The sequence below is a fragment of the Bifidobacterium miconis genome (assembly GCF_019331735.1).
GTDB lineage: Bacteria > Actinomycetota > Actinomycetes > Actinomycetales > Bifidobacteriaceae > Bifidobacterium > Bifidobacterium miconis.
Genome location: NZ_JAHBBH010000007.1, coordinates 1 through 113,306, shown reverse-complemented (window position 1 = coordinate 113,306; position 113,306 = coordinate 1). Strand labels below are relative to the sequence as shown.

The 113,306-nt window shown below is 64.5% G+C and carries 70 protein-coding genes and 1 riboswitch; of the genes, 52 read left to right on the top strand and 18 right to left on the bottom strand.

Annotated elements, in window-relative coordinates; all coding sequences use genetic code 11:
• Positions 1-183: 183 nt before the first annotated feature.
• A complete protein-coding gene (locus KIH79_RS04045; protein WP_236023593.1) occupies positions 184-2,007 on the bottom strand; it encodes an alpha-amylase family glycosyl hydrolase in 1,824 nt (607 codons plus the stop codon).
• A 178-nt stretch (positions 2,008-2,185) separates the two neighbouring features.
• Positions 2,186-3,586 (bottom strand): glycoside hydrolase family 32 protein, encoded by a 1,401-nt coding sequence (locus tag KIH79_RS04040; RefSeq protein ID WP_219058232.1) that lies wholly within the window; start codon positions 3,584-3,586, stop codon positions 2,186-2,188.
• Positions 3,587-4,349: 763 nt separating this feature from the next.
• On the opposite strand from KIH79_RS04040, the gene KIH79_RS04035 reads away from it, so the two are divergent.
• The 4 genes from KIH79_RS04035 (at position 4,350) to KIH79_RS04020 (ending at position 8,694) form a co-directional block, all read left to right on the top strand.
• Positions 4,350-5,630 carry an ABC transporter substrate-binding protein gene (locus KIH79_RS04035; RefSeq protein WP_219058231.1) on the top strand — a complete coding sequence of 427 codons (1,281 nt, stop codon included), beginning with the start codon at positions 4,350-4,352 and terminating at the stop codon, positions 5,628-5,630.
• A gap of 100 nt (positions 5,631-5,730) precedes the next feature.
• Complete coding sequence (locus KIH79_RS04030; protein ID WP_219058230.1) at positions 5,731-6,609, top strand: carbohydrate ABC transporter permease; 879 nt, start codon at positions 5,731-5,733, stop codon at positions 6,607-6,609.
• Complete coding sequence (locus KIH79_RS04025) at positions 6,609-7,466, top strand: carbohydrate ABC transporter permease (protein WP_219058229.1); 858 nt, start codon at positions 6,609-6,611, stop codon at positions 7,464-7,466. The genes KIH79_RS04030 and KIH79_RS04025 overlap by 1 nt, the downstream gene beginning before the upstream one ends.
• A 118-nt stretch (positions 7,467-7,584) precedes the next feature.
• The gene (locus KIH79_RS04020) at positions 7,585-8,694 is read left to right on the top strand and encodes a glycoside hydrolase family 172 protein (protein WP_219058228.1); all 1,110 of its coding nucleotides are present in this window, start codon (positions 7,585-7,587) and stop codon (positions 8,692-8,694) included.
• A gap of 120 nt (positions 8,695-8,814) precedes the next feature.
• Here the strand turns inward: KIH79_RS04020 and KIH79_RS04015 are convergent, their stop codons facing one another.
• Positions 8,815-9,762, bottom strand: coding sequence for a serine hydrolase domain-containing protein (locus tag KIH79_RS04015; protein WP_219058227.1), 948 nt, complete (start codon positions 9,760-9,762; stop codon positions 8,815-8,817).
• Positions 9,763-10,060: 298 nt separating this feature from the next.
• Between KIH79_RS04015 and KIH79_RS04010 the strand changes: the two genes are divergently transcribed.
• The 6 genes from KIH79_RS04010 to KIH79_RS03985 all read left to right on the top strand — a co-directional run bounded on the left by KIH79_RS04010 (position 10,061) and on the right by KIH79_RS03985 (position 21,955).
• On the top strand, positions 10,061-11,134 hold the full coding sequence (locus tag KIH79_RS04010) for a LacI family DNA-binding transcriptional regulator (RefSeq protein WP_219058226.1): 1,074 nt from the start codon (positions 10,061-10,063) through the stop codon (positions 11,132-11,134).
• A gap of 232 nt (positions 11,135-11,366) precedes the next feature.
• A complete protein-coding gene (locus KIH79_RS04005; RefSeq protein WP_219058225.1) occupies positions 11,367-13,037 on the top strand; it encodes an MFS transporter in 1,671 nt (556 codons plus the stop codon).
• Positions 13,038-13,551: 514 nt separating this feature from the next.
• The gene (locus KIH79_RS04000; protein WP_219058224.1) at positions 13,552-14,913 is read left to right on the top strand and encodes an MFS transporter; all 1,362 of its coding nucleotides are present in this window, start codon (positions 13,552-13,554) and stop codon (positions 14,911-14,913) included.
• Between the two features lie 333 nt (positions 14,914-15,246).
• Complete coding sequence (gene ilvC / locus KIH79_RS03995) at positions 15,247-16,299, top strand: ketol-acid reductoisomerase (RefSeq protein ID WP_219058223.1); 1,053 nt, start codon at positions 15,247-15,249, stop codon at positions 16,297-16,299.
• Positions 16,300-16,749: 450 nt separating this feature from the next.
• The gene (gene ilvC / locus KIH79_RS03990) at positions 16,750-17,802 is read left to right on the top strand and encodes a ketol-acid reductoisomerase (RefSeq protein WP_094667944.1); all 1,053 of its coding nucleotides are present in this window, start codon (positions 16,750-16,752) and stop codon (positions 17,800-17,802) included.
• Between the two features lie 151 nt (positions 17,803-17,953).
• Complete coding sequence (locus tag KIH79_RS03985; protein WP_219058222.1) at positions 17,954-21,955, top strand: glycoside hydrolase family 2 TIM barrel-domain containing protein; 4,002 nt, start codon at positions 17,954-17,956, stop codon at positions 21,953-21,955.
• Positions 21,956-22,047: 92 nt separating this feature from the next.
• Here KIH79_RS03985 and KIH79_RS03980 read toward each other — a convergent pair whose 3' ends face one another.
• Both KIH79_RS03980 and KIH79_RS03975 read right to left on the bottom strand, forming a co-directional pair.
• Complete coding sequence (locus KIH79_RS03980) at positions 22,048-23,916, bottom strand: sialate O-acetylesterase (protein WP_219058221.1); 1,869 nt, start codon at positions 23,914-23,916, stop codon at positions 22,048-22,050.
• Between the two features lie 45 nt (positions 23,917-23,961).
• A complete protein-coding gene (locus KIH79_RS03975) occupies positions 23,962-25,329 on the bottom strand; it encodes a GDSL-type esterase/lipase family protein (protein ID WP_236023592.1) in 1,368 nt (455 codons plus the stop codon).
• A 189-nt stretch (positions 25,330-25,518) separates the two neighbouring features.
• Between KIH79_RS03975 and KIH79_RS03965 the strand changes: the two genes are divergently transcribed.
• Positions 25,519-26,916 (top strand): GH1 family beta-glucosidase, encoded by a 1,398-nt coding sequence (locus KIH79_RS03965; RefSeq protein WP_219058220.1) that lies wholly within the window; start codon positions 25,519-25,521, stop codon positions 26,914-26,916.
• A gap of 153 nt (positions 26,917-27,069) precedes the next feature.
• On the opposite strand, the gene KIH79_RS03960 is transcribed toward KIH79_RS03965, so the two are convergent.
• Entirely contained in the window at positions 27,070-28,182 is a 1,113-nt protein-coding gene (locus tag KIH79_RS03960; protein ID WP_219058219.1) for an ATP-binding protein, read from the bottom strand.
• A 362-nt stretch (positions 28,183-28,544) separates the two neighbouring features.
• Between KIH79_RS03960 and KIH79_RS03955 the strand changes: the two genes are divergently transcribed.
• The 7 genes from KIH79_RS03955 to KIH79_RS03925 all read left to right on the top strand — a co-directional run bounded on the left by KIH79_RS03955 (position 28,545) and on the right by KIH79_RS03925 (position 38,206).
• Positions 28,545-30,251 carry an ABC transporter substrate-binding protein gene (locus KIH79_RS03955; protein WP_219058218.1) on the top strand — a complete coding sequence of 569 codons (1,707 nt, stop codon included), beginning with the start codon at positions 28,545-28,547 and terminating at the stop codon, positions 30,249-30,251.
• Between the two features lie 31 nt (positions 30,252-30,282).
• Positions 30,283-31,272 (top strand): ABC transporter permease, encoded by a 990-nt coding sequence (locus KIH79_RS03950; RefSeq protein ID WP_219058217.1) that lies wholly within the window; start codon positions 30,283-30,285, stop codon positions 31,270-31,272.
• 27 nt (positions 31,273-31,299) lie between these two features.
• A complete protein-coding gene (locus tag KIH79_RS03945; RefSeq protein ID WP_236023591.1) occupies positions 31,300-32,304 on the top strand; it encodes an ABC transporter permease in 1,005 nt (334 codons plus the stop codon).
• Complete coding sequence (locus KIH79_RS03940; protein WP_219058216.1) at positions 32,301-33,257, top strand: ABC transporter ATP-binding protein; 957 nt, start codon at positions 32,301-32,303, stop codon at positions 33,255-33,257. The genes KIH79_RS03945 and KIH79_RS03940 overlap by 4 nt, the downstream gene beginning before the upstream one ends.
• Before the next feature lie 3 nt (positions 33,258-33,260).
• Positions 33,261-34,085, top strand: a complete 825-nt coding sequence (locus KIH79_RS03935) for an ABC transporter ATP-binding protein (RefSeq protein ID WP_219058215.1) — start codon at positions 33,261-33,263, stop codon at positions 34,083-34,085.
• Positions 34,086-34,172: 87 nt separating this feature from the next.
• The gene (locus KIH79_RS03930; protein WP_219058214.1) at positions 34,173-37,028 is read left to right on the top strand and encodes a glycoside hydrolase family 2 protein; all 2,856 of its coding nucleotides are present in this window, start codon (positions 34,173-34,175) and stop codon (positions 37,026-37,028) included.
• A gap of 140 nt (positions 37,029-37,168) precedes the next feature.
• Positions 37,169-38,206, top strand: a complete 1,038-nt coding sequence (locus KIH79_RS03925; RefSeq protein ID WP_236023590.1) for a LacI family DNA-binding transcriptional regulator — start codon at positions 37,169-37,171, stop codon at positions 38,204-38,206.
• A gap of 78 nt (positions 38,207-38,284) precedes the next feature.
• Here the strand turns inward: KIH79_RS03925 and KIH79_RS03920 are convergent, their stop codons facing one another.
• Together KIH79_RS03920 and KIH79_RS03915 are read right to left on the bottom strand one after the other, a co-directional pair.
• Complete coding sequence (locus tag KIH79_RS03920; RefSeq protein WP_219058213.1) at positions 38,285-39,628, bottom strand: ATP-binding protein; 1,344 nt, start codon at positions 39,626-39,628, stop codon at positions 38,285-38,287.
• A gap of 303 nt (positions 39,629-39,931) precedes the next feature.
• Positions 39,932-41,407, bottom strand: a complete 1,476-nt coding sequence (locus KIH79_RS03915; protein ID WP_219058212.1) for an amino acid permease — start codon at positions 41,405-41,407, stop codon at positions 39,932-39,934.
• 331 nt (positions 41,408-41,738) lie between these two features.
• On the opposite strand from KIH79_RS03915, the gene KIH79_RS03910 reads away from it, so the two are divergent.
• The 3 genes from KIH79_RS03910 (at position 41,739) to KIH79_RS03900 (ending at position 48,496) form a co-directional block, all read left to right on the top strand.
• Positions 41,739-42,440, top strand: a complete 702-nt coding sequence (locus KIH79_RS03910; protein ID WP_219058211.1) for an ABC transporter ATP-binding protein — start codon at positions 41,739-41,741, stop codon at positions 42,438-42,440.
• A gap of 380 nt (positions 42,441-42,820) precedes the next feature.
• Positions 42,821-46,723, top strand: coding sequence for an FtsX-like permease family protein (locus tag KIH79_RS12795; RefSeq protein WP_236023595.1), 3,903 nt, complete (start codon positions 42,821-42,823; stop codon positions 46,721-46,723).
• Positions 46,724-46,990: 267 nt separating this feature from the next.
• Positions 46,991-48,496 carry an amino acid permease gene (locus tag KIH79_RS03900; protein ID WP_219058210.1) on the top strand — a complete coding sequence of 502 codons (1,506 nt, stop codon included), beginning with the start codon at positions 46,991-46,993 and terminating at the stop codon, positions 48,494-48,496.
• 330 nt (positions 48,497-48,826) lie between these two features.
• Here KIH79_RS03900 and KIH79_RS03895 read toward each other — a convergent pair whose 3' ends face one another.
• Positions 48,827-49,729: a thiazole synthase gene (locus KIH79_RS03895; RefSeq protein WP_219058209.1), complete on the bottom strand. Its 903-nt coding sequence runs from the start codon at positions 49,727-49,729 to the stop codon at positions 48,827-48,829.
• 95 nt (positions 49,730-49,824) lie between these two features.
• A complete protein-coding gene (thiS, locus tag KIH79_RS03890; RefSeq protein WP_033492650.1) occupies positions 49,825-50,019 on the bottom strand; it encodes a sulfur carrier protein ThiS in 195 nt (64 codons plus the stop codon).
• Positions 50,020-50,496: 477 nt separating this feature from the next.
• A riboswitch (TPP riboswitch) is annotated at positions 50,497-50,600 on the bottom strand.
• Between the two features lie 131 nt (positions 50,601-50,731).
• Here thiS and KIH79_RS03885 point away from each other — a divergent pair.
• The 4 genes from KIH79_RS03885 (at position 50,732) to KIH79_RS03870 (ending at position 57,617) form a co-directional block, all read left to right on the top strand.
• The gene (locus tag KIH79_RS03885; RefSeq protein ID WP_236023589.1) at positions 50,732-51,754 is read left to right on the top strand and encodes an aldo/keto reductase; all 1,023 of its coding nucleotides are present in this window, start codon (positions 50,732-50,734) and stop codon (positions 51,752-51,754) included.
• Between the two features lie 1,115 nt (positions 51,755-52,869).
• Positions 52,870-53,358 (top strand): MarR family winged helix-turn-helix transcriptional regulator, encoded by a 489-nt coding sequence (locus KIH79_RS03880; RefSeq protein ID WP_219058207.1) that lies wholly within the window; start codon positions 52,870-52,872, stop codon positions 53,356-53,358.
• A gap of 339 nt (positions 53,359-53,697) precedes the next feature.
• Positions 53,698-55,584, top strand: coding sequence for an ABC transporter ATP-binding protein (locus KIH79_RS03875; protein WP_219058206.1), 1,887 nt, complete (start codon positions 53,698-53,700; stop codon positions 55,582-55,584).
• 185 nt (positions 55,585-55,769) lie between these two features.
• On the top strand, positions 55,770-57,617 hold the full coding sequence (locus KIH79_RS03870) for an ABC transporter ATP-binding protein (RefSeq protein ID WP_219058238.1): 1,848 nt from the start codon (positions 55,770-55,772) through the stop codon (positions 57,615-57,617).
• Positions 57,618-57,868: 251 nt separating this feature from the next.
• On the opposite strand, the gene KIH79_RS03865 is transcribed toward KIH79_RS03870, so the two are convergent.
• Positions 57,869-58,984, bottom strand: coding sequence for an FAD:protein FMN transferase (locus KIH79_RS03865; protein WP_219058205.1), 1,116 nt, complete (start codon positions 58,982-58,984; stop codon positions 57,869-57,871).
• Between the two features lie 384 nt (positions 58,985-59,368).
• Here KIH79_RS03865 and KIH79_RS03860 point away from each other — a divergent pair, with 384 nt between their 5' ends.
• The 3 genes from KIH79_RS03860 (at position 59,369) to KIH79_RS03850 (ending at position 62,470) form a co-directional block, all read left to right on the top strand.
• A complete protein-coding gene (locus KIH79_RS03860; protein ID WP_219058204.1) occupies positions 59,369-60,655 on the top strand; it encodes an adenylosuccinate synthase in 1,287 nt (428 codons plus the stop codon).
• A gap of 154 nt (positions 60,656-60,809) precedes the next feature.
• Entirely contained in the window at positions 60,810-62,090 is a 1,281-nt protein-coding gene (locus tag KIH79_RS03855) for a fluoride efflux transporter FluC (protein ID WP_219058203.1), read from the top strand.
• Positions 62,087-62,470, top strand: a complete 384-nt coding sequence (locus tag KIH79_RS03850; protein ID WP_219058202.1) for a fluoride efflux transporter FluC — start codon at positions 62,087-62,089, stop codon at positions 62,468-62,470. Before KIH79_RS03855 ends, KIH79_RS03850 begins: the two co-directional genes overlap by 4 nt.
• A gap of 122 nt (positions 62,471-62,592) precedes the next feature.
• On the opposite strand, the gene KIH79_RS03845 is transcribed toward KIH79_RS03850, so the two are convergent.
• Both KIH79_RS03845 and KIH79_RS03840 read right to left on the bottom strand, forming a co-directional pair.
• Positions 62,593-63,867 carry a sensor histidine kinase gene (locus KIH79_RS03845; protein WP_219058201.1) on the bottom strand — a complete coding sequence of 425 codons (1,275 nt, stop codon included), beginning with the start codon at positions 63,865-63,867 and terminating at the stop codon, positions 62,593-62,595.
• Positions 63,810-64,517: a response regulator transcription factor gene (locus KIH79_RS03840; RefSeq protein WP_219058200.1), complete on the bottom strand. Its 708-nt coding sequence runs from the start codon at positions 64,515-64,517 to the stop codon at positions 63,810-63,812. The genes KIH79_RS03845 and KIH79_RS03840 overlap by 58 nt, the downstream gene beginning before the upstream one ends.
• 203 nt (positions 64,518-64,720) lie before the next feature.
• Here KIH79_RS03840 and KIH79_RS03835 point away from each other — a divergent pair, with 203 nt between their 5' ends.
• From KIH79_RS03835 to KIH79_RS03810, 6 genes are all read left to right on the top strand, one after another.
• Entirely contained in the window at positions 64,721-66,319 is a 1,599-nt protein-coding gene (locus KIH79_RS03835) for an ATP-binding cassette domain-containing protein (protein ID WP_219058199.1), read from the top strand.
• 573 nt (positions 66,320-66,892) lie between these two features.
• Complete coding sequence (locus KIH79_RS03830; RefSeq protein ID WP_219058198.1) at positions 66,893-68,383, top strand: ABC transporter permease subunit; 1,491 nt, start codon at positions 66,893-66,895, stop codon at positions 68,381-68,383.
• A 6-nt stretch (positions 68,384-68,389) separates the two neighbouring features.
• Positions 68,390-69,373: a branched-chain amino acid ABC transporter permease gene (locus KIH79_RS03825; protein WP_219058197.1), complete on the top strand. Its 984-nt coding sequence runs from the start codon at positions 68,390-68,392 to the stop codon at positions 69,371-69,373.
• A 4-nt stretch (positions 69,374-69,377) separates the two neighbouring features.
• Positions 69,378-70,487: an ABC transporter ATP-binding protein gene (locus KIH79_RS03820; protein ID WP_236023587.1), complete on the top strand. Its 1,110-nt coding sequence runs from the start codon at positions 69,378-69,380 to the stop codon at positions 70,485-70,487.
• Positions 70,484-71,317, top strand: a complete 834-nt coding sequence (locus KIH79_RS03815) for an ABC transporter ATP-binding protein (protein ID WP_236023586.1) — start codon at positions 70,484-70,486, stop codon at positions 71,315-71,317. The genes KIH79_RS03820 and KIH79_RS03815 overlap by 4 nt, the downstream gene beginning before the upstream one ends.
• Positions 71,318-71,944: 627 nt before the next feature.
• Entirely contained in the window at positions 71,945-73,240 is a 1,296-nt protein-coding gene (locus KIH79_RS03810; RefSeq protein ID WP_219058235.1) for an ABC transporter substrate-binding protein, read from the top strand.
• A gap of 298 nt (positions 73,241-73,538) precedes the next feature.
• On the opposite strand, the gene malQ is transcribed toward KIH79_RS03810, so the two are convergent.
• Together malQ and KIH79_RS03800 are read right to left on the bottom strand one after the other, a co-directional pair.
• On the bottom strand, positions 73,539-75,875 hold the full coding sequence (malQ, locus tag KIH79_RS03805; RefSeq protein ID WP_420829350.1) for a 4-alpha-glucanotransferase: 2,337 nt from the start codon (positions 75,873-75,875) through the stop codon (positions 73,539-73,541).
• Positions 75,876-76,795: 920 nt separating this feature from the next.
• Positions 76,796-78,454 carry an alpha-amylase family glycosyl hydrolase gene (locus KIH79_RS03800; protein ID WP_219058195.1) on the bottom strand — a complete coding sequence of 553 codons (1,659 nt, stop codon included), beginning with the start codon at positions 78,452-78,454 and terminating at the stop codon, positions 76,796-76,798.
• A gap of 278 nt (positions 78,455-78,732) precedes the next feature.
• On the opposite strand from KIH79_RS03800, the gene KIH79_RS03795 reads away from it, so the two are divergent.
• The 6 genes from KIH79_RS03795 to KIH79_RS03770 all read left to right on the top strand — a co-directional run bounded on the left by KIH79_RS03795 (position 78,733) and on the right by KIH79_RS03770 (position 87,226).
• Positions 78,733-80,076: an extracellular solute-binding protein gene (locus KIH79_RS03795; RefSeq protein ID WP_219058194.1), complete on the top strand. Its 1,344-nt coding sequence runs from the start codon at positions 78,733-78,735 to the stop codon at positions 80,074-80,076.
• 455 nt (positions 80,077-80,531) lie between these two features.
• Complete coding sequence (locus tag KIH79_RS03790; RefSeq protein ID WP_219058234.1) at positions 80,532-81,911, top strand: carbohydrate ABC transporter permease; 1,380 nt, start codon at positions 80,532-80,534, stop codon at positions 81,909-81,911.
• Positions 81,908-82,804, top strand: a complete 897-nt coding sequence (locus KIH79_RS03785; protein ID WP_152358076.1) for a sugar ABC transporter permease — start codon at positions 81,908-81,910, stop codon at positions 82,802-82,804. Before KIH79_RS03790 ends, KIH79_RS03785 begins: the two co-directional genes overlap by 4 nt.
• A 447-nt stretch (positions 82,805-83,251) precedes the next feature.
• A complete protein-coding gene (gene pulA, locus KIH79_RS03780; protein WP_219058193.1) occupies positions 83,252-85,288 on the top strand; it encodes a type I pullulanase in 2,037 nt (678 codons plus the stop codon).
• Positions 85,289-85,397: 109 nt separating this feature from the next.
• Positions 85,398-86,198 carry an HAD family hydrolase gene (locus KIH79_RS03775; protein ID WP_219058192.1) on the top strand — a complete coding sequence of 267 codons (801 nt, stop codon included), beginning with the start codon at positions 85,398-85,400 and terminating at the stop codon, positions 86,196-86,198.
• 242 nt (positions 86,199-86,440) lie between these two features.
• Positions 86,441-87,226: a TraX family protein gene (locus KIH79_RS03770; RefSeq protein WP_219058191.1), complete on the top strand. Its 786-nt coding sequence runs from the start codon at positions 86,441-86,443 to the stop codon at positions 87,224-87,226.
• 665 nt (positions 87,227-87,891) lie between these two features.
• Here the strand turns inward: KIH79_RS03770 and KIH79_RS03765 are convergent.
• Positions 87,892-88,923 carry a LacI family DNA-binding transcriptional regulator gene (locus KIH79_RS03765; RefSeq protein ID WP_219058190.1) on the bottom strand — a complete coding sequence of 344 codons (1,032 nt, stop codon included), beginning with the start codon at positions 88,921-88,923 and terminating at the stop codon, positions 87,892-87,894.
• A 394-nt stretch (positions 88,924-89,317) separates the two neighbouring features.
• Between KIH79_RS03765 and pulA (KIH79_RS03760) the strand changes: the two genes are divergently transcribed.
• From pulA (KIH79_RS03760) to KIH79_RS03725, 8 genes are all read left to right on the top strand, one after another.
• Positions 89,318-94,690, top strand: coding sequence for a type I pullulanase (gene pulA / locus KIH79_RS03760; RefSeq protein ID WP_219058189.1), 5,373 nt, complete (start codon positions 89,318-89,320; stop codon positions 94,688-94,690).
• Between the two features lie 446 nt (positions 94,691-95,136).
• The gene (dnaK, locus tag KIH79_RS03755) at positions 95,137-97,029 is read left to right on the top strand and encodes a molecular chaperone DnaK (RefSeq protein ID WP_219058188.1); all 1,893 of its coding nucleotides are present in this window, start codon (positions 95,137-95,139) and stop codon (positions 97,027-97,029) included.
• Positions 97,030-97,040: 11 nt separating this feature from the next.
• Entirely contained in the window at positions 97,041-97,751 is a 711-nt protein-coding gene (gene grpE / locus KIH79_RS03750) for a nucleotide exchange factor GrpE (protein WP_219058187.1), read from the top strand.
• A 64-nt stretch (positions 97,752-97,815) separates the two neighbouring features.
• Positions 97,816-98,829: a DnaJ C-terminal domain-containing protein gene (locus tag KIH79_RS03745; RefSeq protein ID WP_219058186.1), complete on the top strand. Its 1,014-nt coding sequence runs from the start codon at positions 97,816-97,818 to the stop codon at positions 98,827-98,829.
• A 166-nt stretch (positions 98,830-98,995) separates the two neighbouring features.
• Complete coding sequence (locus KIH79_RS03740) at positions 98,996-99,553, top strand: heat shock protein transcriptional repressor HspR (protein WP_219058185.1); 558 nt, start codon at positions 98,996-98,998, stop codon at positions 99,551-99,553.
• Positions 99,554-99,934: 381 nt separating this feature from the next.
• Positions 99,935-100,609, top strand: a complete 675-nt coding sequence (locus KIH79_RS03735) for an HAD family hydrolase (RefSeq protein WP_219058184.1) — start codon at positions 99,935-99,937, stop codon at positions 100,607-100,609.
• A gap of 199 nt (positions 100,610-100,808) precedes the next feature.
• Entirely contained in the window at positions 100,809-101,057 is a 249-nt protein-coding gene (locus KIH79_RS03730) for a phasin family protein (RefSeq protein WP_219058183.1), read from the top strand.
• Positions 101,058-101,067: 10 nt separating this feature from the next.
• On the top strand, positions 101,068-102,765 hold the full coding sequence (locus KIH79_RS03725; protein ID WP_219058182.1) for an ABC1 kinase family protein: 1,698 nt from the start codon (positions 101,068-101,070) through the stop codon (positions 102,763-102,765).
• Between the two features lie 99 nt (positions 102,766-102,864).
• Here KIH79_RS03725 and KIH79_RS03720 read toward each other — a convergent pair whose 3' ends face one another.
• Together KIH79_RS03720 and KIH79_RS03715 are read right to left on the bottom strand one after the other, a co-directional pair.
• Entirely contained in the window at positions 102,865-104,226 is a 1,362-nt protein-coding gene (locus tag KIH79_RS03720; RefSeq protein ID WP_219058181.1) for an ATP-binding protein, read from the bottom strand.
• Positions 104,227-104,381: 155 nt separating this feature from the next.
• Positions 104,382-105,500 (bottom strand): LacI family DNA-binding transcriptional regulator, encoded by a 1,119-nt coding sequence (locus KIH79_RS03715; RefSeq protein ID WP_338023116.1) that lies wholly within the window; start codon positions 105,498-105,500, stop codon positions 104,382-104,384.
• A gap of 196 nt (positions 105,501-105,696) precedes the next feature.
• On the opposite strand from KIH79_RS03715, the gene KIH79_RS03710 reads away from it, so the two are divergent.
• From KIH79_RS03710 to KIH79_RS03695, 4 genes are all read left to right on the top strand, one after another.
• Positions 105,697-107,694 (top strand): glycoside hydrolase family 127 protein, encoded by a 1,998-nt coding sequence (locus KIH79_RS03710; RefSeq protein ID WP_219058180.1) that lies wholly within the window; start codon positions 105,697-105,699, stop codon positions 107,692-107,694.
• 68 nt (positions 107,695-107,762) lie between these two features.
• Positions 107,763-109,178 (top strand): MFS transporter, encoded by a 1,416-nt coding sequence (locus KIH79_RS03705; RefSeq protein WP_219058179.1) that lies wholly within the window; start codon positions 107,763-107,765, stop codon positions 109,176-109,178.
• A 725-nt stretch (positions 109,179-109,903) separates the two neighbouring features.
• Complete coding sequence (locus tag KIH79_RS03700; protein ID WP_219058178.1) at positions 109,904-111,517, top strand: type 2 periplasmic-binding domain-containing protein; 1,614 nt, start codon at positions 109,904-109,906, stop codon at positions 111,515-111,517.
• Positions 111,518-111,796: 279 nt separating this feature from the next.
• Positions 111,797-113,306: DUF5695 domain-containing protein (locus KIH79_RS03695; protein ID WP_219058177.1), on the top strand; the 1,510-nt coding region annotated here is incomplete at its 3' end.

The window sequence follows — 113,306 nt, the reverse complement described above, 5'->3', positions numbered from 1 at the left end:
GCGCCGCGTCTCTCCCTCAGTCACGGCGTTCGCCGTGACAGCTCCCTCGTCAGAGGGAGCTCCTGTGGCTTCCATGCCGTTGTGCAGGAGGGTGGCGCGGCGGCTGTACAGCCGCCGCTGATAACACTGCATCGGCCGTAGGCCGATTCCGAAACGTGCGTCGACTATGTGCGGCCCGTTGTGTCAGGCCACGAACATCGTGGCGGAGCCGGCGGGGACGGTGAGGGCGCCGTCGGACCACGTGGCGGGGGAGGAGCCCACGACGTGCAGAACCGTGCCTGGCGCGGCGTTCAACGGGCAGGTCGCGTCCGTGCCGGACGGGTTGATCGCGACGATGATGCGTTCGCCGGTGGCTGCCGTGATGGTGTTGGCGTCCGCGGCGCTGTTCGGATTGCCGGCGGCCTTCGCGTCGCCCGAGGCCTGTGCCGTGCGCTCGTAGACGAGCGGATAGGCGTGGTCTTCGGCGTACAGGAAGCGCACGTCGCCGTCGGCCTGCAGCGCGGGGTGCGCGTGACGCAGCGCGATCAGCGATCGCACGGTTTCCAACAGCGACGACGGATCGCCGGTCTGCGCGGCCACGTTCGGGCGCGCGGCGGCGCCGACTCGTGTTGCGGCCGTCGTGGCAGCCGTGCCGGATGGTACGACGGTCGCGCCAACCGTGCTCACGTCCGCGGTTGAACCCGCGTTCTTGGACGCAACCGCGCCCGCACCGCTGTCGCGCAGTCGCGCGGCGATGCGGGTGCCGGTGTCGGCGAGATCGGCGTGACCGGTGCCGTCGTCGAGCGGCAGGTACAGGTCGCCGCGGCGGGCGGCGGAGAATCCGGCGTTGGTCGAATCGTCCCACTGCATCGGCGTGCGCGCGCCGGTGCGCTCGTATCCGCCCTCCTTCGAACGCAGGCCGTGCACGTACGCCATGCCGATCTCGTCGCCGTAGTACACGAACGGGCAGCCGGGCATCGTCATCAGGAACGCGAACGCGAGCTTCATCTCGTCCGGCGTGAGCGTGTCGCGCATGCGAACCATGTCATGGTTGCCGGACGGAATGCAGATGTACCCCTTGCCGGCCGTGTCGTCGGCCATTGCGCGGTACGTGTCGACGAACGCGCGCACATTCGCCGTGCCGGCCGCCGCGGCAGCCGCGGAAAACCAAGGATGTTCGCGGAACAGGTCGAGATAGTGCGACGGGCCGAAATGCAGCAGGAAGTCCATGTCGAATCCGGCGTGCAGCGCCTCCTGCGGATTGCCCCATTCGGAGACGAGCACCGCGTCCGGATGCGTCCGGTCGAGATGCTCACGTATGCGGCGCCACAGCAGCGACGTCCACTGGTGGTCGGGGGTGTCCTCCTTGACGAGGCTGGCGGCCATGTCCACGCGGAATCCGTCGCAGCCGAGGCCGAGCCAGAAGTCCATGATGTCCTCGAGCAGCAGCCTTCCGCCTTCCGCTTCGGGCGAGTCGGCGGCAAACTGCCAGTCTTCGGTCACGGTGCCGAAGCCGTAGTTGAGGCACACCTGCGTGGAGAAGCAGTTGACGGCGGCCGCGTCGGGCCGTTCCGCGATGCCGCCCATGAAGCCCTTGATGGACTCGTACGGCGAGTTGAGCTCGGTCGCCTGCGTCAGCGGGCGCCAGATGTACCGGTCGGTCCACGCGTTGCGTTCGTCCTTGCACGATTCGGCGAACCACGGGTTATCGATGGCCGTGTGGCCGGGCACGAGGTCGAGCAGCACGCGGATGCCGCGGCGGTGCGCCTCGTCGAACAGGTTGCGCAGATCGTCGTTGCTGCCGTAGCGTGCGGCCGTTTTGTAGTAGTCGCGCACGTCGTAGCCAGCGTCGTAGAACGACGAGTCGAAGCACGGGTTGATCCAGATCGCGTTGCAGCCGAGGTTCGCGATATGGTCGAGCCGGCTGACGATGCCGGCGAAGTCGCCGATGCCATCCGCGTTCGAGTCCTGGAACGACTGCGGGTAGACCTCGTAGAACACGGCGTCCTTGAGCCATTCGTGGCGCATGATGATCTCCTGTACTCTGAAGTTAGTATCCGATCGGTAACTAAGTGGCCATGGTAGCGGGCGGTGGGAACGTGCGGCGCGCGGCGGAACGCCCGTTCCCGCCGCGCGCCGGATCGTCGTCTGCCGTGGCCCGTCTGCCGTGGCCCGTCTGCCGTGGCCCGTCGGCCGTCGCTGTCGTCTACCGCAGGCCGACGGCGAGCGAGACGTTGGACAGCGTCGCCGAGCCGTCGGTGACGTAGAAGCCAATCGCGTCGCCGTGATGCTCGCAGACGCGCGTGTTGAGCGCGACGTCGTTGACGTACAGCGTGGCGACGGTGTCGTCGACGATGAGCCGCAGGTGATACGGTTCGCCGGCATTGAGCGCGATCGGGCGCTCCAGTCCAATGTTCATGAACGCGAACCAGATGTAGTTCGGATTCTTTTCGGAGATGAAGCGGTTTTCGGCCACCGGGAAGTGGAACTGGTACGACTCCTTGGTGGTTTCGTTCTCATAGAAGCGGATACCGAAATTGCGCGTACCCTCCGTGAACGTCACGTCCGCCTCGAGCGAGAACAGGCGCCCGTCGTCGACGGACGGGTCGACGGTGGCGATGATCCGCTCCTCGCGGCCGTCCGCGGCCAGCGTGCAGTCGTCGATCGGCTGTCGGTCGGCGAACGCGGCCCACAGCGTGTCCGGCGTCTTGACGCCGAGGGAGCCGTCCTCGTGCTGGACGATCTCGTGCGGCACGAACGTGCCGGCCCACTCGAAGTTCTTGCGGTCGTCGTTGTCCTCGCGCGTGCCGACCCAGCCGAACAGGATACGGTGGCCGTTCAGCTCGAACGTGCGCCCGGCGTAGTAGTCGCTGCCGTCGAACGCGTCGTCGGCTGGCGCGGTCCACGGGCCTTCGAGGCTGCGGGACATGCGGTAGACCATCTTCTTCTTGTCGCTGTACTCGGTGACGATGTGGTACCACCAGTCGCCCATGCGGAACAAGTCGGGCATTTCGTGCATGGTGTAGATGTTCGGTGCCCAGAAGTCGCCCTGGAACTCCCAGTGCTCGAGGTCCGTGGACGTGAACCAGACGGTGCAGCCGGTCTGCTCCTCCTTGGGGCCTGCCTTGCGCGTGCCGAGCACGAGCACGTAACGGTCGTGCTCGTCGTCGCGGATGATCCACGGGTCGCGCCATTCGTCCGGATCGTAGCCGGGCTGCGGCGGCAGCTCGACCTTGTCGCCGGTTTTCTCCCAGTGGTACAGGTCGTCGCTCACCGCGTGCAGGAGCACCTGCGCGGCCTTGCCCTGTGCGGAGTAGTCGCGGTTGTAGCCGGTGTAGAAGATGTGGTAGCGGCCTTCGCCCTCGAACACGGAGCCGGCGAAGATGAACTGGTCCTGCGCGTCGTAGTCGCCGCGGGGGATGGCCACGCCGTGGTCCTCGTAGGTTACGAAGTCCTTGGTGGTGGCTAGGTCCCAGCCGAACGGCTCGCCGAACGGGCCGGGGTTGCGGTTGTCGCGCTGGTGGAACAGGAAATAGGTGTCGCCTTTGCCGAACGGCATGCAGTCGCCGAACCAGGTGCCGGGGAACTGGTAGTACAGCTTGTTCATGGGGTCAATCTCTCCTTTGCGATCGCTGTGCCGGCTTGGCGTTGTGCCGGCACGGTGTTGTGTCGGCACAACGCTGCGCCGGTTGGCCGGATTGTTCCGGACCGTGCCGCGCCGATGCGTTCGACTGGCTGCCGCACGATTCGTCAATCGTTTGACGTTCGTATGGTCCTATTCTAATTGCCGGATGGTACGTAAGGGAGCGGCGGGCGCGTTGCGATGACGGGGGCGCGTTGCGATGATGCGAGAACGGGGCCGGCGCCGGGTTGGGCGCCGGGTCCGGTGACGGTGCCGGATTCGGTGCCGATGGGTTCGGCGCATTCGCCGTGCGTTCGTTGCGGCCGATGCGGTCGGCGGGCGAGGGGCGCGGGATGCCTTCGGCGTGTCGCGATGACGACGACCGGCTGCGGCGCGGCGCGACGGCGGGGGAGTCTGGCGTGACGATGGTAGATTTTCGTTGGAAAGTCTCGACTGTGAACGTTCACTGGATTTTTGTTGGAATGGTGCGGTTTTGCGTGTAGCACACCGGTATCGAACGGCGTGTCGAACACGGTGTCGAACCGGTTCGACACGCCGTGGCGTCAATGGTTTGACGAACCGGTTCGACGGCGTTATATTAGACGCAGTTCTTCTCGAACCGGTTCGATTCGGGAGGACGGGGAAACGGTTCAACGGAAACACATGGAGGGTCTCCGGGGGATCTTTTGCCCGAAAAAACACCTTCGCGAGCAGGGTTGCCGCGAACAGTGGAAGGAAAGGAAAGATAATGGCACATTCGTGGATGAAGCTCGGCGCCGCCGCTACCGCCGCCGTCCTGTCCCTCGGCATGCTGGGCGCCTGTGGCAGCAGCACCAACAGCAACGCCACCACCATCACCCTCTTCAACTCCAAGGTTGAGATCGAGGATCAGATGGAGGACATGGCCAAGCAGTACTCCAAGGAAAAGGGAGTCACCGTCAAGGTCTACTACTCCAACGACACCGTTGCCGCTCATCTCGCCACCAAGTACGCTTCCAAGCAGCCGTACACCATCTCCATGGTGGACGACAAGGACATCTACTCCCTCGCCAAGGAGCACGCCGTCGACCTGTCCGACGAGGACTGGGTCAAGGACACCGACTACGCGCTGTCCGTGGACGGCAAGGTCTACGGCTTCCCGACCACCGTCGAGGCCCGCGGCCTGATCTACAACGCCGACGCCATCAAGAAGTACACCGGCAAGGACTTCGATCCCTCCACCATCAAGACCACCGATGACCTCAAGAGCATCATCAAGGAGCTCAAGGCCGGCGGCATGAAGTCCCCGGTCGGCGTGCTCAAGGAAGACTGGTCCCTCGCCGGCCACTACCTGCCGCAGGTCTATGAGGAGCAGTCCGACGTCGACGCCTTCGTCGACACCCTGCTGAAGGGCACCGCCGATCTGCAGAACAACGAGAAGTGGAACTCCCTGATGGACACCTTCGATGTCCTCAAGGACAACAACTACGCCAAGTCCTCCGCCGTCTCCGCGGAGCGCGAGGTGACCGAGCAGAAGCTGGCTGAAGGCGAGATCGCCTTCATGTTCGGCGGCAACTGGGATTGGTCCGTGCTCAACCAGTACGACGTCTCCGAGAACATGGGCATGATGCCGGTTCCGCAGAACATGGACGACGGCGCCAACGAGAAGCTCGTCGGCGGCGGCTCCAAGTTCATGTTCATCGATTCCTCCGACCAGACCACCGACGCCCAGCGCCAGGCCGCCAAGGACTTCCTGAACTGGCTCGCCAACGACAAGGAAGGCCAGAAGTTCATCGTCGAGGACTGCTCGCTCGTCTCCCCGTTCAAGACCAACACCCTTGAGGTTCAGGACCCGCTGAGCAAGTCCGTCAAGAAGTACGCCGACGAAGGCAAGCTGATCCCGAACTACAGCCACCTGCCCGATGATCACTACTCCGTCCTCGGCGCCGAGATGCAGAAGTACCTCGCCGACCAGGAGGATCGCGACGCTCTCGCCACGAACATCCAGACCTACTGGAAGACCGCGAAGCTCTCGGGCGCCACTGCCTGATCCGTTTCCTTCCCGGAAACACCCATAATCATTGTCAACCCAGGTTGAAGGCACCGCACCGCAGCGGTGCCTTCAACCGCCGGACATGAATGGAATTGTTATGAAACAGAGCAAGTTTTCATACAAGTTAGGGCAGTTCCTGATGTTCGCAGGCCCGGCCGGAATCCTCTTCTGCGCCGTCGTCGTGCTGCCGTTCATCTATGGCATCTACCTGACCTTCACCAGCTGGGACGGCGTCGCCAACACCAAGCCGTTCGTCGGACTCAGCAACTATCAGCAGGCTTTCACCGACGCCGCGTACTGGGCCGCACTGGGGCGGACCGTCGTCTACTCGGTCATTTCCGTCATCCTTGTCAACATCGTCGCCTTCCTGCTCGCCTACGCGGTGACCAGCGGCATCAAGGGCCAGAACTTCTTCCGCGCCGGCTTCTTCATCCCGAACCTGATCGGCGGCATCGTCCTCGGCTACGTCTGGAAGTTCGTCTTCAACCGCGCGTTCGTCGCCATCGGTGACGCGATTACCGGCTCCAAGCCCGATTCGCTGCTCGGCAGCCCGTCCGGCGCGATGTTCGCCCTCATTCTCGTGTCGGTCTGGCAGTACGCCGGCTACATGATGCTGATCTACGTCGCGGGCTTCATGAGCGTCGACCAGAGCCTCAAGGAAGCCGCCATGATCGACGGCTGCAATTCCTCGCAGGCCATGTGGCACGTCATCGTCCCGCTCATGCGCTCCTCCTTCGTGCAGTGCATCTTCCTGAGCACCACCCGCTGCTTCATGGTGTACGACCTGAACCTCTCCCTCACCAAGGGCGAGCCGTTCAACCAGTCGGTGCTCGCCGCAATGCACGTCTACAACCAGGCATTTGTCTACAAGAACTACGGCACCGGCCAGGCCGAGGCGCTGATCCTGTTCATCATCTGCGCCGTCATCGGCGTGCTGCAGGTGTACGTCGGCAAGAAGGGTGAGGTGGCAGCATAATGGAAGGCCAGAAAAGCACTCAGACCAAGATCATCCACGCCATCGTGCTGGTGGTGCTGGTCATCGCCCTGATCGCGTTCATCTTCCCGTTCCTGCTGGTGGTCATCAACGTCTTCAAGGAGAAGGCGGACATCAACACCGCCCCGCTCGCCCTGATCGGCAAGCGCGGGTTCACGCTGGACAACTTCCCCGAAGCCATGGAGAAGATGAACTTCTGGACGGTGTTCGGCAACTCTGCGATCATCACCCTGTGCGCCACGGTGCTCACCGTGCTCGTCTCCGCGATGGCCGCGTACGTGATCGTCCGCAACCCCTCCTGGAAGGCCTGCTCCCTCTTCTTCGCCGCGATGGTCGCCTCCATGGTCATCCCGTTCCAGGTCCTCATGGTCCCGCTGGTCTCCGTCTACGGCGGCCTGCTGGGCGTCCTGAACCACCGCCTCACGCTGATCCTCATGCACGTCGGCTTCTCCGTCTCCCTGGCCGCGTTCATGTTCCACGGCGCGATCAAGACCAACGTCCCGGTCGAGCTCGAAGAGGCCGCCGGCATGGACGGCTGCAGCACGTGGCGCACCTTCTGGACCATCGTGTTCCCGCTGCTCAAGCCGACGATCGCGACCATCACGATCATCGACGCGATGGCCTTCTGGAACGACTACCTCCTGCCGTCCCTGGTCCTCGGCGAGCGTGAGCTGTACACGATCCCGATCGCCACGCAGATCTTCTACGGCACCTACTCCAACGACATCGGCCTGATCATGGCGGCCCTGCTGCTCGCCATGCTCCCGATCCTCATCCTGTACCTGTTCCTCCAGCGCTTCATCGTCGAAGGCGTCACCTCCGGCGCCGTCAAGGGCTGAGCCAGATACGGATCCCGCACTTGCAATGCCCGCTGTCATCCGTCCCCCGGTGCCGGCGGGCATTGCTATACCTGCTCCTCTTGCGGGGAGCCGAACACCATACGAAAGGAACCTGACGATGAGCTGGGACGCAACCGCACTCGAATCGCTCGGCCACGCGCAGCGCTACGAAAGCCGCGCGATTACCGCGGAGAATCGCACCGGAGCCAAAGGCAACGGCGGCAAGGCGGCCAGTCCGCTCGGCATCTCCCGCAAGGGATCCCCCTGCTTGAACGACATCCCCAGCGGCGAAACCGTCACGCTCGCCGACATCGAGGGCCACGGCGCGATCACGCACATCTGGTTCACCGTCGACGAGAAAACCAGCGAATCCGATTGCTTCGTGCTGCGCGATCTCGTGCTGCGCATGTACTGGGACGACGAGGAGGCCCCCAGCGTGGAAGTGCCGCTCGGCGACTTCTTCTGCTGCGGCTTCGCCCGCGCCTGCCTCGTCAACTCGGCTCCCGTGGCCGTGGTGCCGAACCGCGGGTTCAACTGCTACTGGAAGATGCCGTTCCGCTCGCACGCGCGCATCACGATCGAAAACCAGCACGCGAACCCGATCCCGGCGCTGTTCTACCAGATCGACTACCGGCTCGACGACGATCCGCCGGCGGACGATCTCGCCCACTTCCACGCGCAGTGGCGCCGTCAGCCCATCACCGAACTCGGACACGACTACGTGGTGCTCGACGGGGTGAAGGGTCGCGGCCACTACGTCGGCACCTATCTGGCGCTCTCCACGCTGGAACGGTACTGGTGGGGCGAAGGCGAGATGAAGTTCTACATCGACGGCGACGACGCGTACCCGACGATCTGCGGCACCGGCACCGAGGACTACTTCGGCGGCTCGTGGAGCTTCGCGCGCCAGGAGAACGGCCGCACGGTCGAGCAGACGTACTGCACGCCGTACCTCGGCTACCCGTACTATTCGCGGCACGACGAGCTCATCCACAACGACTACCACAACGACGACGTGCCGCCGCAGCGCGGATTCTACCGTTGGCACATTCCCGATCCGATCACGTTCCGGCACGACCTCAAGGTCACGCTGCAGCAGATCGGCGTGGGCTACCGCGGCCTGTTCGAGCGCCGCGACGACGTGACGACCGTCGCCTACTGGTATCAGGTCGAGCCGCACGCGCCGTTCCCGGAGCTGCCGGCAGCGGAAGCGCGCTGGCCGCGGTAAATCTCTCCGCAGCTCCACTCGCCCCTCCCGGTCAGTGAGTCGGCTCGCGAAGCGGGAGCGAAGCCAGAAGAAAAAAAGAAGCCCCCTCGTCAGAGGGGGCTGGAAGAAGGTAACGGAATCTCACCCGACGAGGGGGAGCATGACGCGCTCGTGCAGTTCGTGACGGACGACGGTTTCCCAGCCGTCGCCCTCCGGGCACTGGATCGCGACGACCAGACCCTGCTCCGGCAGCACGGTCGTGATCTGGCCGTACGCGCCGTCGGCGCGGTATGCGCGCGGATACGGCGACATCCACCACTGGTAGCCGTAGCCGCACGACCAACCGTCGTCGTCCGTGCGGACCGGGGTGTCGATGTGCTTCGCTGTCGCCTGCGCGATCCACTCGGGATCGACGATCCGCTGGCCGGTCGGCGCCCACACGCCGTCGTTGAGGAAGACCTGGCCGAGCTTCATCATCTCGGTCAGCCGCATCTCGATGCTGCTGCCGCCGAGCGGATGGCCCTGCGGGTCGTTCTCCCACACCGGCCAGCCCTGGCCGAGCGGCTCGAACACGTGCCGCCACAGGTATTCGCCCATGCGCATGCCCGCGGCCTGCTCGAGCATGCGGCCAGCCAAGTACGAGTCCGCGGACGAGTAGTGGAAGCCCGAACCGGGGTCGACCAGCACCGGCTTGTGCAGCATGTACTGCAGGTAGTCGGGGCAGCCCTCGCCCTGACGGCGGCCGTGGATCATCAGGAACGAGCCGTCGAATCCGCTCGACATCGTCAGCAGGTCGCGCAGCGTGATCTCGCCCAACCGCGGATCCGCGTCGGCAGGCAGTTCGCCGGCGAACGAATCCGTCAGACGATCATCCAGAGAAAGGAGGCCCTCGCCGATCGCAATGCCGACGGCAGTGGACATGTAGCTCTTCGTGTGCGAATAGATGCAGCGCGGGCGATCCGCGACGAAATGATGCTCCGCGATGACGCGCGACTCGTCGCCGACCGCGATCGCCTCGATCGGCAGTTCGTGATCCTGCGCATAGCGCACGAAATCATCGATAAGGACGGTAATGGATTGATCGGTCATGACCAGCTCTCCTTACGGACGATCCGCGGCAGGCGCGCCATTGCGTGACCGACGGCGGCATCGTCACATAAAACGATTGACGTCACCCGTACTCTATCACGGTGTACGGCATGTGACACGACAACGACCGGAAACGCGTCGCCTCCACGACCATCCGGTCATGCGGGACTACACTGAACACCGTTAATTACGGGAAGTAATTACGGGAAGCGGTACGCCCGACAACGAATCCGACGCGATCCCGGCGGTATTGCGAGCGGCGATTGGAGCATGATCGATCCGGACAAAGGAGTGAACGATGGTAGGAATGCGTGACGTGGCCAAACAGGCCGGCGTTTCGCTGAGCACGGTATCGCTGGTGGTCAACAAGAACGGATACGTCTCCGACGACATGCGCGAACGCGTCGAAGAGGCGATGAAAACGCTCAACTACATTCCCAACGAACTCGCCCGCAATCTGTACCGCGGCCGCACCAACCTCGTCGGCGTGATCGTGCCGACCGTACGGCATCCGTTCTTCTCCGCCATGACCGCGGCCATCCAGGGCGCGCTCGCCAAACGCGGACTGCGCACCATGCTGTGCTCCACCGTGGACGCCGACCAGAGCGAAACCGACTGCGTCGACATGCTGCGCCGGCACATGATGGACGGCCTCATCATGGCCGCGCACACCGCGCACGAACCGATCTACTGGACGTCTATCGGCCGGCCGATCGTCGCGTTCGACCGCTATCTCGGCGCCGGCATCCCGTCCGTCGGCTCCGACCATGACAGCGGCGGCCAGCTCGTCGCCGAACGGCTCATCGCCAGCGGCGCGAAGCACGTCGTCTCCATCGGCGGCCCGCGCTCGCAGTTCATCGACTACGGCGGCGGCATGGGCACCACGTTCCCGACCGTCCGCCTGCACGCCGCGCTCGAAGGCCTGCTCAACGAGGCCGGCGTCCGCTACGACTACGTCGAAGCCGGCGAAGTCGCGAACCTCGAGCACCAGCGCGACGTCGCGCTGCACGTGATCGACGAATATCCAGACGCGGACGCGTTCGTCGGCTCCGACTACATCGCCGCATACGTTGTCCAGTCGGCACTGCGGCAGGGCCGGCGCATCCCCGACGACCTGCAGATCATTGCATACGATGGCACCGGCATGGCCGACGCGGCCGGCATACGGCTCACCTGCGTGCGGCAGGACTTCGACGCGCTCGCCGAGCAGATCATCGTGCGGCTGATCCAGTCGTGCGAGACGGCCGACGGCAAGCTCGACGCCGAACACGTCGGCAGGATCGACGAAGACACCGCCTCGCCGCACGACGTCGCCGAGGCGATGGATCTGGTGCCGGTCTCCTTCCATCAGGGGGAGAGCACGCGGCGGTAGCGCGTGCCCTGCGCCGTGCGTGCCCCACGCGCGATGCCGGCTCGTCCGATGCCGCTGACGCCCGTGCGGTGATCGCCCGGCGTTCGCCCGGTGCCGGCGGGCGGGCTCTTCCCCAATTCCGGTCTTCGCAGTATTCTGTAAGGGTGAAACGAACCGCCCGGAACGCGCTGATGCCAGTGCGTCCCGGGCGGTTTCTGTTGCCCTCAGGAAGAAACAGAAGAAAGAAGAAGCCATGACTGACGACAACGAGCAGGAGAACCTGCCCAAGCCCCCGCCGCTGCCCGGACAGATCTTCATCCGCCCCGGCATCGACGACCGCCCCGACCTCGACAAGGCCCTGACCCCGGAAGACAAGTCCGCCATCGCGCGCCTTGCCGTGCACATCGAACGCGAGCAGCCCTCCGATTCGGCCGAACGCGCCGAAACGCAGGCCGTGCGCATGAGTGACGCCGGCTCCCCGGCCGTCGCCACCGCCGTGCCGCCCACGCCCATCGCCGACGCGTCCAGCGCGTTCCTCGACATGCGAGACCCGATGGTCGCCGCCGACGGCACCAAGCCCGACAAGACGCAGGTCAAGCGGCTCAACGCGGGCTTCACGCTCGCCGCGCTGCTGCGCACCTTGCCGTGGGCCATGCTCAACATGGTCGCCCTGCCCGCGCTCATCGACCGTCTGTTCGGCAATCCGCTCCACGCCGGCCATACCATGCCGCTGAGCGTCGAAGCGGCCCGCGTCTCCGGCGCCGCTCCGGCACCGTGGCTGGCGCTGGTCGTCATCGTCGGCGCGATCGTTGGACTGGTTGCGAACGTACTCGTCGGCGTCATGTCCGACCATACGCGCACGCCGCACGGCCGCCGCACGCCGTGGATCATCGCCGGCGGCCTGCTTAGCGCGCTGTTCACGCTGCCGCTCGGCGCGCTCGGCAACGTTGGCGCGATCCTGCTGTTCTGGATCCTGCTGCAGATCACGTACGCGATGCTGGCCACTCCGCTCGCGGCCGCGTTCGGCGAACGCTACCCGGACAAGTTCCGCGAGCACGCGATGCGCTGGCGCGGCATCGGCCTCATGCTCGGCCAGCTGCTCGGTGTGGCATTGGGCGCCGGCGGGCTCGTGCTCGACGGCGAGCTGCCGTTCGCCGCGACGGCCGCCGTGTTCGTGCTGGCCGCCGTCGTGCCGGTGCTCGTGTGGCCGAAGGAGCCGTCCAGCGAGTGGATCGCCAACGTCAAGTACAGCGCGGAGCCCGCGTTCGCGCAGATGAAGCTGCCGTCCGGCGACGACAACGCCGCGTTCCGCCGCGCGTACGTCGCGCGCATCTTCATGATGGCCGGCGTGGGCGTGATGACCGTGTTCCAGTGGCTGATCGTGCGGCATTACGTGCTCGCCGAATGGTATCTGGACACGCGTTCCGCCGAGGGCTCGTCGCCGCAGATCTGGGCGACGTGCGTCGCGATGCTGATGGTCGCGGCCGGCACGGCCGTCGGCTCGGCGATCGCGGCCGGCTACGCGGGCCGGTTCGGCGAATGGTGCGAGGCGAAGAACGTGTCCAGCCGTGTCGTCGTGATCGCGGCGTGCGTCGTGTACGCGGCGGCGATCGTGCTGCCGATCGCGCTCGCGCTGTTCCTGTCGACGCCGGTGATCAACGCCGGACTTGCGGTGTACGGCATCGTCTCCGGCTTCGCGTTCGGCCTGTACGACGTGTTCAACCAGGACGTTGTCGCCGCGACGATTCCGGATCCGCGCGACACCGCGCGCTATCTGAACGCGTTCAACGTGGCGAACGTGATCGGCACGGTCGTCGCCGCCTGCCTCGGCGTCGTCGCGGTGCTCTCGCTCGGTTACATCGCGCTGCTCGTCGCCGCGATCGTCGTCGTGCTGGTCGGCGCCGCGCTCACGCCGAAGGACTGACCGGAGTCCGCTGATCGGGGTTCACATAGTGAACACCCGCTGGTTGCGGCGGGATGCCGGCTCCTATGGTGTGGCATCAGTCGAGCACCAAGCTCGGCGGAAACGTTCGATACCGAAAGGAGGTTCGCCACGATGACTGGATACACTGCAACTGTTGAGTTCAACGCTCTGCTGTCCGCTCGAATTATTATTCCGTCTTCGTTGGCGGACTGATTCGGCATGCAGCTTGAACCCCGCCAACGAAGGCAGGGTGCAAGCGAGAGTCGCGATCTTCGCAACAAGCCCTGCCTGAACGGCGGGGCTTTTTTGTTACGCCCCACAAGGTCACCGGAACACACGCAAGCAACGAACGCCACCGCAGTACGCAAGATACGCACCAATCGCACATGCCGCGCATCATCACAGGGCCTCCTCAGGTCATGCGCAACCTGCACGGTACGTACGAGGAAGCAACAGCCGGCCCGGGCCGATCGCCCCCGATCGCACGAGCCGGCGAACACAGGAGAGACAGACAATGTCAGAAGCAGTCGAAAGCACTGCCGGAGTCGTCGCCGGCAAGGCGCAGGCGCTGGTCCGCGACTCGGTCAAAACCGTGATCGCGGCGTCCATGGTCGGCACGGCCATCGAATTCTACGACTTCTACGCCTACGGCACCGCCGCGGCGAACTATTTCCCGCACATCTTCTTCGACAAGACCGACCCGACCGTCGCGCTGCTCGCCAGCCTGCTGACGTTCGCCATCGCGTTCATCGCACGCCCGCTCGGCTCGCTCGTCTTCGGCCACTTCGGCGACCGCATGGGCCGCAAGACCACGCTGGTCGTCTCGCTGATGACCATGGGCGTCGGCACGTTCCTGATCGGCTGCCTGCCGACCTACGACCAGTGGGGCGTCGCGGCGGTCGCGCTGCTGTGCCTGCTGCGATTCGTGCAGGGCATCGGCCTCGGCGGCGAATGGTCCGGCGCCGCGCTGGTCGCCACCGAAAACGCGCCCGAGGACAAGCGCGCGCTGTACGGCTCCTTCCCGGAGCTGGGCGCGCCGATCGGCTTCTTCCTGTCCAACGGCACCTACTTCCTGCTCGAAACGTTCAACGACTCCGACGCGATGCTCGCATGGGGCTGGCGCGTGCCGTTCCTGCTGAGCGCGGTGCTCGTGATCATCGGCCTCGTCGTGCGAGTCCACATGGAGGAGACGCCGATCTTCCGCATGGCGCAGGAGAAGAAGCAGGTCGTCAAGGCCCCGGTCGTCGAAGTGTTCCGCAAGAGCTGGGTGCAGGTGCTGCAGGCCACGTTCCTCGTCGCCGTCACGTACACGCTGTTCTACACGCTCGCCACGTGGTCGCTCGCATGGGGCACCAAGGCGCAGGGCGAGGGCGGCGGCGGCCTCGGCTTCACCAATCAGGAATACCTGCTCATGCTCATGATTGCCATCTGCGTGTTCGCCGCGTTCATCATCATCTCCTGCCTGAACGCCGACAAGTTCGGCCGCAAGCGCGTGATCGTCACCTCGTCCGTGCTGCTCGTCGTGTTCTCCGCGCTCTTCCCGTTCCTGCTCAACGGCGAAGTCGTCGGCCAGCGCAACTTCCTCGCCAACATGGTGTTCCTGTGCGTCGGCTTCGCGCTCATGGGCACCGCGTTCGGCCCGATCGGCGCGTTCCTGCCCGAGCTGTTCGACGCGAACGTGCGTTACTCCGGCTCCGGCATCGGCTACAACCTCGCCGCGATCGTCGGCGCCGCGTTCGTGCCGACCATCGCCACGTGGCTCAGCTCCCACTGGGGCGTGCACTCCGTGGGCATCTACCTCGGCGTGATGGCCGTGTGCTGCCTCGTCGCGGTGCTGAGCTGCCATGAGACTAAGGACGTTGACTTTACGAAGTAAAGTCAACGGCTGGTCGTCGGCTTCGCGATTGCCTGTCTTGCAATCGCTCACTTCGCCTACGGAAGCCCACTGGGCTTCCGCTTGACGGCTCAGCCCGGACGTTGACTTCACGAAGTAACGCTCGTCAATTCACGCAAACATTACCGCACAAAACAATCATTCAGTATTTGGACGTGAGCAATCACGCCGACTCTCGCCGGACTAGAACAGTGCGGCAGGAGACGAACGGCTCGCCGCGCGGACACAATCCTCAACGCCTCAAGCCTCATCAATCTCACCGATTGTCGGGCGCCTTACCAACGCCCAACGAAACAACATAAAGGAGTGCCTATCATGGCAGCAACTATCTGGTACGAAAAGGACGCCGATCTCTCCGTGTTCGATGGCAAGAAGGTCGCCATCCTCGGCTATGGCTCCCAGGGCCATGCCCATGCGCTGAACCTGCGCGATTCCGGTGTCGACGTGGTCGTCGGCCTGCGTCCGACCTCCAAGTCCGTGGAGTTCGCCAAGGAGCAGGGCCTCGAAGTGAAGTCCGTTCCGGAAGCGGTCGCCGAGGCCGACGTCGTGATGATCCTGCTGCCTGATCAGTACCAGGCCAAGGTCTACAAGGAGGACGTCGAGCCGAACCTGAAGCCGGGCGCCGCTCTGGCCTTCGCTCACGGCTTCAACATCCACTACGGCTACATCAAGCCGTCGGCCGATCACCCGGTCTTCATGGTTGCCCCGAAGGGCCCGGGCCACATCGTGCGTCGTGAGTACGCCGCCGGCCGTGGCGTCCCGGTCGTCGTGGCCGTCGAGCAGGATCCGGACGGCAAGACCTGGCCGCTGTGCCTCGCCTACGCCAAGGCTCTGGGCGCCCTGCGCGCCGGCGCCATCAAGACGACCTTCACCGAGGAGACCGAGACCGATCTGTTCGGCGAGCAGGACGTGCTGATGGGCGGCATCAACCACCTGTGCGACATGGGCTTCGACGTGCTGACCGAGGCCGGCTACCAGCCGGAGATCGCCTACTTTGAGGTGTTCCACGAGCTGAAGATGCTGGTCGACCTCGCCAACGAGGGTGGTCTGAACAAGGCCCGTTGGTCCTGCTCCGACACCGCCCAGTACGGCGACTACACCTCCACGGTCATCACCGAGGAGACCAAGAAGCGCATGCAGTACCAGCTCAAGCGCATTCAGGACGGCTCCTTCGCCAAGGAGTTCATGGACGATCAGGCCGCCGGCGCTCCGAAGTTCAAGAAGCTGCAGGAGGAGTACTCGCACCCGCACCTCGAGACCGTCGGCCCGAAGCTGCGCGCCATGTTCTCCTGGAACAACGGCCCGGCCAAGGATCAGGACGAGGCCGAGTCCTTCAACGGCAAGATCGCTCGTACCCAGGTTCAGTGACCACGCCGTTAAGCGGAAAGTCCGGTGGACTTTTCGTAGGCGTGGCCTGAGCGAGGCGATAGCCGAGCGAAGGCAGCATTGAGTCTCGCCGTAGGCGAGTCCGTAATTGCAGGACGCCGATTGGTAAACAGCCGCCGCCCCCGTTCATCCGGGAGCGGCGGCTGTTTGCGTTTGCGGATGACGATGGCCGTCGAGATGTCCATGTTTGAAGAGTGACGTGGCTCACGTTGTGGACGATGACCGGATGGCGACGGGGTTATCGGTAGGATGGGGAGCAGTTTCGAGGACAAAATCCTCACGCTTGAGACCGCTCGGGAAACCAATCCCGAACCCCCAAACGCGCAGAATGTTGTACGCAAGTACACACAAGGCATCATGCGCAACCACACAACACCGTGTGCCGCATCGCATCCCCGTGCACGGCGGCACGCAAGTACAAGGAGTGCTTACATGGCTGCACAAATCTGGTATGACAACGACGCCGATCTCTCCGTGCTCGACGGCAAGAAGGTCGCGATCATCGGCTACGGCTCGCAGGGCCACGCGCACGCGCTGAATCTGCGTGATTCGGGCGTCGACGTGGTCGTCGGTCTGCGTCCGACCTCCAAGTCTGTGGAGTTCGCCAAGGAGCAGGGCCTCGAAGTGAAGTCCGTTCCGGAAGCCGCCGCCGAGGCCGACGTCATCATGATCCTGGCTCCCGACCAGTACCAGCGCACCATCTGGGCCAACGACATCGAGCCCAACATCAAGCCGGGCGCGGCCGTCGCGTTCGCCCACGGCTTCAACATCCACTACGGCTACATCAAGCCGACCGAGGACCACCCGGTGTTCATGGTCGCGCCGAAGGGCCCGGGCCACATCGTGCGTCGTGAGTACGCCGCCGGCCGTGGCGTCCCGGTCGTCGTGGCCGTCGAACAGGATCCGCGCGGCGACGGCTGGGCACTGACCCTGGCCTACGCGAAGGCCCTCGGCGCCCTGCGCGCCGGCGCCATCAAGACCACCTTCAAGGAGGAGACCGAGACCGATCTCTTCGGCGAGCAGAACGTCCTCATGGGCGGCGTGAACAAGCTCGTCGAGATGGGCTTCGAGGTCCTCACCGACGCCGGCTACCAGCCGGAGATCGCTTACTTCGAGGTCTGCCACGAGCTCAAGATGCTCGTCGACCTGATGAACGAGGGTGGTCTGAACAAGGCCCGTTGGTCCTGCTCCGACACCGCCCAGTACGGCGACTACACCAACACCGTCATCAATGAGGACTGCCGCAAGCGCATGGAATACCACCTGCAGCGCATCCAGGACGGCTCCTTCGCCAAGGAGTTCATCGACGATCAGGATGCCGGCGCCCCGCACTTCAAGGAGCTGCAGGAGAAGTACTCCAACGAGCGCATCGAGACCGTCGGCCCGAAGCTGCGCGCCATGTTCTCCTGGAACAAGGACGGCGTCAAGGACGCCGACGAGGCCAACTCCTTCACCGGCAAGATCGCCCGCGCTCAGGTGCAGTGACATTACGCCATTAGGCTAGACAGCATGCGACAAGCCGCCGTTTCCGTCTCTTCGGAAGCGGCGGCTTCGTTATTCAGGCACGCCGGACAGCACGTGATGGTAGCGTTATCAGCGATACCGTCCAGTCAAGCCCGAAGGAGCGCAGCACCGCATGTTCATCCCACGGTATTACGAAGACCTCACCACCCTGCACGTCGGCACCGAGCCGAACCGCGCCTACTATGTCCCCGCGTCGCAGCGCACGGACACGGTCGGCGAGAAGCGTGCCAATTCCGACCGTTTCCAGCTGCTCAACGGCGACTGGGATTTCAAGTACTACAAGAGCATCTACGACCTTGACGCCGACGTGGAAGCCGCCCGCGCCGCCGGCCGCCCGGCGTTCTGCGACGACGGCTTCGACGGCACCGGCGCCCCCGCTGACCTGGAGTCGTGGGAGCATCGCGCCGCCGTCAGCCACGGCCGCGAGGCCGCCGGCTTCACCGCGATCCCGGTGCCGAGCGTCTGGCAGAACCACGGCTTCGACGGACACGAGTACACGAACGTCAACTACCCGTACCCGCTCGACCCGCCGTACGTGCCGCAGGACGACCCGTGCGGCGTCTACATCCACGAGTTCGAGCACACGCCGAACCCTGACGCCCCGCGCACCTTCCTCAACTTCGAGGGCGTGGACTCCTGCTTCTACGTGTGGCTGAACGGCCGGTTCATCGGCTACTCGCAGGTCTCCCACTCCACCAGCGAATTCGACGTGACCGACGCGCTCGACAACGGCATGAACATCCTCGCCGTGCTCGTGCTCAAGTGGTGCGACGGCAGCTATCAGGAGGATCAGGACAAGTTCCGCATGTCCGGCATCTTCCGCGACGTCTACCTGCTCGACCGTCCGGAGGACGCGGTCCGCGACTACTTCGCGCACACGGCGATCTGGCGCAACGTCGATCCGCGTCTGCTCGACGATCTGACCGACGCCGAGTACGACGCGTCGCCGGTCGACCACGCGACCATCGACGTCGACTTCGCGTTCTACGACGACGCGGACGTGCCGGTGACCGTGCAGCTGTTCGACGCGAACGGCGAGCTCGTCGCCGAAACGCAGGCCGAGCCGATCGACGATGTTGCGGACGACGACGCGACTGCCGACGACGATCTCGAGGAAGGCGAAATCGAGTCGATCGACGAGATCGCCGACGTCGACGACGGCGAGCCGAGCGACGCCGAAAACGCGCTGCACATCGCGATCGCGACCGGCACCGCGTCCCCGACGATCGTCGACACCGACTCCGCCGCCGGCGACAGCGCGTTCCTGCCGACCGCGCACGCGCGGCTCGTCGTCGACGACCCTCAGCTGTGGACCGCCGAAACGCCGTACCTGTACACCATCGTCTACACCACGGCGCACGAGGTCATCACCGACCACATCGGCATCCGCGAGGTCAGCGTCGACGGCAACGTGATCAAGGTCAACGGCAAGCCGATCAAGATCCACGGCGTCAACCGCCACGACTCCGACCCCGTCACCGGCCCGGTCATCAGCGAGGCGCAGATCATGCGCGACCTGACGCTGATGAAGGAGCACAACGTCAACGCGATCCGCACCAGCCACTATCCGAACGCGCCGCACTTCTACGACCTGTACGACAAGCTCGGCTTCTACGTGATCGGCGAGGCCGACGACGAAAGCCATGGCACCGACGTCGCGATCGCCAAGGACGACAGCTGGGACGCGCACGCCCAGCGCTGGCCGCGTCTGATCGCCGACAATCCGGCGTGGATCGCGCCCACCGTCGACCGCGTGCAGCGGGCCGTCGAGCGCGACAAGAACCACGCGTCGATCATCTTCTGGTCGATGGGCAACGAGTGCGCGTACGGCTGCACGTTCGAAGCCGCGCTCGAATGGACGCACGCGTTCGACCCGAGCCGCCTGACCCACTACGAGTCCGCGCGCTACGTGACCGCCGACCGTGAATACGATTTCAGCCATCTTGACGTGCATTCGCGCATGTACCCGTCGATCGAGGACATCGACCGGTACTTCTCCGAGGAGGGCCCGCGCACGCCGGACGGCAAGCGCGACGGCACCTTCGGCGGCGACGATGGCGACAACGGCGTCAAGCCGTACTTCATGTGCGAGTTCTGTCACGCGATGGGCAACGGCCCGGGCGACCTCGAGGACTACTTCGACCGCATCCAGCGCTACGACGGTCTGGTCGGCGGCTGCATCTGGGAATGGTGCGACCATGCGATCGACCGCGGCACGAATGCGGCCGGCCGGCGCGAGTACGCGTACGGCGGCGACTCGGGCGAGTACCCGCACGACGGCAACTTCTGCATGGACGGCCTCGTCTACCCGGACCGCACGCCGCACACCGGCCTGCTCGAGTTCAAGAACGTGTACCGTCCGGTGCGCGTCGCCGGATTCGACCCGGCCGCGGGTACGGTCACGCTGCACAACTACTACGACTTCCTCAACACCGCCGACGCCGGCCTGTTCCTCGACTTCACGCTCGTGGTCGACGGCCGCCCGGCCGTCAACGCGAGCTGGGAGGAGGACGCGGCCGCGGGCGATGCGTTCCGCGTGGAGCATCCCGGCAACTACACGCCGGCCATGCCCGCGATCGAACCGCACGGCGAGACGACGGTCGAACTGCCGACCGCAATCCGCGCGGCCATCGCCGAACTGGGCGAGCGCGGCGCGGGCAAGGCGACGCTGCTTGTGCGCACGTATCGTCTGACCGACGACGGCGTGCTGCTCGCCGGCTTCCCGCTCGGCTTCGACGAGGTCGCCGTGCCGACGGCTGACCCGCGCAACCAGACCGTGGTCGCGCTGCTCGAGGAGGCGCGCGACGAGGCCGGTGCGGCTGGTGCGGCCGGTGCCGAGGACGGTTGCCGCGGTTGCGGCGAAGGTGTCGAGGGCAAGGGCTGCTGCGGCGGTTCGTGCGGCGACTGCGGCAATGATGAGGCGCGCGGCAAGTCGTCGTGCGACGGTTCATGCGCAGACGGCGACCGCGGCGACGCGCACGTCGGTTCCGCGATTCCCGCGCTGCTCACCGTCAGCGAGACGTCCGCGGCGATCACCGTCGAGTCTCCCGACTTCCGCTACGCAATCGACAAGCGCACTGGCCTGTTCTCGGAGATGACGTACGCGAACCGCTCGCTGCTCGATCGCCCGATGGAACTCAACATCTGGCGCGCGCCCACCGACAATGATCGCAATGTGCGCAACGAGTGGGAGCGCGCGCAGTTCGACCGCGCCTACGCCCGCGCATATGAGGTCGATGTGCTGGTCGACGAGGATGATCTGGTCTCCGCCCAGCCCGACGCCGAATCGTCCGTCGTCTCCGACATGGACATGGTCGCGCCGGAAGTCGCCGCACAGACCGAAGGCGAGCCGGAGCTCGTCGCGTCGTTCGGCGACGCGGACGGCGCGCAGACGGTCGACGCCGGTTTCGGCGGCTTCGACGACGGTACGGTGGCCGTGGCTGGCGACGTGACGATTCAGGCCCGCATCGGCCTGGTCGCGCCGATCGTGCAGCGCATCGCCACCGTCGACGCGACGTGGACGATCCATCCGAACGGCGCGATCGAACTGACCATGGACGTGACGCGCGATCCGGCGTTCCCGTTCCTGCCGCGCTTCGGCCTGCGCCTGTTCGTGCCCAAGGCGCTGCACGACGTGACGTACTGCGGCCTCGGCCCGATCGAGAGCTACGTCGACAAGCGCCGCGCCAGTTGGCACGGCGTGTTCGCCGGCACGCCGCAGACGCTGTTCGAGCCGTACATCAAGCCGCAGGAGAACGGCAACCACCACGATTGCGACTGGGCGTCCGTGGCCGGCGACGGCATGGCGCTCACCATGTTCGGCGGCGTGGCCGCCGGCGCTGCGGATGATGCGGCGGACGCTGCGGGAGAGGCGGCAACGGCTGATTCCGCGCCGTCCACGTTCGACTTCCAGGCGCTGCCATACACGGCCGAGGAGCTCACGCACAAGATGCACAACAGCGAGCTCGAGGAGTCCGCTTCGACCGTGGTGTGCGTGGACTACGCGCAGTCCGGCATCGGCTCCAACAGCTGCGGCCCGGCCCTGATCAAGCAGTACCGCCTCGACGCGGAGCGCTTCACCTTCGCCGTCGGCTTCGTGCCCTCGGTTCGCTGATCCGGACGCTATAAGCCAAGTGCCATAAACCAACGAAAGCCGGTTGCCACACCTCACGTGGCAACCGGCTTTCGTTTATGCAGTCCGATGGTCTACCGCAGGGAGCGGCGGAATGGGGGAGCGGGGAGGCTGGACCCGTTGAAGAGGGGCGCGGGGCCCCAGCTGCGCCACGCGTAACGCACGGCCGTTGGATGGGCGACGGCGGGGGAGCGCAGCGTGACCGTGTCGCCATGATGTCCATCCCCGAGCACGATGACCGCGTCGGCCGGGTGGAAGACGCCGTCTTCGCCAGCCAGTTCGAAGCCGGAGTCGCCGGCGTCGCGGTGGACCGGATCGTCGTTTGCCGCGTTGTTGCCGGGATCGCGTCCGTACGTGCCGGGAACCGTACCGTCGAAATGCAGCCCGTTCGCGTGATCGAGCCGCAGCGTGACGGTGCCTGTGGCGGTATTGACGACCGTCGCATCGACCGGCGTCGGCCCGTCCACGGCGATGTCGTCGCGCCCGTACACGTTGCGCAGCGCGCAGTCGGCGAGACGTTCGCCGGGCGTGCGCTTGTCGGTCGGGTGAATGTTGTCGAATTCTCCGCAGTCGATCGTCGCGATCGTGAACACGTTCGCGATCGTACGTGCCGCATCCCACTGCGCTTCGCGGATCACCGGCCAGTGCAGCGGATCGGCGTGTGCCGCGGCCGTGCGCTTGTCGATCCACTGCGGCAGCTGCACGATCAGGAACGGGATCGCCGTCGCGCCCGACGCAATGCCGTCGCCGGACGGACTGACCACGCTTCCCCCATCATTCTGCGCGCCGATTCGGGAAACGTCCTGTGATGGTGAGGCCGCGACCGCACCGGAACCACGCCACAGTCCCCGCCATTCGTCCACGAGCAATCCCAGCAGTTCACGGTACGACTCGCAATGAGCCTCGTCCTCCTCGCCCTGATACCACAGGAACCCGGCCACACCGTACGGTGCGACGCGTTCGATCATCGTGCCGAACGGTCCGGTCGGCCGGTACTGCGAGGTCGGCGTGACCGGCGGCGGCCACGGGCATTCTCCGTATCGCGCGTTCAGTGTGTCCCACGTGATGTCCGGCTCCGCCGCGCGCGCGGCTCCGATAGCGTCGTTCCACGCGTCGAACTTTGTCTGCCACGCCGTCGTTTCCGCGGCGAACTGCGCGTCCGTCTTGCCGGCGATCGCCGCGTCGAACCGCGCGAGATACCCGCGTCCGGCCTCGCACGTCTCCAGCGTGGCGCGGCTCATCCACGAGGTGATCGACGTGCCGCCGATATAGCAGTCGATGATGCCGACCGGCGTGTCCGGGCCGAGTTCGGCGCGTAATTTGCGTGCGAAGTGGTATGCCACAGCGGACATATAGCCGCTGGTTTCCGGCCTGCTCGTCACCCAGCCGGACTGCGCTTCCGCGGTCAGGTCGACGACACCGGTTTTCGGCGTGTTGTAGAAGCGCAGCAGCGGATCAGCGCTGGCCGCGGCGGCCTTGTCCGCATGCTCGCTGTTGCGCAGTTCGAGTTCCATGTTGCTCTGTCCGCCGGCGAGCCAGACTTCGCCGACAACGACGTCGGAGAACGTGAGGGTCTCGCATGACGGTTCGTGCGTTGCGTCGCGTGGTGTTTCACGTGAAACAAGCAATGTGTAGGTACCGCCGGCCGGTACCGCCGGCAACTCGACCAGCCAATGCTTGCTCGCGGTGACGATGGACGCCGCGCGCAGAGTCTCGGTTTGTGAGCCTCCGTTTGTGCTCTGCAGTTCGACGTGGATGACCGATCCGGCCGGTGCCGTGCCGAAAACAGGAATGGGTCGATTGCGCTGCATCACCATGTGATCGCTGAACACGGCGGCCACGCGCAGCGATCCGCTGACGGTGCGGTCCTTCGCGCCGGAGGAGGCGGTTTTGGTGCTGGCGTCCGATCCCGGTGCGGGGCCGGTGGCAATGGGTTTGCTCATGATGCTTCCTTGATGGGTCGTATGGGGGTGTCCGATGGGTGCCGGTCAGTCGTTCCAGACGGACGGGCCGAGCGATTCAATGAAGGCGGCGAGTTCGCGAGCCATTTCCTCGTGCTCCGCGACGCGCGGATGGCCCGGAGTGGCCACTCCGTTGCGCGAGTAGAGGAAATGGTAGGCCACGGGTGCATGACCGACCGAAGCGGACGGTCCGGCCGGACGATTTCCGGCAGAGGCGGCGTGTTCCGCGGCGGCCCCCATGCCCAGTTGGCACAATGCAGCCAAATCCTGCGCTTCGGCGGCCAGATCGGCGTTGAACGTGTACACGGCCTCGTCGATCGCCCGGTCCCATGCCGGGTCGTGCCGCAGCATAGTGGTGGTGCAGATGATCGTCGCATGCGGATACCGTTCGTGCAGCGACCGCAGGAAGTCCACGTACCGTGAACGCCAGTGCGCCGCCTGCTCGCCGTGATAGTCGCGCGCCATGAAATCGTCCGGATGCGCATCGTTCTGGCCGATCGCGATCACCACGACCTGCGGCGTGTACCGCGCGAAATCCCACGGCTTGGTCTCGCCGAGCGTTGGATTGTATTCGACGCGGTCCCAGATGCTCTCCTGCCCGATATAGTCCGGTCCGCGGAACCAGCCGATGCCATCGATCAGCGACGCGCCGCCCTGCGACACGTCGTGCAGCGCGGCGCCGAGCCTGCGCGCCGCGATCGCGCCGTACGACATCCACGCGTTGCTGTACGAACTCAGATCGACGTCCGGATCGAGCTGGCCGACATACAGCGCGGCCTCGTTGCGCTCGCCGCAGGACACCGAATCGCCGAAGATCTCCATGCGCCGGACGGGCGCGGGGTCGAGCGGCGGCAGCACGCGCGCGCCGGCGTCGAGCCCGAAGCCGAACAGCTGCACGTAATGCTGGCCGTCCTGCCGTTTGCACACGATTGCCGTGTGTTCGATGTTCGGCAGATTGTCGGCGAGAGTGACAGTGACCGGCGTCGCCGTTGCGCCGGCGGAGGAGTTCGGGAGCGCGTTCGTCCAGCCGGTGCCGAACGGCGTGCGCGGACTGGCCGGTGCGGGGAGTTCGACTGATGTCTCGGGCTGCATGTCGTCGGTCGGATCGTGTGATGCGGTGCTGCTGTTGGGCATGTCGTTGAGTCCGGCGAATCCGGACGGGATGCGTACTTTGGCGGTCACGCCGTCGATGATGACTTCGAGATGGCTGTCGCCGTAGTTCCAGTAGTTGATGAGATCCGCGGTCAGCGACGTGCCGGTAAAGCGGAATGCGACCTGCGTGTACGGGTAGACCCAGATCGGTCGGGTCGGGTCGGCGTCGTCGATGCGGCCCATCGTGCGCAGTGCCGGATCGTTGGGGGCGATGATGACTCGTGCGTCGTTGCTGTCTATCATGACTTGTCCTTTGCGTTGTTATCTGCTGAACAGCTGTCCAGCCGGTGTATTCGATGCCGCGACGCGCCGTCGCACAACACCTTAACCGGTTCATAAAAACATGATACACTCGTCGTGGACGTTATCAACTACCAATCGGTCGCTAACGGAATCGACCGATGCGTACCAATGCAGAGAAAGGAATCATCGATGACTCTCCCCATCGTCCCCGACGCCTTCATGTTCGGCACCGCCACAGCCTCCTATCAGATCGAAGGTGCAGCAACCGAAGACGGACGCTGCCCGTCCATCTGGGACACCTTCTCCCACACCCCTGGCCGCACGTTCAACGGCGACACCGGCGACGTGGCCACCGACTCGTACCACCGCTACAAGGAAGACATCGCGCTGCTCAAGGAGCTCGGTGTCGACGCCTACCGCTTCTCCATCGCCATGCCTCGCATCGTGTCCACGGAGGGCGGCCCGACCAACGAGAAGGGCCTTGATTTTTACGAGCGCGTTGTCGACGAACTGCTCGCCAACGGCATCAAGCCGTGCGCCACGCTGTACCACTGGGATCTGCCGCAGTATCTCGGCGACAAGGGCGGCTGGCTGAACCGCGACACCGCCTATCGCGTGGCCGACTACACGCGCCGCGTGGCCGAACGCCTCGGCGATCGCGTCGACACGTGGATCACCCTCAACGAGCCGTGGTGCTCCTCGTACCTGAGCTACGGCGCGAGCGAGCATGCGCCGGGCATGGGCGGCGGCCCGGTCGCGTTCGAGGCGGTGCATCATCTCAATCTCGCCCACGGCCTGATGACGCAGGCGCTGCGTGACGAACTCGGCGACGCGGCCAAGGTCGCCGTCACGCTCAACCTGCAGTTCAACCGCGGCGACGCGGACGCCGTGCATCGCACCGATCTGATCGGCAACCGAGTCTTCCTCGACCCGATGCTGCGCGGCTACTATCCGGACGAACTGTTCGCCGTCACGCGCGGCATCTGCGACTGGTCGTTCGTCAAGGACGGCGATCTCGAGCAGATCCACCAGCCACTCGACCTGCTCGGCATCAACTACTACTCAACCGGTTTAGTCGCCATGAGCGACCGTCCGCAGTTCCCGCAGTCCATCGAGGCGACCACGTTCCCCGGCTGCAGCGACATCGACTGGCTGCCGACGCCGGGCGAGCACACCGAAATGGGCTGGAACATCGACCCGAACGGCCTGTACGACCTGCTCGTGCGCGTGCACAACGACTACCCGGAAATGCCGATGTTCATCACCGAAAACGGCATCGCGTGCGCCGACGAGCTCGTCACCGAAACCGACCCCGCGACCGGCGACACCGTCAAGGCCGTGCACGACGACAAGCGCATCGCCTACCTCACCAGGCACTTCGACGCGGCCCGCCGCGCGATGGAGGCCGGCGTGGATCTGCGCGGCTACTTCGTGTGGTCCATGCTCGACAACTTCGAGTGGGCGTTCGGCTACTCCAAGCGCTTCGGCATCATCTACGTGGACTACGCGACGCAGGAACGCATCCCGAAGGACAGCTTCAAGTGGTACCGGCAGCTCATCGCCTCCCGCGAGCTGCCGGCGCTCTGAAACCCGGTTTTCCGGTATGCTTCCGTGACCCTTGACCGGGGCTCCTTCGGTCGGTTTTTGCGACACCTCATGGTGGTTTTCGGCTGCACAAAGCCCTTTGTGCAGCCGAAAACCACCACGGTCAGGAACGTTTCGTCGCAACGGGCTCGTGCGCTATGCCGCAGAATGAGCCCTGAGGTATTCGCGCAGGAACGGCACGGCGAAGTCGACTTCGCCGCGTTCCGTTTCACGGATGACGTAGGCGTCGAGCAGCCGCTTGCGGTAGTTGGCTGCATAGTTGTCGCTTTTGCCCATACGCTCGGCCACGGCGGCAGTGGCGACAGGCCCGTCGTAAGCGGCCATCGCCTCCAAATAAGCGCGATCGTTGCGTGACAGGCCATTGAGTTCGGGAATGCACACAGCATTGTCGAGATCGGTGCGGGCCTCGGCGATGCCATCTCGCACGTCCTGATCGGTGACCGTGCTGGACATGCGCATATCCGCGGCATCCCAGATGGCGTAGCCGACCAGCTGGATCATGTAAGGATAGCCGGCGGTCGCTTCGGCCGCTTGGTCGAGCTGGCTATCGGAGATGGTCATGCCGGATTCCCGAAAGGTCGTGGCGAAGGCCGAACGCACGTCGCCGATCGGAATGTCGGCCAAGACGTTGGTTTTGGCTCGGCGCAGGAACGTGATGACCTCGTCGTTGAACAGGTCGGACAGCATCTGCGGCAGTCCGGCGAAGACAATGGCGATGTTCCGCCGTGCCCTGATCTGATGCTGCACCGCCGTGGCAAGGGCGATGAGATCCGCACGGTCGGCAGCCTGCGTTTCGTCGATGGTGATGAGCAGGCCGGCATGTTTCTTGTCCAACGCAATAAGGCGTTCGGCCATTGCCTTGCGCAAGGTGTCCGGCATACGTTTGGGAGACAGTTCCGCTTCGCCGAGACTGATGCTTGCTCCGGCAAAGCTCAGTGACGGTTTGATGGACAATCGATCAAGAAGACCGTCAGCGTTCCTCAATTCACCGACCAGCCGTTCGCACAGTCCCTCGGACGCGGTTTCTTCGATGACATCCCAATGCCGTGCCCTTGCCTTGTCCCCGAATACGGTGAGTATGACGGTTTTGCCGGTGCCGCGCGCGCCGGTGACCAGCATGATGCGTCCGGGGGCGCCAACGCCGTTGTCCAGCCCTTTTTCAAAGTTGCGAATGACCTTGGCTCGGCCGATCAGCAGAGGCGGCTCTCCGCCGGCAGTCGGCTTGAACGGGTTCTCCAGTGCGCGCATAAACCCCTCCTCATCCTTGATATATAGCTAAATCAAAAATATCAAAAATATCAAAAGAATCAAAAAGCAGTGGGCCGTCGAATTCCGGCAGTGAGTTGCCGAGGTTTGGGTACCGGGGCATCGAGCACAGGCGCAGTGGCATGACACGCCGCAGTGGCAGAACTTAACCGGTTGAGCTATAGTGATGATCAACTCAACCGGTTAAGTTATCGGCGGGCGATGATCCGGAAGTCGGACCGCAAGCCTGCGCCGCCGTCAGCGATGCGCAGACACAGCCACACGGTGCAGGATAATCGAGTTGAGGGAGACCGGCGCGGGCGCCGGCCATGGAAGGAAAGAACAAGCAACCGAAAGGATTGACGATGACGTCGAAAGTGAGGAAGACCCTGCGTCGAGCAATTGCCGCGGTGGCCGCAGTCGCCTCCCTGATGTCCGTCGCAGCATGCGGCGGCAATTCGTCAAGCACGGCCGCCGACGGGACGGTGGTGAGCATCTTCAACGGCACCACCGGCACATTCAACGAGAACTTCAACCCGTTCTCGCCCACCGCGCTCGGCCCGACGCTGGGCGTGATCTACGAGACGCTCTACTGGTACAACCTCGCCTCCGACGAGGCCCCGAAGCCGATGCTTGCCACCGGATTCAAGTGGAACAAGGATGGCTCCGAAATGACCGTCACCACCCGCGAGGGCGTCAAGTGGCAGGACGGCGAGCCGTTCTCCGCCCGCGACGTCGCCTTCACCTTCAATCTGATCCACAACACCCCGGCGCTCAACACCAACGGAACCGCCGCCACCGCCGAGGTCATCGACGACAACCACGTCAGGATCATCTTCGACAAGGGCAAGAATCCGGCGAAATTCAAGGGTGCCTACATGCAGGAGGGCGGCATCCTTGGCGGCCAGGCCATCGTACCCGAGCACATCTGGAAGAACGTCAAGGACCCGATGAACTACACCAATGCGGATCCGATCGGCACCGGCTCGTTTAAGCTTAACCGCTTCACCCCGCAGTCCTACAGCTTCGAGGCGTTCAAGGACTACTGGGGCGGCGCCCCGAAGATCGACGGCGTGCGCTATATCGCCCTCAACGACGCCTCCGCCGCGACCAGCACGCTCATGGCCGGCCAGGTCGACTGGATGAGCGCGTACATCCCCAGCTACAAGATGCTGCTCGAGAACTACCCGCGCATCGCCGCGGTGAACACGCCGCGACTGACCACCGTCGTCATGACCTGCTCCAACGCGGCCGCCGGCTGCAAGGGACCGCAGACCGACACCGCTGTGCGCCAGGCCATCTACTACGGCATGAACCGCACCCAGCTCAACAAGCTCGCCGGCGCAGGCTCCGGGGCGATCGGATCGCCGACCATGCTCATGCCCGACCGCGACGAGAAGTGGATCGCCGACAGCGACCTCAAATACACGCCCAAGACCGCCAATGCCGAGAAGGCCAAGCAGATCCTCGAAGCCGCCGGCTGGAAGATGGGCAAGGACGGCTACCGCTACAAGAACGGCGAAAAGCTGAGCATGACGATCCAGACTGTCGCCGGCTGGTCCGATTACATCCTGATCAACGACACGCTGAAACAGCAGCTCAAGCCGCTCGGCATCGAGATCGTCTCCACGCAGATGGCGTGGAACCAGTGGAACGACAACGAGCAGAAGGGCAACTACCAGCTCTCGCTCGACTCGCTCGGCCTGGGCGTCACCTCCGACCCGTACTACACGTACAACCCGCGCTACCACTCCGAACAGATGGTCAAGGTCGGCGAGACGTCCGGCGGCCAGAACTACGCGCGCTACTCGAACCAGAAGGTCGACGATGCGATCGAGGCCGCGGCGGCCACCGAGGACGAGAACGAGCGCAAGGCGCAGTACGCGATCGTCCAGCAGGAGATCGCCAACGACGTGCCGTACATCCCGGTCTACATCAACTCGATGCTCACCGAGTTCAACACCGACAAGGTGACCGGCTGGCCCATCGAAGACGACATGTACGCGCTGCCCGCCGCATGGAAGGCGTGGGACATGGGCATCATCCTGCAGCATCTCGAACCGAAGCAGTGAACCGGTTCAGCGACACAGCAAAGGAACATCCATGAAATACGTCCTGAGAAAACTGGGCTTCTACGCCATCGCCCTGTGGGCGGCCCTCACGCTCAACTTCTTCCTGCCGCGCATCATGCCCGGCAACCCCGTCGACCAGCTCATCTCCAAGCTCGCGCAGAAAGGCCAGGTCACCCCGGCCACCCGCCACGCGATCGAACTCATGCTCGGCTCCGACTCGTCCGTGCCGCTGTGGAGGCAGTATCTCAACTACTTCGGCAACATCTTCCGCGGCGACCTCGGCGTATCCGTCACGTACTTCCCGAACTCGGTGACGTCCGTGATCGGCAGCACCCTGCCGTGGACCGTCGGCCTCGTCGGCATCTCCACGATCCTCGCGTTCATCCTCGGCACGCTGCTCGGCACGCTCGCCGGCTGGAAGCGCGGCTCGTGGATCGACAACCTGATCCCCGTGACCACGCTGCTGCAGTCGATCCCGTACTTCTGGCTCGCGCTGATCCTGCTGTACTTCTTCGGACTGAAGAACCCGATCTTCCCGCTGTTCGGTGGCTACGACGTGTGGAGCGTCACGCCCGGCTGGAACTGGGCGTTCATCGGCTCGGTCGTCAAGTACGGCACGCTGCCGGCGATCACGATCGTGCTTTCGTCCGTCGGCGGCTGGATGCTCGGCATGCGCAACATGATGGTCGCCACGTTGTCCGAGGACTACATCCTGACCGCCGAGGCGAAGGGCCTGTCTCGCGGCCGGATCATGACCTCGTACGCCGCCCGCAACGCGATCCTGCCGTCCATCTCCGGTTTCGCGATCTCGCTCGGCTTCGTCGTGGCCGGCTCGATTGTCGCCGAATCCGTGTTCTCCTACCCCGGCATCGGCTTCGCGCTGCTGACCGCCGTGCAGAACAACGACTACGCGCTCATGCAGGGCATCTTCATGATCATCACGGTCTCCGTGCTCGGCGCCAACCTGTTCATGGACCTGATCTACGGCTTCATCGACCCGCGCACCCGCGCCCAGGGCTGAGTCGGGTTCGAGAAAGGACTGATCGAAATGACTACCGCAACCCGTACCGCACACGCGCCGCGCAAGAAGCAGCGCAAGTCGCGCGCCGACTCCATGCTCCCGCCGATGACGCCGAAACTGGCCGTCGGCCTGACGATCGTCGTCGTCATCGCCGCGTTCGCGATCTTCGTGCCGTTCTTCGTCGAGGATCCGAACAAGGTCAGCGACGTCGGCATGACCGCGCCGAGCGCGCAGCACTGGCTCGGCACCACGCAGACCGGCCAGGACGTGTTCGCGCAGCTTGCCTACGCGTGCCGCGGATCGCTGTTCATCGGCCTGACCGTCGGCGTGCTCGCCGTCGCGCTCTCCAGCTTCTTCGGCATCCTCGGCGCTTACGTGGGCGGCGCGACCGACGAGGCGTTCTCTCTGCTCTCCAACGTGATGCTCGTCATCCCGGGCCTGCCGCTCATGATCGTCATCGCCAGCTACATGCCGAACAAGTCGAGCGTGCTCGTCGCCGGCGTGCTCGCCCTGACCTCGTGGGCCGGTCCGTCGCGAGTCCTGCGCGGATTCACGATGTCGGTGCGCTCCCGCGACTACGTGCTCGCCGCACGCGTCGCCGGCGAAAAGCCGTGGCGCATCCTGTTCGTCGAAATCTTCCCGAACCTCATCCCGCTGCTCGCCTCGCAGGCCATGAGCGCGATCATCGCCGCCATCCTCGGCGAAGCCGGCCTGTCCTATCTCGGCCTCGGCGCGACCGACTCGTACACGTGGGGCACGATGCTCTACTACGCGCAGAACGGCATGGCGCTGATTCTCGGCGCGTGGTGGTGGTTCATCCCGCCGGGGTTGTGCATCGCCCTGTTCGGCGCGGCGCTCGCGCTGATCAACTTCTCGGTCGACGAGATCGTCAACCCGAAGCTCAAGGCCGCCACCCGCAGCCAGATCAAGAAATGGAAGCTCGAGGAGAAGGTCGGCAAGGCCAAGTCCGACGCCGAATACACCCCGTCGCCCGTTCCAGCACCCGTCGCAGCCAAGGAGGCAGTCGCATGACCACCGCAACGAATAGCAACGCCGCCAGCTCCGCCGCGTCGGTGAACATTCCGACCAACGTGCTGCCGCCCGTCTACGAAACCGACCCGGTGCTCGAAGTCGACGACTTCTGCGTCGAATACCGCGCCGAGAAAACCGTGCAGGCCGTCAAGCACGTCAACTTGAAGCTCGGCCGCGGCGAGGTCCTCGGCCTGGCCGGCGAATCCGGCTGCGGCAAATCCACGCTCGCATACGGCATTAACCGCTTGCTCAAGCCGCCGGCGGTCATCACGTCCGGCCGCGTGGTCTTCAACTCGCGCGAAGGCTACCCGATCGATGTGCGCGCGCTCGAAGGCGACGACCTGCGCATGTTCCGCTGGGAGAAGATCTCGATGGTCTTCCAGGGCGCGATGAACTCGCTCAACCCGGTCAAGAAGGTCAAGGACCAGCTCGGCGACGTGTTCACCACGCATCGCCCGGACATGAGCCGCAAGGAGCGTCTCGACAAATGCGGCGAGCTGCTCGAGCGCGTCGGCGTGGACCGCAACCGTCTCAACGCCTACCCGCACGAGCTGTCCGGCGGCATGCGCCAGCGTGTCATGATCGCGATGGCGATGGCGCTCGACCCGCAGGTGATGATCATGGATGAGCCGACCACCGCGCTCGACGTGGTCGTGCAGCGCGAGATCCTGCGCGAGATCACCAGGCTGAAGGACGAATTCGGCTTCGCGGTGATCTTCATCACGCACGATCTGCCGCTGCTGCTCGAAATCTCCGATCGTATCGCCGTGATGCGTAAGGGCGAAATCATCGAAATGAACGACGCGATGAGCCTGTACACCAACCCTCAGCAGGAATACACGGCCAAACTGCTGTCCAGCTTCCCGTCGCTGACCGGCGACCGCGGCGACTTCATCCGCACCGGTTCTGAAGATCTGGCCGAAGGCACGTCGCCGTTCGCCACCAAGGAGTGAATCATGACCACGCTTGAATTGAGGGACGTCACCAAGCAGTTCGACCTGCGCGCGGGGCTGAAGACTACGAAGTTCACGGCCGTCAGCCACGCGAGCTTCACGCTCGAGTCGGGCAAAACCGTCGCGTTGGTCGGCCAATCCGGTTCCGGCAAGTCGACGATCGCGAAGATGATCCTCGGTCTGGAGGTGCCGACCGAAGGTCAGATCCTGATCGACGGCAAGCCGGTGGACCACCACGGGCGCAAGGCGGATCACATCTTCCGCAAAACCGTGCAGATGGTGTTCCAGGACCCGTATGCCTCGCTCAACCCGTTCCACACGGTCGAGCATCACATCGCCCGCCCGATGAAGCTGCACCACCCGGGCATGACAACGGAGGAGGTGCATAAGCGCGTGATCGAGCTGCTCGACCGCGTGCGCCTGACCCCGGGCGAGGACTTCGCCAAGCGCCTGCCCGGCGAGCTGTCCGGCGGCCAGCGCCAGCGCGTCGCGATCGCGCGTGCGCTCGCTCCCGAGCCGAGCATCCTCATCGCCGACGAGCCGGTGTCCGCGCTCGACGTGTCCATCCGACTCGGCGTGCTCAACCTGCTGGCCCGCCTGCAGCGCGAGGAAAACCTCGGCGTGCTCTACATCACGCACGACATGGCCACCGCCCGCCACTTCTCCGACGAGATCATGGTGATGCGCACCGGCGAGATCGTCGAGCGCGGACCGGCCGACGACGTGATACTCCACCCGAAGAGCGAATACACCAAGACGCTCATCGGCGCCGCCCCCGACCCGGAGCGCAGGCTCAAGGAGCTCATGGCGCAGAGGGCCGCCGCATAGTCCCGCACCAACCACCGCGGAGTCGCCGCGCTCGCCGCGCGCTCACCGCGCAATCCACCGCACAGTCATACAGAAAGCACAGCAATCATGTCCCACACACCGCACACGTTCGCGCCGATCAGCGAAGGCTGGACCGTCCGCGCACTCAACCCGCAGGTCGCACCGGCCGAACTGCGCGACGTGATCGCCGCCGGCATCTCGGCCACCGTTCCCGGCGAAGTCACGCTCGACCTCGTCGCCGCGGGACTCATCGACGAACCGTTCGACGGCGACAACGAAACCAAACAGCAGTGGATCGGCGACGTCGACTGGCAGTACGAGACGACGTTCGACTGGCACGCCAACGGTCGCACGCGGCACGATCTGGTCGCGTACGGGCTCGACACGGTCGCGACCGTCACGCTCAACGGCCAGCTCGTCGGCTTCGCGCAGAACTACCACCGCTCCTATCGCTGGGATGTGCGCGGCCAGCTGCGCGACGGTGAGAACACGCTCATCGTCACGTTCGCCTCCTCCGTGCGCGAATCCGACCGCCGCGAACAGGAGCTCGGCTACTATCCGCACACCGAGCATCACGCGTTCAACCAGCTGCGCAAGCCCAGCTACCAGTTCGGCTGGGACTGGGGTATTGACGTGGCGAACGCCGGCATCTGGCAAGCAATCGGCATCGACTCGTGGTCGGGCGTGCGTTTCGCAGCCGTGCGTCCGCTCGTCGACGTGCTGCCGGGCGGCGGTTCTGCGGACGATGGTTCCGTGACCGGTGTGCTCAAAACCACCGTCGAGATCGAACGTGAAGGCAACGGCCGCGTGATGGGCGTCGGCGACGCGCACGTCAGCCAGACGCCCGTGCCCGTCAGCGTGACCGTAAGCGGGCCGGGGCTGGACGAGCCGACCACCGTCGCCGGCGAGGTCGAATACGGTCGCAACACGGCGACGATCACCTCGATCGTGCCGAACGCACAGCTGTGGTGGCCGATCGGCTACGGCGATCAGCCGCTGTACGACGTGACCGTCACCGCCGGGGCGGCTGTGGGCGACAGCAAGACGACGGTCGACGCTCCGGCCGCGAACGTTGCAGACGCTGCGAACGTTGAGACCGCCGACGCGACGTGGTCCGGCCGCGTTGGTTTCCGCACCACCCGCGTCGACACCCGCGCCGACGCAACCGGCCGCCCGTTCCAGATCTACGTCAACGACGTGCCCGTGCACGCGCGCGGCTACAACTGGGTGCCGATCGACGCGTTCCTAAGCCGTGCGGACCGCGCGTTCTATGCGAAGCGCTTCAAGGACCTCGTCGAATCGAACTCGAACATGGTGCGCGCCTGGGGCGGCAGCATCTATGAAACCGACGACTTCTACGATCTGGCCGACGAACTCGGCATCATGGTCTGGCAGGATTTCATGCTCGCCTGCGCCTCCTACCCCGAGGACGCGTCCACGCGCGCCGAAATCGAAGCCGAGGCGCGCGAGCACATCACCCGTCTTTCTCCGCACCCGAGCTTGATCGTATGGAACGGTTCTAACGAGAACTACGTGGCCTACAGCGAATGGTGGGGCGTCAAGCAGGCGCTCGCCGACGACGACAAGCCAGCAAACCAGTATGGCTATGGCGAAAAGGCATGGGGTGACTGGTACTACAGTGAACTGTTCCCGCAGCTGCTCGCCGAGCTCGACCCGACGCATGTCTACCTGCCGAGCTCCCCGATGAGCTTCACGCCGTTCACCGACGCGAACAAGTCCGGCGACGGAACCATGCACATCTGGGACGTGTGGAACCGCGTCGACTACCGCCACTACGCCGACTACACGCCGCGCTTCGCCGACGAATTCGGGTATCAGGCGCCGCCCGCGTTCAGCACGCTCACGCGCGTCGTGCACGACACCGAGCTCGACCCGTTCGGTGCGCAGATGCTCGTGCACCAGAAGGCGTCCGGCGGCAACGTCAAGCTTGCGCGCGGCATGCGCGGCCACCTCACGCCCGGCGACATCGACGACGTGAGCTACGGCGGCGTGGTCAACGGCACGCCCGCCGACGGCGAGCACAGCTGGCTCATCCCGACCGACCGCTGGACCGACATCGAGGACTGGCACTGGGCGTGCCAGCTGCAGCAGGCGCAGGCGATGCGCTTCGGCGTCGCGCACATGCGCTCGCTCGAGCCGGTCAACGCGGGCGCGCTGATCTGGCAGCTCAACGACGACTGGCCGGTCGTTTCGTGGGCCGCGGTCGACTACTACGGCCAGCGCAAGCCCCTGTGGTACGCCTCGCGCGAGTTCTTCGCGCCGCGCTTCGCGACGATCCAGCCACGCACGTCCGAGCCGTTCCGCGCCGACCACAGCTGGGAGGGCCAGCCGACCGCGTCCGATCATCTCGAACTGGTGCTGGTCAACGACACGCGCTCGCCGTGGTCCGGTTCGTGGACCGTGCGTCGCATGACGCTCGCCGGCGAGACGCTTGCGTCGCAGACGTTCGACGGCGTGACGGTCGGCGCGTCCGGCAAGCCCGGCGCGCTGTCGCTGACAATCGCCGCCGACGTCGCCGCGTTCGGCGATCCGGCAAACGAACTGCTCGTCGCGACCCCGTCCGCCGCCGCAACGAACAAGGCGGAAGGCCTGGCGTTCGCCCGCGTCATCTACGATCCGGCCGAAGTCATCGACCAGCGGCTCGACCGCACGCCGTTCACGGCGTCCGTCGCGCCGGCTGCGGACCCGGCCGTCGGCGGTTTCGATTTGACCGTCACGGCGCGTGGGTACGTGCGTGACCTGTTCTGCATGGCCGACAAGGTCGACCCGTCCGCGCACGCGGACGCCGGCATGATCAGCCTGCTGCCGGGCGAGACGACGACGCTGCGCATCACGTGCGATCCGGCTGCCTCCGCGGCGATCGATCCCGCCGCATTCGCCGCAGCCAACGTGCTGCGCTGCGCGAACGATCTCAAGCGCTGAAATCGTGCGCAATCCCAAACGTGCGGCGGGGCGTACCACTGCATGTGCCGCTCCGCCGCCGTCATACCGCCGTCCGGCTAGGCTACCAATAGTTGCTGAACAGGTTCAGTTCAGTGTATGACTCAAGGAGAACTGACGCGATGACCATGCCGAAGACGACCATCACTATTACGGATGTGGCCAAAGCGGCCGGCGTTTCGAAAAGCGCCGTCTCCTACGCGCTGAACGGCAAGCCTGGCGTCTCGGACGCCACGCGCGCCAAAGTGCTCGACGTGGCGCGTGCGATGGGTTGGAAGCCCAACAACGCCGCCAAATCCCTGTCCGACGCGAGCATGCGCACGATCGGTGTGGTGCAGCTCGTGGACGACGCCGACAACTTCGGCGCGGGCATGTTCACCATGGACTGCCTCGCCGGCCTGTGCCAGGTGCTGGACCCGCGCGACTATTCGATCACGCTGCGCATGACCGCCGGCGGCGCGCAGGCGGCATGCCACATCTACGAAGAGTGGATCGCGTCCGGAGCGGTCGACGCGCACCTGATCATGGGCGTCGAACTCGGCGATCCGCGACTGGCGCTGTTCCGCGCCCACCCCGAAGCCAAGGCCGTGTTCCTGTCGCAATGGGCCGTGACCAAGGGACTGCCCACCCTGTACAGCTCCGACGACGAGGGAGCCCGCATGGTGGTGCGCTACCTGCACGGACTCGGCCATCGCAACATCGCCCGCATCGCCGGACCGGAGGAATACGTGCACACCATCGTGCGCGATCAGGCCACGGCCGACGAATGCGCCAAACTCGGCATGCGCTGCACCACGCTGCACGGCAAGTATCTGGCCGAAGCCGGCGCGCAACTGTGCCTGACACTGCTGGAATTCGGCGATTCGCCGACCGCCATCGTATGCGACACGGACTCCACCGCCGTCGCGGCCGCCCGCGCCGCCATCTCGCGCGGCGTATCCGTGCCGGGCGATCTGTCGATCGTGGCGTGGGACGATTCGCCGTCCTGCACGTCGGCCACGCCGACGCTGACCGCGCTGCACCGCGACGTGCGCTCGATCGGCGCCAAGGCGGGTTCCATGCTGTTGCGCATGATCGACGGCGAGCAGGTCGACTCCGAGCCGGAGGATCCGTACCGTCTCATCGAACGCGGCAGCACCGCCGCCGTGTCCGCCGCGTGAATCGCTCAGTCATGTTCGTACGAGGGTCCGGTCGACTGACCGGACCCTCGTACAAACTACTTGCGCGCCTACTTGCTGCTACTGCTGGTTCGGGTCCAGCCATCCGATGGTGTAGATCGGGCGATATTCGATGATCCGGGACGATGCTGAATCGGCGGTTCCTGTCTCGACGTTGCCGTCGTGGAAGACGTAGGCATGCGCGAAGCTGTAGTTGCCGGTGGCGAGCAGATTGTTCATGGCGCGGTGACGCGTGTAGTCCTTGCCGGATTTGATTTCGGCCAGCGAAATGGAATCCAGCCCATGCTGGATGACGAAATCCACTTCACCGATTCTGCTGCGGTTGTAATAATGCAATCCGAATCCCTGCGCGGACAGTTCCTGCGCCGCGGCGTTCTCGAAAATCGACCCGTAGTTCATGGTCGAGCGATGGTTGATGATATCCAGATCGACGCTGCGCATCAGACGCGACGTGAGCAGTCCGACATCGTTGAGATACAGCTTGAACGAACTGAGATCGTCGTGCGCGTCCAACGGGTATTCCGGATCCTGCACGCGCGGCGTCGGCAGTGCGATGCCGGCGTTCGCGAGCCAGTCGAATGCGGTTTGCATGTGCGCGAACCGCACGTTTTCGCCAAGTTTGGAGAACTTGAACCGTTTGTTTTCGGCGTTGAGCTGGCTGGGGATCATCTCGTAGACGGTTTTGATGTGCCGCCGTTCAACCGGCGCTCCGACGTACTTGGTGATGTCGTATTCATAGGTGTCGAAAATGGCCTGCTGTGTGTTTCGCACCTTGTTGATGTCCGAAGAATCGACAAACGACTGCACGGCGTCGGGCATGCCGCCGATAAGCAGGTACTTGTACCACAGGTCGGTGAACTTGTCATGCAGGAAATCGGGAATGGGACGATTCCCCTGCAGGCATTCGGAAACGGTGTCCATGGCTGACGCGGGTAATGAGCATGCTGCGCAGAACTCCGCGAAATCCAGCGGATACATGCGCATGGTCTGCAGAAATCCCACGGGAATCGAACGCACGTTGAATACGTCGATGCCCAATAGTGACCCGGAAACGATGACGTCCAGACCCTTCATTTCGGCAAGGAACTTCAGCCATGTAAGCATGTCCTCGCATGCTTGGATTTCGTCGAGAAACAGCAGCGTCTCGCCGGGCGTGATCTGCGTGCCGGAGAGCACGGACAGTCGCAACAGCAAATCGTTGACGTCGGTGGCCTTGGCCACGGTTGTCACGGCTTGCGGCATTTCGATGAAGTTGATTTCGGCGACATGACGATAGTTGGCTGCTCCGAAGTGCCTGATGAGCGTGGTCTTCCCGACCTGCCGGGCGCCGGTGACCAGCAGGCCCTGACGGGTTTTCAAACTCTTCCACGCCATCATCTGCGCATAGGCTTTTCGTTCAATCACGATGGTTCCTTCTCAGGTATTGAAAAGCATAGTATTTCAACGAAAAATATACCAAAATTCGACGTATCATTCCCGTTTTTGCATCTGAATCAGCGCATATGATTCACGTTTTTCATAGCGCTGAGCATGATTTCATTCCCGTTTTTGGACGGCAAAAGGCCGTGGCCTGGCTGCCGATAGGTTATCGGTGGACCAGGTCACGGCCTTTGAGAATGCCTGTCATATGGCCGCCACGGCCGCCGCACTGCCTGCCTTGACGCCTACGGGGAGTCTGCGGCGGCACATGAGCGGTGGTGAGAACTTCTACTTGCGCGCCTGCGTGAGCTGGTAGGCGACCAGCAGCACGGCCAACCAGATCACGCCGGCCACCACCGCGATGCGGTAGCTCGGCGAGAAGCACATGAGCACCACCACCAGCGCGAGGAACGCGAGCACGATGTACGGCATCGCGTTCGCGAGCGGCAGCTTGAACTGGATCTTGTCCAGCGCCTCGTCGCCGTGCAGTCCGGCGAGTTCCGCTGGGCCGTCGCCCGCCGCGACGACCTTGCGGAAATGCACTTCCGTGATCATGATCATCGACCAGTTGATCACGCCGGCGATCGTCGCGATCGACATGAGATAGTTGAACGCGAACGCCGGCCACAGGAACACGACGACCACGGCCAGCGCCGTGATGATCGCGGACGTGATCACGCCGGCCACCGGCACGCCGCGCGAGTTCAGCTTGCCGAGGTACGCGGGTGCGTTGCCTTGCTTGGCGAGTGAGTACAGCATGCGCGAGTTCGCGTACAGGCCGGAGTTGTAGACGCTCATCACGGCGGTCAGGCACACGAAGTTGAGGATGCCGGCGGCCGCGTGCACGCCCACCGAGTCGAAGATCTGCACGAACGGGCTGGACTTGCCGTCGATCGTGTTCCACGGCACCACGGCCATGATCACGCCGAGCGCGCCGATGTAGAACACGAGAATACGCCAGATGATGCCGTTCGTCGCGCGCGGGATCGTCGTGCGCGGGTTCTCCGTTTCGCCCGCGGTGATGCCGATCAGCTCGGTGCCGCCGAAGCTGAACATGACGACGCACAGGGCCATGAGCAGACCGGTCCACTGGCCGTCGGCCGTGCGCTGCATGAGGCCGTGCGGGAAGAAGCCGCCGTCGATCGCGAACCAGTTCGCGAAGCTGGCCTTGATGCCCGAGTCGGTCGGAAGCCCCGCGACGAGCACGGCGAGGCCGCCGAGGATCATCGCGACGACGGCCACGATCTTGATGATCGCGAACCAGAACTCGAACTCGCCGAACTTGCTCACGCCGAGCAGGTTCGCGGCGGCGATGACCACGAGGAACACGGCCGCGGACACCCACTGCGGGATGTTCGGGAACCAGTAGTTGACGAAGCTGCCGACGACTGACAGCTCGACCATCGACACGAGGATGTAGTTGAACCAGTAGTTCCAGCCGCTCACGAATCCGGCGCGCTTTGACCAGTAGCGGGTCGCGTAGTAGCTGAACGCGCCGGCCTTCGGATCCTCGACCGACATTTCGCTCAGCGCGCGCACGATCATGAAGATCGCGAGGCCGCCGACCAGATACGCCAGCAGAATCGACGGGCCGGCCAGCGAAATCGACTCGCTCGAACCGTAGAACAGGCCCGTGCCGATCGCGCCGCCCAGTGCGATGAGCTGAATATGGCGGTTTTTCAGTGATTTGCGCAGCGTCGCCGGCACCGGCACGTCGTCGGTTTCGCGCGACTTGCGCGCCGGCGCGGTGGTCTTGTCGACCATATGCTCTCCAATCTCTCGGTTGTCGCCTGTAGCCGGCGGTCGACGCGACGTGCGGTGTTGCGTTCGGCGCGATGCTGCATGCGTACCTGTAAACGAAGGTATTGTAAGGCCGATAGGTAATGCGGACGTTGTCATATCTCGCCGCACGTACGGTCGACGCGTAAGTTCGTCGCTCGGTCGCGACTCGGTTGTGTTGGTCGCCTCGGTTGCGTCCGGCGCCGACTGCGTCGATACGCTGCATCGGGCCGACGATGTGGGAGAATGTAGGGAGTATGACCGGTCCGCCGTTGCATCGCCTGACCGGCTGTAAACGGCACGATGGGGGTGCGCGATGACGTATATCGAGTTCGACGAGGTGACCAAGGAGTACCCGGCCGGCGAAACGGTGATCCGTGCGCTCGACGGTGCCAGTTTCACCGCGGACGCGGGCGAACTGACCGTCATCCTCGGCCAATCCGGCGCGGGCAAAACCACGGCGCTCAACATTCTCGGCGGCATGGACACGGCCACGTCCGGCCGTGTGGTCGTCGGCGGGCGCGACATCACCGGCCTGCGCAAGCGCGACCTGATCGCCTACCGCCGCACCGACATCGGCTTCGTCTTCCAGTTCTACAATCTCGTGCCGAACCTGACCGCGCTTGAAAACGTGGAGCTCGCCAGCCAGATCTGCCCCGACCATTTCGACCCGGCCGACACGCTGCGCAAAGTCGGCCTAGAGCACCGGCTCAACAACTTCCCCGCGCAACTGAGCGGCGGCGAGCAGCAGCGCGTCTCCATCGCGCGCGCGATCGCGAAGAAGCCGAAACTGCTGCTGTGCGACGAGCCGACCGGCGCGCTCGACTACGAAACCGGCAAGGAGGTGCTGCAGCTGCTGCAGACCATCTGCCACGAGGAGGGCATGACGGTCATGATCATCACGCACAACTCCGCGCTCGCGCCCATGGCGCACAAGGTGATCCGCTTCCGTTCCGGCAAGGTGACGAGCGAGGAGACGAACCCCGCGCCCACGCCGATCGCCGACATCGAGTGGTGAAACGGCGGGTGGTTACGATGGGACGCAAACAGCGGTACGGCAAGATGAGCGGCAAGGCCGGCGGCGCGATTGACGGCGAAGCCGGTGCGGCGGATACGAACGTTGCGGATGATGCCGGCGGCACGGACGCGATGACGAACGTCGCGTACAAGGAGGCGCCAGCGTCTATGACGGATGATGATGACGCTCCGCGGTACGCCGTGAACGTTGGCCGTTCGGCTGCGGACGACGCCGATGATGCGGATGCCGCGGCCGCTGCGGCGTACGAGGATGAACTGGCGTCCGTGTCGGACGACGTGGTGACCGACCGGGGTGCGTACGATGCGTCGGCGGGCGACGCGTACGAGGACGCTGCGGACCGTGCCGCGTCCGGCCGCGGTATGTCCGCCGCGTTCGCGAAGGATACGCTGCGCTGCTGGCTGCGCGGATGGAGGCGGTTCGTGTCGATTGCCGTGATTTCGCTGCTCGGCGTGGCCGTGCTCACCGGCATCTACGCCGGCTGCCGCGACATGTTCCTCGCCGCCGACCGATTCTACGACGCTCAGGGACTGCACGACATCCAGGTGCTGTCCACGCTCGGCCTGACCGACGACGACGTGGCCGCGCTCAAGTCGATCGAAGGCGTGGCGACCGTGCAGCCCGAGCGCAGCCAGAGCGTCGAAACCGAGGTGGACGGCACGGCCAAAACCGTGACGCTCGCCGAAATCGGCACGGCCGAACTTGACCAACCGTATCTGCAGGAAGGCCGCATGCCGGCCGCTGCCGGCGAAGTCGCGGTCACGAAGAAGTTCCTGATGGATAGTGGGCTGAAGATCGGCGACACGCTCACCGTCACGCCGACCGACAATGCCGATAACACCGCCGACGCGACCGACGAGCAATCCCCGCGCTTCCCGACCAAACTCACCATCGTCGGCGAAGTCCTCGATCCCAAGGACGTGAGCAATCCCGACGGCATCGGCAGCAAGGCGTTCCGCCAGACCATCGCCTCCGACTACACGTTCTTCGCGCCGTCCGCCGGCGTGACCGGCGACGTCTACACCGCTATCAGCATCACCGTCACGGGCGCAGTCGACGAAAGCTCGTTCGGCGGCCGCTATGACGACACGGTCCGCGCCGTCGCCGAACGCATCGAGCACAAGGTGCAGACCAGTCGTCAGCAAGCCCGCCGCCAACAGCTCGTCGACGCGGCCCAGGCCAAGCTCGACGCCGCCAAAACCAAGGCCGACAAGCAGTTCGACGACGCGCAGGCGAAACTCGACAAGAGCTCCGCTGACCTGCTCAAAGGCCGCAACGAGCTGGAAACCAATCGCGGCAAGCTCGACGAGAACGAGGCCAAGATCAAGGACGGCGAGCGGCAGATCAAGGACGCGCGCGAGCAGATCGCCAAGGCCAAACAGCAGCTCGACGACGGTCGCGAGCAGCTCAAGACGGCCCGCGCGCAGCTCGACGCCGGCAACGCGCAGCTCAAGTCGGCGCGATCCCAGCTGACCGCCGCGCAAAACGCGCTCGCCGACAAACGCAAGCCGATCGACGACGGCATCGCGCAGGCGAAACAGGGCATCGCCGCGATCGACGGCACGCTGGACGCGATCGGCAAGGCCAAGAACGCGCTCGCCGCACTGCCGCCGGCCGGAGACGCCGCGTCCGGTCGGTCCGCCCGCTCCGGTGCGTCCGGTGCGTCCGATACGGCAGCCGGCAGCACGGTCAACGCCAACAACTCCAACGTCAACGCAGCCAACGCGCAATCCCGCGGCGAATCCCGTGCCAACGACCAGTGGACGAACGTGCGCAAACAGCTCGCCGCGCTCGGCATCAGCGCGCCGCAATCGCAGCCTGACCAGGCCTCAATCAGCGCGCTTGCCGGCCAACTGGACGCCCGGCGCTCCGGCCTCGCCGCACAGCGCGAACAGCTCGCTCAGCAACGCGACCAACTCACCGCCACGCTGCACAACACCATCGCGCCAGCCCAGGCCCAACTCGACCAGCAGCACACGCAGCTCGTCTCGCAGGAACTCAAGGCCGCCGACAGCAACGTCAAACTCAACCAGCAAGGCAAGCAACTCGACGAGACCGCGGCCAAACTCGACGAACAGTCCAAGGAACTCGACAAGCGGGAAACCGAGCTCAAGGACGGTCGCAAGAAGCTCGAAGCCGGCCGCAAGCAGCTGAAAACCGCGGAAGCCAAGCTTGCCGACGGCGAGAAGCAGCTCACCGCCGCGCAGAAGAAGCTCGACCAGAACAAGCAGCAGGTCAGCGATGAGTTCGACCGGCAACAGCAGCGCGTCGACGACATCGCCGAAGCGCGCTGGTACGTGCAGACGCGCTCCGCGATCGGCGGATTCAGCGCGATCAAATCCGACCTGAGTTCGATCGAATCGATCGGCCGCGCGTTCCCCGTCGTGTTCCTGCTCGTCGCCGTGCTCATGAGCCTGACGACCATGACGCGCATGGTTGAAGAGGAGCGCGGCCTGATCGGCACGTACGTTGGGCTCGGCTACGGGCCGGCCGCGATCGGCGCGCGCTATGTGCTGTTCGCCGCGCTCGCCTGCCTGATCGGCGGCGGACTCGGTCTGATCGCCGGATTCATCGGCATTCCGGCGTTCCTGCTCGTCGTGCTGCAGGGACTGTACACCGTGCCCGACGTGCGCTTCGAATACGACTGGCTGACCGGCTCGGTCGGCATCGCGCTGTTCGTGGTCGGCGTGGTCGCGGCCACGGTGATCGCGGTGGCCGGCGAACTGCGGCGCACGCCGGCCGAACTCATGCGGCCGAAGGCTCCGAGGGCCGGCTCGCGCGTGCTGCTCGAACATATCGGGCCGCTGTGGCGGCGCATGAAATTCCTTAACAAGGTCACCGTGCGCAACCTCGTGCGGTTCAAGTCGCGGCTGATCATGACGGTCGGCGGTGTGGCCGGCTGCACCGCGCTCATCGTGTGCGGGCTGGCGATCAGTGACACGGTCGACGCGCTGCCGGTCACGCAGTATCGCGACGTGTACCGGTACGATCTGATGGTCGTGGCGGATCACGACCACGTCGCGTCGCTGCTCGAGCGGCTGCGCGACGATGGCGCGATTGCGGATGCCGATGATGCGTCCGGGACGTCCGGGGCGTCCGGCTCCGGCGATGTGACTGGTGATTCCGATTCGTCCGGCACGTCCGGTTCGTCCGGCACGTCCGATTCGTCCGGTGGGACGGCTTCGGACGCTTCGTTCGCGCTGGCGCGAGTCGAAAACGGCGAAATCACGACCGGCATGAACGAAACGGAAACCGTGCAGATCGTCACCGTGCCGGACGAATCCGCGCTCGACCGGATCGTCGACCTGCGCTCGGCCTCGGACGGCTCGCCGATACGCCTGTCCTCGTTCGAATACGGCCGGCCGAACGGCGTGATCGTTGCGCAAAGCGCGGCGAACGCGCTCGGCGTGCGCGCCGGCGATCGGATCACGCTTAAAAACGGCTCGGCGCAACGCAGGCAGGTGCGTGTCGTTGCGGTCAGCCGGTCGGTGATCGGCTCGGACGTGTACGTGACGGCCGGCGACTACCGGCGGTTCTTCGGCGGGACTGCGGATGGCGGCGCGGGTGCGGGCGAGGCTGCGGCGGCCGGTACGGCTATGGGTTCGGCTCAGGGCTCGGCTGCGGATTCGGCTGCGGATTCAGCCGCAGATTCGGCAAACAGTGACGGCGATTCCGCGAAAGACGCGACCAATGCCGATACGCCGGAAACCGTGGTCGACGGCGTGCAGATGAACACGATTTTCGCGCGATACAGCGGCTCCGACGACGAGCAGATCGCCTACGCGGAACGGCTCGGCAAGGATGCGAACGTGCTCAGTGTGGCGAGCACGGCCGACCTGCGGCGCAGTTTCAGCTTCGACCTGATGGGCGCGGTGGTGGCGCTCATCGTGGCGTTGGCCGGAGGGTTGGCGCTCGTGGTGCTGTTCACGCTCGCCAACACGAACGTGTCGGAGCGCGTGCGCGAAATGGCCACGCTCAAGGTGCTCGGCTTCTTCGACCGCGAAGTGCACCGGTACGTGAACCGCGAAATGATGATCCTAACCGTGCTCGGCGTGATCGTCGGCCTGCCGGTCGGCCGGTGGGTCGGCGGGCTGCTTACGGCGGCGCTGGCCATGCCCGGCATCTACTTCGAGGTGACCGTGCGCTGGCAAAGCTATGCGATCGCCGCGGCGGTCACGCTCGTCTTCGCGCTGCTCGTGCAGGTCTTCACCAATCCGGTCCTCGACCGCATCGACCCCGCCGTCTCCCTCAAATCGGTGGAGTAGCGCCCAGCGCTTTGTCGGGCTTAAACTGCTGCATTCCTTTTTTCTCGGCTCCCCTTGTCAGGGGAGCTGTCACGCAGTGACTGAGGGGTAGTCAGAACCCATCGCATGAAGTCCGACTGGCATGAGGGAAGGGAAAAGTTCAACGAATTGAACTTTTGGGCGAAATGCGCACGATATCGTTACGCGGAAGCATTGAACCGGGACGGTTTTGGTAACGTGCGCGATGATACAGTGTGAACCTGTATTTCTCGAAAGAGCAGGTGGTACATGAGCAACAGCCAACACGATCCGCAGGGCGGCACCCTGTCCTCCGTCGAAAGCCTCGACGAACACAACCAGATGGCCCGCGGCCTGAACAACCGTCACGTCCAGTTCATCGCCATCGGCGGCACCATCGGCACGGGTCTGTTCCTCGGCTCCGGCAAGTCGATCGCACTGACCGGACCGAGCATCATCTTCGTGTACATCGCCGTCGGCGTCATCATGTTCCTGCTGATGCGCGCCATCGGCGAACTCATGTACCGCGACCCCAGCCAGCACACGTTCATCAACTTCATCCGCCGCTATCTCGGCAACGGCTGGGGCAAGTTCGCGGGCTGGTCGTACTGGATCGTGCTCGTGCTCATCGGCATGAGCGAAATCACGGCCGTCTCCACGTACTTCATCACGTTCTTCGACACGTTCGGCATCGATCTGGCCCACTGGAAATGGCTGATCGAACTGTGCTTCCTCGCCGCTCTCGTCACGATCAACCTGATCGCCGTCAAGGCGTTCGGCGAGGCGGAATTCTGGTTCTCGATGATCAAAATCACGCTGATCTGCGCGATGATCGCGACCGCGGTCGTCATGGTCGTGATCGGCTACCACTACGACGCCGTGCAGATCACCGGGCAGGACGGCGTCTCGCCCGGCGGCCATGCGGGACTCGACAACATCACGAACAACTTCTCGATCGCGCCGAACGGCTGGCTCGCGTTCCTCATGAGCTTCCAGATGGTGTTCTACGCCTACGAGATGATCGAATTCGTGGGCGTCACCGTCTCTGAGACGCAGAACCCGCGCAAGGTGCTGCCGAAGGCCGTCAACGAGATCATCGTGCGCGTGCTCATCTTCTACGTGGGCGCGCTGCTGGCGATCATGTGCATCGTGCCGTGGACCACGTTCAAGCCGAACGCGGACGGCTCGTTCGCCTCGCCGTTCATCATGGTGTTCCAGTACGCGGGACTCAAGTGGGCGGCCGCACTCGTGTTCTTCGTGGTCATCACCGCGGCATCGTCGGCGCTGAACTCGCTGCTGTACTCGGCCGGACGCCACCTGTACCAGCTGGCCGTCGAATCCGAATCGCCGACGTTCCAGAAGCTCGGCGTCGTCTCCAAGCGTCAGGTGCCGGCGCGCGCGATCCTCGCGTCCGCGGCGCTGATCCTGCTCTCGCCGGTCATCAACGCGCTGCCGGGCGTCTCCGGCGCGTTCGTGCTGTTCGCGTCCGCGTCGTCCGCCGTGATCATCTTCATCTACACGCTGACGATGATCGCGCACCGCCGCTACCGTCGTTCCGCCGACTTCATCCCGGACGGATTCGTGATGCCGGCGTGGCGTTTTACCAACACGCTGGCGATCGCGTTCTTCGTGTTCGTGTACTGCACGCTCTTCCTGGCCGACGACACGCGCGGCTCCGCGATCGCCGGTCTGGTGTGGCTCGCGGTGTTCGGCGGCTACTGCCTGCTGCACGAGCGGTTCGAGTCGCGCGACCTCAAGGAGGCGCTGGGCAGGTAGCGGCTTTTTGTTGGCACAAGGCTGACTCGGGCCTGCGCGCACGGCTGGTGGAGCTGTGCCGTCTGCTGGATGTCCCAGCATCAGACCCGGGCTTGCATGCACGGGCTGGTGTGAGCTCGGCGTGGGTTTGCGCGGACCCGCATGAGACCGTAAGTATGCGCCGATGACGTGGGGGCTGCGGGCTTGCTGCCGTTTCACTCCTTCGAAACGGCAGCAAGCCCGCAGCCCCCACGTCATGTTGGCATACATACGGCCGGTTGGCCGGTGCGGGCGGCTTCACGCGAGTGCCTACATGCCTACACGGGTTCTCCCGATGGGACGCGTGGCCGATCAGGCGGTCGGGGCGCTAGGGGAGAGGTAGTCGGCGGCATTGGTGGGGCTGGACGGGACGGCATGACCCTCGGTCACGGTGCCGAGGCCGGCGAGGTACGCCTCGCGGCCGGCCTCGATCGCGTGCTTGAATGCGCGCGCCATCACCGGGATGTTGCCCGCGGAGGCGATCGCCGTGTACGCCATCACCGCGTCCGCGCCCATCTCCATCGCTTCGGCGGCCTGGCTCGGCCGGCCGATGCCCGCGTCGATGATGACCGGCACGTGCGCGTTCGCGATGATCACCTCGATGAAGTCGCGCATGCGCAGGCCCTTGTTCGAACCGATCAGCGAGCCGAGCGGCATCACGCACGCTGCGCCCGCGTCCTCCAACTGCCGCGCCGCGATCGGATCCGGGAACATGTACGGCATCACCACGAACCCCTCCTTCGCGAGCATTTCGGTCGCGCGGATCGTCTCCGCGTTGTCGGGCAGCAGGTACTTCGTCTCGTGCTCGATCTCGACCTTTACGAAATCGGTCTCGCACACCTCGCGAGCGAGCCGCGCGATGCGCACCGCCTCCTCCGCGTTGCGCGCGCCCGACGTGTTCGGCAGCATCGTGATGCCCTTGGGAATGTAGTCGAGCAGGTTGTTTTCGGTGGTGCGGCAGCGGCGCAGCGCCATCGTGACGATCTGCGTGCCCGCGTTCTCGATCGTGGCTTTGATGAGGTTGAGATCGTAGCGGCCCGAGCCGAGAATGAAGCGGCTCGTGAACTTGTGCCCGCCGAGGATGAGCGGGTCGGCCTCGCCGGTGGCGATCGCGTCGTAGGCGTGGGCGTCCGGCTCGGGCAGTAGGGCGGTGTTCGTCGCGGTGCCGACGAGCTCGTCGAGCGTGGGCTCGCTGGTGGATTCGTTCGTGGTCATGGTTACTCCTTTGTATTGAGACTTATTGAGATCGGTGTGAGATTGGTGTGATGCGGATTGCCCGTCCGTCGCCATGCGTCCGGCGGCGCGCGGCCTCAGCCGCCCTGCACGAACGTGACGATCTCCAGGGTGTCGGTGCCCTTGAGCATCGTCTCCGCGCGCTTGGCCCGCGGCACGATCGCCCCGTTCAGCTCGACGGCGACGCGTGCCGCCCTGAGTCCCTTGCGCTCGAGCAGATCGGCGACGCTGATCGGCTCGTCGAGCGTTTCCTCCTGACCGTTGACGATCATCGGTTCCCCTTCCTCTTCCGGGTTGGCTTTCTGGGTATGGTTCCGGGTGCTTTGCCCGCTCGCGCGGCATTCGGTCCCGGACGCGCGGCACCGAGGCCGTGCGTCCGTGGAACCGCCGGGACCACGGCCGGGCGCCACGAAAAAAGGGTCGCTGAAGCAGCCGTACCCTGTAAGGTGGTGCGCCCCTTCATGACCCTTGTGCAAGTACCACTAGTTGTTGTTCTGTTGTTCTTCAGTTGTCGTCGCAGCCCGCCGGAATCCCATGCGCCTGCTGGTCGGTCGCGTCCGCAGTCGTGTCCACGGTTGCGTTGCGAGCGGCACGTCTGTGGACATGCCGCCGCGGGCTTGCCGTCGGATCCGTGCCATGCGTCGGTGACGAGTCCGCGCACGTCGGAACCGTGCGAATGTCGCGCCGATCAGACGGACAAACGGTCATGGTCGAATGAGCTGGAGAATATCGCGAACCGCCGCGCTGTTGCGGCGAAACAACCCGTTTCCTTACGGCGGCATTACCCGCATCAAGTTGACGGTCGAAGCTCGCGACTTCCTCTCAGCCCATCCGGGCTCCCGTTCGGTTGCATGTCCATCATAGGCCCCGGGGTGTGACATGATGGGCGGTATGACGGCATTGCAGCATAGTACTGATTCCACTGGTCCCGCGGATTTTGCTCATACGGTCGATTTCGCGGGTCATCGTATTCCGCGGCTCGGCATGGGCACGATGGCACTCGCGATCGAGGGGCGCCCGGACCGCGCGACCGCGATCGGCACGATTCACGCCGCGCTCGACGCGGGCGTGCGCTATCTCGACACCGCGTGGTCGTATTATCTGCCGACCGCTCCGGGAGCGGACGGCACCGGCGTTTCTACCGATTTCGGTTACGGCGAGACGCTGGTGCGTGATGCGCTCGCCAGTTGGGACGGTCCGCGCGACGAAGTTTTGGTCGCCACGAAAACGGGTTATCGCCGCACGATCGACGCAGCCGTGGCGGCCGAGCCGACGGCTGCGTCCGATGCGGTGCAGGATGATGCGCACCCGACAGTCGACCATGACAGTCGTGACATGCACTATGACTGCGATGCGCGCGACGATGACCGCAACGGCAATGTCGACGCCACCGCCGACGCGTCCGATCGCCAACGGCTGCAGGCGGCCGGCAGCCGGTACGGATGGATGGCTGATTCGCGCCCGGAGACGATGATCCGCGACGCGAAGGAGTCGGCGATGCGGCTCGGCGTCGACGCGCTCGACCTGTTGTATTCGCACGGTCCTGATCCGGCCGTGCCGTACGAGGACCAGATGGGCGCGCTCAGGACGCTGCTGGACGAGGGCGTGATTCGCTATGCCGGCATTTCCCGCGTGGACAACGCGCAGATCGACACGGCCCGGGAGATTCTCGGGGACGGGCTGATCGCCGTGCAGAACCAATTTTCCCCGTCGCACCCCGATCCGGAGCATACGATGGCGCACTGCGCCGAACTCGGGATTGATTTCGTGTGCTGGTCGCCGCTCGGCGGCTTTCTCGATCCGTTCGATCAGACCGCCTACGACCCGTTCCGCAAGGTGGCTGCCGCCCGCGGCGTCTCCTACCAGCGCGTCGTGCTCGCGTGGGAGCTGACTCGCTATGATCACCTCTTCACGATCCCCAGCGCCCGCAACCCGCACGAAATCAACGATTCCTTTGCTGCGATCGATCTGCATCTCACTCCCGAAGAGCTTGCTGCGCTCGGCTAGTGTTCTGTCGGGCTTAATGTGAAGGGCAGTTCGTACCCATTGCATCCGGTCCGACAGAGCACGAGCGATGCGATGCCGCGTAAACGGTATCGTTGCGTTACATCTTCCCTCAGTAGGAGTCCGTAAGTGGCGGCAATGTCACGCTGGCGGAGGATTCAGCGTGACATTACCGCTAGGAACGTGCGGATTGTATCGCCGATGTCACGCAAAAAGAGATTGATGAGGGTATGGGCTGGAGCATATGGAGTCGTAGGGAGTTTTGAGCAGTTTTGAGCGGTTCGTCTCGACTGCGTCCGGGCGAATGCCGGATTGCAAAACGGCGGCTGTCGGTCGGATGTTATGTTTCCGATCGGCAGCCGCCGTCATACAAGAAAGAACGAACCGCGACTCAGTGATGCAGCGGACGTGCGTTGGTGTGGTGGTACTGGAATGCACCGTGCACCAGAGCGGAGGTGAAATGCTCTCCGCACATACCGTATTCCTCGGCTTCGTGTCCGCATCCGGCTATGCTGCACAGGCTACGTATCGGTATTCCTATCGTGTTCATAATCTTCCCCTTCTCTGGGCCTTCTCCTCAGGCGTCTCCGCCGGCGCTAACTGCTTTGCCAACGTCACTATTCAGTATATCGGTCATATGTTGAGATGCCTATGATACACCCGTTACTGTAAGGCAGGTCACACTTCTCCGGGCGTGGCGTTAACGCAAACATGGCAAACTGGATAATTTACTTGAGTCCGCACGGGTCAAGTTTTGGTACGATCGTCCAAATTGCCATCCTATGTGTCGCGTGTCGTAGGAGTGGCGTCAGGGGTCCTGATGGTTCGGGCTTTGCTGGGTCGAACCGCGATCTTCGCGCAACAGTGGGCGGCATCGCGATTCGGCGACTTCCCGCGCGCTCGGTCGACCCGCCGCCTATTGAGCGCGTGCGCGGTGCGGGGGTGCTTGTGGGGCGGATGGTCGGGAAGGCGCCGCACTGCCATCGTCGGGTTGCGTCGCGGCCGACAATTCGCCGAAATAGTTTACAGTAATGAATTGTTTATAGTGTGAGATATTATGATATGCAACGTCGGAAAGACGACGTTCGTTGTTGCCGTACGTGGCGAGGAGCATGCACATGGGATTCGAGCAGGAGGCCGTCGACGAGCTGTGGCGCACCGCGTGGTGTCATCGTTCCGACATGCAGCGCGAATTGTCGCGCGGCTCGCAGGGCGAGCTGTTCGCGATCCGTCAGCTCGCCCATCATGGCACGATGACGCCGTCGCAGCTGGCCGTTGCGCTCAACGCGACTACCGGCCGCGTTTCCACGTTGCTGTCCGCCATGGAGAAAAAAGGTCTGATCACGCGCGAAGTCGACCCTGACGATCGTCGTGTGGTGCTTGTGAACCTGACCGATGCCGGGCGCGAGCGCGGCCGGAAGGACATGGAGGAGTTGCGCGACGCGGTCTGCTGGATCTTCTCGCAGATGGGCGAGCGGCGCACGCGCGAGTTCGTCGACCTGTCGCGTGAGTTTGTGACGTACATGTCGATCTGCCGACCCGGCCAGCCGCGCCCGACTCCCGAAGAGGTTCGCAAGGCGTTCGAGGGCGGCGAGAATCAGGCGTAGCGCCCGCCCCGTCTCGCGTGGTGACGGGCTCGACCCCGCGTGGCGGAAATGGCTCGCTGACGTACGCGTCAGCGAGCCATTTCCGCCACGCGGGAACGCGCGAGGGCTGGATTCTCAGGAAACGCACAGATTCATATGCAATACCTTACACTGTAAGTAATTTGAGACTAGAAACTAATCGGGTGGTGTTCAGACTCTCTCGCAATGGGTCCGACTGCCCCTCAGCCTCGCTCCGCGAGCCAGCTCCCCTGACAAGGGGGCACCGAGATGAGGGGAACACCACGCGGATAGCCAAACCGCTTGACCGATAACCACCAACCAACTACAAGGGGAACCGCAATGCTTCGCATCATGAAATACCTCTCCAAAGCGGAGATAGGCCAGATGCTCATCGCCCTGGTGACCATCGTCGGCCAGATCTGGTTCGACCTCGAACTGCCCGACTACATGTCCGACATCACCACGCTCGTCGAAACGCCCGGCAGCGAGATGCGCGACATCTGGATCGCCGGCGGCAAGATGCTGCTCGTCTCGCTCGGCTCGGTCGCCTGCGCGGTCGTGACCGGCTACATCGCCGCGCGCGTCGCCTCCAGCTTCGGCCAGCGCCTGCGCTCGCTCGAATTCCGTAAGGTCGAATCGTTCGGCCCGGCCGAAATGAGCCGCTTCTCCACCGCCAGCCTCATCACGCGTTCCACCAACGACATCACGCAAATCCAGATGTTCATCACGATGGGCCTGCAGATGATCGTCAAATCGCCGATCATGGCCGTCTGGGCCATCATGAAAATCGCCGGTGACGGCTTCGAATGGACTCTCGCTACTGCCATTGCGGTCGTGATCCTGCTCGTCGCCATCGTCGTGCTGATGGCGCTCGTTATGCCGAAATTCAAGGCGATGCAGCAGCTCACCGACAACATCAACCTCGTCGCCCGCGAGAACCTGACCGGCCTGCGCGTCGTGCGCGCGTACAACGCCGAGGACTATCAGGAAGCCAAGTTCACCAAGGCCAACAAGGACCTCACCGACACGCAGCTGTTCACCAACCGCGCGATGGCCGTGATGATGCCGCTCATGAACACCGTGATGAACGGCCTCATGCTCGCCGTCTACTGGATCGGCTCCAGCCTGATCGACGCGGCCGCGCTCACCGACAAGCTCACCGTGTTCTCCAACATGGTCGTCTTCTCCAGCTATTCCGTGCAGGTCATCATGAGCTTCCTCATGATGAGCATGGTGTTCGTGCTCTGGCCGCGCGCCGACGTCTCCGCCCAGCGCGTGCTCGAAGTGCTCGACACCGACCCGCTCGTCACGAACGGCCGCGACACGGCCGCCGACGTGGCGCGCATCGGCGGCAACCAGACCGGCACCGTCGAATTCCGCGACGTGAGTTTCACGTACCCCGACTCGCGCGAGCCGATCCTCGAACACGTCTCGTTCGAAGCCAAGCACGGCCAGACCGTCGCGTTCATCGGCGCGACCGGATCCGGCAAGACGAGCCTGATCAACCTCGTGCCGCGACTGTACGACGTGTCTGCCGGGCAGGTGCTCGTCGACGGCGTGGACGTGCGCGACTGGAACCTGACCGCACTGCGTGACCGCATCGGCTACGTGCCGCAGAAGTCCGTGCTGTTCAAGGGCACGGTCACAAGCAACGTCAGCTACGGCGACAGGCCGGGGAAGTCCGGCGCGGACGATGCGAGCGTCGCGCTCGCGGACACGTCCACCGCGGCCGGACGCCGGCGCGAAGCCGCGCAGCTCGCGGCCGACGCGGCGCACGACGGCAAGCTGACCGACGACGAACGCCGACGCGTGCGTGAAGCGGCCGACGTCGCGCAGGCGACGGAGTTCGTCGAGCGCATGGACGACGGGTTCGACTCGGCGATCGCGCAGGGCGGATCGAACGTGTCCGGCGGGCAGAAGCAACGTCTATCGATCGCGCGCGCCGTCTACCGCAATCCGGAGATCCTGATCTTCGACGACTCGTTCAGCGCGCTCGACTTCGCGACCGACCGCAACGTGCGCGACGCGCTCGCCGCACACGCGAAAGACGCGACCAAACTGATCGTCGCGCAGCGCATCGGCACGATCATGAACGCGGACCGCATCGTCGTGCTCGACGACGGGCGCGTGGTCGGCCAGGGCACGCACCGCGAACTGCTCGACACGTGCGACGTCTACCGCCAGATCGCCGAATCCCAACTCAGCAAGACCGAATTGACCGCTTGACCTTATCCTCGCCTCCCTCTGACGAGGGAGGTGGCATCGCGTAGCGATGACGGAGGGAGAGAAGGTGGTTAAGCAACAAAGCGTTCCATAACCATTGACTACCCCTCAGTCAGCCTTCGGCTGCCAGCTCCCCTGACAAGGGGAGCCGAGATTAACGTGAAAGGACTTATATCATGTCAGGACCAATGGGACGCGGACCGCACGGCGGCCCGGGATCCGCAACAGAAAAACCGCAGGACTTCGGCAAAACCATGGGCAAGCTCGTCCACTACTGCCGCAAGTACATCCCCGTCATCATCATCGCGCTCGTCCTCGGCGCGGCCGGCACCGTCTTCCAAATCATCGGACCGGACAAACTCAAGGACATGACCAACGAAATCACCAAGGGCCTGCCCGCCGTCGTCCACGGCAAGCCGGTCGCCGGCGCGATCGACTTCGACGCCGTCGGCCGCATCGGCTGGCTGCTCGTCGCGCTGTACGTCGGCTACGCGCTGCTCAGCTACCTGCAGAGCTGGCTCATGGCGAACGTCACGCAGCGCACCGCCCAGCAGCTGCGCGAATCGATCAGCGTGAAGATCAACAAGCTGCCGCTCAGCTATTTCGACAAGGTCAGCTACGGCGACGTGCTCAGCCGCATCACCAACGACGTCGACGCGATCGGTCAGACACTCGGCCAGTCGCTCGGCTCGCTCATCACGTCCGTCACGCTGTTCGTCGGCGCGCTCGTCATGATGTTCTGGAACAACTGGATCATGGCGCTGTGCGCGATCGGCTCCAGCCTGCTCGGACTCGTGCTCATGGGCGCGATCATGAAGGCCTCGCAGCAGTACTTCGCGCGCCAGCAGGCCGCGCTCGGCGACGTCAACGGCCACGTCGAGGAAATGTACGCCGGGCACCTCATCGTCAAAGCGTACAACGGCGAAGCCGATTCGATCCGCCGCTTCGAACGCTACAACGCCGACCTGTACGACTCCGGCTGGAAGTCGCAGTTCCTGTCCGGTCTGATGATGCCGCTCATGCAGTTCGTCGGCAACTTCGGCTACGTGGTCGTGTGCGTGGTCGGCGCGGCGCTCGCGATGGACGGACAGATCGAATTCGGCGTGATCGTGGCGTTCATGATGTACATCCGCCTGTTCACGCAGCCGCTCAGCCAGTTCGCGCAGGCGTTCCAGAACCTGCAGCGCTGCGCCGCCGCGTCCGAGCGCGTGTTCGGCTTCCTCGAGGAGCCGGAGATGGCCGACGAGTCCGACAAGCCGGCGCTGCTCGGCGCGGACCGTGCGGACGGTGCGGGACAGCCGGTGCGCGGCGACGTCGAGTTCGACCACGTGCGCTTCGAGTACGAGCCGGGCAAGCCGATCATCAACGACTTCTCCGCGACCGTCAAGGCCGGGCAGAAGGTCGCGATCGTCGGACCGACCGGCGCGGGCAAAACCACGATGGTCAACCTGCTCATGCGCTTCTACGAGATCGCCGGCGGTCGCATCACCATCGACGGCGTGGACACCAAGTCCGTGCCGCGCTGGAACGTGCACGACCAGTTCTCCATGGTGCTGCAGGACACGTGGGTGTTCCGCGGCACCGTGCGCGAAAACATCGCGTACTCCAAGCCGGGCGTGACCGACGAGCAGATCGTTGCGGCGTGCCGCGCGGTCGGACTCGACCATTACATCCAGTCGCTGCCTGACGGATACGACACGGTGCTCGACGAGAACACGTCGCTGTCGGCCGGTCAGAAGCAGCTGCTCACCATCGCCCGCGCGATGGTGCAGGACGCGCCGATCCTGATTCTGGACGAAGCGACCTCGTCGGTTGACACGCGCACCGAGGAACTCATCCAGAAGGCCATGGACGCGCTTACCGTCGGCCGCACGTCGTTCGTGATCGCGCACCGCCTCTCCACGATCCGCGACGCCGACATGATCCTCGTCATGAACCACGGCGACGTGATCGAACGCGGCACTCACGAACAGCTGCTTGCGGCCGGCGGGTTCTACGCCAACCTCTACAACAGCCAGTTCTCGCTCACCAGCTGACGGAGCGTCCTCGTCGCTGAGCCGTGAAACGGACAACCCTGTGGGTTGTCCGTAGGCGAAGTGAGCGGCTCCGCCGTGAAGGTCATGCGGAGCATGACTCCTCGGTCGACGTACCTTCGTACGCCTTCCCTCGGTGCGCCTAGAGGCCGCACGCGTCAGCTGGTTCGCTTTCTCTGGCTGATGAGTTCATCGGCAATCGCGCTGTGCGTGACCGGACATGGTGTCGGTCGCGCGCAGCGCGGTTGCTTGTGTTATTGGCGCGTGAAGAAGGTGCTGGGGAAGGCGCGGGATGCGGCGAGGGTGCGGTCGGCGTGGAGGATCGCGCAGTCGAAGGCGCGGGGGAAGCGGGCAGCTAGACGATTCGGGTCGGCGACGAACAGGGCCGTCGCCAGCCCGTCGGCCAGTGCGGCGGGGTACGCGCGTGCGTCGAAGTCGCGACTGTCGATTGACGGGACGGCGCCGCTGCCGGCGCGGCTTGACGCGCTCGCGGCCGTGCGGCGCTCGTTGTCAGAAAGATTGACTGACACCCACGTGGCGGCGACGTCGCGCACGGGTAGTCCGTCGATGGCGTTGAGCAGATGATGGACTATCGTATTGGTTCCCGGAACGCCGCCGTTTTCCGGGTGTTTTTCCCAGCGCCGGCGGCTGGGCGCGCTCGCGCAGAACGCGCCGGACGATACGCTCGCCGTGCCGATCGCGCGTGACGTGTCGGCGGGGTCCTCCAGCGCGATCGTGATCGGCTGCGACGATTGGATCAGCAGGTCGCCGCCCGCGTCGATCACGAACTCCTCGGCTGCTGTTGCGATGAAACGCGCAGCCAGCAGATCGACGAGATATCCCTTGCCGCACGCGCCGAAGTCGAGATGCACGGGTCGATGCGTGATCAGCGTCGTACCGGTCACGCCGGTTCGGCCTGTCGTGCCGACCATGCCGTCAGCGTCGGTCGTGGACCGCCGCTCGACGTCGCCATGCCACGTCGGCCGGCCGTGAATCGCGCCGAGCCGGCCGTCTGCGCCGGGTTCGACCGTGAACGCATAGTCCGCGCCGTAGCCGAGACGGATCAGATCCTCCCCGACGCACGGGTCGATCGCGCCGTTCGTCGCGTCGCACAACGCGTCGTACAGATCGAACAATGCGCTGGTCCACGCGGGAAAGTCGAACGCGCCGCCGTGCTCGGCCCGGCCCATCGCGGCAACCGTCGAATCATTGCGGAATCGCGACAGCGTGCGTTCGTAGTCGTCGATGAACGACGACATGGTCGCGCGCAGATCGTCGCCGATCGGATGCGACGTCCGCACGATCATCCCCGTGCCCAACGCGCGTGGAAACGCCGTCACGTACGGCATGCGTTCGTTCAACTCGCTCATGCCGCCCATCGTAGCGGCTGTTTCACACGATCATTCGCACGATCATCGTGCGCGCCTGTTCTTCGCGGCCGTTTCACATAACGCAGTGTTTCACGTGAAACTCACGCGTGAAACCACAACCGTGAAACGCGCGTGAGAGGACAGCGCGACCATGCGCCATGCGAGAGGGGCGAGCGTGAATGGCGTGCGCAGGCGGGGTGCGACCCCGTTGGCCGTCTGTCGGTCACGCGGATAACCGCTGTCCGTGAATGGCGTGCGAAGGCGGGGTGCGACCGCGAGAGCTATCCGCCATGCGGGCGGGAACGGGGGAATTGTCCCGCCGGGGTAGAGGGCGTAGGGTAACCTAATCGACGGCGGAAATTGGCGATGTGGCGGAGGTAAGTTATGCCTGGAATCGTGTTGATCGGCGCTCAGTGGGGCGACGAAGGCAAGGGTAAGGCTACCGATCTGATCGGTACGAAGGTCGATTATGTCGCGCGTTTCAACGGCGGCAACAACGCGGGCCACAGCGTGGTCGTCGGCAACGAGTCGTACGCGCTGCACCTGCTGCCGTCCGGCATCATCAGCCCGAACGTCACCCCGGTGATCGGCAACGGCGTCGTCGTTGATCCGGAAGTCCTGTTCGAGGAGATCGACGGCCTGCAGTCGCGCGGCGTCGACTGCTCGCGCCTGCTCGTCTCCGAGGCGGCGCACGTCATCGCGCCGTACCATCGCGTGCTCGACAAGGTCACCGAACGCTTCCTCGGCAAGCACAAGATCGGCACCACCGGCCGCGGCATCGGCCCGGCCTACGCCGACAAGATCAACCGCGTCGGCATCCGCGTGCACGACCTGTTCAACGCCGACCACCTGCACGACAAGGTCGAGGCCAGCCTGCACCAGAAGAACCAGATCCTGGTCAAGCTGTACAACCGCCGCGCCATCGACGTGGACCAGACTACCGACGAGCTGCTCAAGCTCGGCGAGCGTCTCAAGCCGTACGTCGCGAACACCGGCCTGATCCTCAACAAGGCGCTCGACGAGGGCAAGACCGTCCTGTTCGAGGGCGCGCAGGCCACCATGCTCGACGTGGACCACGGCACGTACCCGTTCGTCACGTCCTCCAACCCGACCGCGGGCGGCGCGTGCACCGGCACCGGCGTCGGCCCGACCAAGATCAACCGCGTGATCGGCGTCGCCAAGGCGTACGTGACGCGCGTGGGCGAAGGCCCGTTCCCGACCGAACTGTTCGACGAGTCCGGCGACTGGCTGCGCGCGCAGGGCCACGAGTACGGCGTGACCACCGGCCGTCCGCGCCGCTGCGGCTGGTTCGACGCGGTCGTCAACCGCTACGCGAGCCAGGTCAACGGCCTGACCGACATCGTGCTCACCAAGCTCGACGTGCTCACCGGTCTCAAGGAGATCCCGATCTGCGTCGCGTACGACGTGGACGGCGAGCGTTTCGACGACATGCCGACCGATCAGGCCGCGTTCGCCGTCGCCAAGCCGATCTACGAGATGATGCCGGGCTGGAGCGAGGACATTTCGTCCGTGCATGACTTCAACAACCTGCCGGCCACCTGCCAGGCGTACGTCAAGCGCCTCGAGGAGCTGTCGAACTGCCGCATCTCCGCGATCGGCACCGGCCCGCAGCGCGACCACATCATCTCCGTCCACTCGCTGATCGACTGACGGACGCATTGACGGCCGGCCGGATGCCAAGGTTGCTTCGGGCCGGCCGTTCTGTTATTGTCCTGCGCGTTGTCGCTCGCGCCTGCCGCGAGTGATGCGTGCGTGGTACGAGTGCTGAAGTGCCGATGACTGTGACGTTGGGGGAGAGATTGACATGTCCGAGGAAGACGTTCCGTCGCTGGAACTGCCGATTCTGAACACGGCGGTGCCGCCGAAACTGTCCGATATACCGCTGCCGCCGGATGCGGTCGCGGTCGTCGACGATGCCGCGGTCGCGCACGCCGTGGCCGAGACGGATGTTGCCGATGATGCTGCGCATGACGGTGTTGCGCATGATGTTGCCGACGATTTGACGACATCGTTGGCATCGAACGATGTTACGCCAACGTTTGCCGCCGCGGATGACGTTGCCGACGATTCGGTCGACAAGTCGTCCGACGAATCGGTCGCGGATCCGTCCGATGATCAGTCCGAGCCGCTTGCCCCGCCGGCCACGCCGCTCGCCAAGCTGGCGTCGAACGACATCGACCCGCCCACCATGGAAATGTCTGCGGCAAAAATCAACGCCGCGTCCGGCCGCCCGATCGCGGCATTGTTCGGCGAAGGCCAGCCCACGCCGCCGAAAATCCCGCTCGCGCCCATGAAGCGCATGCAGGCGCGGTTCAATCCGCTCGCCGACGGCATGATCTACCTTGTCGTCTTCCTCGGCGGCTTCGTCGGCACCGGCCTGCGCTACGGCCTGAACCTGGCCCTGCCGAATCCGATCGCGGCGGACGGCTTCTTCAGCGCGTTCCACCCGTCCACGTTCATCGCGAACATGTGCGCCTGCTTCATCTTCGCGGCGCTCAGCGCCTACATGTCGCAGGCGTCGTGGATCCGCAAGCGTGCGCGCGAACTGACCAGCCGCGGCGTCGGCATGGGCATGTGCGGCGGCTTCTCCACGCTGTCCGCCATGGCGATCGAGGACCTGACCTCGCTGCAGGCCAGCGAGATCGGTGGATTCGCGTTCTACACGCTGCTCAGCTTCGCGTGCGGCCTGTTCGTCGCGTGGGGCGGCACGATGCTCGCCCTGCGCGCGGCCGAGAAGCACTCGCGCAAGGCGATCCACGATGCGATCGATCGCGGCGACGGCGCTAATGTCGCACGTTCGCAGGCGCCGGCCGGCGACTACGGTCAGCCGGTCGCGCGCGACGGTGTGCGCACCGCCGTATCGTCGAACGGCACGGCGTCGAACGGCCAGTCCGCGGCGTCGCACGACGGCAACGGCGGCGCCGCGCCGTCGGGCGGCCCGACCGTCGTGCGCGCCGACGGCACCACGGTCCAACTGGACGCGCTGACCGCGTCCAAGCTCGTGCCGTCGTTCGAACCCGATCCGGTGACCGACGAAATCCCGATGGTCGCCGATCCGCTGCGAGGGGAGGCCCGCGAACAATGAGCGCATTCACCACATTCCTCTTGGTTGCCGCGTGCGGCGGCCTGGGCGCCGTAACCCGCTTCGTGCTCAACACGTCCATCCAACGCCTGTGGAACAACGCGTTCCCGCTCTCCACGTTCGTGATCAACGTGATCGCCACGTTCTGCGCGGGCATTGCCGCGGCCGCCTACGCCTACCAGACCGTCGACCACGGCACCTACCTGCTGTTCGTCACCGGCTTCCTCGGCGGTTTCTCCACGTTCTCCACGGCGATCAACGAGATGGTCTCGCTCGCCCGCAAGGAGCGCTTCGGTATGGCCGCGGCCTACTGCGCCGCCACGATCGTCGTTCCGCTCATCTGCGTGACGCTCGGCTGGCTGTGCATCGCCGCCGCCCAGTAATGGGCGCGGCAATGGCGGAATTTCAAGGGGTGTTGTGGCGGGGATCGCCGTCTACTTGATGCGGGTGCAGACAACTGCAGGATAGGGCTGACAACAGGCCGAGGACCAATACGAACGGCAAGTCAGAGAGCGGACGCCCGCAGCGGTATCGTGGCCGACACGAACCAGGAGCCGTCCATGATGCTGTGTCTCAGCTGACCGCCCAGCCGCGCAATGACCTCGGCATGGGATGCCAGTCCGGTGCCTCCGGACCATGCCTGACCGTCATCCCCAAGCTCGTTGGTCTGTGTAATGAACACTGCGTCGTCGGTCACGCGGATGTCCATATACCATGTGCCTCCGGGGCGCCTGCCATGCCGCACGACGTTCGCAAACAGCTCGCCTACCAGCGCATTCGCCTCGATCGCTCCGACGCTGGAAGACCGGCTCTCCGGGATGGAACCGTCGATGTGTGCCTCACCATGGAAGCCAAGATTGTCCAGCATTCCGCGCCCACGATCCACGGTCGCCCGCAGACCCATCGGTTCGTCACCTGGCTCATCACCAGCCCCGGCGGCATCCTGGGGCGAGGCCTCGGCATTGCGCATCATGCGAATGATCCGATGCACGTCGTCCAGGCCACGCATGGCCTGATCGTGGATGTCGGCAAGCAACGCACTGTCCGTGTCGCGCCGATCGTCACCGGCCCTGTGCCCGTCCGGACGTTCGGTACGCAACGCGATATACGACAACGTGCCGCTCAACGAGTCATGGATACGCCGGGACAATGCGAACCGTTCGCGCAACCGCTCGGTCTCCGCCTGCTGTGCACGCAGACGTTCTGCCTCGCGTTCGGCCTTCATCGCATGGTCCTTGACGCGCAAGGCGTAGGCGACCACCATCGGTATCGCGTAGAACACCGCCTGGTTGAACATCAGGGCAATGCCGTCGAGGCCGGGGAACGCCTCGAAGGCGCTGCCGATCACCGCCAGCGCATAACACGACCAGCGCCAGCGGGGCTCGGACGTGATGGCCACGTTGAGCAAGGCGGCCATCACGCTCATATGAAACATGCCGGAACTCAGCCATGGCACCGCCGACGTCATCGCGAACAGCAGGCATATGGACAGTGAGCCGGGCCTCGGAAACGCCGCAGACAAGGCCAATGCGGCGACCATCAACCCGCACAGCCACCATGGCACCGTGTCGGCGCCGTAGACCGCCATGCCGGAGGGCCATTCCATCATGTCGACCGCGGCTGCGACCAGACACAGCACCGCCGGCAGCGGACGGGCCATCCAAGCGGACATCTTGTCGGTCAGGATACGCAGACGTTTGCGCCAATGCGCCGGCTCCGCGTTCATGACACCGTTGCGTCTGACACCGTTGTGCACGACACCGTTTTGATCTGCATCCATCGCACCGCCGCCTGACTGAGGTTCGAGGAACCGAGCTTCTTCTTGGCATGGGCCACATGGGTGCGCACCGTCGCCGAGGCGATGCCCAGCAGCCCGGCGATCTGCTCCGACGTGTACCCGCCGATGCACAGGTCCATGACCGTGGCCTCCTGAAACGACAGCGGACCGTAATGCGGGCCATCTCCTGATGACAATCGGCCGTATGCCACGGCCGGGGCATCGAACCGGACGGCGCCGACCGGCTTCATCACGCCGCCGTTCGCGACCAGTCCGATGGCCTGTTCGATGGCGGTCAGGTCCGATTTGCCGACCAGTCCCTGTACCCCGGCCTCCGCCGCGGCCGCAAGATACGTCCCCGGCTCGAACGAGGTGATGGCGAGGATCGGCATGACGGCATTGCGTGAACGGATCACGGCGCATGCCTGCACACCGCTGATGCCTTCGAGCGACATGTCCATGATGAGTAGATCCGGACAGTCGTCGTTTCTGCCGCAACGCCCGATGGCCTGTTCTCCCTGTGACGCACACCAGATCACGTGATACCCGGGCATGTTCCGTTCGATGACCTGACGCAGGAACGCGCGCGTCATCGCATCGTTGTCGACAATGCCGATGCACCGGTCCTGCGCGGCTCCGCTTCCGCTCTCCATAGGCTCACTTCCCGTCATCAACAAACGATGATGATACTACGGCCATTCCGGGAGTGTTCCTCCGAACATGGGGAACATGAGAAGGAACGCACAGACAGAACGTGTGGGGAACCCCATCCGCGATACGGTGACAAGCGAAGCGCAAGGAGCATTGCATGCATCTCATGACCATGACGGAAGCTGCATCATCAAAGACTCGGAAGATGTCGGCAGGGCTGCCTCACCGCGTGCGGCTGGGACTGCGGGTCGCATTGTTCACGCTGTTGATGGTGGTCGGCGGGTTCGACGGCGTGGTGCTCGCGCAGGCGATCTCCACACTGCCCCGGTTCGTCGCGGGCTCGTCCGTCCAGTCCATGATCGCGTTCGGCGTCGGCTATCTGCTGGCGTTCTGCGCGATCTGGTCGTGCGAGCAGCTGGCGGTCATGGTGGAGAACGTGATCGTGAGGGATCTGCTGATCGACCGCAAGCGGCGCTATATCGAGGCGAAGCTGCGGTACGTGTCTTCGGATAAAGCGTCGCAGGTCGTCTCGAAGATCAACAACGATTTCGCGCTGTACCGGGACAACTATCTCAAGGCCGTGTTCACGGTGGCCGTGGACCTGACCATGGGAACGGTCTCCATGGTGTACATGCTGTGGCTCAACGCGCCGCTGGCCGTACTGTTCATCCTGTTCTCGCTGCTGCCGATGGCCGCGCCGAAGCTGTTCGCGTCGGCGCTGCGCAGGTCGAGCGAGGCCTGGTCCGTGGACACTGAACGGTTCAACCAGTCGCTGTCCGACGCGTTCGATGCGCGGCACGGACTGTACACGAACGGTGCGTTCGCCACGGTACTCGCCTATATGGAACGCCGGCTGCGCAGGTCGGAGTCGTCGATGTGCACGATGAGCAATCGGCAGGGACTGGCCGGCGTCGCGATGGTGGTGCTGTCGGCGTTGGCGTATCTGGTGCCGATCACGATCGGCCTGCTGATGATGCATGCCGGATGGCCGATCACCGGCGCCTCGCTGGTCGCCATGTTCATGGCGAGCGACCGCGTGTCGGGCCCGTTCCGCGCCGCGGCGGAACATTGCAATGAGATCGCCACTACGAAGACGATCCGCGGGCAGATTCGTCGTGCGCTGCACGGCGAGATGCCGACTGCGCCCGAAGTGACGCGTATGGAACTGCACGCCAATGACACGGACGGCTGGTCCGCGATCGCGTTCGACGTCCCGGCCGTGCGTCACGCCGACGCGACGTTGCTGCCCGCGCAGCGCATCGACGTCCGTGCGGGCGAGAAGATCGCGTTGGTGGGACCGTCTGGCATCGGCAAGTCCTCGTTGCTCGACACGATCCAAGGGTATGTGGACGGCCGTGACATCAGCGTCGGCGACGATCTGTCACGTCACGTGGGATTCATCGAACAGCGTCCGTTCGTCTTCGACGACGACGTGCGATTCAATCTCACGTTCGGCGAACCGTTCGACGACGCGCGACTGCTCGACGTGCTGGGCAAAGTGGGGCTCGCCGGCGAACTCGGCGATGACCCGCTGTCCTACGCGTGCGGAGAGCACGGCTCGAAGCTGTCCGGCGGGCAGGTGCAACGCATCGAGATAGCGCGCACCCTGCTGCGCGGCAAACGCATCCTGCTCGCGGACGAGCCGACCTCCTCCCTCGACCCGGACAATGCCGAACGCATCGTCTCACTGCTGCTGTCGTTGCCGGTCACGCTGATCATGGCTACGCATGACACGCAGTACACCCGCGATTTCGACCGGGTTCTCGAAATCACGCCCGACCATCGCCTTATCGCCAAGCACTGACCGTCGAATGCGAGGTTCCAACTGTTGCTCTACGTTGACCGCTCTCAGCGGAGCAAAACAGATAGTCTTCCGTCGGATCACCCCGCTGAGCCCACTCTCAGCGTGGCAGCCCGTTGATGTTCCAACCGTTTTGCTACGTTGACCGCTCTCAGCGGAGCAAAACGGATAGTCCTTCTCCGTATTGCCACCCTTGCGTGCCTCTGTCCGTGGCATTGTGCTGACGTTCTAACTGATTCGCTACGCTGAGCGGCTCCAGCGCAGCAATTCGGTTAGATCATCGTCGGATTACCTCGCTGACTTTCCTTCAGCGTGGTGAATTGCCGATGTTCCGACCGTTTCGCCACGCAGACGCAGGCCGTGCGCAAGCCTGCGTGCCGCCGGTATGAGAATGATGGGAAGGATGCGTTGGTTCTGCGATATCGCGCGTGGAACAAGGGGGTGAACGCATGAATTCGCAGGGTTTTACGCGGGGGTAATACGGGCCCGGATGCGGTAACGGGCGGGAAACCTGAGTGCAACCGTTGGACGCACTTTGTCTCTTAGGTTGAAGGCAATCTAAGAGAAGGACGAGATATGACAGCCGCAACCATCCGGTGTCGGCGTCATCGTTCGGTATTGCCCCCGCTGACCGCATTGGCCACCGCTCTCATCGCAATACTGATGACGCTGACCATCAGCCAACCCACGCCCGCCATCGCGGCCGAATCGGTCGCCACCTGCAACCCGACCGCCCAGAACGGCTGCGTCAACGGTATTCTGCAGGACGCGTCCAAGAAGCCGATCGCCGGCGTGACCGTCACGCTGTCCGGCGCCGAATCGGCGACCACACAAACCGACGCGAACGGCAAATGGGCGTTCAGCGTCACCGCCGACGGCACGTACACGGTCACGATCGACGAATCCGTCGCCAAAGAGCACGGGCTCGGCACGAACACGGCCGACGTGGAGATCGTCAAGAACAGTTTCGACAAGCAGCGCGGCGTCGTGCGATTCGATCAGAGCGCAGGATCGACGGGCGGTTCGTCCGGCTCGTCGAACGGTTCGTCCGGCACGTCGAGCGGGTCGTCGACCGGCGATGACGGCGGCACGGCCGGTACGAACGGCACGTCCGGCGCACGCGGTTCGTCATCCGCGAACGATGCCGCCGCTGCGACCGACAAGCTGAGCGCCACGCTCGCGAACATCGGCGCGCGATTCTGGCAGCAGCTCTACTCCGGCGTGATCTTCGGCCTCATGCTCGGCCTCATGTCCGTCGGCATGAACCTCGTGTACGGCACCACGCGGCTCAGCTCGTTCTCGCACGGCGAGCAGGTCACGCTCGGCGGCCTCATGGCCTACGTGGGCACGCAGCTGCTGCACTGGCCACTCGTCGTCTCCGCCGTGTTTGCCGTCGCGGTCGGCGCGCTCACCGGCTGGATCCAAAACGAACTCGTGTGGGCGCCCCTGCGGCGCAAGCACGTCGGCCCCATGCAGCAGATGATAGTCACGATCGGCCTGTCGATGGCCCTGCAATACCTGTTCCAGTTCTTCTTCGGCGGCGACATCAAAGGCATCACCAAATCCGTGCCCGACAGCTTCGCGCTCGGACCGATCACCACCGACGCGCCCACGCTCGTCTCCGCCGGGCTCGCGATCGTCGTGATCGTCGGCATCACGCTGTTCCTGTACAAGACGCGCCTCGGCCGCGCCACGCGAGCCGTCTCCGACAACGCGGCGCTCGCCGCGGCGTCCGGCATCAACGTCGAACAGGTCGTGCGGATCGTCTGGATCCTCTCCTGCGCGATGGCAGCGTTGTCAGGCGTGCTGCTCGGCATCTACCTCAACGGCATCTCATGGAACACCGGCGCGACCCTGCTGCTGCTCATGTTCGCAGCCGTCACGCTCGGCGGCCTCGGCACCGCGAACGGCGCGCTCGTCGGATCGCTCATCATCGGCATCGTCGCGGACATGAGTTCGCTCGTCATCCCCAACGACATGCGCTACGCCAGCGCGCTCGCAATCCTTATCATCGTCCTGCTCGTCAGACCGCAGGGCATTTTCGGCAAAGCGCAGAGAGTGGGCTGAAACATCATGGACATCCTAACGATCATCTCAAACGCGGCCGGCGAACTCATCGCGCCGACCACCGCCGCATACGTGCTCGCCGCCATCGGCCTCAACATCCACTTCGGCATGACCGGACTCATGAACATGGGCCAGGCCGGATTCATGCTCCTCGGTGCATACGGTTTCGCCGTCACGCAGTCGATGGGCGCGAACCTGTTCGCCTCCATCTGCGCGGCCGTCGCGCTCGCCGTCATCTACGCGCTGCTGCTCGGCATCCCCACGCTCAAACTCGGCCCGGACTATCTGTCGATGGTTACGTTGGCAGCGGCTGAAATCATTCGCATCATCGGCCGTTCCACATCCATGACGAACCTGACCGGCGGCTCGGCCGGCATCTCGCCGCAGGACTTCACCACGCAGTTCGAGAGTCTTTCCCCGCTGCCGGACGGTTCGACCACGTTCCTGCTGTGGACGTACAGCAACAACATCGCGAACTCGTGGTGGCTGCGCATCGTCGCATGGGCGCTTGTGATCGTCGCCACGCTGCTCGTGTGGCGCTGGTTCCACTCGCCGTGGGGCCGCGTGCTCAAGGGCATCCGCGAAGACGAAAACGCGATCCGCTCGCTCGGCAAGAACGTGACCAAGTACAAGATGGAATCGCTGATTCTGGGCGGCATCTTCGGCGCGTTCGCAGGCATCATCTTCGTGCTGCCGCGTTCGGTGCAGCCGGATTCGCTCGGCCGCACGGTCACGTTCTACACGTGGACGATCCTGCTGTTGGGCGGCGCGGCCACGATTTTCGGCCCGATCCTCGGCTCGTGCCTGCTGTGGGTGCTGCTCACGTTCGTCAAGGAGACGATGCGCGGCACGATCCCGGAAACGCTGATCTCGTCGAATCAGGTGGAGGCGCTCGGCTGGGTGATCGTGGGCGTCGCGCTCATGTGCCTGGTGATATTCAGACCACAGGGACTGCTCGGAGACAGGAAGGAGCTGGCGTTCAATGCGTAGGACAATGCGTACGAATAATGACGCCGCGCGCGGCGGCGTGCGTGACACGGAGCGTGACGATGTGCGTGACGGGGCGCGTGACGGCGCGCGTGACGCGGACGCCGCGAACGTTGCGGACGCGAAGGAAACCGTGGCCGGCGTGACGCCGACCAACCTGCCCTCCGGCGACGACCGCCCCGGCAAGCCGTTCCACGACCTCGCCAAATGGGCCACCAAAGCCCCCGAAGGCGAGAAGCTCATCTCCACCGCCTACGGCGACAAGGTGAGCGAGGACCTGCGGTTCGTCAAGAACGAGCCCGGCGTGCACAAGCCCGACCCGATCCTCGTGGCCGATAAGGTGACGCGCAAATTCGGCGGCATGACCGCCGTGAACGTCGACCACTTCGAAATCGAACGGCACGGCATCACCGCGCTCATCGGCCCGAACGGCGCCGGCAAAACCACGTTCTTCAACCTCATGACCGGCTTCGACACCCCGAACACCGGCTCGTGGACCTTCGACGGGCACGACCTCGAACACGTGCGCCCCGAACGGGTGGCGCGCATGGGCATGGTCCGCACGTTCCAGCTCACCAAGGTGATGAGCCGGCTCACCGTGCTCGACAACATGCTGCTCGGCGCGCCCGTGCAGCCCGGCGAAGGCATGTTCCGCGCGCTCGTGCCCGGACTGTGGCGGAAGCAGGAGGCCGCGAACCGCGAGAAGGCCGAGGCGCTGCTCGAACGCTTCCTGCTCATCAAGAAGAAGGACGACTTCGCCGGCGCGCTCTCCGGCGGCCAGCGCAAACTGCTCGAAATGGCCCGCGCGCTCATGTCCGACCCGCAGCTGGTCATGCTCGACGAGCCGATGGCCGGCGTCAATCCGGCGCTCAAGCAGTCGCTGCTCGACCACATCATGGCGCTGCGCGAGGAAGGCACCACCGTGCTGTTCGTCGAACACGACATCAACATGGTCCGGCACATCGCCGACTGGGTGACCGTGATGGCCGAAGGGCGCATCGTCGCCGAAGGCCAGCCGAAGAGCGTGATGAACGATCCCGCCGTGATCGACGCGTACCTCGGCGCGCACGCGAACATCGACCTCGGCGACGACTCGGTATTGGAGGGACTCGAATGACTGACACTGCAATCGCAGCGGGCTCGTCCGCCACCGCACCGGCGGCAGACGCCCGCCCGCGTTCGGAAATCCACGTCGGCGAGCCGGCCGGCGAACCGCTGCTCGACGCAGTCGACCTCGTCGCCGGTTACCTGCCCGGCGTGAACATCCTCAACGGAGCGTCCCTCACCCTGCACAAGGGCGAAATCGTCGGCATCATCGGTCCGAACGGCGCCGGCAAATCGACGCTGCTCAAATCACTGTTCGGCCTCGTGCACATCCACTCCGGCAAGCTCACGCTCGACGGGCGCGATATTACCAACCTGCGCGCCGACAAGCTCGTCTCGCTTGGCGTCGGCTTCGTGCCGCAAACCGAAAACGTGTTCCCGTCGCTCACCATCGCCGAAAACATGCACATGGGCGCGTATCAGGCGCCCAGCAAATTCGACGAGCGCTTCGACTACGTGTGCTCGATCTTTCCCAAGCTCGGCGCCCGCCGCAACCAGCTCGCCGGATCGCTCTCCGGCGGCGAACGGCAGATGGTCGCCATGGCCCGCGCGCTCATGATGCAGCCGTCCGTGCTTCTGCTCGACGAGCCGAGCGCCGGCCTCTCGCCGATGCTGCAGGACGAGACGTTCATCCGCGTGCGGCAGGTCAACAAGGCCGGCGTCTCCGTGATCATCGTCGAACAGAACGCCCGCCGCTGCCTGCAGATCTGCGACCGCGGCTACGTCCTCGACCAAGGCCGCAACGCCTACTCGGGCCGCGGGCGCGACCTGCTCAACGACCCCAAGGTCATCTCCCTGTATTTGGGCAATCTGGAAGAAGAAGTCCAGGAAGAAGGCAAGTGACGGCGCGTTATCTGCGTTGCTCCTCGGTCGCCGTGCTGAGCACGGCTTCCCTCGGTGCGCCTTGATACCGCGCGCGTCACCTGCCTTCTTACAGAAAGCAAATAAACGATCGGGCGGAATTCGCAGCACCGTGGCCTCAAAGCGATGCACATCGCAGGAATCGCCGGGTGAAACGAACGGATCCGCAGCATGGCGAAGTGTGCAAAACCGCATGTTTCCAACGGTTTTCGGGCGTCACCGGCCGGTTACACAAGAGGACCGAAACCGAATCAACCACCCCGTACAGTCAATCGCAAGATTCGAGAACGAACAACAGAAGCGTCTCGCATCCCGCATCACCGCCCGAACCGGACGTCCGCAGCAATCGCAGGAACCGCCGCAATCCCGCATCCAACGGGGTCGCCGGAACCGGACCTACCCGACCCAATCGACTCAGCCGCTCCAATCGGCACAGCCGAACCCATATCGCCACGGACATCCGCATCAGGGAACAAGAGAGAGGAACAGGTGATTCGTATGAACAGCACCATCAGCAACAACGGCAGTGACCGCATGCGCAGCATCGGCGGCGACGCCGGCCGAGATTACGGCAACGGTATCCTCGGCAACGGCCGCGGCAGCCGTGGCATGCGCAGCACCGGCCGAAGAAACATGGCCACGATCGTCACCGCGGCGCTCGCGGCCGGCGTGCTCGCACTCTCCGGCTGCGGCTCGTCAAACGCAACGGCCAAGGACGGCAGTTCGTCCGGCACGTCCGGATCAACGTCGACATCCTCGTCGTCCGGCACGTTCACCGCCGCCGGCCTGTTCCCGCAGACCGGTTCCATGGCATACATCGGCCCGTCCAACGTCGCCTCGCTCAAGCTTGCCGCCAAGGACATCAACGCGGCCGGCGGCGTGCTCGGCAAGGATATCCAAACCGTCACGGCCGACACGTCCGACGCGGACCACGCCGACCAGAATTCGTCCGCCGCGCAATCCGTGCTGTCGAAGAGCCCGTCCGTCGTGATCGGCCCGCCGTCCAGCTCCGTGGTCAAGAACTCGTACAAGCAGGTCATCGCGGCCGGCGTGCCGATGATCTCGAACGGCGCTACGTCCACCGCGTTCAGCGGACTCGACGATCTGTTCTTCCGCACGATCCCGCCGGACACCGTGCAGGGAGCTGTGGTCGGCCAGATCATCGCGCAGGACGGCGTGCAGAATCTCGCGATCGCCGTGTTCAACGACGAGTACGGCACGTCGCTGCGTGACGTGGTCGTCAAAACCGTCAAGGACGCCGGCCTGAACGTCGTCTACGGTGAGAAGGACACGTTCGACCCGACCGAAACGAACTTCTCGTCGATCGCGACGGCGATCAAGGCCGCCAAGCCGGACGCCGTGCTCGTCATCGCGTTCGACCAGACCAAGTCGCTCGTCAAGGCACTCAAGAGCGCCGGCATCGACACGCACAAGCTGTACATGACCGACGGCAACACGGTCGACCATTCCGCCGACTTCGACGCGGGCCTGCTCGAGGGTTCGACCGGCACCATCCCGGGCGCGCACCCGACCGAGGAGTTCCAGAGCAAGGTCAAGGAGATCGACCCGAAGGTCGTGGACTTCACGTACGCGGCCGAAACGTACGACGCGACCGTGCTGGCGGCGCTCGCCGCGCAGAAGGGCGGCGCGACCGACGGGGCGACCGTGGCGAAGAACCTGCCTGCCGTCTCCGGCGTGAACGGCGGCGAGGAATGCTCGTCGTACGCGGACTGCCTGGCGCTGCTCAAGGACGGCAAGGACATCAAGTACAAGGGACAGGCCGGCATCGGCCCGTTCAACGACGACCACGACCCGTCCACCGCGGCGATCGGCGTGTACAAGTTCGACAAGGACAACAAGCCGGTGTTCGACCACGCGCAGGAAGGCGCGGTCCCGACCAAGTGACCGGCTGCCGTCCACGACCGCATGCCGGCAACCGTGGCAACGCTGTTTGGATGGCATGACAGGCCGTCACGACCGTCATGACAGGCCGTCACGAAAAGGCCGTGTGTATGTGTCTCCCGCGAGTGGGGCACATACACACGGCCTTTTTGCCGGCCCGAAGCGACCGTATGTATGCGCCTCCCACGAATGGGCCGCATACTTACGGTCTTTTCCCCTGCCCGGAACGGCAGTATGTATGCGCCGTCCGCATGCGTGCGTACCCATGGGCGCGTGCACGCGGACGCATACATACATGCCGCTACGCCCGTCCGTTCATGACGGCGGCCAGTGACAGCACGCGCGGATTGTCGAACACGTCCTCGGTGTGCACGACGTGCCCGGCCGCGTCGGTGAGCGGGATGCGCCAGTTCGGGTACTGGTCGGACGTGCCCGGCTGGTTGACCGCGCGATGCTGCCCGACGCCGTCCATGAGCGTCGCCTGCCGCAGCACGCTCGGCGTGTCCGTGAGCATGCGGTGCATCGCCTCGACGATCCGCTGCTCGTACGCCGGCACGTCGGCGGCGATGTCCGCGGCCGACAGATACGTGCCGATCGCGCCGGTGGCGGTTGCGGTCGCATCGGTGGCGTCGAACTGGTCGGTCCCGCCGGCCAGTCCGACACAACCGGCCAGTCCGTCCGTGCTCGGCACGCGCAACCATCCGCCGCTCACCAGCAGCTCGAGCATCGCGCGACGCTCGGCCTCCGCCGATGCTTGGAATTCGTCGGCCGACGACGCGAGCAGCCCCAGTTCCTCGCGGATCTTCACGTGCTCGAATTCGAGATAACCTGCGGTCGGCGGCAGATCGTGCGTGGTGACCGACGCGAGCGCCTGACGGCGGTACGTGCTCGGCGGCGCGTACGGATCGCCCGCGGTGGCCGAATCGTCGACACGAGAGAACCACTCGACGTCGGTGCCGAGCACGCCGTGATCGGCGAGTATCTTGCGAACGTAGTCGGGCACGGTGCCGAGGTCTTCGCCCACGACCACGCCGTTCGCGCGCGTCGCCTCGATGGCGAGCACGGCCAGCATCGCCTCGTGGTCGTACGTGACGTACGCGCCGCCCTTCGCGCCGCGGCCTTGCGGGATCCACCACAGCCGGAACAGGCCGAGCACGTGGTCGATGCGCACCGCGCCGGCGTGCTCGAAGATAGCGTGCACCATCTCGCGGTACACGCGATAGCCGGTGTCGGCCAGATACCGCGGGCTGAACGGCGGCTGGCCCCAGTCCTGGCCCTGCTGGTTGTAGAAGTCCGGCGGGCAGCCGACCGTGACCGAACCGACCGCGAACCGTTCCGGATTCCACCACGCGTCCGCGCCGAGCATATGCACGCCCACGGCCATGTCGAGCATGAGTCCGAGCGCCATGCCGGAGCCCTTGGCGGCGGTCTGTGCGGCGGTCACCTGCTCGTCTGCAATCCATTGCAACCACCGGTTGAACTCGAACAGATCATGGTGCTCGCGCACGAGATCGGCCACTTCCGGCGACTCGCGGTCGTATCGCGTGAACCACGAATCGGCCTCCCACGGCGCGCCCCACACTTCGAACGCGAGGCACCACGTCGCGAACGCGTCGAGGTCCGGTCCGGCGGCGGCCACGAACGACTGGAACGCGGCCTCGCGTTCGGCCGAGCGCGGCTGGTCGAAGATGATGCGCAGCGCCCGGCGCTTCGCGTCCCAGCTTGCGTTGAGATCGAGCGGATCACTGCTATCGTTCGCGGCGGCGACGGTCGCGTGCAACGCGTCGACCCGCGCGCGGGCCTCGGCCGGCAGCTCGGCGTATTCGGGCACGTCCTGCGGACGGATGTACGTCACGTTGAGGAACCGTCGAGATTCGGGCAGGTACGGCGACGGCTCGAGCGGTGGCACCGGCGCGGTCGCATGGATCGGGTTGATGAGCATGAAGTCGGCGCCGGACTTGGCGCCAGCGTCGGCCGCGAGCCGGCGCAGGTCGCCGTAGTCGCCCACGCCCCACGACTCGGGCGAACGTTCGGCGTACAGCTGTGCCATCCAGCCCCAGCGCGGCTTCGCGGCGACCGCGTCGGGCAGCGGGATACGCTCCGGCGCGACCAGCAGCGTCGCCTCGTCCTGCCGCTCGCCCGTGTCGACGCGCAGCGTGTGGTAGCCGATCGGCAGATCGTCGGGCAGCACAAGGAACTGGTCGGCGCTGCTCACGCTCGGCAGGATGTCGTCAAGATCGCTGTGATACCGTGTGCCGTCTTCCAGCGTGATGGTCGCCGTCGGCTGCTCGGACTCGGTGCAGTGCAGCGTGACGGACGTGTCCTTGCCTGCGGTGACGACGATGGTATGGCTGTGCAGGAGCCGTTCGTCGCGTTCGTGTTCGAGTTGCGCGAGCGAACGTGCGATTGCCGCGTCGCTGCCGGCGTCGATGCCGAGCGCGGCGAGTACGTTGACGAGCACGTCGTCGTCGATTTCGACGTAGGTGCCGACCTGATCGATGTACGACGTGGCCACGCCGCCGGCCTTGGCGAGGCGGATGAGCGGGCGGGCGAGCCGTTCCGCCGATTCGGTGGGCTGGGCTGGTTTGGCGGGCACATCTGGCGCGGCTGGGGCCGTGCCGATCGCTGCGGGGGTGATCGCGGGCGCGACGGCCGGTGCATCCGAAGCGATGGGTGCGGTGGGCGTGTCCGATGCCGTGCCGGCCGCGGCAGACGTGGTTTGGGCAGGATTGATGTTCGGCGTGACGGACGCGGCTGATGCGACAGGTGCGGTCGGGGTGGGCTTGATAGGAGACGTGACGGATATGACTGGTGCGATGGGCGTGTCCGATGCCGTGCCGGCCGCGACCGACGCGTCTGGTATGACCGATTCGGTGGGGGATGTGTTCGGCGTGGTGTCGGTCATGGGCTTCTCCTTCGATGTCGTGCTGACGCGTCGTTGCGATCGTATGCCGCCATGTGGTGTCTCTATGCTCGGTAGATGACATTTACATGGCGCAAAACGTTGCTTCTTACAGCATAGAAGCTATTGACATCGTTTGCAATACCGGTGTTTCCCATGATCCGTCCCATGATCCATAGGATGGAGGGATAACCCAAGTTCGTCCCCGAATTATGATTCCGGACAATTCCAGACAAAACTGGACGAGGCCCTCTGCGGGTCAACATGGAATGTGGGCATAGACGGTACATGTACGGGCCGAAAACGACCCCGTAATGACCGGTCTATGCCCACGATTGAGCACATATCCTGTCTATGCCCGCAATGTGCCTGCCGTAATGTACCGTCTGCACCCACGAATCAGGGAATCGGACCGGGATCCGCGCTGCCGTGGCGTGTATTTGACCGGTCTATGCCCGCACTTGTACTGTGTCGGGTTGTAACTGCGGCGTTCTTATTTTCTTGGCTCCCCTTGTCGGGGGAGCTGTCACGCAGTGACTGAGGGGTAGTCAGAACCCGTCGCATTAAGCCCGGCAAAGCACTTGTTCTGATGAGCGACTCAGCGGGCCATCGTCCACGACAATCGTGGGCATAGCCGGTACGGCAACAGCGATTCGTCAGCGGAGGATGGCGAACGACTGGGCCGGGAGCGTGAGCGCAGTGCCGGCCAGAGCGGGGGAGCCGACGGCAAACGCGATGTCGCGTCCGGCTGCGTCGGCGGGCAGACCGAGGGTGATCGTCTCGTGACCCGGATTCATCGCCACGATCACCGAACCGTCAGCCGTAGCCGCCTTGTCATCGGCCGCGGCCGTGCGACGATACGCGAACGCGCGCCCGCCGTCGAGTCCGGCGAGCACGTCGAAATCGGCGTCGGCGTGCAACGCGGGCGTCGCATGACGCAATGCGAGCAGCGTGCGGATCGTCGACAGCAGCGAATGCGGATCGGCCGAGGCTGCGGCGACCGTGGGCGCGGCATCACCCGGATCGACCGGCAGATACAGCGCGTCGGCCGACGCGTCGGAGAAGCCGAGGTTCGGCAAGGTCTCGTCCCACTGCATCGGCGTGCGGCTGCCGGTGCGTGTGTATCCGCCTTCCTTGGTGGGCAGCGGGCGGTATCGCATGCCGATTTCGTCGCCGTAGTACAGGAACGGGCAGCCGGGCATGGTCATGAGCATCGCGTACGCGATCGTGCGCTCGCGTTCGGTGAGCCGCTGGGCGGTGCGCAGCGTGTCGTGATTGCAGGTGATGAGGTCGAAGTAGCCGCCGGCGCGGCGCGCGTCGGCCAGCTGCGGCAGGTACTGGTCGAGGAACGGTTTGATCGACGTGCCGGAGTCGGCGTTGAAGTAGCTCAGGTCGCCGTCGTGCGCGAGCGGCGTATCGGTGTTGCGCAGCAGCATGTTGTAGCCGTTCGGATTGCCGTCCCAGCGCCAGTCGAGGTAGAAGTCCATGTCGAATCCGGCCTGCATCGACTCGTGCGGGCGGCCCCATTCGGCCACGAACGCGGCGTCGGGGAATTCGGGGCGGATCTTGGAGAACATGTACTGCCACGTGCGGATGGTGAACGGCTTGCCGTAGTCGTCGTGCTTGACGAGACTGTCAGCCATGTCCACGCGGAAGCCGTCGGCGCCGCGGGAGAGCCAGAAGCGCATCACGTCGACCATCGCGTCGCAGGTGGCCAGTGCGTCGGGGCCGAGCGCCGGCTTCTGCCAGGACGCGCGAGGGTGGGCAAAGCCGTAGTTGAGCGCGGGCTGGCACTTGAAGAAGTTGAGGATGTAGGTGCCGTCGCGGTCGGTTTCGCCGCCGATGAACGGCAGGCCGTCGCCGCCGGCGATCCACGAGTCGGTCCAGATGTAGCGTTCGGACAGCCCGCCGCGATCGGCGGGGTTGGGCTGGGCGGAGGCACGGAACCAGGGGTGCTCTTCGCTGGTGTGGCCGGGGACGAGGTCGAGCAGGACGCGGATGCCGCGTTCGTGCGCGGCAGAGAACAGCGCGATCAGGTCGTCGTTGGTGCCGTAGCGGTCGGCGACGCGCGTGTAGTCGCGTACGTCGTAGCCGGCGTCCTTGAACGGCGAGTCGTAGCACGGGTTGATCCACAGCGCATTGCAGCCGAGGCTGGCGATGTAGTCGAGTTTGCCGATGATGCCGGGGATGTCGCCGATGCCGTCGCCGTTGGAGTCGGCGTAGCTCTGCGGATAGATTTCGTAGAATACGGCGTCGCGCAGCCATGCGGGATGCGCAGGGGCGGTGTGTGTTTCGGTGTGTCGCGTGTCGTCCATGACTCAGGATCCTTGTGTTTTGAACGGTTTGCTGCCGGAAGCGGCGTTCGTTTGCAATGATACCGGCAACGGTGGAGTTGCCAACGTTTGCAGAACAGTGCTATAGTGTGAACCACTGATGCACCGCAGAGAACTTGCATAGGTGATCATTAGCCGTGGAAATCACGCTGATGTGAACGTATGCAGGAATGGGCTCCGCAAGAGATCTGCAACGTATGCAGTGCACGCAGGAATCAGCGTCGAACGCGCTGAAGCGTCTTCACAGGAAAGGAAGATCGATGAAGATCAATTGGAAGAAGGCCATCGGCCTCACCGCAGCCGCCGCCATGCTGCTCCCGCTCGCCGCCTGCGGTTCCGACACCGCCAGCAACGGCGGTTCCTCCTCCACCACCACCGGCACCACCGAGGTCACCCTGAGCGTCTGGTCCCCGCAGGAAGACCAGGCCAAGGGCAAGGACGGCTCTGACTCCTGGCTGGCTCAGGTCGAGAAGAAGTTCGAGGAGGCCCACCCGGACTACAAGATCACGTGGAAGAACGACGTCGTCTCCGAAGCCGACGCGTCCAAGACCGTGATCGCCGATCCGGCCGCCGCCGCCGACGTCTACATGTTCGCGAACGATCAGCTGGGCGCGCTGGTCAAGGCCGGCGCCATCGGCGAGCTGGGAGAGAACGAGGCCAAGCAGGTCAAGGATCAGAACTCCCAGGTCCTCGTCGATTCCGTGACCGGCACCGACGGCAAGCTCTACGGCGTGCCGTACACCGCCAACACCTGGTTCATGTACTACGACTCCTCCGTCTTCTCCGCGGACGACGTCAAGAGCTGGGACACCATGCTCTCCAAGGCCGCCGTTTCCTTCCCGATGACCAACGGCTGGAACATGGCCTCGTGGTTCACCAAGTCCGCCGACCTGACCTTCTTCGGCGACAACTCCAACCCGACCGACGCCTCCAAGGGCATCTCCGTCGATGTCGACAAGCTCACCGCGACGACCAAGTACCTCGTCAAGATGGCCAACAATCCGAACTTCATCAACGACGACGACACCTCCGGCATGGACAACCTGAAGGCCGGCAAGGTCCACGCCTACTTCTCCGGCACGTGGAACGCCTCCGCCGTCAAGGACATCCTCGCTCCCGACAAGGATGAGGACGGCAAGGCTGATTTCGACCACTACGCCGCCGCGCAGCTGCCGAAGTTCACCGTGGACGGCCAGGAGTACCAGATGTACTCCTTCGCCGGTTCCAAGGCCGCCGCCTACAACCCGAACGCCAAGAACTCCAAGGTCGCCGCCCAGTTCGCCGCCTTCCTCGGCTCCTCCGACGCCCAGAAGCTCCACTGGGATCTGCGCGGCGTGGTGCCGTCCGACAACTCCCTCGCCGACTATGAGGGCAACGGCTCCGACTTCGGCTCCATCGCCAAAGACCCGGCCGCTCAGGCCCAGATCGCCACCATCGCCAACACCTCCATCCTGCAGCCGTCGATCGCGGCAATGGGTGAATGGTGGGACCCGGCCAAGGCCTACGGCGCTTCCATCGTGAACAAGGAAACCACCGAAGACAACGCCGCCCAGAAGGCCGCCGACTTCGCCAAGCTGCTCGCCGCGATGACGAAGACCGAATGATCGTGATCGCCGCCGGTCCCACACGCAACGCAGACTCCGGTCTGGCGGCAATCATCCAAACAACACATAACTGAACATCCCCTCCCAACCGAGGGGAACCAACTCTTGAGGGTCCGATAAGGTACGCCACTGCGGAGCGGATGTTACGAAACCGCGCAACCGCTCCGCAGCCTCAACCAACACAGCGGTTTCATCCACAACCTACCTCTCCTTCTCCTCCTTCATTGCCCGTAGAGTTCGGGTGCCGGGGCCTCCCCGGCGCCCGGGCTTTGCGCGGTTGTAGAGGCAATGCAAGTCGTCGGGAGGCGGATGAGGAGGCAGCATCGTTGCAATCGAAGGGCGCAAGGGAAGCGCCAAAAAGACAACGATTGCAACACATTAGTTTTTGGAATAGGAAAGCAAGTTCAGAGAGGCGGTAGGGTTTCATGACAACGGCAACCCTTTCCCCGCGGGAGATGAAGCGGCGCAAGCGCATGGGCGCCGACTACGTGGCTCCTTCGCCGTATTCGGTGAAGGCCGCGCTGACCCAGGGCGACGTGCTGACCAAGCTGTCGGCGATCGTGTTCGGTCTGGGCAACCTCGCGCGCAAGCAAATCGTCAAGGGCCTGCTTCTGCTGGCCGGCGAGATCGCGTTCATCGCGTTCATGGTCAGCAGTGGTGCAGGCTATCTCAGCAAGCTGCCGAGCCTGGGCACGCAGAAGCAGGGCAAGGTGCTCGTCGACGGCTACTGGGAGTACACCGCCGGCGACAACTCGGTCATCATCCTGCTGTACGGCGTGTGCTCGATCGTCGCGATCATCGCGTTCGTCTACCTGTGGACGCTGTCGCTGCGCTGCGCATACAAAGCCGAATGCCTCGCCAAGGCCAACGACGGCAAGGTGCCGTCCCTGATGGACGACATCGCCACCCTCACGGACGCCAAGGCGCACGAACTGCTCATGTTCCTGCCGACGCTCGGCATCCTCGTGTTCACCGTGCTGCCGCTGATCTTCATGATCTCGATGGCGTTCACGAACTACGACCACAGCAACGTCGTCCTGTTCGACTGGGTCGGCCTCGACACGTTCAAGCAGGTGTTCTCGGGCGGCGCCGGCGCCACCGTCAATGCGCAGCTATTCGTGCAGGTGCTCATCTGGACGCTCGTGTGGGCGTTCTTCGCCACCTTCCTCAACTTCTTCTTCGGCATGTTCTTCGCGATGATCATCAACCGCAAGACCACCCGCTTCAAGGGCTTCTGGCGCGCGGTGTTCTCCATGTCGATCGCCGTGCCGCAGTTCGTCTCGCTGCTGGTCATGCGCACCATGCTGCGCCAACAGGGCATCATCAACCGCATGCTCGAATCCGCCGGCCTGATCGACGCGCCGCTGCCGTTCCTGACCGACGCGACGTGGGCGCGCGTCACGGTCATCGTGATCAACCTGTGGATCGGCATCCCGTACACGATCATGCAGATCACCGGCATCCTGCAGAACATTCCGGCCGATCTGTACGAGGCCGCGCGCATCGACGGCGCGAACTGGTGGCAGATCTTCGTCAAGATCACCATGCCGTACATCTTCTTCGTCCTCACGCCGTACCTGATCACGACGTTCACCGGCAACGTGAACAACTTCAACGTGATCTACCTGCTCACGGCAGGCGACCCGGTGCCGGTCGGCGCGTCCGCCGGCAAGACCGATCTGCTCATCACCTGGCTGTACAAGCTGACGGTCGACAAGGGCGACTACAACCTCGGTGCCGTGATCGGCATCATGACCTTCATCGTGCTCGCGGTGGTGTCGCTCATCACCTACCGCAGCTCCGGTTCCTACAAGAATGAGGAGGGATTCCGGTGAGTAATCACAGCATTCAGAAGGCTCAATCGCATAGCCTGCTTCACGACGCGCGCAAGCGCCGCATTCTCGGCGACGTGCTGGCCCACCTGTTCCTTGCGGTGATGGCGGTCATCTGGATCATTCCGGTCGTGTGGGTGTTCGCGGAAAGCTTCAACCAGGACAAGTCGCCGTCGCAGAGCTCCTTCTTCCCGAAGGCGTACACGCTCGACAACTACATCGAACTGTTCACCGACCGCACGGTCATGAACTTCCCGCGCATGTACATGAACACGCTGATCGTCGCGTGCTTCGTGTGCGTGATCTCGATCTTCTTCGTGCTCTCCGTGGCGTACTGCATGAGCCGCCTGCGCTTCCGCACGCGTAAGACGTTCATGAACGTGGTGCTGATCCTCGGCATGTTCCCGGGCATCATGGCCGTGACCGCCATCTACTTCATCCTCAAGGCTATGGGCCTGACCGAAGGCAACACGTCGATCATCGCGCTGATCCTGGTCTACTCGGCCGGCACCGGTGCGGGCTTCTACGTGATGAAGGGCTTCATGGACACGATCCCGACCTCGCTCGACGAGGCCGCGATGCTCGACGGCTGCACTCGTTTGCAGGTGTTCTACAAGATCATCATCCCGATCTGCAAGCCCATGATCGTCTACCAGGCCATCATCGGCTTCCTGACCCCGTGGCTCGACTTCGTGATGGCGAAGGTCATCTGCCGTACGCAGACCAACTACACCGTCTCGCTCGGCCTGTGGCTGATGCTGCAGAAGGAGTACATCAACAACTGGTTCGCGAAGTTCGCGGCCGGCGCGGTGCTCGTCTCGATCCCGATCGCGATCCTGTTCATCGTGATGCAGCGCTTCTACCAGGAGTCGATGAGCGGGTCGGTTAAGGGCTGAGGCCATCAAGGAAGCCCTGTGGGCTTCCGGCTGGCGTCAGCCTGAGCGAGCCGATAGGCGAGCGAAGGCAGCATTGAGTCTCGCCAAAGGCGAGTCCGTAATTGCAGCGCCGCAGGCGACGCCTCACAAGGGTCGAAGGCGAGCGTTACGCCAAAAAACCATTTCACTAGGGACAAGCAGGGGACAGCTAAGAGGGCATAAAGAGGTGTGGCCTCTCAGCTGTCCCTTGCCGTGTCTGTGACGGCGCACGACGGACGCGGCGCGTTCACCACGTCGCACACCGTGTGTCGCACGATGTGCGCCGCACACCGCAGACACGCACATCACACGTACTTCCTACCGAACATGAAATAGGAGCATGCGAGGAGAGAAGCCAGCACAGCAATCAGGCGAGGACCTGCTCGAGTGAGGCAGCCGAGACAAGGTCCGGTGAGGAAAGGAACCATGATGACGTCACCAGTTCCGGCGCCAGCCGCCGTCGACGCGACCCCCGCCGACATGGCCATGCCATGCCCCGACTATCCGGTCTACACCGACACGGATCTCGGCGCATTCCCCGATGCGAAGGGCGCCACGTTCCGCGTGTGGGCGCCCACGGCCAGCGGCGTCACGTTGCGTTTGTTCGCCGCCGGCTCCGAGGAGGAGGCCGAAGACCCGGAGGAGATCCACGACATGACCCCGGGTGCCGACGGCACGTGGCTCGTCCGCTGCGACGGCATCGGCCACGGCGTCTACTACGACTACATCGTGCGCTTCCCCGACGGCACGAGCGCACGCTGCGCCGACCCGTGGGCGCGCGCGGCCGGCGTCAACGGCCGCCGCAGCATGGTCGTCGACCTGTCGCTTACCGATCCCGTCGGCTGGTCGCAGGACCGCCGTCCGCGCGTGAACGGCAGCGATCTGGTCATCTGGGAGACGCATATCGGCGACTTCAGCAACGATCCGCACAGCGGCATCCCGGACGAGCATCGCGGCACGTACCTCGCGTTCACGCACCCCGACTCCAGCGTCGACGGCAAGGGCGAGTTCCCGACCTGCATTGCGTATCTCAAGCGCCTCGGCGTCACCGCCGTGCAGCTCATGCCGTTCTACGACTACGGTTCCATCGACGAGACCGTCTCCCGCCGCTCGCCCGAACGCAAGTTCAACTGGGGCTACGACCCGCTCAACTACAACGTGCCGGAAGGCTCGTACAGTACCGACCCGTTCGACGGCGCGACCCGCATCCGCGAATGCAAGCAGATGATCCAGGCCCTGCACGCCGCCGGCATCAAGGTCATCATGGACGTGGTCTACAACCACATGTTCTCCACCGACAACTGGTTCGAGCGCATGATCCCCGGCTACTGCCTGCGCCGCAAGACCGACGGCACGTTCTCCGACGGCTCCGCCTGCTCGAACGACGTGGCCAGCGAACATCCGATGATGCGCAAGTACATCGTCGACTCGGCCGTCTACTGGGCGCGCGAATACCACGTCGACGGCTTCCGCTTCGACCTCATGGGCCTCATCGATACGGACACCATGAACGCCGTGCGCGCCGGGCTCGACGCGCTGCCGGGCGGCGCGACCATCCTCATGCACGGCGAACCGTGGGCGGCCCGCGAAACCGCGCTCGACCCCAAGTCCGGCGCCGTGCTCGCCGACAAGCGCGGGCTCAACCGCCTGAGTACGCGCATCGGCGCGTTCTGCGATTCGACGCGCGACGCGGTGCGCGGCCACATCTTCTACAACTGGGTGCCCGGATACCTGACCGGCGCGGCCGCCGACTACGCCGACGACATCCGTCACGCCGTGGACGCGTGGCGCGGCACGATGCGCGAATCCGCGAGCGTCGGGCAGGTCATCCAGTACGTCTCCGCGCACGACGACCTGACCCTGTGGGACAAGCTGTGCGCCGTCCTGCGCCGCATGCCGTCCGAAACCGACTATGCCGCCGCCGATCCGTCGTGCGACGACCTGATGCGCGCCAACCGTCTCGCCGCAGGCATCGTGTTCTCGGCCGCCGGCGTGCCGTTCCTGCTCGGCGGCGAGGAGTTCGCGCGCACCAAGCACGGCGACTCAGACTCGTACTCCAGCTCCGTCGAACTCAACCAGCTCGACTGGCGGCGCGCGCAGCGGCTGTCCGGTTTGATCGATCACTATCGCGCGCTCATCGCGCTGCGCCGCGGCAACCCCGCGTATTATGGCGGCGCGCGCATGATCGTGCCGCGCACCGACGAAACCGTCGTGTTCCGCGTCGGCTACGACTGCATCGCCATCAACCCGACCGGCGAGACGCAATACCAGCCGACCGTCGATCTCGAACTGCCCGGACCGTACGGCGAGGTCGCGAAGATCGCGCCGAACGGCTGGCAGTGCGTGTACTGGTCGGTCGGCGCGAGCGGCGCGGACGGGATCGACGAGCCCGGCGACGCGCCCGCGATCGCCGATCGCCGGCTGCCGCTGCCGCCGTACAGCTTCACGGTATGGCGGCGCTCATGACGGTTGCCGTGACAGCCGTTCGGTGTGCGTGACGCGGTGTGGGGCGCAAGGTGCCACACGATGATGTCGGTCGCGGTGCGTACGTTCTCCGCGGCCTTGAGGAAAGGATATGACGATGCGTTACGACGCCGTGTTCTTCGATCTGTACGGCACGCTGATCGACATCCGCACGGATGAATCGTCCGACGCGGCATGGGATGCGCTGCGGGACGCGCTCGCCGGATACGGCATTGCGTACGACGACGGTCGCGGTGATGATCGTGACGATCGCAACGCCGGTCTGCGCGCGCGGTTCGATGCGGCCGCGCGGCCGCTCATCGACGCGGCTCGCGCCGAACGAGGCGAATGGGCCGAGCCCGACCTGCTGCCCGCGTATGCCGCGCTGCTGGACGGCACCGATCTCGGTGACGGTCGTGATGACGGTCGAGACGATGCAAACGATCGCGTCGCCGCATCCCGCGCGCTCGCGTGGACGTTCCGGCGGGGGAGCACGAGCCTGCTGCGCCTGTATCCGGGAGCGTTGGAGTTCCTGCGGGCGCTGCACGAAGCGGGGCTGCGCGTTGTCCTCGTCAGCAACGCGCAGGCCTGCTACACGCGGCCGGAACTTGCTCTGCTCGGCCTGGACGCGGCGCTCGACCGCATCGTCATCTCCAGCGACGAGGGCGTGCGCAAGCCGGGAGCCGAGATCTTCCGCCGCGCGCTCGCGGCCGAGGGTCTCGCGGCGAATCGCGTGCTCATGGTCGGCAACGACGTGCGCTGCGACATCGACGGCGCGCGTTCGGCGGGCATCGACGGCGTGTATCTGCGCACCGAGATTTCCCCGGCCGACGATCCGGCCGTGTGCGAGTCGGCCGTGCTGTCGCTGACCGGCGCCGACTATGCCGGGGTTCAGCGATTCCTTGGCCTGTGATTCGGCGTCCGGCTGGACCGGGCCGGGGAAGATGTGCCGGCGCAAACGTTGTCGGACAGGGCGGTTGCGCGCTTGGCGGGCGGCCACTGGTTGTTTTTCCGGCTGCTATTTTGCCGGACTTGGTGGTGGGTTATGATGCCCCCTCAGTCACTGTGTGACGGCTTCCTGACAAGGGGAGCTAGGACAATAAGGGCAAGCGGCTCAGGCCGGGCACGGTGTCAAGAAGCAGAAACGGAGTGACCATGAACGAGATCGAGATGGCGAAGGTTCGCAAGACCGCGGAGCGTGGCGCGGACGCGGGCGGGCGCCGGCGCGGGGGACTGAGCGCGTTTCGGCTCAAGGTGATCGGCGCGGTGTTCATGGCTCTGTCGGTCGCGTCTGTCACGCTCGTGCCGCTGATCTTCGGCGCGCCCACGGCCGACAACATGACCGCGCTCACCGTGGCCGTCGTGTGCGAGATCGCGTCGTGGTGCGCCGTGCCGATCTACGCGTGGCTGCTGTTCGACGGCTGGCGGCACACGCGCAACCGTTGGCGTTACTGGGCGCAGCTGTTCGTCGCCGCGTCTGTGGCCGGCCTGCCGTACGACAAGATCATGACCGGGCAGTGGTTCGATGCACGCACGCACAATCCGATGTGGGGGCTCGTGTTCGCGTACATCGTGCTCGTCGCGGTCGATTGGATTGGGCGCAGGTACGCGGGCGCTGCGCGTTGGACACTCACCGTGCTGGTGATCGTGGCTGGCGTGCTGTGGAACCTGCTGTTGCGCATCGGCGTGAGCCAGCAGGTGATGTACACGGGCGTGGTCACGCTCGCGTTCGTGATGGTGTTCTACTTCCTGAACCGGCACGAGAACACGATGATGTTCACCGCCGGCCTGCTCGGCGCGGTCTCCTGCATCACGCCGGGCATCGGCGTCGCGTTCCTGCACTACCGCAACGACCGTCTCGGCTATGCGCGCCCGTGGGCCAAGTGGGTGTTCTACGCGCTCTACCCGGCCATGCTGCTGCTGGGCGCCCTGATGGTCTGACGATCTGGCCTGATGGCCTGGGACGGCCTATAAGGGCCTATAGGAACCTGCGGGCTGCAATCCCATTGATATGGATGGTGGGCCGTTGCCGGTGGTGAACCGGTGAAAAGGCCCGACGCCGAGAACATCGGCCGTGTTGTGGGTATAGACGGTACACTGTCGGGATTCGTGGGCATAGACGGTACATGAACGGACTGGAATGGGCCTGTTCGTATACCGTCTATGCCCACGATCCAGCAAATAGCCCGTCTATACCCACGACTGGTGGACGGTAATGGTCGGTCTATGCCCACGATTGGAATTCGCCCGTCGATAGGACAGGCTCGGGCCACCGGTATTATCCCGTCCATGCCCACACTGGCATTTCCGGTCCGGGACCTCTTGGCGTTCGTTGGATTCATCGTGGGCATACGCGGTACATCAGCCGGACGACGGCACGTGGTGGGGTTCCATGTCTCGCAGCCGAATCGCAATTTGACTGATCTGTTGTGTTGGTATCGCGCTATCGTGCGATTCCGATACGGCAGGTTCCGATACGACGGATTCCGATACGACGGATGTGCCAGTACATGCACGCCACCACAATGCGAAGAGCTCAAAAACGGGGGGCTTGCGGCGGATGATTTCCGTCGCAAGCCCCCCGTTTGCGTTGTTGCTGGAAGCGGTCAGTCGTCCAGCTCGAAGGGGGCGTCGGTGCCGCGGGGGATGAGCTGGGCTTCGACCGTTTCGAACGGGTTGTCGAGCTCTTTGCCGTTGATGAGCTTGATCGCCTTGTTCGCGGCGGCGCGGCCCATCGCGTACGGGTCCTGGCGCATGGTGGTCAGGTTGATCGTGTCGGCGTACGGGCTGTCGTCGAAGCCGATGATCGAATAGTCGCGCGGCGTGCGATGGCCGTAGCGTTCGAGCTTGAGCACGAGCGGGATTGCCATCATGTCCATCTGGCAGCAGATCGCGTCCGGGAACTCGTCGAGCGAGAGCAGCGCGGACAGCGCGGAATCGACGAACGCCGGACCGCGCGGCACGGAGAGCACCTCCCAGTTGAGGTCGTCGCGCTTGCGTTCGGCGTCCTTGCAGGCGTTGATGAAGCCGCGCGTGCGGGCGTCGATCGAGGAGTCCATCGTGGCGACGGCCTCGGAGCACGGGTACACGATGTGCTTGTGGCCGAGGTTGATGAGGTGCTGCGTGGCCTTGTACATGCCTTTTTCGTCGTCGATGCTGATGGTGGCGTCGAAGCCGTCCACCGAAGGCGTGTTGATGCCGATGATCGGCACCTTGAGGCGCTTGAGCTGGTCGACCTCGTGCGGGTCGATGGCAAACGACGCGACGAAGATCGCATCGACGTTGCGGCGCACCGGCAGCTCGGTGAAGAACTCATGCCGGTTCTGCGCGGTGTCGATGTGCTGGAACAGGGAGATGTCGTAGCTGTCCGGGTGCATGACCGATTCGATGCCGGCGAAGACCTGCGTGTTGAACCAGCTGGTGATCTCCTCGTTCATGAGCAGCGCCACGCGATACGTCTGGCCGGACTTGAGTGCGGTGGCGGAGCGGGAGATGTTGAAGTCGAGACGGTCCGCGATTTCGAGGACCTTGCGGCGGGTTTTGATGGACACCAGCTCCGGGCGCGTGAACGCGCGCGAAACGGTGGAGATGGAGACCCCCGCCTCCTTGGCGACGTCGTAGATGTCTGATTGGGCCATGGTGCTCCTTCGTGTGACGAGCGTGTCCGCTTGGGCGGCAACAGTGCTTTCCAACTGCAAAATTGATTTCCATCATACTGCATACGTTGGCAGATTGGTTGCAGTCTCGTGATTTTTGTGCGCGGATTTTTGTCGGCGAACCGCATGATGTCGCGGGAAGCGCGCTGTTGCGGCGATTGCGCGGCTCTGCAAGTTGGTTCGCGGGCCTCGGAACGCCGTTGCCGCGCGCGTCGGCGCCGTGCTATCCTGAGATCGACCGCGCAATGCGAACGTAAGCAAGAAGTTGCGATGACAACGCTGGCTTCTCTGTTGTCACTTACGCATACGTTGTCAAAACAGTGCTCAATGACGGCAAAAACTCAGCGAGCTCAAGGGCGAGAGTGAAAGGACACACATGGTCGTACGACAATTCAGTTCGTTCGCCAGACGCGTGGCCGCGACCGGCATCGCATTCGCGATGACCGCGGCCGGGCTGACCGCGCTGCCGGCGACGGCGCATGCGCAGCAGACGGACGGCGCGACCGCGACCCAATCGGCCAACGGCACCGCAACGGCCTCCGCGCAAGCCGGCGCAAAGGACGTCATCGCCATCGCGTTCCAGACCAACTGGAACTCCGTGGCCAAGGAATGCACCGAGGTCTACGGCCCCGAAGGCGTGGGCTACGTGCAGATATCCCCGCCGCTCGAAACCATCCAGGGCACCGAATGGTGGACCTCGTATCAGCCGGTGAGCTACAAGTTCGACTCCAAGCTGGGCACCGAGGCCGAACTCAAGAACATGATCAAGGTGTGCAACGCGGCCGGCGTCCAGATCATCGCCGACGCGGTCATCAACCACACCACGGGCGTCGACCGCACCGAGGGCACCGGCGTGGCCGGCAGCAAGTTCGACTCGAACGGCGACTTCCCCGCGATCCCGTACACCAAAGAGAACTTCCACGACTGCGACAAGAACATCGGCGACTACACCAACGCCGACGAAGTCCAGAACTGCCGCCTGACCGGCCTGCAGGACCTCGACACCAGCCAGGAATACGTGCAGGACAAGCTCGCCGACTACATGAACCGTCTGCTGCAGCTCGGCGTCTACGGCTTCCGCGTCGACGCGGTCAAGCACATCGCCGCCGCCGACGTGGCCGCCATCAAGGCCAAGCTGGCCGAAAAGTCCGGCCGCGACGCCGACAGCATCTTCTTCGAGCAGGAGGTCATCGGCAACGCGAGCGAGGCCGCCGCGATCCAGCCGATCAACTACGTCGGCAACGGCAAGGTCTCCGAATTCAACTACAACGCGCATCTGTCCGCCGCGTTCGCGTCCGACATCACCAGCGAATCCAAGGGACTCGGCAAGATCGGCGGCAACGGCTGGCTGACCTCCGATCAGGCGGCCGTGTGGGTGACCAACTGGGACACCGAACGCAACTCGTCCGCCATCACGTACAAGAAGGGCTCGAAGTACCTGCTCGCGAACGCGTTCATGCTCGCGTACGACTACGGCCAGCCGCACATCTACTCCGGCTACTACTTCGACAACAACGACGACGGCGCGCCCGGCGCGACCGCGACCAGCGTGCCCGACATGACCTGCCCGACCGACGGCAAGATGACGCCTGGCACATGGCAGTGCGCCGAACGCTGGACCGCGATCCGCGGCATGATCGGCTTCCACAACGCGGTCAACGGCACCGCGGTCACCGACTGGAAGGCGTACGACAGCAACGTCCTCGGCTTCGGCCGCGGCAACGTCGGCTACCTCGCGCTCAACAACAGCGCCAAGGACTCCAAGCAGACGTTCACGACGTCGCTGCCGGCCGGCGAATACTGCAACGTGTACGCGACCGGCGACTGCTCGCAGACCGTCACCGTGAAGGACGACGGCACGTTCGACGCGACGCTCGCCAAGAACTCGGCCATCGCGATCTACGCGGGCGCGACCAAGGACAGCTGGACCGGCACCGCGAAGTCCGATCCGTCCGACCCCGACCTGACCGTCAACGACGAGGCCGCGAAGGCCGCGACCGACACAAGCCGTACGATCTACTACAAGCTCCCCGACGGCTGGAAGCAGGCGTACCTGCATTACGGCATCAATAACTGGGCCGAACAGGGCCACGAGCTTATGGCCGACGCCGGCAACGGCTGGGTCAAGTTCACGGTCGACCCGAAGGGCCAGTCGTTTGAATACGTATTCACCGACGGCGGCTCCAACTGGGACAACCCGAACGGCGGCGGCAACTACACCGCGCAGGGCCACTGGACGGCCGTCGCGGACCACGAGGCCAGCGCGGGCGTGCCCTCGGGCGTGCAGCAGTATCAGCCCAAGACTAAGGTGGTGGTGCACTACAAGGCCGCCGAGGGCGACAAGGTCGCCGATCGAGGCGTATACATGTGGGGTACCGACAAGGACGGCAAGTCGCTCGCGGCCGGCTGGCACGCGTTCACCGGCGAGGACTCCTACGGCAAGGTGTTCGAAACCACCATCGACGGCGCGTACGAGGCCGGCAAGATCGGCGTGATCGTCACCACCGAAGGCTGGGACAAGGTCGGCGGCGACCGTCTCATCGACGGCTCCACCGGCACCGCGGAAATCTGGGTCGACGGATCCAAGCCCGACGAGACGCTCACGGCGGCTCCGGAAGGCTACAAGAAGACCGCCGACACGATCAACGTGACCATCCACTACCATCGTCTCGCCGACGACTACACGAGCGAGGACGGCATGAAGGCATGGGACATCTGGGGATGGGCCGACGGCGTCAACGGCGCCGCCCACCCGTTCACCGGGCACGACGACTACGGCCTGACCGCCAAGTACACGCTCAACGGCGGCGGCATGAGCGTACCGCAGTTCATCGTGCGCTACGGCGGCGACGGCTGGGAGGCCAAGGACCCGAACGACGACAATCGCACCATCCCGCAGTCCGCGATCACCATGAACGACGACGGCACGGCCAACGCCGAAATCTGGCTCGTGCAGGGCGACCCGACGGTCTACACCAACGGCACGCTGTACGACGCCAAGGGCACGATCGTCTCCGCGCAGATGAGCGACTTCACGACCATCACCGCCAAGCTCAACAAGTCCATCTCCTCCGACGACCTCGCCTCCAAGGTGAGCGTCGACGGCGCCGACGTCAAGGACGTCAAGGCCGACGGCAACACGCTGACCATCACCGTCCAAGGCGAGCTCGACGTGACCAAGCCGTACCAGGTGAGCGTCGACGGCTACGGCACGCAAAACGTCGCGCTCGGCGCGGTCGTGCGCTCCGACGCGTTCGACAAGAAGTACGCGTACGACGGCGACGACCTCGGCGCGAACTACACGGCCGAACAGACGACGTTCAAGCTGTGGGCGCCGACCGCGACCAAGGTCACGCTGCGCACGTACGCATCCGCGACCGATCCGCAGGCCGCGCTCGCCGACAGCGTCACGCTCGACAAGTCCGGCGACAAGGGCGTGTGGACGTTCGCGGTCAAGGGCGATCTCAAGGATCGCGCGTACGACTACGAGCTGACGTTCGCCGACGGCACGGTCAACACGTCCCCCGACCCGTACGCGACGGCCGCCGTGGCGAACGGCGAGCGTTCCGTCGTGCTGTCCGAAGCCGAGAAGGGCGATGCGGGCAAGCGCATGAAGTCGTTCAGCAAGCCGACCGACGCGATCGTCACCGAAGCGAACGTTCGCGACATGACGATCTCGCCGACCTCCGGCGTCTCCGCCGACAAGCGCGGCAAGTACCTCGGCTTCGTCGAAGAGGGCACCACCGTCGACGGCAAGAAGGGCGCGGCGTCCACCGGCATCGACTATCTCAAGTCGCTCGGCGTGACGCACGTGCAGATCATGCCCGTCTACGACTACGGTTCCGTCGACGAGACCGGCGACCTGAGCTACGGCGCGAGCGGCGCGCAGAACTGGGGCTACGACCCGGTCAACTACAACGTGCCGGAAGGTTCCTACTCTTCGAACCCGAACGATCCGGCCGCGCGCGTGACCGAAATGAAGCAAATGGTCAAGGGGCTGCACGACAACGGCCTGTACGTGGTGATGGACGTGGTGTACAACCACGTGTACAACGCCTCCACGCACGCCTTCGGCAAGACCGTCCCCGGCTACTACTTCCGCTACGACACGAACGGCAACCTGACCAACGGCTCCGGCTGCGGCAACGACGTGGCCTCCGAACGCGCGATGGCCCGCAAGTACATCGTCGACTCGGTCACGTACTGGGCGAAGGAGTACAACGTCGACGGCTTCCGCTTCGACCTCATGGGCCTGATCGACCAGACCACCATGAAGCAGGTGCGTGCGGCGCTCGACAAGATCGACCCGGGCATCCTCGTCATCGGCGAGGGCTGGGACATGACCGACGCGATCGGTGATCAGGAGACGACGCAGCCCAACGCCGGCAAGGTGCCGGGCGTGGCGTTCTTCAACGATTCGCTGCGCGACGCGATCAAGGGCAGCGTGTTCTCCGACGAGGACACCGGCTTCGTGACCGGCAAGGCTGGTAAGGAGAACCTCATCGCGACCAACGTGCTCGGCTGCGACAACAAGCGCGAGGGCATCGACGACAGCGGCCACTGCAACAACGGGTCTTCCGACACCGCGTACGCGGGCGCCGACCAGGTCGTGCAGTACGTCGAAATCCACGACAACCTCACGCTGTACGACAAGCTCGTCAAGAGCGCGCCGGGTGATTCCGAGGCGGTGCGGGTGGCGCGTGCCAAGCTCGCCGACTCGCTGATCTTCCTGTCGCAAGGCATCACCGACATGCAGTTCGGCCAGGAATTCCTGCGCACCAAGGGCGGCAACGGCAACAGCTACAACGCGGGCGATGCGGTCAACGCGATCGACTGGAACCGCGTGGTTGAGCAGTCCGACTCCGTCGCGTACGTGCAGGGACTGATCAAGCTGCGCAAGTCGATCGCCGCGCTGCACCTGTCGTCGTACAAGGACATCGCGTCGCAGATGACCGTGCTGCAGCAGCCCGACGGCGTGGTCGCGTACCGGCTGACCGACGGCGACGACACGTACGTGGTCGCGTTCAACGCGAACGACACGGCGGTTTCCGTCGCGGGCGTTCCTGCCGGCTCGTACACGACGCTCGCGGCCGACGGCAAGGTGACGTTGGACGGCGGCGCTACGGTGACGGTCGGCGCGGACGGTGCGCATGTTGGGGCGCTGTCGACGACCGTGCTCAAGAAAGTCGCGGCCGAGCCGACGCCGTCGCCGGAGCCGGAACCGGACAAGCCGGGCTCCGGTGATGCCGACGACAACGCCAAGCCGGGCGACGGAGACGATGCCGACAAGCCGGGCTCCGACACGGACAAGCCGTCCGATGGCGACGGCAAGCCGGCGGCGAAGGCCGTGCCGGTGTACCGTCTGTACAACCCGCGTTCCGGTCTGCATCACTACACGGCCAACTCGCATGAGAAGGACGTGCTGGCCAAGCGCGGCTGGAACTACGAGGGCGTCTCGTTCAAGCAGGCGTCCGCGGGCACCCCGGTCTACCGCGTGTACAACCCGAACGACAGCAACCACCACTGGACCGCCGACAAGAACGAGTACACGATCCTGACCACCCGCCACGGCTGGCAGGCGGAAGGTGTCGCCTGGTATCAGCCGAGCGATGGACAGACCACGGTGTATCGTGCATATAACCCTTCCAATGGGGAACATCTGTACACGACCAGCAAGCACGAGTACGACGTGATCGCGTCTGCTCATCGCGGCTGGCGAGCCGAAGGCATCGCGTGGTACGGCCTGTGAGGCTGACCTAGATGCCTGAAAAGGGCGCCCGGTTTCATCTGCCGGGCGCCCTTTTTGTATGCTCCGGGCTCTTTCGGGCTTTGACATGAGGCGCTGGAGCTGGTCTATAAGCCGCATGAGGGACTGGAGCTGAGCTATGGGCTGGGCTATAGGCTGAGGCCCCGTTCTGCCAGTGGCGGTTTTCGCTCGCTGAGGCGCCCCTCAGTGAGCGAAAACCGCCGCGCGTTGTGCGGGCGGAGGCGCATTGCGAAAAAAGTTTGAAGAAGCGGGAATAAAAAGTTGCGTCGAAAAGTTGAGTGGTGTAGGCTCAAGTTTTGGAAAGCAAAACAGAGCGTCCTCGAGACGAGGGCGTCGGGCGGCCAGCCGGGAAGTGCCGGCGGGCGGTCCGGGGTCCGAGACTTGAGCAAGAAACGTACAACGAATCAACTCAACAAAGGAGCAACATTATGGGACGTGCAGTAGGCATTGATCTGGGTACTACGAATTCCTGCATCGCCACGCTGGAAGGCGGCGAGCCGACCGTCATCGTCAACGCGGAAGGCGCGCGCACCACGCCGTCCGTGGTGGCGTTCAGCAAGTCCGGCGAAATCCTCGTCGGCGAGGTCGCGAAGCGTCAGGCCGTCACCAACGTCGAGCGCACCATCTCCTCCGTCAAGCGTCACATGGGCACCGACTGGACCGTCGAGATCGACGGCAAGAAGTGGACCCCGCAGGAGATCTCCGCGCAGATCCTCATGAAGCTGAAGAGGGACGCCGAAGCGTACCTCGGCGAGCCGGTCACCGACGCCGTCATCACCTGCCCGGCGTACTTCAACGACGCCCAGCGTCAGGCCACCAAGGACGCCGGCAAGATCGCCGGCCTGAACGTGCTGCGCATCATCAACGAGCCGACCGCGGCCGCGCTGGCCTACGGCCTTGAGAAGGGCAAGGAAGACGAGCGCATTCTGGTCTTCGACCTCGGCGGCGGTACCTTCGATGTGTCCCTGCTGGAGATCGGCAAGGACGACGACGGCTTCTCCACCATTCAGGTGCAGGCCACGAACGGCGACAACCACCTCGGCGGCGACGATTGGGATCAGAAGATCATCGACTGGCTGGTCTCCGAGGTCAAGAACAAGTACGGCGTTGATCTGAGCAAGGACAAGATCGCGCTGCAGCGTCTGAAGGAAGCCTCCGAGCAGGCGAAGAAGGAACTGTCTTCGTCCACCTCGACCTCCATCAACATGCAGTACCTCGCCATGACCCCTGACGGCACCCCGGTGCACCTCGACGAGACGCTCACCCGCGCCCACTTCGAGGAAATGACCTCCGACCTGCTCGGCCGCTGCCGCACGCCGTTCAACAACGTGCTGCGCGACGCGAACATCTCCGTGTCCGACATCGACCACGTCGTGCTCGTCGGCGGTTCGACCCGTATGCCGGCCGTCAAGGAGCTCGTCAAGGAGCTCACCGGCGGCAAGGAAGCGAACCAGTCCGTGAACCCGGATGAGGTCGTGGCCGTCGGCGCCGCCGTGCAGTCCGGCGTCATCAAGGGCGACCGCAAGGACGTCCTGCTGATCGACGTGACCCCGCTGTCGCTGGGCATCGAGACCAAGGGCGGCATCATGACCAAGCTCATCGACCGCAACACTGCCATCCCGACCAAGCGTTCCGAGGTCTTCTCGACCGCCGAGGACAACCAGCCGTCCGTGCTCATCCAGGTTTATCAGGGCGAGCGTGAGTTCGCCCGCGACAACAAGCCGCTGGGCACCTTCGAGCTGACCGGCATCGCGCCGGCTCCGCGTGGCGTCCCGCAGATCGAGGTCACCTTCGACATCGACGCCAACGGCATCGTGCACGTGTCTGCCAAGGACAAGGGCACCGGCAAGGAGCAGTCGATGACCATCACCGGCGGCTCGGGCCTGCCGAAGGACGAGATCGACCGCATGGTCAAGGAGGCCGAAGCCCACGAGGCCGAGGACAAGAAGCGCAAGGAGGAGGCCGAGACCCGCAACCAGGCCGAGGCGTTCGCCTACCAGACCGAGAAGCTCGTCAACGACAACAAGGACAAGATCTCCGATGAGATCGCCAAGGAGGTCACCGACAAGGTCAACGCCCTGAAGGAGGCCCTGAAGGGTGAGGACATCGAGAAGATCAAGACCGCGCAGAGCGAGCTCATGACCGCCGCGCAGAAGATCGGCGAGGCCCTGTACTCGCAGCAGGGCGCTGCCGGTGCCGCTGGCGCCGCTGGCGCGGGCGCTGCGGCTGGTGCCGGCGCGTCGGGTGCCGCCTCGAACGGTGGCGACGACGACGTGGTGGACGCCGAAGTCGTGGATGACGACGACAAGGACAACAAGTAAGGTTCCGTCCGATGGCTGAGTTCAACAAGGACGATTACCTGAACGACCTGCCGGACGCGGACGATTTGGCTGCTGGTGCGGCCAAGTCCTCCGCGGCCGGCTCGGCCGCCTCGACGGCGGACTCGGCGAAGGCCGAGCAGCCGTCCTCGGCTCCCTCGGCTGAGGGAGCCGGCGCGACGAACGCCGCGACTGAGGGAGCGACGGAGGGCAAACCTGCCGCGAAGGAAGAACAGGCCGGCAAGGCCGAGGATTCCGATGCCAAGGACGCTTCCGCCGACGACACGCTCACCCCGCTTGGCAAGGCCAAGAAGGAAGCTGCCGACTACCTCGAGGCGCTCCAGCGCGAGCGCGCCGAGTTCGTCAACTACCGCAACCGCGCCCAGCGCGAGCAGGAACGCTTCCGCCAGCACGGCATCATCGACGTGCTGACCGCGCTGCTGCCGGCCCTCGACGACATCGACCGCATCCGCGAGCACAGCGAAATGGACGATTCGTTCAAGGCCGTGGCCGCGAAGATCGACAAGGCGTTCGAGAAGTTCGGCGTCGAGAAGTTCGGCGAAAAGGGTGAGGAGTTCGACCCCACCAAGCACGAGGCGATCCTGCACAAGCCGGACGATTCGACCGACAAGGACACCGTCGACACCGTGGTGGAAGCCGGCTACCGCATCGGCGACCGCGTCATCCGCGCCGCCCGCGTAGTCGTCGCCTCCCCCAAGAACTAATGCATATCGGCTCCCCCGCAAAACGGGGAGCCGACTTATATCAAGACTTTGAAAGGAGACATGAATGGCTGAGAATGAATGGCTGAGCAAAGACTTCTACAAAGTCCTTGGTGTCTCCAAGGACGCCAGCGACGCCGACATCACCAAGGCCTACCGCAAGCTGGCCCGCAAGTATCACCCTGATCTGAACAAGACCAAGGAGGCCGAGGAGAAGTTCAAGGACATCTCCGAGGCATACGACGTACTCAACAACAAGGAAACCCGTCAAAAGTACGACGCGATCCGCCAGTTCGGCATGGGCGGCGCGCGCTTCGCCGGCGGCGCCGGCAACGGCGGATTCGACGCGTCCGGCTTCTCCGACGTGTTCGGCTCGATGTTCGGCAACGGCGGCAGTGGCAACATCCGCTTCAGCACGAACGGCGGCGGTCCGACCAACCTCAACGACATCTTCTCCATGTTCGGCGGCGCGGCGGGCGCCGGCGCGGGCCGCGGCTACGCGCAGGGCAACCCGTACGCCGACTATCAGGCGGCTCCCGAACCGGAAAACGGCGAGGACCGCACGTCGAAGATCCGTCTGACGTTCCGTCAGGCCGTCAAGGGCGCCACTGTGTCGTTGAGCGCCGACGGCAAGAAGTTCAAGACGCATATTCCGGCCGGCGTGAAGGACGGCCAGAAGATCCGTCTGGCCGGCAAGGGCAAGCCGGGCCGCAACGGCGGCAAGCCGGGCGACCTGTACCTGCATGTGAACGTCGCACAGGACCCGAAGTTCACGATGAGCGGCCATGATCTGGTCGTGGACCTGCCGGTGACGGTCGGTGAGGCCGTGGCCGGCGCGAAGGTCGAGATGAAGGACATCGACGGCGAACCGGTCACGTTCAAGGTACCGGCCGGCTCGTCGAGCGGCACGGAAGTGCACGTTGCCGGCAAGGGCGTGAAGAACGGCAACGCGTTCGGCGATCTGATCGGCCGCGTGCAGATTCACGTGCCGTCCAAGCCCGGTCTGGGCCTGAAGCACGCCGCGAAGGAATTCGACAAGGCATCGGGTGACTTCGTTGCGGAGCTTGCGCAGCAACGGTAACGACACTGTGCCGCGGAGCTTGCCGCTCAGCGGTAATGCGATGTGTCATGTGATTGAGCGGGGCGATCCTGTAACGGCTGTGGCCAGCTCGGGATCGCTCCGCTCAGTTTCGCCTCGATCGACATGATGAGGCTGAAAGCCAAGAGACAGCAAGGAGATGAGTGCTATGGCAAGAATCGCGCAGGAAGTCAAGCGCGCGTATGCCGCATGCGCGGCGGCGCTCGTCTCCAACCGGGCCGATCTCGATGCCGTGGATTCGCTGGGATTGAATGTGGAGTTGCCCGTGTTCGCCGTCGGTCAGGCGGCCGAACTCGCGGGGGTCCACCCGCAAACATTGCGGCAGTACGATCGGCTTGGTCTGGTCGTGCCCAAACGCACGGAGGGCGGCGCCCGCCGGTACACGCTGCGCGACATCGATCGGCTTGCGCAGGCGCAGCGGCTGAGCCAGGAGGAAGGCATCAATCTGGCCGGCATCACGCGCATCCTCTCGTTGCAGGAGGAGAACCGCCAGTTGCGCCGGCAGAACAAGCATCTGCGTCGTCGTCTCGAAGGCGACAGCGTGTTCGAGGCCGGCATGGACGGCGAGGTCGTCGAAGTGCGTCAGGCGAAGTCGCGCTTCTACCGTATCTGGCGTCGCGGCAGCGGCAAGCCGTTGCAGATCACGGCCGGCCCGGCCGACAGCGCAGAGCTGGTTCCGTCAGAAATCGTGCTGATCGACGATTGAGAGGCTGAATCGCTCGTCTGTCGGAGTCGGTTTGACGATCGAGAGGCTACCTCTCCGGCGGCCGCGACCGTTGTCCCGGTCTATGCAAGCTTGTTTACCCCCGAAATGGCTATTTCGGGGGTATTTTTGTTCAACCGTCGTTGGGCGATGGCCTCTCGATCGTCGAACCGATCACAGCGGAACGCATAATCCGCCTCTCGATCGTCGAACTGCTGTTGAACTGCCGTTTATGGCCGCGCGCGAGGCGATGCCGATATTGATACGAACGCGTACGGGAACGACACCGGACGCGGCGCGCTCGTCCGCAAGGTTTGGTGAGATAGAGGCGGATATCGAACCGGTTGTCGGCCGGTCATGAACTGACGGGAAAGGCGCGTGACAATGCTGCTCAAGGCTGTGTTCTGGGATATGGACGGTACGCTGATCGACTCCGAGCCGTACTGGCATCAGGGCGAACTGGAAATCGCCAAGGCGCACGGCGGTTACTGGGATCTGGACCTCGCATGGGCCGGCTCCGGCACGCCGGTGCCGCAGGTTGCGCAGCGCATGGTCGAACACGGCTGCCAGCTGTCGGTCGAGGAGATCGGCAAGGGCATGATCGACTATGTCGCCAAGGCCGAAGCCGCGCACATGCCGTGGATCGACGGCGTGACTGACGTGCTCGAATCGCTCGTCGCGGCCGGCATCCCGTCCGTGCTGGTCACCACGTCGCCGCGTCACCTGGCGCAGGGACTGGTCGACCAGGCGCCGAAGGGCGCGTTCTCGGGCTTCATCTGCGGCGACGACGACGTGGAGAAGAAGCCGTCGCCGGAACCGTATCTGGCCGCGGCCAAGCTGCTGGGCATTGCGCCGGAAGACATGAAGTACTGCGTGGCGCTCGAGGATTCGATGAGCGGCCTCAAGTCGGCCGCCGCGTCGGGCGCGACGCTGATCGCGCAGACCGGCTACATCAACACGGACACGTCGAACGGCCCGCAGTTCGCGTCGATCAGCTCGTATGCGGGCGTGACCGCCGAGACGCTCGACGGCTACGTGCGCCAGCGCGCGGGGGAGTGATTCCACGGCGGACGCCGGTTGTAAATGCTGCGGGTGTGACGCTCCCCCAGTCACGCTTCGCGTGACAGCCCCCCCTCAGCCGAGGGGGCCGAGGTCTTTGAAAGTATAAAGTGTCTTGGCCGCTGATTTGCCACCGGTTTCTACCGGCGGGGGAGTAGGCTGGATAGCGACCATACCCCACGTCACAGGGAGGCGTATCATGGCTGGATTCGATCTGGGCGACGGCCTGCGCAAGGTGTTTCTGGCGGGCGTCGGCGCCCTTGCCACCACGGTGGAGAAGAGCCAGGAGATCGTTGACGATCTCGTCAAGAAGGGCGAACTGACCGTCGAGCAGGGCAAGGCGCTCAACACCGAGCTCAAGCGCAAGGCAGCCGAAGTCAAGGAGGAGTCCGAGAAGAAGGACGCCGCCGCGGCCGGCTCCGCCGACGGCGAGGCCAAGGCCGAGTAAGGCCGCATCATTGGCCAACACCACCACGGACACGGGAGCCGAATGGTCGGGGGAGCGTTTGGAAACCCTCGACCTGTTCGGCCCCCGTCGTGATGTATTCGCCGAGCGCTATCACCTGACTCGGTGGGGCAAGACCAAGCGTCTCGCCCAAATCGCCGGCATCGCGCGCCAATTCGACGTGGCGCACGGACTCACGCCGGTCAAAATGCGCCTCATGCTGGAGGCGCTCGGCCCGACTTTTGTGAAGGTCGGGCAGATTCTGTCGATGCGCTCCGAAATGCTCCCGCAGTCGTTTTGCGACGAGCTGGCGAAGCTGCGCGCCGACGCCGACCCGATGCCGTACGAGACCGTGCTGGAAACGCTGTCGCACGAGTACGGCCGTCCGGTCGAGGAGATTTTCGAACACATCGACGCGACGCCGCTCGGTTCCGCGTCGCTTGCGCAGGTGCACCGCGCCACGCTCGTCACCGGCGAGGATGTCGCGGTCAAGGTGCAGCGACCGGGCGTGCGCGAGACGATGGCGCAGGACGTGTCGATCATGCGCTCGATCGCCAAGGTCGCGACGAAGGTCGTGTCGACCGCGCAGGTCGTCGATCTCGGCGGCGTGGTCGAGGAACTGTGGGACACGTTCGAGTCGGAGACGGACTTTCTCGTCGAAGCGCGCAATCTGGCCGAATTCAAGCGGTTCTGCGCGCCGTACAAGTACATGGACTGCCCCAAGCCGTACATGGACCTGTGCACCGAGCATGTGGTCGTCATGGACTACGTCGAGGGCATTTCCGTCTCGCATCCGGACCGTCTGATCGCGGCCGGATACGATCTCAAGGAGATCGGCACCAAGCTCGTCGACAATTACGCGACGCAGGTGCTCGATGTCGGCTTTTTCCACGCCGACCCGCACCCCGGCAACATCATGGTCTCCGGCGGGCAGATCGTGCTGCTCGACCTCGGCATGACCGGTCGGCTCAACTCGACCACGCGGTCGGTCATGAAGCAGATGATCTTCGCCGTCGCCAAGCAGGACTCCCCATCGCTGGCGGACGGCCTGCTGCGCTTCGCCGGCGCGGACGCGGACCCGGCCGATTATCCGGCGCTGCTCGCCGATCTGGACACGATCGTCGCCGAATACGGCAACGTCGACCTGTCCGATCTCGACATCGCCGCGTTCATCACCGCGCTCACGCAGCTCGCGCAACGGCACGGGATCGAGGTGCCGAGCACGGTCACGACGGTCGGCCGCGCGCTCGTCACGCTCGAGGGCCTGCTCGACGAGTTCATCCCCGACGTGAACATGATCGAGATCATCTCGAAGCACATCGCGACGAGCAAGTCGCCCAAGCAGGCCGCGCGCGACGAAATCGAAACGCTCGGCATCGAGGGGCATCAGGCGCTGCACGGCCTGCTCAACGCGCTCACCGAGTCGAAGACGGCGGCGCGCATGCTCACGCGCGGCCAGCTGCGCGTGAACGTGGAGCTGATCGGCGCGGAGGAGCCGATGAACAAGCTGAGCGACATGGTGAACAGGCTCACGATGGCGCTGATCGTGGTCGGTCTGTTCGTCGGCTCGTCGATCGTGTACTTCGCCGGCATGAAGCCGATCATCTTCGGCATCCCGGTGGTCGGGTTCATGGGCTACGTGGTCGCGTTCGTGCTGTCCGTGTGGATCGTGTTCGACATCAACTTCAAGGGCCGCAAAAAGCGGCGGTGAGCGGTCGCTGGACGACGCCTGCGTGGCGGAAAACGCTCGTTGAGAGGTGTCTCAGCGAGCGTTTTCCGCCACGAGGAGTGGCCGGCTTCCTGCGGCGCATCACCGGCGCAACGCCCACTGCCATGCGGGAAGGATGCGGATGATGCCGTTCCCGGCATCGGCCGTGCCGCTTTCGCGCAGGGTGATGATGGTGCTTTCGATGCCCGGCATGCGTTTCATGGCCTGCCCGAGCGCGGTGATTTCACGCGCGCGGGTCTTGGGACTGTCCATGTTCACGGTGACCTGCATGGCGCTGTAGGGTTCCGCGCCGAGCGCGTCGCCGACGAGGAAATCGACTTTTTCCTGTTTGGCGGTGGGCAATGTCAACGATGTGATGAAATCGGTGCGCCGGCCGGCCTGACGCCGGCGCAATTCGAGGTATACGGCCGTTTCCAGCCGTTTGCCGATATCCTGCTGGTTGGCTCGCGACACCGCATATACCAAACCGGGGTCTTCCGCATAGATCTTCGGTACCGTGGTGCTGTCCGGCTTGAGCGATGTGGTGTATTCGTTGACTTCGTAGCACAGGAACGCCTGTTCAAGCAGATCGAGGATGCGCCGCGCCTTGTTCCAGTACAGTTTGTAGCCGACCTGTTCGAGTTGCGCGGTGAGTTTGCTGACGGACATCTCGCATCCAGTGTTGCGCAGCGCAAACAGGGCGATCTGGTTCGCCAGTACGATGTCGCCTCGGCCCAATCGCTCCGCGATGTCGCGTGCGACGACGTCCCGCATATAGCTTTGCAGCATGTCGATGCGACCGGCCGCCGGTAGTGATTGCACGCCGGGAAAGCCGCCGTCGATGAGATAGCGGTCGAATGCGGACTCCATTGCGGTGACGGTTTGCGGCGAGAATGAATCGGCGCCCTCATCCGGCGCATCGATGCGATGGAAGTCGCAGTATTCGCGGAAGGACAACGGAAGTACTTCATGCGAATACGAACGGCCTCGGAAGTTGGTTGATATCTCTTCGCTGGATAGTTTGGACGATGAGCCGGTGATGACGAGGGTTACGGTTTCGTGTTCGGCAAGTCGTTGGCAGAATCCCTGCCAATGCTTGGCTTCCTGTACTTCGTCGAGAAACAGATAGGTTCCGGCTTGACGTGATTCGGGGCATTGCCGCCAGAATTCGGTGACGATTTGGTCGAGCGCGTCGGTCGGCATTGGTTGCAGCCGCTCGTCGGCGAAGTTGAAGTAGAAGATGCGGTCGCGTGGCACGCCGGAATCCAGTAGATCGTTGATGAGCTGGAACAGGTGGAATGTCTTGCCGCAGCGTCGCATGCCGGTGAGGATGTGGACGAGGTTGAACATGGCCGGCGACGGCAGTTCGGTGATGATCGGTGTGCGGCGGATGGGGATGGGGAAATGGTATTCGCGCATTTCCCGAACGAGCGACTGGTAGTCGGGGTGATGATACTCGGGCATGCTGTCCGACCTCCTGACGCAACTTCATAAAATAATTATGAAGATTATAGCATAACTTCATAAAATTTTTATGAAGTTATGTTTGTTGGGCGGATGGCCGCGGCCGGTAGGTTGGTGGCGGCGGTCGGAGGCATTGAGGCATTGCCCTTGTTGCGTCAGCTGCTCTGGCGCGCGAAGATGCGACCGGAGCTTTCGAGCGGGGTGCGGCGGGACGCTTCGGTGGACTCGCGCACGATCATCGGACATTCGATCGTGGTGACGCCGTGGTGCGGGCGGCCGGCCAGCGCGTCGAGCAGGAACTGCGCGGCCGTCTTGCCGATCATAGCGATGTTGTTATCGAACGTGGTGAGCGTCGGGTGCGCGTTCGCGGCGAACACGTACCAGTTGTCGTGCCCGATGACGGCGACGTCCTGCGGCACGCGTTTGCCGGCGGCGAGCAGTCCGCGCACGGCCCCGCGCGCGATCTCGTCGCTGAGCGCGTAGATCGCGTCCAGATGCGGGTGCCGGTCGAGCAGCACGCGCGCCGCGCGCTCGCCCCACTCCTCGCTCCATGCGTCGAACAGCACGTCGACCGGGCTGAAATCGTAGATCGAAAACGTCTGCCAAGCGCCGCGTGCACGGTCCTTCGCGGCTTGGAAATCCTCCGGTCCGGCGATGATCGCGATGTAGCGCCGGCCGAGGCTGAGCAGGTATTCGATCGCCTGCGCGCCCGCGCCGACGTTGTCGCACACGATGCTGCAGTCGTCCGGGTCGCGCGACGGATCGTACGTGTAGATGACCGGCAGCCCCATCGTCGTCTGCGGGTCGAGCGGCGGGCGCGAGTTGGTCGTGTTGCCGACGACGATCAGCCCGTCCACGCCGTGCGCGGCGAGCCGGTCGATGTGGCTTTTCTCGAGCGCGGGCCGTCCGTGCGAGCTCATGAGCAGCGCGGCGTGGTTCGACGCGCCCAGCGTGCTTTCCGCGCCCGTGAGCAGCGGCAGCGAGAAACGGCCGTTGTAGTCGGACGTGATGAGGCCGACGAGCCCGGAGCGTTGGCGCTGCTGCCGGCCGCGTTCGGTCGGGGTACGATAGCCGAGACGTTCGGCCGCGTCGATGACTGCGCGCTGCGTGGCCGCGGAGATGCGGTCGGTGCGATTGAGCGCTTTTGACGCGGTGGCGATGGATACGTTGGCAATGCGTGCCACGTCGGCGAGCGTCGGTTTGGCCGCGGTTCGCGACGAGGCCGGCGCCATGCGCGCGGCTCGGCGTGTCGGTTGCGATTGCTGCGTTGACACGGTGTCCATGAGGCGACAGTGTATGCGAAAATTTTCGCATTCGCAAGACCTTGAATCGGGTCAAGCCGTGGTTTTTTAGTATTGCTGTGCAATCGATCAAGGAGCCGCGCGGGACGCGATCGCATTGCAGCAGGTCCCGCCGCTCCGTACAAGAGAACACGAAGTCAGCAGCCAATCAGTGTGGAAAGGAAGAGCCATGAGCCAGCATGTCACGGTTACTTCGCCGTTCTGGAAGCGTTACCGTGAAAACGTTGCCAAAGAGGTGATCCCGTACCAGTGGGCCGTCATCAACGACGAGCAGAAGATCGACATCCCGCGCGACCCGTCCGGCGCGAAGCAGGACATCGACTACCACTACAGCCGTGCCGTGCGCAACCTGCGCATCGCCGCCGGCGACGAGGAAGGCGAGTTCAAGGGCTTCGTCTTCCAGGATTCCGACGTGTACAAGTGGCTCGAAGAGGCCGCATACGCGCTCGCCTACGAGCCGGACGAGCAGCTCAAGGAACTTTGCGACAAGCTCGTCGACCTCATCGCCCGCGCCCAGCGCGAGGACGGCTACCTCGACACCCCGTACATCATCAAGTCGGGCGCGTTCGCCAACCGCGAGCGCTTCACGCAGATCCAGCAGTCCCACGAAATGTACGTGATGGGCCACTACATCGAGGCCGCCGTCGCGTACTTTGAGGTCACCGGCAACCAGCAGGCGCTCGAAGTCGCCGAGAAGATGGCCGGCTGCCTCGCCGCCAACTTCGGCGAGGAGGACGGCAAGATCCCCGGCGCTGACGGCCACCCGGAGATCGAGCTCGCGCTCTCCCGCCTGTACGAGGTCACGCACAAGCAGCAGTACCTCGACCTCGCCAAGTTCTTCATCGACGTGCGCGGCAAGGATCCGAGCTTCTACGACAAGCAGAACGCGAAGATCGGCGACGGTTCGACCGACATCTTCCCGCAGATGCGCGGCTGGACGCACGAGTACACGCAGACCGCGCGTCCGATCCGCCAGCAGCTCACCGCCGAAGGCCACGCCGTGCGCGTCGGCTACATGCTCACCGGCGTCGCCCACGTCGCGCGACTGACCTGCGACAAGGAGCTCGAGGAGACTGCCAAGCGCCTGTGGCACAACATCGTCACCAAGCGCATGTACATCACCGGCGGCGTCGGCTCGACGCACGTCGGCGAGGCGTTCACCTACGACTACGACCTGCCGAGCGACACCATGTACGGCGAGACCTGCGCGTCCGTCGCCATGAGCTTCCTCGCCCGCCAGATGCTCGAGCTCGAGACCAAGGGCGAATACGCCGACGTGCTCGAGAAGGAGCTGTTCAACGGCTCCATCGCCGGCATCGCGCTCGACGGCAAGCACTTCTACTACGTGAACGCGCTCGAGGCCGACCCGGAGGCCACCGAGCACAACCCCGACCGCTACCACGTGCTCATGCACCGCGCCGAATGGTTCGGCTGCGCCTGCTGCCCGGCCAACATCGCGCGACTCATCGCGTCCGTGGACCGCTACCTGTACACCGTGCACGAGGACCGCCGCGAGATCGTCGCCCACCAGTTCATCGCGAACGACGCCGAGTTCTTCGACGGCGTGAAGGTCTCGCAGAAGTCGAACTTCCCGTGGGACGGCCACATCGAGTTCACCGTGACCGTGCCGGAAGGCGTCGACCCGGTGAAGTTCCTCGTGCGCATCCCGAGCTGGTCCGCTTCCAAGCACGAGATGACCGTGAATGGCGAGGACGCGCGCCGTCTGCCCGTCACCGACGGTTTCGTGACCGTCGAGGTGACCCCGGGCACGACGACGATCACGCTCGATCTCGACATGGCCGTCAAGTTCATGCGCTCGAAGACGCTCGTGCGCCACGACATCGGCAAGATCGCCGTGATGCGCGGACCGATCGTGTTCTGCGCCGAGGAGACCGACAACACGGCCCCGCTGTGGAACTACCACATCGCCAGCCACGACGCCGACCGCGCCAAGGCCGAATACCACTTCGGCGAGCTCGACGGCGTGGAGGTCATCACGATCCCGGCCACCAAGCGCACGCACGACGGCGAGGACTTCCCGCTGTATGCGGACGTCGAGGAGCATCCGGTCGGGGAGAAGTCCTACGACCTCAAGCTCATCCCGTACTACGCGTGGGCCAACCGCGAGATCGGCCAGATGCAGGTCTGGTTCGACTCGGACTTCTGATCTTTCTGCCTTGGCCCCTCGGCTGAGGGGCTGACAGTCTTTCACCAATCAACGAAGAAGGAACAACAATGAGTGCTGCAACTCAGGACGCTTCCGCAGTGAAGCTTTCCACGAAGGAGAAGATCGCCTACTCCTTCACCGATATGGCGGGCAACCTGCTGTACGTGACGATCTCGTCGTACATCATGTACTTCTACACCAACGTCTTCCACATCCCGGCGGCCGGCGCGCTGGGCGCGGCGACCATTCTGCTTGTCGCCCGCTTCGCCGACGCGATCTCCGCCATCGTGTGGGGCTCCATCGTCGACCACACCAACACCAAGTGGGGCCAGTCCCGCCCGTGGTTCCTGTGGCTGTGCGTGCCGTTCGCGGTCACCGTGTGGATCGCGTTCACCGCGCCGAGCCTGCCTGAAGGCGCCCCGAAGTTCGCGTACGCGCTGATCACCTACATCCTGGCCGCCGGCGCCGTCTACACTGGCATCCAGACCCCGATCACCGCCATCCTGCCGAACCTCACCTCCGACCCGACCGAGCGCAACAACGCCAACTCCTTCCGCATGGCCGGCGGCCAGATCGGCTCCTTCATCACCTCGTCCTTCACCATCCCGCTGGTCGGCGTCTTCGGTGCCATGGTCGGCGGCGGCGACAAGGCCGGCTTCATGATCGTCACCGCTATCTGGGGCGTCATCGCCATCGCGCTGCTCCTGTTCTCCTTCAAGAACCTCAACGAGCGCAACTACCACCCCGAACTCAACAAGCCGATCCCGCTGAAGGACTCCTTCAAGGCCGCCAAGGGCAACTGGCCGTGGATCATCCTCGTCGTCGCGTTCGTGATCTACTGGGTCGCCCAGTCCACCCGTAACGGCGTGTCCACCTACTACGCGCAGTACGTGCTCGACAACCGCAACCTGACCTCGCTGTTCAACGGCGTGCAGGTCCTCGGCCTGCTCGGCACCATCGCCATGCCGATCATCGCCAACAAGACCAAGAACAAGACCCTGACTATGATCATCGGCCTCGTCATCGGCGGCGTCGGTCAGGCTCTCATGCCGCTCGCCGGCACCAACGTCCCGCTGCTCGTCATCTTCTGGACCATCGGCGTCTTCGGCGCGGCCATCGCCATCGGCATGCCGTTCGGCATGCTCGCCGACACCGTCGACTACGGCGAGTGGAAGACCGGCGTGCACGCGGCCGGCTTCCTGACCGCCGTCGGCTCCGCGTTCTGCATCCAGGTCGGCTCCGGCTTCGGCGCGTTCCTGCCGCTCGAGATCATGGGTGCGGCCGGCTACGACGCGACCAAGGACGTCCAGTCCCAGTCCGCTCAGGACGCGATCAGCTTCTGCTTCATCTGGCTGCAGGTCATCGTCTACATCATCGTCGGCGTGATCATGTGCTTCTACCGCAAGTACGAGAAGATGGAGCCGCAGATCAAGGCCGAGCTGGCCGAGCGCCACGCCAAGGCGCTCGCCGCGGAAGGCAGGTGATCGCCCGCTGATCCGATAACGCACCTTCTTTCTTTCTCCTTTCTCCTGTGCGAAGGCCCCTCCCGTTGGTTCGGGAGGGGCCTTCGTCGTATGTGCTGTGCGGGGTGCGAATGCTGCGCGGGGTTGTACGGGGATATGGGCTTCGGCGCTGATTTCGGTACATGGAGGCCGCTATGCGTGGTATGTCGAATGGTTCTTCGGAGAATTTCCCCGCTGAGGGGCTTCTCTGCGGGGTGGTTTTCCGATGGTCTGTCGGTTTTGCCTCGTTGAGGGTGCTGAGCGTGGTGAGTTTGGTGTACCTTCGGTGTTTTGCTTTGCTGAGGGGTTGTTCTGCGGGGTGATTCTCCGAAGGACGGGAGGTTTTGCCACGCTGGGGGCGCTTGGCGAGGTAAATGTGTTGGTTCTTCGGAGAATTTCCCCGCTGAGGGGCTTCTCTACGGGGTGATTCTCCGAAGGTCTGTCGGTTTTGCTGCGCTGAGTGCCGTGTTGGAGGGCCGATATGTCGTCAGCTGTGAAAACTGGTGTGAAAGTTTTTCCGTGAGTTGCGCATTAACCATGCCACTGTTATCATAACAAGTGTGAAAGCGATTTCACAATGATGGTGAACGGCGATCGGCAACGATCGACGGAGCGTACGGTGCCACGCACAGACGACGCACGAGTACGCGCGGAATCGCACAACATGCGCCGACGGGCGGCCGCCGGCGAGATCGAAGGAGACTGACATGAGCAAGTACAACGGCACGTCGCGCCGGCCGATGATGGCCGCGGTCGCGATCGCATCGGCCATGACCATGCTGCTGGCCGGCTGCGGCGGCGGCAACGCGAGCGGACAGACCGACGCGAACGGCAAGCCGATCATCAACGTCGCGGTCATCCACGACACCAACGTCCAGCCGAAGATGGCCGACATGGGCTGGGTCAAGGACGTCGAGGCCGGCTGCGACTGCACGATCAAGTGGAGCGACATCGCGACGAGCGCGTGGGATTCGCAGAAGGGCCCGTCGCTCGCCTCCGGCGACGTGGCGGACGTGACGATCAGCGGCTTCTCCACCAGCGACGTCGCGCAGGCCGACCTGTTCGAGGACCTCAAGCCGCATCTCGACAAGATGCCGAACGTTGAGGCGCTGTTCAAGTCCGAGCCGACCTCCGAGAAGATGGTCACCGACCTCGACGGCCACATCTACACGCTGCCCGACAGCTGGGGCGAGGACTTCAAGGGCTCCGGCACCCACCTGATCATCAACAAGACGTGGCTCGACAAGCTCGGCCTCAAGGTGCCGACCACGTGGGACGAATTCGAGAACGTGCTCGAGCAGTTCAAGACCAAGGATCCGAACGGCAACGGCAAGGCCGACGAAATCCCGTTCAACATGCAGAAGCTCGGCTCGTCCGGCTTCGGCATGAACGACGCGGTCGCCTTCCTCAACTCCACCGGCATCGTCACGCAGCTGCAGTCGCAGGCCGGCCAGAACGGCTACTACGTCGAGAACGGCAAGGTGAAGACCTACCTGACCACCGATAACTTCAAGCGCGTCATCACGTGGGTGCATTCCCTCGTCGAGAAGGGACTCGTGCCGGCCGACTACGTCACCAAGGACTACAGCAAGTACTGGGCCGAAATGCAGCAGGACGACGTGCCCACCGCCGGCGCGGTGCTCGCGTGGAACCCGGTCGCCGTGGTCGGCACCAAGTGGCAGGACCAGTACGTGTCCGTCCCGCCGCTCAAGGAGACCGCGAGCAGCGACGCCAAGTGGGACTACTCGCAGGACTTCAACCAGTACCACACCGGCAAGGTGTCCGTCTCCAAGGAGGCCGCCAACAAGGACGCCATCTGGAAGCTCATCGACACGCTGTACAGCGAGAAGGTGTCCGTCGAGCAGTACTGGGGCTCCATCCCGAAGTTCGTCAAGGACGAGGGCGACCACAAGTACGTGATCAGCGGCCAGACCGACCCGAAGCTCGAAGTGCTCTCCGGCAACATGGCCGGCTGGATCCGCCCCGACGTCAAGCCCGAGGGCGCCGACGGCTCCACCATCAACTCGCAGGAGTTCCGCGCCGCCGACGAGGTGTACCGCCCGACCTACGAGAAGATCTCCGAGAGCAAGGACTACATGCCGATCTACGTGGTACCCGGTTCCTCCGACCTGAACACGCTCGCCAACAACAACACGGTCATCATGACCTACGTGATGCCGAAGGTGGCCGGCTGGATCCAGAAGGGCGGCATCGACAAGGACTGGGACGAGTACGTCAAGAGCCTCGAGAACACCGGCGTCAAGGACAACATCGCCATCTGGCAGAAGTGGTACGACACCTACACCGAGAAGCTCGGCTGATCCGACTGAGGGGTGGCCATACCCGTGTGGTTTCGGTGCGATGCCGACGGGTTGAACACGCCGATGATTCCGACAACGTGCGCACGGATTCCGGAAACGGACAACGTGCGCACGCGTGATATGCGTGCGGCCTGCATGGCTTGCGGATGATGCGCGGGGGTGTGTGGCGGCGCGGACGACCGGTTCCGGACAGCTGGTCGCAAACGTGCGAACGATTGACTGCAATGACTGATTGCGACGACTGATTGACGACTGTTGCAAAGGAAAGGACTGACTGACATGGGCGGCGGACGTATCATCTGGCGCATCGGCGGACTGGACGCGACCTTCGACGCGGAGCGCGCGGCGTGGACGTCGCTGCGCGGCGTGGACGACGCGGACGGCACCGAGTTCCTCGTCACGCCGGACGAATTTCCCGGTTTCGACGGTCCGGATGCGCGTTGGCTGGGCAGCCTGACGATCGACGTCGCCGAGACCGCCGGCGATGGGGCGGGAGAGCTCGGTGCCGGCGACGTGAACGCCGACGCGTCCGCCGTCGATGGCTCGGCCCGCAATCCGTCCGACACGGCCGGACGGTCCGCGCGCACGATCCATACCGCCGCGCTGGACGGACTGCGCACGGTCGATTACCCGGACGCGTCCACGATCGACGTGCGCATCGAGAGCGGTGACGAGACGGCCGGACTGGCCATCGCCGAACGCTTCCGCAAGCGCGACGACGACGTCGAGTGGACGATTGAACTGGAGAACGCGTCCGACCGGCCGGTCACGATCGGCCGGCTCGGCGTGCCGCTGCTCATGAACCAGTTCTTCCGCGGCGATGATGCGTTCAAATACGAGCAGTGCGTGCTGCGGCACATGTGCCTGATCGGCCGTCACAGTTGGGCCTACTGGCAGAAGTCGAGCGGCGCGATGCCGCTGCTGCTGGTCGCGCTCACCGGCCGCACCTCCGCGCACAGCTTCACCGTCGACCACGACCCGCGCTGGCAGCGGGGCGGCGGGCCGGGATCCACGTTCGAGGGCGCGGTCGAGCTCAATCTCGTCGATCGCCCGTCTGCTGCGTTTCCGCGCGCATGTGGACCGCTTACGTTGGCAGCCGGCGAACGTAAGCGGTTCACGCTGGCGATCGCGATGCGCGATTCGTACGACGAGGCGTGGGACTGGCTGGCCGCGGTCGGCGGGTTCATGCTCGAGTCGCGTCCGGGCATGGTCGTGCCGGTCGGTCAGGACGCGGAGATCACGATCCGCAGCGCGACCCGGCCGACGCTCGTCGCCGAATCGGGGGAGGACTATGCGGGTGACGTGACGGAGATCGTGCCGTGCGGAATCGGCCGTGCCGATGACGGTCGCGATGCGGAAGGCATGTGCGGCGAGGCGACCGGTCTCGGGAAGTCCGTTGCTGATGACGTGGCTGGCGGTGCCGGTGCCGCCGGACGTAACGGTGACATCGTGTGCGGCGATGCGACCGTTGGCGGCGTGCGCCGCTGGCGCGCGACCGTGAGGCTCGGCGGATACGGTCGTCGAGTGTTTCACGTGAAACTCGACGGCGATGATTCGGCCGAGGAAGATGCGTTATCGGAGTGTGGCGTGGGCGATGGCGTCGACCGTGACGCCATCGGGGCCGCGGATGGTGCGGTCGATGGTGGCGGTTGCATGGACAATGTTTCACGTGAAACGTTCTTCGGCATCGAGCCGCCCGAAACCATCTATCGCAAGCAGAACGCGTTCGTCGCGCGCAACCAGTGGGAAACCGACCCGGCCGACCCGTGCTATCACGGCCTGCTCATGT

Coding starts and splice junctions, on each gene's coding strand:
- KIH79_RS04045 (WP_236023593.1), bottom strand. CDS start 2,007: ATGCGCCACGAATGGCTCAAGGACGCCGTGTTCTACGAGGTCTACCCG.
- KIH79_RS04040 (WP_219058232.1), bottom strand. CDS start 3,586: ATGAACAAGCTGTACTACCAGTTCCCCGGCACCTGGTTCGGCGACTGC.
- KIH79_RS04035 (WP_219058231.1), top strand. CDS start 4,350: ATGGCACATTCGTGGATGAAGCTCGGCGCCGCCGCTACCGCCGCCGTC.
- KIH79_RS04030 (WP_219058230.1), top strand. CDS start 5,731: ATGAAACAGAGCAAGTTTTCATACAAGTTAGGGCAGTTCCTGATGTTC.
- KIH79_RS04025 (WP_219058229.1), top strand. CDS start 6,609: ATGGAAGGCCAGAAAAGCACTCAGACCAAGATCATCCACGCCATCGTG.
- KIH79_RS04020 (WP_219058228.1), top strand. CDS start 7,585: ATGAGCTGGGACGCAACCGCACTCGAATCGCTCGGCCACGCGCAGCGC.
- KIH79_RS04015 (WP_219058227.1), bottom strand. CDS start 9,762: ATGACCGATCAATCCATTACCGTCCTTATCGATGATTTCGTGCGCTAT.
- KIH79_RS04010 (WP_219058226.1), top strand. CDS start 10,061: ATGGTAGGAATGCGTGACGTGGCCAAACAGGCCGGCGTTTCGCTGAGC.
- KIH79_RS04005 (WP_219058225.1), top strand. CDS start 11,367: ATGACTGACGACAACGAGCAGGAGAACCTGCCCAAGCCCCCGCCGCTG.
- KIH79_RS04000 (WP_219058224.1), top strand. CDS start 13,552: ATGTCAGAAGCAGTCGAAAGCACTGCCGGAGTCGTCGCCGGCAAGGCG.
- ilvC (WP_219058223.1), top strand. CDS start 15,247: ATGGCAGCAACTATCTGGTACGAAAAGGACGCCGATCTCTCCGTGTTC.
- ilvC (WP_094667944.1), top strand. CDS start 16,750: ATGGCTGCACAAATCTGGTATGACAACGACGCCGATCTCTCCGTGCTC.
- KIH79_RS03985 (WP_219058222.1), top strand. CDS start 17,954: ATGTTCATCCCACGGTATTACGAAGACCTCACCACCCTGCACGTCGGC.
- KIH79_RS03980 (WP_219058221.1), bottom strand. CDS start 23,916: ATGAGCAAACCCATTGCCACCGGCCCCGCACCGGGATCGGACGCCAGC.
- KIH79_RS03975 (WP_236023592.1), bottom strand. CDS start 25,329: ATGATAGACAGCAACGACGCACGAGTCATCATCGCCCCCAACGATCCG.
- KIH79_RS03965 (WP_219058220.1), top strand. CDS start 25,519: ATGACTCTCCCCATCGTCCCCGACGCCTTCATGTTCGGCACCGCCACA.
- KIH79_RS03960 (WP_219058219.1), bottom strand. CDS start 28,182: ATGCGCGCACTGGAGAACCCGTTCAAGCCGACTGCCGGCGGAGAGCCG.
- KIH79_RS03955 (WP_219058218.1), top strand. CDS start 28,545: ATGACGTCGAAAGTGAGGAAGACCCTGCGTCGAGCAATTGCCGCGGTG.
- KIH79_RS03950 (WP_219058217.1), top strand. CDS start 30,283: ATGAAATACGTCCTGAGAAAACTGGGCTTCTACGCCATCGCCCTGTGG.
- KIH79_RS03945 (WP_236023591.1), top strand. CDS start 31,300: ATGACTACCGCAACCCGTACCGCACACGCGCCGCGCAAGAAGCAGCGC.
- KIH79_RS03940 (WP_219058216.1), top strand. CDS start 32,301: ATGACCACCGCAACGAATAGCAACGCCGCCAGCTCCGCCGCGTCGGTG.
- KIH79_RS03935 (WP_219058215.1), top strand. CDS start 33,261: ATGACCACGCTTGAATTGAGGGACGTCACCAAGCAGTTCGACCTGCGC.
- KIH79_RS03930 (WP_219058214.1), top strand. CDS start 34,173: ATGTCCCACACACCGCACACGTTCGCGCCGATCAGCGAAGGCTGGACC.
- KIH79_RS03925 (WP_236023590.1), top strand. CDS start 37,169: ATGACCATGCCGAAGACGACCATCACTATTACGGATGTGGCCAAAGCG.
- KIH79_RS03915 (WP_219058212.1), bottom strand. CDS start 41,407: ATGGTCGACAAGACCACCGCGCCGGCGCGCAAGTCGCGCGAAACCGAC.
- KIH79_RS03910 (WP_219058211.1), top strand. CDS start 41,739: ATGACGTATATCGAGTTCGACGAGGTGACCAAGGAGTACCCGGCCGGC.
- KIH79_RS12795 (WP_236023595.1), top strand. CDS start 42,821: ATGTCCGCCGCGTTCGCGAAGGATACGCTGCGCTGCTGGCTGCGCGGA.
- KIH79_RS03900 (WP_219058210.1), top strand. CDS start 46,991: ATGAGCAACAGCCAACACGATCCGCAGGGCGGCACCCTGTCCTCCGTC.
- KIH79_RS03895 (WP_219058209.1), bottom strand. CDS start 49,729: ATGACCACGAACGAATCCACCAGCGAGCCCACGCTCGACGAGCTCGTC.
- thiS (WP_033492650.1), bottom strand. CDS start 50,019: ATGATCGTCAACGGTCAGGAGGAAACGCTCGACGAGCCGATCAGCGTC.
- KIH79_RS03885 (WP_236023589.1), top strand. CDS start 50,732: ATGGGCACGATGGCACTCGCGATCGAGGGGCGCCCGGACCGCGCGACC.
- KIH79_RS03880 (WP_219058207.1), top strand. CDS start 52,870: ATGGGATTCGAGCAGGAGGCCGTCGACGAGCTGTGGCGCACCGCGTGG.
- KIH79_RS03875 (WP_219058206.1), top strand. CDS start 53,698: ATGCTTCGCATCATGAAATACCTCTCCAAAGCGGAGATAGGCCAGATG.
- KIH79_RS03870 (WP_219058238.1), top strand. CDS start 55,770: ATGGGACGCGGACCGCACGGCGGCCCGGGATCCGCAACAGAAAAACCG.
- KIH79_RS03865 (WP_219058205.1), bottom strand. CDS start 58,984: ATGAGCGAGTTGAACGAACGCATGCCGTACGTGACGGCGTTTCCACGC.
- KIH79_RS03860 (WP_219058204.1), top strand. CDS start 59,369: ATGCCTGGAATCGTGTTGATCGGCGCTCAGTGGGGCGACGAAGGCAAG.
- KIH79_RS03855 (WP_219058203.1), top strand. CDS start 60,810: ATGTCCGAGGAAGACGTTCCGTCGCTGGAACTGCCGATTCTGAACACG.
- KIH79_RS03850 (WP_219058202.1), top strand. CDS start 62,087: ATGAGCGCATTCACCACATTCCTCTTGGTTGCCGCGTGCGGCGGCCTG.
- KIH79_RS03845 (WP_219058201.1), bottom strand. CDS start 63,867: ATGGATGCAGATCAAAACGGTGTCGTGCACAACGGTGTCAGACGCAAC.
- KIH79_RS03840 (WP_219058200.1), bottom strand. CDS start 64,517: ATGGAGAGCGGAAGCGGAGCCGCGCAGGACCGGTGCATCGGCATTGTC.
- KIH79_RS03835 (WP_219058199.1), top strand. CDS start 64,721: ATGTCGGCAGGGCTGCCTCACCGCGTGCGGCTGGGACTGCGGGTCGCA.
- KIH79_RS03830 (WP_219058198.1), top strand. CDS start 66,893: ATGACAGCCGCAACCATCCGGTGTCGGCGTCATCGTTCGGTATTGCCC.
- KIH79_RS03825 (WP_219058197.1), top strand. CDS start 68,390: ATGGACATCCTAACGATCATCTCAAACGCGGCCGGCGAACTCATCGCG.
- KIH79_RS03820 (WP_236023587.1), top strand. CDS start 69,378: ATGCGTACGAATAATGACGCCGCGCGCGGCGGCGTGCGTGACACGGAG.
- KIH79_RS03815 (WP_236023586.1), top strand. CDS start 70,484: ATGACTGACACTGCAATCGCAGCGGGCTCGTCCGCCACCGCACCGGCG.
- KIH79_RS03810 (WP_219058235.1), top strand. CDS start 71,945: ATGCGCAGCACCGGCCGAAGAAACATGGCCACGATCGTCACCGCGGCG.
- KIH79_RS03800 (WP_219058195.1), bottom strand. CDS start 78,454: ATGGACGACACGCGACACACCGAAACACACACCGCCCCTGCGCATCCC.
- KIH79_RS03795 (WP_219058194.1), top strand. CDS start 78,733: ATGAAGATCAATTGGAAGAAGGCCATCGGCCTCACCGCAGCCGCCGCC.
- KIH79_RS03790 (WP_219058234.1), top strand. CDS start 80,532: ATGAAGCGGCGCAAGCGCATGGGCGCCGACTACGTGGCTCCTTCGCCG.
- pulA (WP_219058193.1), top strand. CDS start 83,252: ATGACGTCACCAGTTCCGGCGCCAGCCGCCGTCGACGCGACCCCCGCC.
- KIH79_RS03775 (WP_219058192.1), top strand. CDS start 85,398: ATGACGATGCGTTACGACGCCGTGTTCTTCGATCTGTACGGCACGCTG.
- KIH79_RS03770 (WP_219058191.1), top strand. CDS start 86,441: ATGAACGAGATCGAGATGGCGAAGGTTCGCAAGACCGCGGAGCGTGGC.
- KIH79_RS03765 (WP_219058190.1), bottom strand. CDS start 88,923: ATGGCCCAATCAGACATCTACGACGTCGCCAAGGAGGCGGGGGTCTCC.
- pulA (WP_219058189.1), top strand. CDS start 89,318: ATGGTCGTACGACAATTCAGTTCGTTCGCCAGACGCGTGGCCGCGACC.
- dnaK (WP_219058188.1), top strand. CDS start 95,137: ATGGGACGTGCAGTAGGCATTGATCTGGGTACTACGAATTCCTGCATC.
- grpE (WP_219058187.1), top strand. CDS start 97,041: ATGGCTGAGTTCAACAAGGACGATTACCTGAACGACCTGCCGGACGCG.
- KIH79_RS03745 (WP_219058186.1), top strand. CDS start 97,816: ATGGCTGAGAATGAATGGCTGAGCAAAGACTTCTACAAAGTCCTTGGT.
- KIH79_RS03740 (WP_219058185.1), top strand. CDS start 98,996: ATGGCAAGAATCGCGCAGGAAGTCAAGCGCGCGTATGCCGCATGCGCG.
- KIH79_RS03735 (WP_219058184.1), top strand. CDS start 99,935: ATGCTGCTCAAGGCTGTGTTCTGGGATATGGACGGTACGCTGATCGAC.
- KIH79_RS03730 (WP_219058183.1), top strand. CDS start 100,809: ATGGCTGGATTCGATCTGGGCGACGGCCTGCGCAAGGTGTTTCTGGCG.
- KIH79_RS03720 (WP_219058181.1), bottom strand. CDS start 104,226: ATGCCCGAGTATCATCACCCCGACTACCAGTCGCTCGTTCGGGAAATG.
- KIH79_RS03710 (WP_219058180.1), top strand. CDS start 105,697: ATGAGCCAGCATGTCACGGTTACTTCGCCGTTCTGGAAGCGTTACCGT.
- KIH79_RS03705 (WP_219058179.1), top strand. CDS start 107,763: ATGAGTGCTGCAACTCAGGACGCTTCCGCAGTGAAGCTTTCCACGAAG.
- KIH79_RS03700 (WP_219058178.1), top strand. CDS start 109,904: ATGAGCAAGTACAACGGCACGTCGCGCCGGCCGATGATGGCCGCGGTC.